The organism is Pseudonocardia sp. TRM90224 (assembly GCF_021245725.1).
In the GTDB taxonomy this organism is placed as follows: domain Bacteria; phylum Actinomycetota; class Actinomycetes; order Mycobacteriales; family Pseudonocardiaceae; genus Pseudonocardia.
Genome location: NZ_JAJGSX010000001.1, coordinates 458,664 through 571,367 on the forward strand (window position 1 = coordinate 458,664; position 112,704 = coordinate 571,367).

Sequence of the window (112,704 nt, forward strand, 5' to 3'; positions counted from 1 at the left end):
TCGAGCCGCCGACGTAGCGGAACAGCTCCAGCCCGGACGACTCCGCGGCCGCCTTCGCGACCGCGAGCGACACGCCGAGCAGCGCGTTTGCGCCGAGGTTGGACTTGTCGGGTGTGCCGTCGAGGTCGACGAGCCGCTGGTCGATCAGCCGCTGGTCGACCGCCTCCATGCCGGACAGCTCCGGCCCGATCACGTCGAGAACGGCCGTCACGGCCTTCTCGACACCCTTGCCGCCGAAACGCAACGGGTCGCCGTCGCGCAGCTCCACGGCTTCGTGCTCACCGGTCGACGCGCCCGACGGCACCGCCGCCCTGGCGAGCGTGCCGTCGTCGAGCGCAACCTCGACCTCGATCGTCGGATTGCCCCGGGAGTCGAGAATTTCCCGTGCGCCGACCTGCTCGATGACCGCCACCAGTGCTCCTGTCCAGCTGAGATCTCCGGTTCCGGTGCGTCAGCGTATCGGGCGACGCTGTGAGATCTCGGGAGGTCACCTTTCTCCACTCGCAGAACACCGCTCGTACACCTACGGTAGGAACGACCATGACGAGTCAGCCGGCGTCCGACGATCTGTTCGCATCGTTCCGCCGCGCCGAGATGCTGGTCGCGCGCAGCCGCCCGCTCGACGCGCTGCAAGCGCTCGAACCCGTGCTGGAGAGCCAGCCCAACGACGTCTCCGTGCAGCTGCTCGCCGGGCGCGCCTACCTCAACTCGGCCCAGCTGCAACGCGCGGAGCAGGCGTTCCTGCACGTGCTCGAGCTCGACCCGGCCGACCACTACGCACGGTTCGCGCTCGGCAAGGCCCTGCAGCGGCAGGCACGGCTCGCGGAGGCGCACGCCCAGCTGAAGATGGCTGCCGCGATGGATCCGCGACCCGAGTACCAGGAGGCGCTCGGGGAGGTTCGTGCCCGTATGTCCGTTGAGGGCCAGCAGCCTCCTGACGAGGGCTGACGAGACCGCCTCCCCGGTGCGTCAGTGCCGTCAGCGACACACTTCCGCCACCCCGTGGCGCAGGCTAGCCTGTCCCAGCTATCGATAGGCTGACCTAACAGAACGCGGGAGGCGCAGTGCTGGCGAACGCGCTGATCGGCCTGCGCGAAGGGCTCGAAGCGGCCCTCGTGGTCAGCATCCTCGTCGCGTTCCTGGTGCGCACCGACCGCCGATCGACGCTGCCGAAGGTGTGGCTCGGCGTCGCGATCGCGGTGATCGTCAGCGTCGGCGTCACGATCGGCCTCGGCCTCGCGCAGCAGCAGCTGACCTTCGAGGCGCAGGAGACGTTCGGCGGGCTGCTCTCGATCATCGCGGTGGGCTTCGTCACCTGGATGATCTTCTGGATGCGCAAGGTGTCACGGGCCATCTCGGCCGAGCTGCGCGGACGCCTCGAACACGCGATCCAGATGGGGCCGCTCGCGGTCGTCGTGATGGCCGCGCTCGCCGTCGGCCGCGAGGGCCTCGAGACCGCCCTGTTCTTCTACACGGCCGCGCAGGCCGCGGGAGAGACGACGGAGCCGCTGATCGGTTTCTCGATCGGCATCGCGGTCGCGATCCTGCTCGCGTACCTCATCTACCGCGGTGCCGTGCAGCTGAACCTCGGTCGGTTCTTCTCCATCACCGGCATCCTGCTGATCTTCGTGGCCGCCGGCATCCTCGCCTACGGCGTCCACGACCTGCAGGAAGCCGCGATCCTCCCCGGGCTGACCACGCTCGCGTTCGACGTCAGCGCCGCCGTACCGCCGGACTCCTGGTACGGCACCTTGCTGAAGGGGATCTTCAACTTCTCCCCGCAGACGACCGTGCTGGAGGCGATCGTCTGGGTCGCCTACGTCGCGGTCGTGCTCACCCTGTTCCTCCGTCCCCAACGAGCAACGGCTCCGGCCGCCGCGCACTGACCGCCCCCGAGGAGAACCCCATGTCGCGCCACTCCAGCGCCGGGATCGCCGCCGTCGCCTTCCTGGCAACGGCCGCGCTCGCCGGTTGTACGAGCACCGCTCCGTCCGGTGGCGCACCCGGGGCCGCCGGGGGTCCGATCGCGGTGAAGGCCAACGACAGCGCGTGCGAGGTCGGGACCGTCGAGGCGCCAGCCGGCAAGATCACGTTCTCGGTGCAGAACACCGGCACGAAGGTCACCGAGTTCTACCTGTACGCCACCGGCGACCGGATCATGGGCGAGGTCGAGAACATCGGGCCGGGGCTCACCCGCCAGCTGATCGTCGAGGTGCCCGACGGCGGTGCGTACACGACCGCCTGCAAGCCCGGCATGGTCGGCGACGGCATCCGCGCCCCGTTCACCGTCACCGGGACGGCGGCCCGCAGCGTCGACTCCAACACGAAGCTCGCCGAGGCCACCGCCGGCTACAAGCGGTTCGTGTCCTCGCAGGTCGAGGCGTTGGTGCCGAAGACGCAGGAGTTCGTCGACGCGGTCAAGAAGGGCGACGTCGCCGGCGCCAAGGCGCTCTTCCCGATCGCGCGGACGTACTGGGAGCGGATCGAGCCGGTCGCCGAATCGTTCGGCGACATCGACCCGAAGATCGACGGGCGGGAGGACGACGAGCGCGACCCGGGCGTTCAGTTCACCGGCTACCACCGCCTGGAGAAGGACCTCTGGGTGAGCGGCCTGCAGCCCGACTCGAACGCGATCGCCGACCAGCTCATGGTCGACATCAAGGACCTCGCCACCCGCACCGCTGCCGTCGAGCTGACGCCCGTGCAGCTGGCCAACGGCGCGAAGGAGCTGCTCGACGAGGTGGCCACCGGCAAGATCACCGGCGAGGAGGACCGGTACTCGCACACCGACCTCTGGGACTTCGAGGCCAACGTACAGGGGTCGCAGGCCGCCGTCGCCGCGCTGCGCCCGGTGATCGACGAGAAGGACCCGGCGCTCGGCCCGACGCTGGACACGCGGTTCAAAGCCGTCGACGACCTGCTCGCGAGCTACCGCACAGGCGACGGGTTCAAGCTGTACACCGAGCTCACCGCGGCCGACACGAAGAAGATGACCGAGGTCGTCGACGCGCTCGGCGAGCCGGTGAGCCAGGTGGCGGGTGTCGTGACCTCATGACTCCCCCGACGGGGCCGACGCGGCTGACACGGCGGGGCTTCCTCGGCACCGCCGGTGCCGGGGTGGCGCTCGCCGGCGTCGGCGCGGCCGCCGCAGCCTGCTCGACGGACGGCACCGGCGACACCCCGGTCGGGATCGTCCCGTTCCGCGGCGAGAAGCAGGCCGGCATCGTCACACCTGCGCAGGACCGGCTGCACTTCGTTGCTCTCGACCTGACGACGACCGACCGCGCGCAGGTCAAGGGGCTGCTGCAGAAGTGGACGGCGGCGGCCGACCGGATGACCGTCGGCGCGGAGACCGCGCCCGGCGGCGCCGTGAACCTCAACCCCGAGGCGCCGCCGGCCGACACGGGTGAGGCGCTCGGGCTGCCAGCCGCGTCGTTGACGCTCACCTTCGGGCTCGGCCCGTCGTTCTTCGACAAGCTCGGGCTCGGCGCGCAGCGCCCGCCGGGGCTCGCCGAGCTGCCGGCGTTCACCGGCGACCAGATCGACCCGGCGCTGTCCGGCGGGGACATCTGCATCCAGGCGTGCGCCGACGACCCGCAGGTGGCCGTGCACGCCGTGCGCAACCTCGTGCGGATGGGCTTCGGCACGACGTCCGTGCGCTGGTCGCAGCTCGGGTTCGGCCGCACGTCGTCGACGTCGACGGCGCAGGCGACCCCGCGCAACCTCTTCGGCTTCAAGGACGGCACCAACAACGTCAAGGCCGAGGACCCGGCCGGGCTCGACGAGCACGTCTGGGTGCGGCCGGGCGACGCGCCCGCGTGGCTGGTGGGCGGCAGCTACCTGGTGGCACGGCGGATCCGGATGCACATCGAGATCTGGGACCGCACGTCGCTCGCCGAGCAGGAGCTGATCGTCGGGCGGTCCAAGGGCATCGGCGCGCCGATCGGTGGGGAGGCCGAGTTCGACCTGGCCGACTTCGCCGCGAAGGGCGCCGACGGTGAGCCGCTGATCGGCCCGGTCGCGCACATCCGGCTCGCCTCGGCGCAGGCGCTGGGCGGCGTCAAGATCCTCCGCCGCGGCTACAACTTCGTCGACGGCAGCGACGGGCAGGGCCACCTCAACGCGGGCCTGTTCTTCATCGCGTTCATGCGCGACCCGCACACCCAGTTCGTGCCGATGCAACGCGCGCTCGCCAACGCCGACACGATGATGGAGTACATCGAACACACCGGCTCCGCCGTCTTCGCCTGCCCACCGGGGCTCCGCGACGGGCAGTACTGGGGCCAGGCGGCGCTGGAGTCCTGAAGTTCCCCACCGTTTTGCCAACCTGCACACCGAATTGGGCGTGCAGGTTGGCAAAACGGTGGGCAAGTTCGTGTCCGGATGCGGCCGGTACCGCGGCGGCGTGATCGGCATCGTCGTCGGTATGGATGTGGTCGGCATGGATGTGCAGACGGAAAGCAGCCGGGACGTCGTGCTGAGGGCGTGGAAGGCGTTCGGGAGCCGCGACCCCGAGCAGGTGGCTGCGGTGTTCACGACCGACGCCGAGTGGTTCGCGCCACCGCTGAACGCAACGGCCGTCGAGGTCGGCACCCATCACATGGTCGGGCGCGACCGGATCGTCCGCTTCCTCACCGAGGAGTTCCCGGCGATCTTCACCGCCGATGTCGAGGTGGAGTTCCGGTCGGTGATCGCCGAAGGTTCGACGGTGGTCGTCGAGGAGCGCATGCGCGCCACGCTCGACTCGGGTCGGCCGTACGACAACGACTACTGCTTCGTGTTCGAGGTGCGTGACGGGCTCGTGCACCGGATCCGCGAGTACATGGATACGCGGCGGGGAGTGGAGCAGTTCGGGCCTAGATGAGCTCAGGCCGCTGCGTACCGGTCGGCCGCCGCCCACACGAGCCGCGCGTACTCCGTCGACTGGTTGTAGGTCAGCACGCCGTCCCACCAGCCGTCGCCGCTGGCGGTGTTGCGGCCGCCCGCGCACAGGTAGGCGGCGGCGCCGCGGGCGGCGTCGTCGATCTGGTGGGGATCGCGCACGCCGTCGCCGTTGCCGTCGGCGGCGTAGCGCTGCCACGTCGTGGGCAGGAACTGCATCGGGCCGACGGCGCGGTCGTAGGCGGTGTCGCCGTCGATGCGGCCCTTGTCGGTGTCGGGGATCTCGCGGGTGTTGTTGGTGCCGTCGAGCGGAATCCCGATGATCTTGGGTCGGACGCCGCCGTCGGCGTCGAGGTCGGCGGGGCCGAGCCGGCCGTGGTCGGACTCGATGCGCCCGATGCCGGCGAGCGTCGCCCACGAGAGCCGGCACGACGGCCTGGCCTTGCGTTGCGCGATCTCGGCCGCGCCGTAGGCCTGCAGCGCCCGCTGCGGGATCGACGTGCGATCCGACATCTCCTCGGCCCACGCCGCGACGTTCGTCGCGGGTCCCAGCGCGGGAGGTTGCGGGACCGGCGTGCCGCGGTCCACATCGGCGGGCACGAGCACGTCGCTGGACCGCGGCCCGTCGTCGCCACCGCCGTCCGACGAGCGCAGGAACGACGCGGCCACCACCGCGACGACCGTGATCACCGCGAAGAACGCGACCACCCCGACGAGGATCGCGGCAACGGGTGACCTGCGGACGGGAGGAGGTGGGTTCCGCAGGGACACGGGATCCAGGTTAGCGACGCAACGGCCTCAGCGCCGCCGACCAAGATCAACTCGGCCAGAACCGCTTCCAGGCCTCCGCGTCGAGCTTGTGCGGATCCTCGCCCGCGGCCTGTGCCGCGCGCTCAGCCGCCCGGACGTCGTCGGCGAACCGCCGGGTCGTCGTGCGCAACTCGGCCTCGGGATCGACGCCGGCCAGCTTGGCGCTGGAGGCCAGCGCGAACAGCTGCTCCCCCACCCCCGGCCCGGCCGGCAGCAGCTCCGCAGGGAACCCGGCCCGCGCGGTGCGGCTGGTCAGCTTCGCGGCCAGCGCGACGGCCGGCTGCCCGAGCGGCACGCCGTCGACGCTCGACTCCCGCTGCTTCTCCGCGCGCTTGAGCTCCTCCCAGCGGTGCTCCTGGCGCTCGGCGGTCTCGATCCGCTCCGAGCCGGCGAAGACGTGCGGGTGCCGGCTGACCAGCTTCGTCACGAGATCGCCCGCCACGTCGTCGATCCCGAACGGATCCGCGTCCTCGGCCGCGATCCTGGCGTGGAACAGCACCTGGAGCAGCACGTCGCCGAGCTCCTCGCGCATCGCGGCGCGGTCGCCCTCCTCGACGGCCTGGTACAGCTCGTAGCACTCCTCGACCAGGTACTGCAGCAGCGAGAGGTGGGTCTGCTCGGCGTCCCACGGGCAGCCGCCCGGCGAGCGCAAGCGGTCCATCACGTCGACCGCGTCGAGCAACGCGACCCCGGCGGGCTCCGGCGCGACGATCACGGTCTCCTCGCCGTACAGGCCAGGATCGGTGGTCAGCAGCACGTCGGCGGTGTCCTGACCGGCCCGTTCCGCACCGGTTGCGGCCAGCACCTCGTCCGGGACGGTCGCGTCGGCGGCCACCCGCTTCGCCGCACGCAACGCGGGGAGCGCGGCGGCCGGGAGCACGCCCGTCCAGCGTGCAGGCAGGACGACGATCGTGCGCGCCACGGCCGGCTCAGCCCGCCGCGGGCGCAGCGGGCTGCGGCAGCAGCAGGAGGCCGACGGCGTCCTTCGGGACGACGCGCAGGGTGATCGGGTCCCACACGCCGTAGCGCGGGTTCACCTTGATCCCGACGGTGTCGGCGAGCGTCTGGACCTGCCGGTGCCCCATCTGCGCGAACTGGGCCTGACCGATCGCGGTCAGCGCGGCGGGATCGACGGGTGCGTCCGTGCGGCGATCGGCGATCCGGAAGACCGTCCAGCCGCTCTGCGCGCCGGACTGCAGCATCCCGACGCTGCCGACGGGGGCGCCGAACAGCACGTCCGTCGGATCGCCAGGGGTCAGCTGGGGCGCGATCGAGGCCGCGACCAGCGTGCGGCCGCGCTGCACCGGGATGCTCCCGTCGGGTGCCGGGGCCGGGTTGAGCGCCTGCTCCGCCGCGGGACCGCCGGCGAAGAGCGCCTTGGCGACCTTCTCGGCGTCGTCGCGGCTCGCCGCGCCGACGAGGTCGATCGTGACGGCGAGCCCGGCCACGCTGCGCCTGCCGAGCTCAGCCGCGATCAGGTCGTCGCGCACCCGGGTGCGGATGCCCTCGAGGTCGGCGAAGGGGTCCAGCTGCCGCACGGCCGCCGGCCCGCCCTGAGTGGCGAGGAAGGCGTCGACGGCCGCGTCGTCCACGACGATCTTGTCGGCCGCTGCCTTCCGCTGGAGCAGGTCGTGCAGCACCTCGTTCGTGACGATGTTCCTGGCGATGTCGGCCGGCCCGAAGCCCTGCTGCGTGACCTGCGCGACCGCCTCGGTGTTGGCCAGCGCGGTGTCGATCTTCGACTGGACCTGCCCGAGCGAGACCGAGTGGTCGCCGACGATGACCGCGGAGCCCACCTGGCTCGGCCCGCCGCACCCGCTGATGACGACGCCGACGACGGCAACAGCGCCGAGAACCCGTCCTACCTGCATGCGCACGGCCAACACCCTCTCACGCGCGCGAGGACGCCCGATCACGGGCGGTCCACGACCCCGAAGTTCCCCACCGTTTTGGGCACATGCGCGCCGAAACGGCGCGCATCCACCCAAAACGGTGGGGAAGTTGCGCCAGTTATCGGGGGCGCGCCGCCGCGACGGGGACCAGCAGGTCGTTCAGCAGCTTCGTGCACCACGCGAGCAGGTCGAGGTCGCGCAGGGCGGCGCCGCCCATCCGGTCGCCCTCCACCGGCCGCGGCACCTGAACGGTCTTCGCCGTCGGCTTGTAGAGCGCCTTCGGGTGCAGGCGCTTGAGCCGCAGCTGCGCCGAATCGGGCAGGTCGAGCGGGCCGATCCGGATCGAGCTGCCGGCGACGGCCACCTCGGCGACGCCGCGGGTGCGGCAGGTCTGCCGGAACGCCGCGACGGCGAGCAGGTTGCGCACCGGTGTCGGCGGCTCGCCGTACCGGTCGGACAGCTCCTCGACGATCGCGTCGAGCGCCGCCTCGTCCCCCGCCTCGGCGATCTTCCGGTACACCTCGAGCCGCAGCCGCTCCCCCGTCACGTAGTCGTGCGGGATGTGCGCGTCGATCGGCAGGTCGACGCGGACCTCGGCGAGCGCCTCGTCGGCCTCCCCCTCGCCCGCGCCCGCCTGCTGCCGGAACGCGGCGACGGCCTCGCCGACGAGCCGGATGTACAGGTCGAACCCGACGCCCGCGATGTGCCCGCTCTGCTCGGCGCCGAGGATGTTGCCGGCGCCGCGGATCTCGAGGTCCTTCATCGCGACGGCCGCGCCCGCGCCCAGCTCGGAGTGCTGCGCGATCGTGGCGAGCCGGTCGTGCGCGGTCTCGGTCAGCGGGTGCTCCGGTGGGAACAGGAAGTACGCGTAGCCGCGCTCGCGGCCCCGCCCGACCCGGCCGCGCAGCTGGTGCAGCTGGGAGAGCCCGAGCGTGTCGGAGCGCTCGACGATCAGCGTGTTCGCGTTGGAGATGTCCAGCCCGTTCTCCACGATCGTCGTGCAGACCAGCACGTCGAACTCGTTGTGCCAGAACCCGTTGACCGTGCGTTCCAGCAGGTCCTCGTTCATCTGGCCGTGCGCGACGGCGATGCGCGCCTCGGGGACGAGGTCGCGGATCTTCTTCGCCGCCCGATCGATCGTCGAGACCCGGTTGTGGACGTAGAACACCTGCCCGTCACGCAGCAGCTCCCTGCGGATCGCGGCGGTGACCTGCTTGTCGGAGTACGCGCCGACGTAGGTGAGCGTCGGATGCCGGTCCTCCGGCGGCGTGGTGATCGTCGACATCTCGCGGATGCCGGCGAGGCTCATCTCCAGCGTCCGCGGGATCGGCGTCGCGGAGAGCGTCAGCACGTCGACGTGCGTCCGCAGCGCCGTGATGTGCTCCTTGTGCTCGACGCCGAACCGCTGCTCCTCGTCGACGATCACGAGGCCGAGGTCCTTCCAGCGCACCCCGGTCTGCAGCAGCCGGTGGGTGCCGACCACGACGTCGACGGTGCCCTCGGCGAGCCCTTCGATCGTCTCGCGCGCCTCGGCGGCGTCGGTGAACCGCGAGAGGCCCTTGACGGTGACCGGGAAGGCCCGCATCCGGTCGATGAACGTGCCGAGGTGCTGCGTCGCCAGCAGCGTCGTCGGGACGAGCACGACAACCTGCTTCCCGTCCTGCACCGCCTTGAACGCCGCCCGTACGGCGATCTCGGTCTTGCCGAAGCCGACGTCGCCGGAGATCACGCGGTCCATCGGGACCGCACGCTCCATGTCGGCCTTGACCTCCTCGATCGCCGCGAGCTGGTCGGGCGTCTCGGTGTAGGGGAAGGCGTCTTCCATCTCGCGCTGCCACGGTGTGTCCTTGCCGAACGCGTGGCCGGGCGCCGACTGCCGTGCGGCGTAGAGCTGCACCAGCTGCGCGGCGATCTGGCGGACGGCCTTGCGGGCGCGGCCCTTCGTCTTGGCCCAGTCGCCGCCGCCGAGCTTGTTCAGCGTCGGCACCTCGCCGCCGACGTAGCGGCTGATCTCGTCGAGCGAATCGGTCGGCACGAACAGCCGGTCGGCCGGCTGGCCCCGCTTCGACGACGCGTACTCCAGCACCAGGTACTCGCGCGTCGCGCCCTGCACGGTCCGCTCGCGCATCTCGACGAACTTCCCGATGCCGTGCTGGGAGTGCACCACGTGGTCGCCCGGCTTGAGCGTGACCAGGTCGACGGCGTTGCGCCGCCGGGTCGCGAGCTTGCGGGTCTCGGTGAGACCTGCCCGGTTGCCGGTGAGGTCGGCCTCGCTGAGCACGACGAGCGCCGTCGCGGAAGCAGTGAAGCCCTCGGTGATCCGCCCGCAGGTGACCGTCACCATGCCCTTGTCGGGCGTCCCGGTCAGCTGGTCGACGAGCACTGCCGGCACGTCGGCCTCACGCAGCTGCTCGAGCGAGCGCTGCGCGGTGCCGTGCCCGCCGACGACCAGCACGGCCGTGCCGCCGGCGGCGACGTGCGCACGCATGTCGACGAGGGCGCGGTCGGTGTCGCCGCGGTAGGACTCCACCTCGTGCACGGCCGGGGCGAGCACGTCGTCGCGACCGCTGACGAGCGGGCTGAGCGAGATCACCGGACGCCCGCTCTGCGCGGAGTGCTCCAGCACCTCACCGAGCTGCCGGTAGGCGGAGGCGCCCACGTCGATCGGGGCGTCACCGCCGGTCGCGGCCGCGAACCAGCTCGCCTCGAGGAACTCCTGCCCGGTGCGGACGAGGTCGGCGCTGCGGGTGCGGATCCGCTCGGGGTCGGCGATCAGCACGAGCGCGTCGGCCGGGAGCAGGTCGCTCAGCAGCTCCAGCTCGCCGCCGGCCAGCACGGGGATCAGCGACTCCATGCCCTCGGCCGGGATGCCCTCCGCGAGGTGTTCGAGCAGCTCCCGCAGCGGCGGGTTGTTCTCGTGGTCGCGGGCCAGCTGCGCGGCGCGCTCCCGGACGGGATCGGTGAGCAGCAGCTCCCGGCATCCCGGCGCGACGACCTCGTCGACGGGCCCGACGGACCGCTGGTCGGAGACACCGAACAGGCGCAGCTCGCTGACCTCGTCGCCCCAGAACTCGATCCGGACCGGGTGCTCCGCGGTGGGCGGGAAGACGTCGACGATCCCGCCGCGCACCGCGAACTCGCCGCGCGCGGTGACCATCTCGACCCGCGTGTACGCCAGCTCGACGAGCCGCACCAGCAGGTCGTCGAAGTCGTGGGTGTCGCCGACCCGCAGCTGGACGGGGTCGAGCGAGCCCAGCCCCGGCGCGATCGGCTGGATGAGGCTGCGCGCCGCCGTGACGACGACCCGCGGCGGGTTGCCGGAGCTCAGCCGCCGGAAGATCGACAGGCGGCGCCCCACGGTGTCGGGACGCGGCGAGAGCCGCTCGTGCGGGAGCGTCTCCCAGCTGGGCAGCACGACCACCGCGTCGGCGCCGATCAGCTCGGCCGCCGCCGCGCCGAGGTCCTCGGCCTCGCGGTCGGTGGCCGTCACCGCCAGTACCGTCCGGCCGTCCGCGAGCCCGGCGGCGAGGAACGGGCGGAGCGCCGACGGGCCCTCCACGGTGAGCGCCGGCACGTCCGTGCCGAGGCGCGGAAGGGCTCGCGCCGCGTCGAGAACGGCGTCGATGTCGGGGTCGGACAGGGCAGAACTGAGCAGACCGGAGAGCTTGGCCACGACTAGGGATACCCCTCGCAGAAGCAGGAACGCGCACGCCGAATACGGCCCCCACCCGGGCTACTCCCCCGTGGGGCCGCGCTCCTCCAGGGTACGCCGCGCAGGTCGCAGGGGTTCCCGAGCCCTGTCGGGGGCCAGCTCCTCGGCTGCTGCGACGACGAGAGCTCGCCCCCGGCGCGCCGCAGGTCGGGGGAAGGGCAGGAAAGCCACTTTCCTGCCCTGTGAGGGCCGGAAAGTGGCTTTGCTGCCCTCGGGGGCGCGGCGCCAACAGAGCGCGCCGCGGAGCTGCGTGGTCCTTCCGGGGGTGGCCCGGGGGCCGCACATACCGGCACGATCACCGCCATGTCCGATCTCGCCAAGCTGCCCGAGGTCAACCCCGACGTCCCGAACGCCGCCAGGATGTACGACTACTTCCTCGGCGGCTCGCACAACTTCGCCGCCGACCGGGCCGCCGCCGACAAGACGGAGGCGGTGCTCCCGTGGGTGCGCCAGGCGGTGCACGCCAACCGCGAGTTCCTCGCCCGCGCGGTGCGGTTCTGCCTCGCGGAGGGCGTCGACCAGTTCCTCGACCTCGGCTCCGGCATCCCGACGGTCGGCAACGTGCACGAGGTGGCGCGGGCCATCGAGCCGAACGCGCGGGTCGCCTACGTCGACAACGAGCCCGTCACGGTCGCGTCGGCGGCCGCGCTGCTCGCCGACGACCCGCTCAGCACGATCACCGCCGCCGACATGCGCGACCCGCAGGCGGTGTTCAACGCGCCGGGCGTGCGCGACCTGCTCGACCTCAGCCGGCCCGTCGGGCTGCTCACCGTCGCGGTCCTGCACTTCGTCCCCGACGACGAGGACCCGTGGCAGATCGTCCGCGACTACCGGGCCGACCTCGTGCCCGGCAGCTTCCACGCGCTGAGCCACGCGACCGCCGACTTCGACCCCGAGGAGGCCGCGGCGACGGAGGCCATCTACCGGCGCACCGCCAACCCGATCCACTCCCGCACCGCGGGGAGCATCGCCCAGCTGCTCGACGGCACCGACCTGGTCGAGCCCGGGCTCGTGGACGCCCGGCTCTGGCGCGCGCCCGAGGACACGGACCCGGCGGCGCAGCGCCGCGGGTTCATCGCCGGCATCGGCCGCATCCGCGAGCCGTGACCGTCGACAACGACGTTTTGGCTGTTTCCGCGGCCGAAAAACAGCCATAACGTCGTTGTCGACGCGTTCCGCCCATGTGCGGCAGGATCGGCCGATGACCACTCGCGCAGGTCGCGCCTCGTGACCGACCTCTCCGCACTGTCACAGGTGGACCCCGACCGCCCCAACGCCGCCCGCATGTACGACTACTACCTCGGCGGCTCGCACAACTTCGCCGCCGATCGCGCCGCCGCCGAGCTGGCCATCGCGGCCGCCCCCTGGATCCGGAAGGCCACGCACGACAACCGCGCCTTCCTCTCCCGCGCCGTCCGGTACTGCATCGGCGAGGGCGTCGACCAGTTCCTCGACCTCGGCTCGGGCATCCCGACGGTCGGGAACGTCCACGAGGTCGCGCAGGCGATGGAGCCGGACGCGCGGGTCGCCTACGTCGACAACGAGCCCGTCACGGTCGCGTCGGCGCAGGCCCTGCTCGGTGGTCTCGCCAACTGCACCATCACCGCTGCGGACGTCCGCGACCCCGACGCCGTCTTCAATGCGCCGGGCGTCCGCGACCTGCTCGACCTCAGCCGCCCGGTCGCGCTGCTCACGATCGCGGTGCTGCACTTCGTCAGCGACGAAGAGGACCCGCTGGCGCTGGTCGCCGACTACCGCAGCCGCCTCGTCCCCGGCAGCATCCACGTGCTGAGCCACGGGACCTCCGAGTTCGATCCCGACATCGCGGCCGGGACGGAAGGCATCTACCGCAACACGGCCAACCCGGTCCACATGAGGTCGGTGGCCGCCATCACCGCGCTCCTCGACGGGACCGAGCTGGTGGAGCCCGGGATCGTGGACGCGAGCATGTGGCGCGCCGACGAGGGGCAGATCCCGCCCGAGCGACGCGGCCTCGTCGTCGGCGTCGGCCGCGTCAACTGACCGAACTTCCCCACCGTTTTGTGCACTTGCGCGCCTGTGGAGCGCGCAGATGCACAAAACGGTGGGGAAGTTCGTGGGCCGTTAGCCCGTCAGGCGTCGCGGCGGTTCGCCGTGACGATCGCGACGACGAGCAGACCCCCGGCGAGAGCCGCGACGTACGCGAGCGAGGCCCACGGCGTGAGCGCCATGACCCCGACCTCCTCCTCGACGTCGGCCGAGCCGCCCGCCAGGAAGTTCATGATGTTGGTGAAGGGCAGCCACTGGTAGATGAGGGGCCCGACGTCCGGGATCACCCGGATCAGGTTCTCCACCAGCAACGTCCAGACCAGCAGCAGCGCCACCGCGCCCGCGGTCTGCCGGACGAGGATCCCGACCGCGACGGCCAGCACTGCAGCCACGAGGAACGCCGGCCCGGCCCCCGCGATCGCACGCCACTGCGCGTCGGTGGTCAGTGCCAGCGCCGGGTCGGGACGCAGCAGCGCCATCATCGCCCACCCGCCGAACGCCGAGACCAGCCCGGCGATCGTCGCGACGATCCCGACCACGGCGGTCTTGGCCAGCAACGCGGCGGTCCGGTTCGGCACGGCCTGGAACGTCGTGCGGATCGTCGAGAAGCGGTACTCCGTCGTCACCGACACCGTCGCCATGACCATCACGACGACCATCCCGAACTGCAGGAACTGCGAGGTGACCCAGGTCGGGATCGGCCCGATGTCGGCCGGGGCGCTCGCTGCGAGCAGCGCCATCCCACCGACGACGAGCGCGATGGCGACCGCGGTGCACCACCACGGCGAGCGGGTCGAGAAGAGCTTGATGCGTTCGGCTGCGAGGAGGTTCATGCCGTCGCTCCCGTGACGTACTCGACGTCCTGCTTCGTGATCTCCATGAACGCTTCCTCCAGCGAGCTGCCGCGCCGCGACAGCTCGTGCAGCACCAGCCCGTTCGCGGCCGCGATCTCCCCGACGTGCTCCGTCGACGAGCCGCTGACGTGCAGCGCGGCCTCGGCGGGCACGTCGACGACGGCCAACCCCGCCTGCCGCAGCACATCGGCGAGTTCACCGAGGTGCGGCCCGCGCACCTGCACGACGGCGCCGCTCGCGCTGTCGGCGAACTCCGCCGTCGGGCCCTGCGAGATCAGCCGCCCGCGCCCGATCACCACCAGGTCGGTCGCGGTCAGCGCCATCTCGGAGAGCAGGTGGCTGGAGACGAACACCGTGCGCCCTTCGCGGGCGAGCTGCTGCATGAACCGGCGGATCCAGTGGATCCCCTCCGGGTCGAGCCCGTTCACCGGCTCGTCGAACAGCAGCACCTCGGGGTCGCCGAGCAGCGCGCCGGCGATGCCGAGCCGCTGCGACATCCCCAGCGAGTACGTCCCGGCGCGCTGGCGCGCGACGGCCGTGAGCCCGACGATGTCGAGCACCTCGTCGACCCGCGCTTCCGGCAGCCGGTTGGTGCGCGCCATCCACCGCAGCTGGGAGCGGGCCGACCGGTTCGGGTGCACCCACTTCGCGTCCAGCAGCGCGCCGACGGTGCGCAGCGGGTGCGTCAGCTCCCGGTAGAGCTTGCCGCCGATCCGGACCTCGCCGGCCGTCGGGCGGTCGAGCCCCAGGATCATCCGCATCGTCGTCGACTTGCCGGCGCCGTTCGGCCCGAGGAAGCCGGTGACGGTCCCCGACCGCACGCTGAACGACAGGTCGTCGACGGCGAGCGTCGCGCCGTACCGCTTGGTGAGCCCCACCGACTCGATCATGTTTGTCCCCCTTCGACCGGACCGGAACACAGCCAATCGCAGGGGGACGCCCGTCGGATCAGGGATCGCCCGGGGACGGACCCCGGGGTGCGCGTCACGGGCGTGGGGGCAGCTCCGGCTTCCGGCGGGTCGGCCGCGTGGCCGGGTCGGGCGGTGCGACGGCCGGGCGCTGCTCCAGCGCCTCCAGCGCCATCGCGACGGCCCGCTCCAGCTGCGGGTCGCGATCCGCGGCCCAGTCCTGCGGCAGGATCACGACCTCGACGTCCGGCTCGACGCCGCGGTTCTCGACCTCCCAGCCGGTGTCGTCGAACCAGAACGCGTAGCGCGGCTGCGTGACGCGGGTGCGGTCGACGAGCGCGTACCGGCTGTCGATCCCGATCACGCCGCCCCACGTCCGGGTGCCGACGACGGGCGCGATGCCCATCCGCTTGATCGCCGCGGTGACGATGTCGCCGTCGGAGCCGGAGAGCTCGTCGGCCAGCGCGACGATCGGGCCGCGCGGCGCGTCCTCCGGGTACGTGACGGGTCCGCGGTGCCGGATGACCTCCCAGCCGATGACCTTGCGGGCGAGCTTCTCGACCACGAGCTGCGACGTGTGGCCGCCGCCGTTGCCCCTGACGTCGAGGATCAGCCCGTCGCGCGAGATCTCCCGGCTCAGGTCGCGGTGCAGCTGCGCCCACCCGGGCGCCATCATGTCCGGGACGTGCAGGTAGCCGAGCCGCCCGCCGGAGAGCTCCGCGACGGCGGCGCGGCGGCCGCTGACCCAGTCCTGGTAGCGCAGCGCGGCGTCGGAGTCGAGCGGTCGGACGACCACGCGGCGAACCTCCCCCGCCCCTTCGCGGTCGGGTCCGGTGCGCACGGTCAGCTCCACCAGCTCACCGGCCAGCGAGACGAGCAGGGGCGCGGGCCCCCACGCGGGGTCGAGCGGGCGCCCACCGACCTCGAGGATCACGTCGCCGGCCCGCACGTCGACACCGGGGCTGGCCAGCGGGCTGCGCGCGGCGGGGGCGGACGTCTCCGGCGGCAGCACGCGGACCACCCGCCAGCCGCCGTCCGGCGCCGGTTCGAGATCGGCGCCGAGCAGCCCCGGCACCCCCGAGCGGTTCTCGCCGCCGGGCGGGGTGACGTATGCGTGTGACGTCCCGAGCTCGCCCTGCAGCTCCCAGAGCAGGTCGACGAGGTCGTCGTGGCTGCCGACGGCGTCCACCAGCGGCCGGTAGCGGTCCATCTCCGCGGTCCAGTCGACGTCGGCCATGTCGTCGACCCAGAAGTGGTCGCGCATCAATCGTCCGGCCTCGTCGAACATCTGGCGCCACTCGGCGGCGGGGTCGACGGTGACGACGATGCGGTCCGTGTCGATCTCGTACTCGTCGGCGCCGCCGTCCGATGCGCTGTCGGCCGAGGTGCTCGACCCCGACCGGTCGGTGCGCAGCACCTTGAGCGTGTTGTGGTCGCGCACGACGAGCCGTGTGCCGTCGCCGCTGACGGCGAACGACGAGATCGGATCGGCGATGACGTCGAGCTTGCGCCGGTGCAGGTCGAACCGCTCCAGGACGGGCCGCTCCGCCTTCTCCTCCGTGCCGGCCCGCCCGTCGCCGAGCACACCCGCGACCGGGAGGCGGTACCAGAGCAGGCAGTCCTTCGCCGCTCGCATGCCGTTGTAGCGGGCCTCCGGGACCGGCATCGGGACCACCCGTTCGGCCAGCCCCTCGACGTCGACCACCACCTCCGGCGGCGCGTCGTCGTCCTTGGCCGCGACCTTCTCGGCGACGGCCTTGGTGTGCTCGTCGCCCTCCGCCGACGGGTCGGCCGGGTCGGGGGCCGGGGGGTCGGTCGGGGCCTCGTCGGCGGTGGAGACGGGGCGGCCGTCGGGGCTCGCGCCGAAGGGCGACGGCGTGCGCGCCATGAGCGGCACGAGGAACGGCCGCCACGACGCCGGGAAGGTCAGGTCGAACGAGTGCTCGTCGTAGATCGGGTCGAAGCTGCGCCGCGAGAGGAACGCGAGGTACTTCCCGTCGGAGGTGAAGACCGGGTTGGCGTCGGTGAACCGCGGCTCGGTGACCTGCACCAACGTGCCGTCCGACAGCCTGGCGAGCACCACCCTCGTCAGCCCCGCCTCGACCGTCTCGCAGAACGCCAGCCACGCGCTGTCCGGCGACCACGAGACGTCCGCGACCACGCCGTCGGCGCCGCGGAGCAGCTCCCGCAGCTCGCCCGACTCGGTGTCGAGCACGAGCAGCCTGCCGTCGTGCGTAGTCAGCGCGATGGCGGAGCCGTCGGGAGCGGCCTCCAGCTCCAGCACCCTGCCGAGCTCACCGCTGCCGTACCTGGCGGGCGGCTGGGCGTCCGTCGCGAGCGGGTCGATCGGCGCGATGCAGACGGCCTCCTCGCCCTCGACGTCGTCGACCCAGAGCGCGCGGTCGGCGCCGAGCGGCCCGGCGAGCCGCGCCCGCGCGCCGGGCTGGGCGAGCAGCGTGCGCGCGGGGCCATCGCGGTGGGTGAGGCGGTGGACGGTGCCACGCACCACGGCGACGCTGGTGCGGCCGGTCCGGTCGGGCCGCACCGAGCTGAGCCACCCCGCTGTGTGCAGTCGGTACGGGTCGCGGTCGGTGCGCGGCCCGCCGAGCCGGACGTCGATGCGGCGCGGCTGCGATGCCCCGTCCAGCGAGTCGACGATCCACAGCTCGCCCGCCGACTCGAAGACCACCCGCTCGCCGTCGGTCGAGGCGTGCCGGACGTAGAACGGGGGCGCGCTGTCGCCTCCGTGGTCGGTGTGGCGGCGCAGCCCGCTGCCGTCGAGGCCGAGCGAGTAGAGGTTGCCCCAGCCCTCGTGGTCGGAGAGGAAGGCGATCCGCTGCTCGAGGCCAGAACCGATGAGCATCGGCGCCGCCAGGTTGCCGTCGAGCTCGTCGGCGACCCGCACGAACTCGCCCGATCCGGAGCGGTCGACGTAGAGCTTGCCGGCCGTGCCGCCGCGGTACCGCTTCCACCAGGCCATCTCGCGCGACATGAGCGACGTCGCCAGCAAGGTCGTGCCGTCGGCCGCGATCGTGACGTCGGAGAGCGGACCGAACGGCAGCCGCCGCGGGGTGCCGCCCTCGGCGGGGATCGCGTGCGCCCACGTCCGGCGCGGCGACGCCTGCCCGGCGGCGCTCATGGCCAGCACATCCCCGTCCGGGGTCCACCCCAGCCCGAGGCCGCGCGCGTCGCCCCAGTAGGTGAGCCTGCGTGCCGAGCCGCCGTCGACGTCGGCCACGAACACCTCGTTGGCGCCCTCACGGGTCGACGTCCACGCCACCTGCGAGCCGTCGGGAGCGATCCGGGGCCTGGCGACGGGAACGTCGTCCGCGGTCAGCCGGTACGCGCGGCCGCCGTCGAGCGGCGCGCTCCAGACGTCGTCCTCGGCGACGAAGACCAGCGTGTCGCCGTGCAGGTGCGGGAAGCGTAGGTAACTGCGGGGCATCGGAAGACCCTAATGGGGCTCGTCGACGACACGCCCTCATACGGTGTGCTCACCCGGACGGCGGCAGGATGGTGGTATGCCACCACCGCGTTCAGCACGTGATCGGCGGGTCGGGCTGGCTGCGATCGCCGCGGCCGTCGTCGGACTGGCCGGGTGCGCCGCCGAACCACCTGCGCGCAGCGAGGGCGCCCCGGCGCCCGAGCCGGCTCCCACGACGACCGCGCAGGCCGCTCCCCGCACAGGCACCCCCGAACTGCGTGTCGAGGTCGTCGCCGATGGGCTCGAACACGTGTGGGACGCCGGGTTCCTGCCCGATGGCCGGGTGCTGATCACCGAGCGGCCGGGCCGGATCTCGCTGCTCTCCAGCGCCCAGCCCGGTGCGACCGTCACGCCGGTCACCGCCGACCTCGCCGACGTGTACGTGCGCGGCGAGGGCGGCCTGATGGGTCTGGTCGTGCACCCCGACTTCGCGCAGTCGCGGCGGTTCACGACCTGCCAGACGCACGCCGAGGCCGGCACCGCCACCGACATCCGCCTGGTGACGTGGGAGCTGGCGGCCGACGGCGCGTCGGCACGACGGGTGGCCGACCCGCTGCTCGCCGGATTGCCGATCAACTCCTCCGGCCGGCACTCCGGGTGCCGTCCGACGCTCGCGGCCGACGGCGCGCTGCTTGTCGGGACGGGTGACACCGCCCGCGGCGGCATCCCGCAAGACCTGACGTCGCTCGGCGGGAAGGTGCTGCGCATCGACCTCGCGACCGGCGGACCCGCACCCGGCAACCCGTTCGCGAACGTCGAGAACCCCGCGCAACGGCTGGTCTGGACGTTCGGGCACCGCAACGTGCAGGGCGTCGCGATCGACGCGAACGGGCAGGCGTACTCGGCGGAGCACGGTCCGAGCACCGACGACGAGGTCAACCGGCTGCGCGCCGGCGGCAACTACGGCTGGGACCCGTCACAAGGCGGCACGGTCGGCGGCTACGACGAGTCGGTGCCGATGACCGACCTCGAACGCTTCCCCGATGCCGTCCCCGCGGCGTGGCGGTCGGGCAGCCCGGTCGAGGCCATCGCAGGCACGGCGTTCCTGCGCGGGCCGCAGTGGGGCGACCTCGACGGCACGCTCGCCGTCGCCGCCCTGCGCGGCCAGAAGCTGCTGCTCATGCGGATCGGGCCCGACGGGAACGTCGCGGAGGCGACCGAACCCGCGCAGCTGAACGACACGCAGGGCCGGCTGCGCGCGGTGCGACTGGCGCCCGACGGGGCCCTGATCGTCACGACCTCGAACGGGACCTCCGACAAGGTGCTGCGGGTGACGCCCGTCTAGCGCGCTCTAGGCGGGGCGCCCGTAGCGCTCGGCGGCGCGTTCGCGCGCCTTCGCCGCCTCGACCTCGCGGTCCTTCGGCGGCGCCGAAGTCACGAGCTCGTCGAGCAGCTGCCGGGTGACCTCCGCGACGGCCTCGACGGCACGCGCGAACGCCTCCTCGTTGGCCTGCGACGGCTTGGTGGAGCCGCTGACCTTGCGGACGTACTGCAGCGCTGCGCTGTGCACCTCGTCGTGCGTGGCGGGCGGCTCGAAGTTGTGGAGCGTGCGAATGTTCCGGCACATGCCGCCCACGGTAGCCGCCGCCACCGACGGGCGCCCTCAGTCGACCGGATCCACACCCGTCAGCGGAGCGACCCCGAGCACGATCTTCGTGATGTGGAACGCCTCGGCGTACCGGGCCCGGCACTGCACACCCCGGACCCGCGCGAGCGCGCTGAACGTCTCGGAGTCGAACCAGCTGCGGTCGCGCTGCGAGCCGTAGTGCTCGTGCAGCTTGGCGATCTTCTCCCGCAGCACCGGCTCGGCCAGCGGGAGGAACGCGCCGGGCTGGGCAAGCTCGCCGTCCCACTTGAGCATCTCGTAGCCCAGCGTGAGGTGCTCCCGGAACACGGTGGGCACGAGGTCGGCGAGCGTGCGCTGGTCCTGGTGCGAGTCGAGCGCCGACGGCGCGAAGATCAGGTCGGGCTCACCGGGACCCCGCACTTCCTCCAGCGCCAGCTTCGCCCGCTCCCAGCGGCTCGGCACCCTCCCGTCGGGGAGGTCGAGCACGGTCAGGTCGAGCCGCGCACCGGGGCAGAACGCCGTCAGCGCCGCGCGCTCCTCCTCCTCGCGCAGCGAGCCGCCACCGGTCAGCACGAGCGCGGAGACGCTCACCCCGGGATGCGCGCGGCACAGCTCGAGGAGTGACCCGCCCGCGCCGATGGCGATGTCGTCGCAGTGCGCGCCGAGCAGCAGGATCCGGTCGACGCGCTCCGGTAGGAGGCTCAGCACGGGCTGTTCGCTGGACGACTATGCGCAGTCCCTACCGTCACGCGTCTTGCTGCATCCGGGTTGAGCACCGCGACAGTGTTCCATGAACGTCGGCTCGTCACCCCCCCTTCGGGGTGATCAGGCTTTCGCGGAGATCCGCGCGAGCCGTGCCGTCGTCGGCCACCGCACGTCATAGGCCCAACCGAACTTCTCGAAGATCCAGATGAGCCGGGCGGAGATGTCGATCTGCCCGCGGAGCACACCGTGGCGCGCGCACGTTGGGTCGGCGTGGTGCAGGTTGTGCCACGACTCGCCCATCGAGAGGATCGCGAGCGGCCAGAAGTTGCGCGACCTGTCCCGTGAGTTGAACGGGCGTTCGCCGATCATGTGGCAGATCGAGTTGATCGACCAGGTGACGTGGTTGGACAGGGCCAGGCGCACCAGCCCGCCCCAGAAGAACCCGGTCAGGATGCCGACCCAGGACCACGTGACCAGCCCACCGATGACGGCCGGCAGGAGCAGGCTGACGGCCACCCAGATCCCGAACGTCTTCGCGACACCGACGACGGCGCGGTCGGCGAGCAGGTCGGGGATGAACCGGCGGTGGTTCGTCTCGTCGCGGTCGAAGAACCACGTCATGTGGGCGTGCAGGAACCCCTTCGCGACGGCGAGCGGCGACGTCCCGAAGAGCCACGGCGAATGCGGATCGCCCTCGCGGTCGGAGTAGGCGTGGTGGCGGCGGTGATCGGCCACCCAGTTCAGCACGTTCCCCTGCACTGCGAGCGAGCCGGTGATCGCCATCGCGACGCGCAACCACGTCTTCGCCTTGAACGACTTGTGCGTGAAGTGCCGGTGGAACCCGACCGTCACCCCGAGCACAGCGGGCACGTAGAACACGGCGAGCAGCACGAGATCGTGCCAGCCGACACCCCAACCCCAAGCCAGCGGAACCGCCGCGACCAGCGCAACCATCGGCGTCACGACGAACACGTAGATCATGAGGTGCTGAAACGTCGTGCGGCGACCGGAGATCACGGGATTCGGGCCGCTCATGAGCGGGTTCTCGCCCACGTCGGTGGCGGTGGCGGACATCGAGCTCCTCGGCTAGGGGGACGGTTCCGAGTGGATCCGACGGCAGGTTAGGTGATCCTGGCCCCCAACACAGCCCCAGGAGCCCGAACTTCAGGCGAATCACCCATCACACCCGAACGGCGATCCGGTGCACCGCCCAACTTCCCCACCGTTTTGCCTACTTGCACGGGGTTTCCCGCGCGCAGGTCGGCAAAACGGTGGGGAGGTTCGGCGGCCTCCCGCGCGAACCTGGCGCAGGCCCGCATGCCAGGATGGAGGCCTGTCCGCCGTGGTGTAATGGCAGCACCTCGGATTTTGGTTCCGATGGTCCAGGTTCGAATCCTGGCGGCGGAGCAGCAGCTCAGCGGCTCGCGGAGGTCGGCCTCGCGGCGGTGGCCGGAGGGCACGGTCCGCGTCGACGATCACGCCGAGATGAACCGCAGCGCCCTTGGATCAAGCTCGGACGGCACTGAGGTTCATCTCGACGCTGGTTCCTGCCCTCCCCGCGCGCCACGTCCCGTCGTGTGCGCAATGAGGAGCTCCCGGCACGCCTCGGCGGCCGGCCCGAGCGGCCTCCCGCCATGATGGATCACCCCGACGGGGCGCCACACCCGTTCCGGGTGGACGGGGTGGATGGCAACGGGCCGGCCGGGCGCCTCGGCCACCGAGCGCGCGACCAGCGCGACGCCGAGGCCTTGCGCCACCAGGTCGCGCAGCCGCGGCAGGTTCGTGGTCTCGAACGGCACCTTCGGCGTGAAGCCCGCGGCGTCACACAGCCGGTTCAGCAGGCCGCGCAGGCCGCTGTCGGCGGGCAGGCAGACGAACGGCTCGTCGCTGAGCGTCTCGATCGCGAGCGCGTCGGACGCTGCCGTCGGGTGGTCGGGCGAGGTCACGAGCACGAGCTCGTCGGCGAACAGCGGTTCTGCGACGAGGTGCTCGGGCAGGCCGGACGGGACCGGGCCGAGCGCGAGATCGATGCGGTCGCCGTCGAGGTCGTCGATCAGCTGCCGGAGCGCGCCCGACCGCAGCGTGAGCTCGACGTCGGGGTGGCGGGTGTGGAACGCCGCGAGCGCGCCGGGCAGGTCGAGCGGTTCGAGCGCCTGGATCGCGCCGATCCGCACCGTGCCGATCACACCGCCGGCGAGGCGGGCCATGTCGGTGCGGGCGGCGTCGAGCTCGGCGAGGATGCCGTGCACCCGGCGCAGGAACAGCTCACCCGCCTCGGTCAGCCGCACGCGCCGGGTGGTGCGGGAGAGCAGTGCCACCCCGAGCTCCGCTTCCAGCTTCTTGACCTGCACGGAGATGGCGGGCTGCGCAACGTGCAGCTGCTCCGCCGCCCGCCCGAACCCGCCGTGGCGGACGACGGCGTCGAAGTAGGCGAGCTGGCGGAGTTCCACACATTCAGGTTGGCAGCTTATGAATGCAGCGGCAATCATGTCTTGGACATGAGGTGTCGGTTCGGCGCACGATCGACCCATGACATCGAAGCCACGTCGTTGGTTGATCACCGGAGCGGCCGCCGGTCTCGGCCGGGCACTTGCCGAAGCGGTCATCGCGCAGGGCGACGAGGTGGTCGCAACCTCGCGCTCCACCGGCCCGCTCGCCGATCTCGGCGCGGCGCAGGTCCTGCAGATGGACGTCACGAACGCAGCGCAGGTGCGTGCCTGCGTCGCCGACGCGGTCGCGGGCGGCGGGATCGACGTGCTCGTCAACAACGCCGGCCACGGACTGGTCGGCGCGCTGGAGGAGCTCTCCGACGCCGAGCTGCAAGCGGTGATCGGCACGAACGTCATCGGCGCGCTCGCCGTCACACGCGCGGTGCTGCCGCACATGCGCTCGCGCCGATCAGGACACATCGTGCAGATGTCGTCGGTCGGCGGGGTCGTGGGCAACCCCGGCCACGCCGCCTACGCGTTGACGAAGTTCGCGCTCGAAGGGTTCTCCGAGGCGCTCGCGGGCGAGGTCGCGCCGTTCGGGATCCGCGTGACGATCGTCGAACCCGGCCCGTTCCGCACTGCGTTCGCCGGCCGTTCGATGCGCTTCTCGACGGCCATCCCGGACTACGCGGACGGCCCGGCGGGCACGTTGCGCGCGCGGATGCGCGACCAGGACGGCGTCCAGCCGGGCGACCCGGCGCTGGCCGCGGAGGCGATCATCACGACGGTCCGGGCGGAGTCGGCGCCGCTGCGGCTGCCGCTCGGCGAGCAGGCCGTCAACCGCATCCGGATGAAGCTGGAACGCCAGCTCGCCGATCTGGCCGAGACGGCGGCCCTGTCGCTCTCAACATCGTTCGCCTCAACCTGAGGTCGCGGCGGACCTTCCCGCAGCCTCGCATCACCGCCGCGCGCCGCGCGAAATCCTGCGGAGCGAGGCCGGCTGGTCTTCGAGCCAGCCCTCGTACCAGGTGCGGAAATCCGTCTGCGGCGAAAGGCCGCCGTCGCTGGCGCGGTCGTCGAACCAGACCTGACCGCGAGCGGGCCCGGTCACGACGAGGCGGTGGAAGGCGCCGCAGCCGAACTCGGCGATGATCAGCGATCCGGCCGTCCGACGGACGTCGAAGTACTCGTCCTCGCTGATCGAATCGACCGGACGGTGCGGTTCGTCGGCATCGACGTAGTTGGCGGGATTCCACATCTCGGTATGGGGGAACGGCGTGGCGAGGTGACCCGCCAGAGAGCGGTCTCCGGAGTGTCAGCCAGGGCCCTCTGGGGCCGCCACGAGGGATGAGAATCCGTGCTGGGGTGCGCGACCGCGGACGGGGTGGGTGCACGAGCGGACCCGTGGCCAGGGCCGGGGCCGTGGTGGCCGGCCGGGGTGTGTGCGTTGCGCACGCGAGGGCAGGAAAGCCACTTTCCGGCCCTCACAGGGCAGGAAAGTGGCTTTCCTGCCCTCTCCGCCCCCTGGGTGAGCTGGCCGAGGTGGGTGTGGTCGTCGAGTGAGTGTGCTCAGGGCTGCCGCGGTGGCTGCGGCGACTCACCCGACAGCCACTTTCATGCAACGTGGTTGCATGAAAGTGGCTTTCCTGACCCTCACGGAGGTGAGCACACGTGCAGATCTTCGACTCGTGGCCCGACTGGCCCGCGGCGCAGCGGTCGCTGGCCGCCGAGCTGCCCGCACCGACCGTCGCCGCGCTGGCCGACGCGTACGCGTTCGCCGAGGAGCGTCACGGCTCCCAGACCCGGCCGGCGGGCGAGCCGTACGTCCACCACCTGCTCGAGGCGCTGGAGATCGCGCTGGCGTCCGGCGCGACCGACCCCGACGTCCTCGTCGCGACCCTGCTCCACGACGTCGTCGAGGACACGCCGTGCACGCTCGACGAGGTCCGCACCGCGTTCGGCGACCGTGTCGCCGAGCTCGTCGACCATGTCACGAAGCCCGAGTACGGCCCGAACGCCGACCGCGCGCAGATCCGCGAGGCCTACCTCGCCGGCTTCGCGGACGCCCCGATGGACGTGCTCGTCGTGAAGCTCTCGGACCGCTACAGCAACGTGCAGCGGCTCGACACGCATCCGCGGCCGGCGAAGCGCGCGAGCTACTACGCGGAGACCGTCCGTCACTTCCTGCCGCTCTCCCGCCGGGCGCCGTACTTCGAGCAGCGGTTCGCCGAGTGGGACGCGCACTTCGCCCCGACCCTGCGCTGAGGAATCTGCGCTGAAACGTCCGTGGAATCCCGGTCGGCCACGCTGGGTGCCATGAGCGATCCCGAACCGATCCGGATGCACGTCCACGAGTGGGGCAGCGGGCCGCGGATGGTGCTCGTCCACGGCGGCGTGCTCGGTGGACGCGAGGCGTGGCGCGCGCAGCGTCCGCTCACCGAACGGTGGACGCTGCTCGCGCCGGACCGCCCAGGGCACGGCCGGACGCCCCGGTCCCGGCGTCAGGACTTCGAGGCCGACGCGCAGCTCGTCGCCGACCAGCTGCTGGACGAGCCGAGCCACCTCGTCGGGTTGTCCTACGGCGCGATCGTCGCCATGTACGCCGCCGCGCTGCGACCGGCCGGGGTGCGCTCGCTGACCATCGCCGAGCCGCCGTCCTCCGGTGTCGTGAAGGACGTCCCCGCGGTGGCCGAGTGGGGTGCGCAGGTGCGCTCGATCTTCGAGAACACCGACGTGCCGCCCGCCGACGCGCTGCGCCGCTTCTTCCCGATCGCCGGCACGCCGGTCGAGGTGCCCGACCCGCTGCCGGAGCCCCTGGAGCGGGGGATGCGGCAGCTGTTCGGCGCCCGCCCGCCGGACGAGGCCGACCCGCCGCTGCACGTGCTGCGCGACGCGCCGTTCCCGGTGCTCGTGGTCTCGGGCGGCCACAGCGACGTCCAGGAGATGATCTGCGACGTGATCGCGAAGGAGACGGGGGCCGAGCGGGCGGTCTGCGCGGGCATGGGGCACCTGATCCCGGACACGGGCGAGCCGTTCAACACGCTGATCGAGCAGTTCGCGCTGCGCGCGGACCGGACGGCCTGACGCATGGGATACGTGCTGGAAGGTGTGCTCGCACGGGCCGACGCGCTCCCGCCGGAGATGCGTCGGCACCCGGCGGTCGCGCTCGGCCAGCAGATCGTGCTGCTGCCGATGACCGATGAGCTGCGTGCCGCGCTCACTGTCGCGAGCGAGACCGATCGGCTGGGGTTCGGCCTGCTCCCGGCAGGCTCCGCGACCACTCTCGCCACCTGGTCGAAGGCGGGGCCGCTCGCCTACGTCGAAGCGGACTTCTTCGGCGGCGTCGGCTTCCAGCGTGCGGCGGTGTGGTTCGACGGCGATCTCGTGCTGGGCCCGATCTCCGTCGAACCCGGCAAGCCGGCGGCCGGCTGCACGCCGATCTCCCAGGCGCTCCGCGCGCTGGGCGTCGTGTCAGGAGGGCACGAGGACGAGTTCGACGCCGTCGGCCTCGGTCGCCACCGCGAGACCGACGACTGGCTCACGTCGCGCTGAACCCGACCTCCACGTCGACGGCCAGCACCTGCCCGGTCGGGCCGCTCTCGGCGTCGCCGCCGAGGCCGTTCCACTCCATCGCGACGATGAACAGCGTGCGGCCCTGCGGCCCGCCGAGCGCGCACGCGAAGCATCCGCGGTCGACGGTGACGACCTGCAGGATCTCCCCGCCCTCGCGCACCCGGACGCAGCGCTTGTTGCCGACGTCGGCGTACCAGAGCGCGCCTTCGTCGTCGAGGCAGATCCCGTCGGGGTGGTCGCCGGGGGTCTCGGCGAAGATCCGCCGGTTGTCGAGGTCACCGCTTTCGTCGATGTCGAACGCCGTGACTCGGTTGCGGTAGCTCTCGGCGACGAGCAGCCTCGAGCCGTCGGGCGTGACGGCCATGCCGTTCGGGAAGAGCACGTCGTCGGCGACCTGCCGTGCGGTGCCGTCGGGCGTCGCGAGCACGATCGTCCCCGGCTGCGGCTCCGCGCCGCTCATCAGGTCGAAGCCGATCTCGTCGAGGTAGGCGTTGCCACGCGGGTCGACGACCACCTCGTTCCACGGGCCGCCGCGGGTCGGCAGCTCGGCGTGCGGCACCCACGTCCCGTCGGGTTCCCTGCGCTGCAGGCCCTCCGGCGAGAGCAGGAGCTGTCGCCCGTCCGGGAGCCAGCCGGTGCAGAACGGCGCTCCGGCCGGCCGGTGCGCAACCTCTCGCGAACCGCCGGCTCCGACCGCGAGCAGCTCCTGCGCTCCCCAGTCGGAGAACCAGAGCCGCCCGTCGTGCCATCGCGGGCACTCACCGAATTGGACGTCCTCGACCAGCACGCGCGGTTGCTCCACGCGCCCATCCTGGCCCGACCTCACCCGCCGAGGGGAGCGGGTTCGACCCGCAGGGGGAGCTGCGGGAACCGCGATCGGCCGACGCTGGCGTCATGGTTGCCGATACGACGTTCCGCCCCGAGCTCGTGCCGACATGGGCGAAGGTGGCTGCATGGGCAGTGCCGGTGCTGGCTCTGCCGTCCGCGGGTTGGCGGCTGGTCACCGCCGCTGAGGGGTTCCTCGGCCGCAACCCCTGCATGCCGGTCTCGACGCCGCTGTGGGAGATGCTCTACGTGCCGACGCTCTCGGTCGTGCAGATGGCTGCGGCGCTGGCGACGATCGGGCTGGTCAGGCCGTGGGGCGAGGTGTTCCCGCGGTGGCTGCCGATCGTCGGGGGACGCAGGGTCCCGGTTGCGTTGGCAGTCGGGATCGCCGCTGCCGGCGCGCTGCTGATGGCCGCCGTGATGGTGAAGGCGCTCATCGGTGGCGGCCCGCCGCCGGGGGTGATCATCCCGCCGGGGTGCGAGATCCCGAGGTGGGACGGGGTGCTGCGGTTCTACGTCCCGCTCTTCTTCTGGCCGCCGACGCTGGTCGCCGTGACGGCGCACTACCTGTGGCGCAGGCGGGATGCCTGATCAGCCGGCGCGCTGCGCCGGGGCGTCCAGGAGCTGCTGGAGCCTGCGCAGCTCGATGTCGCGCTGCGCCATCCCGGCCTCCGCGGCAGCGAGCAGGGTGCGTGACTGCTCCCGCTGGCTGCCGACGGCCCGCACGGAGCAGATGACGAACGGGACGGCCGCGAGCAACAGCATCGCGACGGCGCCCAGCTCCATCGCCGCGACCAGCGGAGACCGCAGCCCGGGCGTTGTCGCGGCGTCGACGATCCGCACGGCGTTGGCGGCGCTCAGCGTCGCGAACGCGAGGCCGGCGTGGCGCAGCAGCGGACGGTCGGCGATCGCACCCACGTACAGCAGCACGACCCCGGCCGCGCCCGCACCCGACCACGCGACGAGATCCGCGGCGGCGACCACGAGCAGCGACGGCACGAGCTGTGGGGCGACCAGCGCGGTGAGCGTCGCGGCTCCGGTGCCACCGGCGACGACCGCCAGCACGCCCAGCGCCGCGGCACGGTCGCGGCGGCGGTCGGCCGAGCCGCGCACGGCGAGCGCCAGCAGCCCGACGACACCGAGCACGGCGATGCTGCCGCCGAGCGCCTGGAACCCTTCCGCCTCGGCGCCGAGCGCCTGCAGGAGCAGCGCGATGCCGGTGTAGACGCCGACGGCGGCGGCGACCCGCCGCGCCATGCGGTCGCCGGTGACCCACGCGGCGACGCCGAGCAGGGTCGTCGCCGCGACACCGGCCGCGAACGCGAGCACGCCGAGCTGCGTCACGTCGACACCGCCGAAGCCGGCGGTGATCCGGTTGACGACCACCCAGGTGGCGCCGACCAGAGCGAGCTGGACGAACAACTCGATGACCGGACGACTGCGTCCGGCGGTATTGCTGGCCACTGCTACCCCTTGTACGGACGGGGACGGCGAGCCGCGACGGCAGGCCGGGTGCTTGGGGAGCTTCCACCGACGTGTCGAGTCAAACACTGCGCGTGTTACTGACCAGATGTTCAGGGCCGATTATCTGACGTAGCAGGTCCGACCCATCACACAGCGTCAGATCGTGGCGTCGACGGCGGCGCTGATCGCTGACCGCAGCTCCTCGTGCGCAGCGCGCAACGTCGCCCGCTCCGCGCGCACCTCCACGAGCCGGACGCCCGCCGCTGGGCCGAGCGCGCTCGGCAGCCCGTCGACGTCCACCACGGTGTGCGCGACGCCCATCGCCGCGCCGAGCGCCGCCATGTCGACGCGGTGCGGCGTGCCGAACACCCGCTCGAACGCGTGCTCGTGCTCTGCGGCGCCCTGCTCGAGCAGCCCGAAGATCCCGCCGCCCCCGTCGTTCAGCACCACGATGGTCAGGTCGGGCCGCGGCTCGTCGGGCCCGATCACGAGCCCGGTGGTGTCGTGCAGCAGCGTCAGGTCGCCGAGCAGCGCGAACGACGGGCCGTCGTGCACGAGCGCGGCCCCGACCGCCGTCGAGACGGTGCCGTCGATGCCGGCGACCCCGCGGTTGGAGAGCACCTTCAGGTCGGGCCGCGGCACGGCGGCGAGCGAGACGTCCCGCACCGGGTTCGACGACCCGAGCACGAGCTGCGCCCCCGCCGGCAGCGCCGCGACCAGCGCGCGGGCCAGCCGCAGACCGGTCTGCGCCGCCGGGTCGTCGAGCGCGTGGTCGAGCGTCTTGGCCGCCGCGGTGTCGGCGTCGCGCCAGCGCTGCACCCACGACGGGTCGGGGGCGAGGCGCGGCATCGAGCCGACCGCCCGCACCACGCCCGGCACGTCGTTCCACGGCCCACCCGCGGGGTCGGCGAGCGCGTAGACGGCGACGTCGGGGTCGGCGAGCAGGCTCTGCACCGGCCGGTGCAGCGTCGGACGACCGGCCACGATCACCTGTGCCGGCTTCGGCGCGTTGCCCAGCAGCCAGGGGCCGCAGCGCAGCGCGGCCGGCCACAGCGTCGAGGCGGGCTCGGCGATCACCGGTACCGGGGCGTCCAGTTCGGGCGCGCCGTGCCCCGCGATCACGATCGTCGGCGCCTCGGGGTCGAGCGGAAGCGGCGGCGACGTGCGCGTGGACCGCGCGACCTCGACCCACGGCCCACCGTCGGCGCGGCCCTCGGGCGCGGAGCCCACGCCGTCGGGCACCAGCGGCTGGGCGAAGGGCATGTTGAGGTGCACGGGACCGGGTGGGCCACCGGTCGATCCCAGCGCGGCGGCCACGACGCGGTCGACGGCGGAGCGCAACCGCGCGTTCTCCTCCGCCGCGGTGCCGGGTGCGCCGTTGACGGCCAGCCGCACAGCGCCGCCGAAGATGCCCTGCTGGACGATCGTCTGGCTGGCGCCGGTGCCGACCATCTGCGGCGGCCGGTCGGCCGTCAGCGCGATCAGCGGCACCCCCGCGTACGACGCCTCCAGCACGGCCGGGTGCAGGTTCGCGACCGCCGTGCCCGAGGTCGTGCAGACCGGGACGGGCCGGCCCGACCGCAGCGCGAGACCCAGCGCGAGGAACGCCGCGGTGCGCTCGTCGATCCGGACGTGCAGCCGCAGGCGCCCGCTCGCATCGGCCGCTTGCAGCGCGAACGAGAGCGGCGCGTTGCGGGATCCGGGGCACAGAACGGCGTCGGTGACGCCACAGCGCACGAGCTCGTCGACGACCACCTCTGCATGCATCGACGACGGGTTCACGCAACGAGCGTAATCAGAGCCCTCGGGACACCGTCGGGTCAGACCTCTATGAGCTCGAACGCCGTCGCGAGCGTGGCGCCGGGAAGGCGCGCCCCGTTGGCCTCGGCCATGGTGCGCAGGAACGTCGCGGGGTCGGCCATCGGCCCGCCGAGCGCGGCGAGGTAGGCCCGGTGCGCCTGGAGCGAGGCCACCCCGCGGTCGAAGACCGCCTCGACGTCCACCGCGTGCGAGTTGCGCGGCGAGGACGCGACAGCGACCCAGCGGACCCCGCTCCACGGCTCCCCCACCTCGGGGAAGATCCACCGGTTGGCGGCGTCGCGCACGGCGTCGATCGCGGCCCGACCGGTGGCGATGTGGTCGGCCATGTTGAGCGCCGTTCCACTGGGCCACGTCTCGCGGTGGTTGCTGGTGATCACCAGCTCGGGGCGGTGGCGGCGGATCGCGGTCGCGATGTCGCGGCGCAGCGGCACGCCGTACTCGATCAGCCCATCGGGGTGATCGAGGAACTCGACGACGTCGACGCCCACCTCGGCCGCCGCCGCGATCTGCTCGGCCTCGCGCAGCGGCCCGCACTCGGCCGGCGGGATCGTGTCGATGCCGGCCTCGCCGCGGGTCGCGAGCAGGTACGTGACGCTGCGGCCCTCGCTCGTCCAGCGCGCGACCGCGGCGGCGCCGCCGTACTCCAGGTCGTCGGGGTGCGCGACGACCACCAGCGCACGCTGCCAGTCGTCGGGCATGGGCTCGTACGGGGCTCCTGGTTCCACGGATGCATCTAACGGCATGCACCTGCCGTTCCGACCCGCCAACTTCCCCACCGTTTTGGGTGGATGCGCGCCGATTCGGCGCGCAAGTGCACAAAACGGTGGGGAAGTCGGGTAAACCCCACCTCCGCTCGGGGGCGCATCGGCCTGTTGTGGGGGCCCGTCCCGGCTGAGATATGTACCCATGACCACCTTTTCGGCTCCCCGCACGGCGCTCGCCGCTGTCGCGCTGCACGGGGTGCGTCGCACCTACGGTGCCGGCGCTTCCGCCGTCCGCGCCGTCGACGATGTGAGCGTCGAGTTCCCGCGCGGTACGTGGACGGCCGTCATGGGCCCATCCGGATCCGGCAAGTCCACCCTCCTGCACTGCGCCGCCGGCCTCGAACGGGTCGACGCGGGCCGCGTGCTGCTCGGCGACACCGACCTGACGACCGCGAGCGACGACCAGCTCACGCAGCTGCGCCGCTCGCGCATCGGGTTCGTGTTCCAGAGCTTCAACCTCGTCGGCTCGCTCACCGCGCAGCAGAACGTCGCGCTGCCGCTGCGGCTGGCCGGCTCGTCGCCGTCGCGCTCGGAGGTGCGGGCGGTGCTCGCGGCCGTCGGGATGGCCGACCGCGCCCGGCACCGGCCGCGCGAACTGTCCGGCGGGCAGCAGCAGCGGGTGGCGATCGCCCGCGCGATGGTGACCCGCCCCGAGGTGCTCTTCGCGGACGAGCCGACCGGCGCGCTCGACTCCGGATCGGCCCGCACCGTGCTGGCGCTGATGCGCTCGATGGTCGAAGCGGGCCAGACGATCGTGATGGTCACACACGACCCCGCGGCGGCCGCGAGCGCCGACGCCACCGTGTTCCTGCGCGACGGGCGGGTCGTCGACCGGCTCATCGGCGCAACGACCCGCGACGTGGCCGACCGCCTCGTCGCGCTGGAGGGCTGACCGGTGTTGCGCCTCTCGTGGTCGTCGTTCGTGGAGCGCTGGGCGCTCTTCGTCGGCGCTCTGGTGACGGTCTGCTTCGGCGTCGCGCTCGTCCAGTCGTCGCTGCTGGTGCTGATCTCGGCGGCGACGTACCAGCTGCCGGCGGATCTCTCCGTGCTCGAAAGGGCCCGCTACGGCGAGGGCACCGCCATCGCGATCACGCTCTCCGCGCTGACGCTCGCGTTCTCGGCGTTCCTCGCGGTGTTCATCGTCAGCTCGACGTTCGCCTTCACCGTCGCGCAGCGCAGGCGCGATCTCGCGCTGTTGCGGCTGGTCGGCGGTTCCCGCCGGCAGCTGCACCGGCTGCTGGTCGGTGAGGCGGTGCTGCTCGGCGGGCTCGGCGCGGCCCTCGGCATCCCGGTGGGTCTGGTCGTGATGCGGTTCCAGTCGGGGCTGCTGACGATGCTCGGGTTCGCGCCGCCCGGGTTCGCTGCCGAGTGGCGCAACTGGATCCTCGGGGTCTCGGCGGGGGTCGGGATCGGTGTCGCGCTGGCCGGTGTGCTGGTCGCGGCCAGTCGGGCGGCCCGGGTGCAGCCGTTGGAGGCGCTGCGCGACACCGGCGAGTCGGCCCGCGTCATGACGGTCGGCCGCTGGGTGATCGCCGGGGTGTTCGCGGCCGGTGCGATCGCGCTGGTCGTGCTCGCGCCGATCGGTGGCGCGGGCGGTGCCCCGCCGATGGCGATCAACGCGGCGCTGTGCGCCTCGGTCGCGATGAGCGCGATCAGCCCCGTGCTCGTGCCGGTCGTCTCGCGGCTGCTGCCGAGCGGCGCCGGCGTCATCACCGGGCTGGCCGGCGCGAACCTGCGCGACGGCGTGCGGCGCAGCGCGGCGACGGCAGCGCCGTTGATCGTGCTGGTCGGGCTGGTGCTGGGGCAGTCGGTGGCGCTGGCGTCCTTCGCCTCGGCCGGCGAGCTGGACCAGCGCGCCAGCACCGTCGCCGACCTCGTCGTCGAGGCCGACGGTCCGGTCGGGCCCCGGGTGGCCGCGGTGGCGGGCGTCGCGGCGCACTCGACGGAGGTCGAGGTGCCGGTGACGGTGACCTTCACCTACGACGACGACGTGGACGTCGAAGGCGGCAGCGGGCTCGTCGTCGACCCGGTCGCCTACGCCCGGTTCCACCCCGGCACCGACGCCGTCGCAGGGCTGGGCGGGAACGCCGTGGTCGCGGGCCCCGGCCGGGGCGCCGGGACGCCGGGGAGCTCCGGCGAGCTGCGGATCGGCGACACGGCGGCGGGTCCGCTGCACGTGGTGGCCGAGGTGCCCTCGCGCACCGGTGGCGGCGCGGACCTGCTCCTGCCCGGCGCGCTCGTGCCTGCGGACCTGCTCGCCCAGGCGCCGTCCCGGACGTTCGTCGAGCTGTTGCCGGGGGCCGACCCGGCCACGGTGGCCGGCGCGCTGGCCGGGATCGGCGAGGTGAGCACGCTCGACGCGTGGGCGTCCCGCGACGCCGCGGCGCGCAACGCGACCAGCATCAGCATCTTCCTGGTCGTGATGGGTCTCGGTGCCGCGTACGCGGTGATCGGCGTGATCAACGCGGGGGTGATAGGCGCGGCGGCGCGGCGCACGGAGTTCGCGGTGCTGCGCTCGACCGGGCTGACCAGGATGCAGGTCGTGCGGGCCGCGCTGGTCGAGTCGCTCGCCGTCACGGGCATCGGGCTGCTGCTCGGCGTCGGCGCGGCCGCGGGCACGTTCGTCGCGGTGGCGATGAGCACCGCGGCGATGATCGGGATCCCGACGATCACCGTGCCGTGGGCGTTCGTGATCGCCGTCGGGGTGGGCGCCGTCGCGATCTGCGGGGTGACGAGCGTCATCACGACGGTCGCCGGCACCCGCGGGAACCCGGTTTCGCTGCTGGCCGCCCGCGAGTGAACCGCGGCCCGCTACCGTTCGTCCCGATATGAGTACGAGTGCCACGATCCAGGCCACCGGCCTCGCCGCCGGCCACGGCGCCCGCGTGCTGTTCTCCGAGCTCGATCTCGTCGTCGCTCCCGGCGACGTGATCGGGCTCGTAGGCGCGAACGGCGCCGGCAAATCGACGCTGCTGCAGATGCTCGCCGGGGAGCGCCGGCCCGAGGAGGGCCGGATATCGGTCAGCCCGCCGACGGCCACGATCGGGCACCTCCCGCAGGAGCCGGATCGTCGCCAGGGCGAGACGGTCGCCGCGTTCCTCGCGCGGCGCACCGGCGTCACCGACGCGCAGGCCGCGATGGACGCCGCCGCGGAGGCGTTGAGCGGCGGGGTGCCCGGGGCCGACGAGAAGTACGCGACCGCCCTCGATCGCTGGCTGGCGCTCGGCGGCGCCGACCTCGACGACCGGGCCGGCGAGGTCGCGGCGGAGGTCGGGCTGGCCGTCGCGCTGGACGCTCCGATGACGGCGCTCTCCGGCGGGCAGGCCGCCCGCGCCGGCCTCGCCGCGCTGCTGCTATCCCGCTACGACGTCCTCCTGCTCGACGAGCCGACCAACGACCTCGACCTCGACGGCCTCGAGCGGCTGGAACGGTTCGTCGGCGGCCTGCGCAGCCCCGCGGTGATCGTGAGCCACGACCGCGAGTTCCTCGCCCGCACCGTCAACCGGGTCGTCGAGCTGGACATCGCGCAGCACCGGGTGGGTGTCTACGAGGGCGGCTACGACAGCTACCTCGCCGAACGCGCGATCGCGCGCCAGCACGCGCGCGACGACTACGAGGAGTACTCCGACCGGCTCGACGCGCTGAAGGGCCGCGCGCAAATGCAGCGCAACTGGATGGCGCAAGGCGTGCGCAACGCTCGCCGCAAGTCGTCCGACAACGACAAGATCGGCCGCAAGCTGCGCGCCGAGAGCAGCGAGAAGCAGGCCGCGAAGGCGCGCCAGACGCAGCGGATGATCGAGCGGCTGGACGTCGTCGACGAGCCGCGCAAGGAGTGGGAGCTGCGGATGTCGATCGCGGCGGCGCCGCGCTCCGGCACCGTCGTAGCGACGATGAACGGCGCGGTCGTCCGGCGCGGCGAATTCACGCTCGGGCCGATCGACGCGCAGGTCGACTGGGCCGACCGCGTGGTGATCACGGGCGCCAACGGCTCCGGCAAGACGACGCTCATCGGGGCGCTGCTCGGGCGGATCCCCGTCGACGAGGGCTCGGCGGGTCTCGGATCGGGCGTGCGGCTCGGCGAGATCGACCAGGCCCGCGGCCTGTTCATGGGCCCGGAACCGCTGGCCCGCGCGTTCGGCGACGCGGTGCCGGACTGGGCGGAGTCGGACGTCCGGACGTTGCTCGCGAAGTTCGGGCTGACCGGCGAGCACGTCCCCCGCCCGGCCGGTTCGCTCTCACCGGGCGAGCGGACGCGGGCCGCCCTGGCGTTGCTGCAGGCCCGTCAGGTGAACCTGCTGGTGCTCGACGAGCCGACCAACCACCTCGACCTGCCGGCGATCGAGCAACTGGAACAGGCGCTGGAGTCCTTCCCCGGCACCGTGTTGCTCGTCACGCACGACCGCCGGATGCTGGAGACGGTCCGCAGCACCCGGCGGTGGCAGGTCACGGCCGGCCGGCTCGTCGAGCAGTAGTCGTTGCTGGAGTAGTTACTGGGGGACCTGGTCCTGCTGCCCGATCGCGAACCTGAGCTCCTCGGCGCCGTCAGGACCCTCCATGGGCTGGACGTCGAGCACCTTGTCTTCCAGCACTTCGGCCGCGGCGGGCTCCAGGAACACGGAGACGCCTTCACCTGCGAGAACGACGTCGTCCTCGGCCGGCTGGCCGGCTAGCGAGAGTTCGAGGCCCTGCTCGGGCTGGGGGGCGGCGATGCGCAGTCCGCCGCCTTCGGGCAGCTCCGCATCGGTGGTCAGCGACTTGATGGCTTCGGCCGCGAGATCGGTGATTGCCAACATGCCGCGCCACGTTAGGGGCACTGGACCGATCCCGCAGGATGGAGCGGCGGGCCGGCCCCGAAGTTCCCCACCGTTTTGGGTGGATGCGCGCCGATCTGGCGCGCATGTGCCCAAAACGGTGGGGAAGTTGGCGCCTCAGCCGAAGGTTTCGGGGTCCGGGCCGAGCCGCGTGCCGTTCTCCAAGGTCGAGATCGTCGCGACGTCGTCGGCGCTCAGCTCGAAGTCGAAGATCTCGGTGTTCTCCTTGATCCGCGACGGCGTGACCGACTTCGGGAACACGATGTTGTCGAGCTGGAGGTGCCAGCGCAGCACGACCTGGGCGGGCGTCTTGCCGTACTTCTCCGCGAGCTCGACGACGATCTTCTCGCCGAGCAGGTCGCGGCCCTTGCCGATGGGGCTCCACGCCTCCGTCGCGATGCCGTGCTGGCGGTGGTAGGCGCGCAGCACGGTCTGCGGCAGGTACGGGTGCAGCTCGATCTGGTTGACCGCAGGCACGGTGCCGGTCTCGGCGGCGAGCCGCTCCAGGTGCGGCACCTGGAAGTTCGAGACGCCGATCGCGCGCGCCCGGCCGTCGGAGGCGATCTTCTCGAACGCCTTCCACGTCTCGACGAACTGGCCGGCGAAAGCGCGCGGCCAGTGGATCAGGAACAGGTCGACGGCGTCGAGACCCAGCTTCTGCAGGCTCTCGTCGAACGCGCGGAGCGCCTCGTCGTAGCCCTGCCGGGGATTGGCCAGCTTGGTCGTGACGAAGATCTCGTCGCGCGCGAGGCCCGACTCCTTGATGGCCTGCCCGACGCCTTCCTCGTTCGCGTAGCCCTGGGCGGTGTCGATGTGGCGGTAGCCCGCGTCGAACGCGGTCCGCACGATCTGCGCGGTCTCGGCCGGCGGGACCTGGAAGACCCCGAAGCCGAGCTGTGGGATCTCGACGCCGTTGTTCAGACGGATGACAGAGACATCAGACATGCTGTGTTTGTACCCGCTATCGAGGGGTTCGATAGCGTCAGCCCGCCCACACCCGGGTGATCTCGTCGAGCGCGGAGGCCGCCTGCGCACGCCCCGCGCGCGCCGACGCGGCCCGCTGGGCGGGGTCCAGGACGTTGCGACCGATGGCGCGCAGCGCGTCGGCGTCGGGGCTCAGCAGCGCCACATGCGCCGTCCGGCGCAGCTCGGCCACCTGCACGTCGGCGCCGATCATCGGCCCGATCCCGCGGGTCAGCGGGGCCAGCACGACCACCCGCTCGTACCCGGCGGCAAGATCGGCGTTCACCGGCGAGCGGACCCCGCCGTCGATGTAGCGGCGACCGCCGGCCGTCACCGGCGGCCACACGCCCGGCACGGCGCAGCTCGCCGCTACGGCGTCGACGAGCCCCACCCCGGAGTTGCGGTCGAACACCGTGGCCGCGCCGGTCTGCGCGTCCACAGCGGTGATCTTCAGCGCGCGCTGCGGCCACTCGCGCACGGGCAGCCGCCCCGCGACGACGGCCTTGCGCTCCTCCTCGGGCACGGTCGACGTCCGCAGCGCGACCCGTCCGATCCGCGCCCGGACCCGCTCAGGGGCCCGTGGGCCGATCATGCTGAGCGCGAGCTTCAGCATGATCGCCTTGCCGAGCGCCGCGGCGATCTCACCGTCGGCAGGGCGCAGCTGGGCGCTGTAGCGCTCCTCGACGTCCACCCCGATCGTGATCTGCGCCCCGACCACCGAGCCCGCCGAGGTGCCGACGACGAGATCGGCCCCGGTCAGGTCGAGCCCGAGGGACTTGAGCCCGGACAGCATGCCCAACTCCCACGCGACGCCGGTGATCCCGCCACCACCGAGCACGAGCGCACGATCACCCATGCCCCGATACTCGCACCGACGCCGTCCCGCCCGCCGAATCTCCCCACCGTTTTGGGTGGATGCGCGCTCCACGGCCGCGCATCCACCCAAAACGATGGGGAAGTTGGACGACGAGTAGAACGTCCCCACCGTTTTGCCTACCCACACACCCAAAACGGTGTGCAGGTTGGCAAAACGGTGGGGAAGTTTCAGAGGCCGAGGGCCTTCGCGGCCAGCTGGGCGAGGTGGACGGGCTCGCGGGTGCCGGCCTGGCGCAGCTGGGTGCGGCAGCTGAAGCCGTCGGCCAGCACCGCGACGTCGGCGTCGGCGGCCCGGACGGCGGGCAGCAGCACCCGCTCCGCGCACGCCATCGACACGTCGTAGTGCCCCTTCTCGAAGCCGAAGTTGCCGGCGAGCCCGCAGCAGCCGGAGTCGAGCACTTCGGCGTCGATCCCCAGGGCCGCCATCACCGCGCGGTCGGCGTCCGTGCCGAGCTCCGCGTGCTGGTGGCAGTGCACCTGCACCAGTGCGCGCTGGTGCTGCCCTTCGGCGAGCCCGCGCAGCTCGTCGGCGTGCTCGGCGAGCACCTCGGCGAACGTCCGCACCCCACCGGCCAGCGCGGCGGCCAGCGGCTCCTCGGCGAGCAGCTCGGTGCCGTCGGCCCGCAGCGCCGCCGTGCACGACGGTTCCAACCCGACGACGGGCACCCCGGCCGCCAGCCACGGCTCGACGGCCCGCAGGCTGCGGCGCAGCACGTTGCGGGCGGCGTCGACCTGCCCCGTCGAGGTCCAGGTCAGCCCGCAGCAGACATCCCGCGGCGGCAGCTCGACGCTGTACCCGAGCGCGGAGAGCACGGCGACGGCGTCAGCCGCGATGGCGGGGTCGAAGTGGTTGGTGAACGTGTCCACCCACAGCAGCACCCGCCGGCCCTCCCGGCCGCCGTCAACCGCCCGGCCCGCCCGGCCCGACCGCGTGTACGCCCGCGGCGCGATCGCCGGGATCGCCCGTTCCGGCGCGATGCCACCCAGCTTCTTCGCCACCCCGCCGAGCGGGCCGCTGCCGGCCGCGTTGATCCACGAGACGACCCGCGCCGGCAGCCGCCCGACCAGCCGCAGCCACCGCGGCAACGCGCCCATCGAGTAGTGCGAGGCCGGCCGGACGCGCCCGCGGTAGCGCTGCGCGAGGAACTCCGTCTTGTACGACGCCATGTCGACGCCGACCGGGCAGTCGCGCTTGCAGCCCTTGCAGGACAGGCACAGGTCGAGCGCCTCCGCGACCTCGGGCGACTGCCAACCCTCGGTGATCACCTGCCCGTTGGCCATCTCGAACAGCAGCCGCGCCCGTCCGCGCGTCGAGTGCATCTCCTCGCCGGTCGCGCGGAAGCTCGGGCACATCACGCCGCCGTGCTCGGTGACGCACTTCCCTACCCCGAGGCAGCGCCGGGTGGCCCGCGTGAACGAGCCGCGGTCGTGCGCGAACGCGAGCGCCGGCTCGTCGCGGAGCGTCGGCATCCCGACGAAGATCCGCAGGTCCTCGTCCATCTTCGCGGGGCGCACCACGCGGTCGGGGTTCATCCGGTCGTCCGGGTCCCAGATGCCCTTGAACTCCTCGAACGCCTTGATGATCTGCGGCGGGTACATCCGCGGCAGCAGCTCGGCCCGCGCCACCCCGTCGCCGTGCTCCCCGGAGAGCGAGCCGCCGTGCGCGACGGCGAGGTCGGCGGCGTCCTCCATGAAGCTGCGGAAGTTCGCGATCCCGGCCTTGGTGAGCAGGTCGAAGTCGATCCGGACGTGCAGGCATCCGTCGCCGAAGTGCCCGTAGTAGGCGCCGCGGCGGGAGTGCCGGGTGAGCAGCGCGTCGAACTCGCGCAGGTACGCGCCGAACCGCTCGGGCGGGACGGCGGCGTCCTCCCAGCCCGGCCACGCCTCGCCGCCGTCGGGCGAGCGGGTCAGGATGCCGGCGCCGTCCTCCCGGATGCGCCAGAGCGCCTTCATGGCCGCGGGATCGCTCACCACGATGCTGGAGGGCCCGTAGGGCTTCATCGCCGTGACGACCGCGTGCGCGGCGGCCTCGGCCTCGGCGCGCGTCGCCCCACCGGTCTCGACATAGAGCCAGCCACCGCCCTCGGGAAGCGCCCGCGACGCCGTCTCCACCGGGTTCGACGCCCGCAGCGCCGCGATGAGTCCGGCGTCCATGCCCTCGATCGTCAACGGCCCCAGCTCGCGGACCACCGTCACGTGGTCGGCCGCGAGGTACGCGTCGGGGAACCCGAGCACCGCGAGCGCCCGCACCGGCGGCGACTCGACCAGCCGGACGGTCGCGCCGAGCACCGTCGCACAGGTGCCCTCCGTGCCGACCAGCGCCTTCGCCAGGTCGAACCCGTTCTCCGGCAGCAGCTGGTCGAGGTTGTACCCCGAGACCCGCCTGGTCAGATCGGGGAACGAGGCGCGGACGTCGGCGGCGAGCCGCTCGCCGAGCGCCTGCAGCGCGGCGGGCACCCGCCCGGTCGCCGGCGTCCCCAGCCCCAGCTCCAGCCGTTCCCCGCGGTAGGTGAGCACGTCGAGCGCGTGCACGTTGTCGACGGTCTTGCCCCAGGCCACCGAGTGCGAGCCGCACGCGTTGTTGCCGATCATCCCGCCGAGCGTGCAGCGGTTGTGCGTCGAAGGGTCGGGGCCGAACGTCAGCCCGTGCGGACGTGCGGCATCGCGCAGCTTGTCGAGCACGAGCCCCGGCTGCACGCGTGCCGTGCGCGCGTCGGGATCGATGTCGACGACCCCGTTGAGGTGCTTGGTGAAGTCGAGCACGACGGCGGTGTTGACGGCCTGCCCCGCGATGCTCGTCCCGGCGCCGCGGGGCAGCACCGGGACGTCGTGCGTGGAGCACACGGAGACCACGGCCTCGACGTCATCGGTGTCCACCGGCGCCACGACACCGATCGGCACCCGCCGGTAGTTCGAAGCGTCAGCCGAGTACATCGCGCGCGTCGCGGTGTCGAACCGGACCCGGCCGCGAACGGCCTTGTGCAGATCGGCGTGCAGGTCGGTGACGTCGCTGGGAAGTACGGACACGCCCGTCAGTCTGAGCCACCCGCCGGCTTCGGAGGCGGAGCGGGGGTGTGTGAATGACCATGTCCGTGGCCGTGACCATGTCCGTGGCCATGTCCGGGCGCACTTCCGGGCACCGGATCACCCGCCCGCAACGGCGCCCCGTGGAAGCGCCCTTCGTGCGCGATGATCGGCCGTTGGTCGCCGGCCAGCTCCGGGTGCTTCGCCTCCAGCCGCTGCCGGGCGTCCCACTGCTTGCGCAGGCCGGTGACGTACTCCTTGCTGCCGTTGTACGTCCCGCGCCACGTCTGGGGCATCTCCTCCTTCGACAGCCCCGCCGACGCCTGCCCGCCGATGCGGAACCCGCTGGGCACCTTGCGCGTCGCGCCGCCGCACACCGGGCACTCGGGCGCAGCAGCGTCGCTCGCGGTCAGCTGCTCGAACCGGATCCCGCACTCGCACTTGAAGTCGTAGATCGGCACGGGCCACCTACCAGTTCTCGACCGAGCGGGTGAGGATCCCGGCGATGTCGTCCTCGGTCGGTGTCTTCGGGCAGGTCGCCAGCAGCCGCTGCTGCTTCATCGTCCCCGGCACGAGGTCGGGCACGTCCTGCTCGGTGTAGCCGACGCCGCCGATCCCGTTCGGTATCCCGATGTCGCGCATGAGCGAGATCAGCACCGACGGCAGCTGCTCGCGCGGGTCGTTGTGCTTGTCGGCGCGCGGGTCCATCAGCTCGGCCGCCCGCAGGTGCCGCTCGGGTGCGCTCTCGAAGGAGAACCGGAACGCCTCCGGCGCGGTCAGCGAGACCGACTGCCCGTGCGGGACCATCGGCTCGTCCTGCGGGTAGCCCGCCGGCCGGTAGTCCTTCACCATCCCCGCGATCGGATAGGCGTTGGCGTGCGGGATATGGACGCCGGAGTTGCCGAAGCCCATCCCGGCGAACGTCGCGGCCATCATCATGTCCGAGCGGGCCTCGACGTTGTCGGCGCCTTCGTGCACCGCCGTGCGGAACGAGTGCGCGAGCAGCGTCATCGCCTTCTCGCACCACAGGTCCGACACCGGGTTCGAGCCGCAGTACGTCACCCGTTCCTCGGGCTTCTTGCGGTCGAACGTGGCGTACCAGCGCGCGGTGTAGCTCTCCACCGCGTGGCAGACGATGTCCATTCCCGACGCTGCCGTGACCTCGGCCGGCAGCGACATCGTCAGCAGCGGGTCGATCACCGCGAGCGTCGGGCGCAGCCGCCAGTGGCTGATCCCGGTCTTGACCTTCATCGAGAGGATGTCGAGCACGCACATGGCGGTCGACTCGGAGCCGGTGCCGGCCGTCGTCGGGATCGCGATGAGCGGTTTGAGCTGGCCGGGTGGCACCTTCGCGTTGCCGATCGGCTTGTTGATGTAGTCCATCAGCTCGCCGGGGTGGCTGGTCAGCAGGTTGATCGCCTTGGCGGTGTCGATCGCGGAACCGCCGCCGACGGCGACGAACCCGTCCCACGGACCCTGCGCACGCGCGTACTCGGTGGCCTTGTTCATCGAGTCGTCGGTCGGTTCGACGTGCACGCCGTCGAAGATCTCCGAATCGATGTCGTAGCGCTTGAGGTTGTCGGCGATCCGCTGCGGCGCACCGATCGCGTTGATCCCCGGATCGGTGACGATCAGGACGCGCCGGACGCCGTACCCCGACATCTCGAAGCCGACCTCGTCGGCCGCGCCCGCCCCGAACTTCAGCGGCGGCGCACCCCAGGTGAAGATCGTTTCCTCGGTGAGATCGGTCATGTGTACGAGCCCTCCGGGGCCACCCGCAGCTGGTGGATCTGCTCCGCGTCGTGCCCGAAGATCATCTGTGCGCCGGTGCGCTCCTGGATCCCGCGCAGCTTCTCGACCGACGAGTAGAACTGTTCGAGGTTGTTGACGATCGCGGCCGGCGTCGCCGGCGGCCCGTAGCTCTCGCCCATGTAGACGGCGTCCGACGTGAAGATCATCGTGCCGGTGTCGGGCAGCTCCACCTGCATCGACATCGTGCCGACGGTGTGGCCGGGCGTCTCGATCAGCGTGATGCCGGGCAGGATCTCGGTGTCGCCGGAGACGGTCTGGAACTCCAGCCCTTCGTAGTCGCTCTTCAGGTGCGCGCCGTTGAACGGCCCGTCGAACCCGAACGCGAACTCCTTCTCGCGCTCGTGCACCACCAGCTTGGCGTTGGTGTTCTTGAACATCTGCGCGTTGCCGGCGTGGTCGAAGTGCAGGTGGGAGAGGATCACGTAGTCGATCTGGTCGAGCCCGACCCCCATCTGGTTCAGGCGGGCGTCGAGGTACTCGTCGTCGCTCACCTTGTCGTAGGGGAAGAAGTCGTGCAGGCCCGTCGGGCCCCAGCGCTCCTCCCAGTCCCGCGGGCAGCTGGTGTCCCAGAGGACCCTGCCCTCGTCGGTCTCGACGAGCACGCAGTGCGTCGGGACGTCGACCCACGGCTGCGGGGCGTCCTTGTGGTGCCTGTCGGTGATCGACTTGCCTGGCTTGATCAACAACCAGGTGAGGTCCGCGGTCATCGCGCCGCAGGGGATGACACTCACCTTGTTCGCAGTCGCCATCGTGGGTCCCTTCACCGTTGAGGGGCTGCCACGCGCTCGGACGCGCAGACGATCCGACCGTGGCATGTGGCATGCCACCCGTCAATCGGAGGAGCTCGCCGTTGGGTGAGGCCCGTTCAGGGAAGGGCGGCCCAGCTCATGTCGACGTCGACCGTGCCCGGCTCGGTGCCACCCTCCTGCGCGATGAGCAGCTCGGCGGTGTGCAGCAGGTGCGCGCGCATGGCCGCGGCGGCGCCGTCGGCGTCGCCGGCCTCCACACGCTCCAGCACGACCGCGTGCTCGGCGACGATGTCGGCCAGCGAGCGCGACGAGTGCGCGGTGGAGACACCCCTGCGCTGCACGACGTCGCGCAGGCCCTCGACGAAGTCGGCGAGCCGGGTGTTGCCCGACGCCGAGAGCAGCATCCGGTGGAAGCGGCGATCGTGCTCCCACATCCGGAACTCGTCGTCGGCGGCGGCCGCCTTCTCCATCGCCTGGAACTGCTTGCGCAGGTCGCGGCGGCCGGCCGCGTCGAGCAGCACGGTGGCGCGGCGGGTCGCCGGCACCTCCAGCAGCAACCGCAGCGTGAAGACCTCTTCGAGGTCGTGCAACGAGGTCTGCAGCACGCGCACGCCACGGTTGCGCTCGAACCGCACCATGCCCTGCTGGGCCAGCTTGATCAGCGCCTCCCGGACGGGCGTCCTGGAGACGCCCAGCTGGGTCGCGAGGGTCTGCACCGAGTGCAGCGTCCCCGGTGCGAGCTCACCGGTGATCACGGCGGTGCGCAGCGCACCGAGCACCTGCGCGTTGACCGTCTCCGCCTGCCTGACCTGCTTCACACCGGTGCCGCCCTGTCAGCCGAGCCCGCGCACGACACCTTCTGCCGTGCCGTACATCGAACGGACCGTCCGGCCGTCGTGGAACTCGCCGATCGCCGTCATCTCCCACGACGCCCCGAACCGGCGCAAGACGCTCATGACGACGCCAGTGCGCGGCTGCGACTCGGTGAGGTCGAACCGGGCGATCTCCGCACCGGTGTCGAGGTCGACGAGCCGGCAGGACGCCCTGGCGACGGCCGTGAACTTCTGCCCGCCGAACGAGTTCACCACGAAAACGACCGCGGCGACATCCGGCGCGAGCGCGGTCAGGTCGACGGTGATCTGCTCGTCGTCGCCCTCACCGTGCCCGGTCAGGTTGTCACCGGAGTGCTTGATCGCGCCGCCGCACGCGGCCTGGCTCAGGAACCACGCGGAGTCGACCTTCTTGCCGTTGGCGCCGATCACGATCGCGGAGGCGTCGAGGTCGATGCTGCGGCCGGTGTCGGCGGGATCCCAACCGAGACCCATCGCGACCCTGCGCAACGCGGGCGCGCCGCCCTTCGTCAGCGAGACGGTCTGCCGCTTCGCGAGCGACACCTTGCCCGGCTTGTCGAGCGTGACCTTCTCCAGGCTGACCGGCTGGGGTCCTGCCGCCTGAGGAGCTGCAGCTGGCGGCGCTGCTGCTGGAGACGCCGATTCAGGGGCCGGGGGCGGCGGCCACGGGGCGGCAGGCATCGGCGACTGGGGCATCGGCGGCTGGGGCATCGGCGGCTGGGGCATCGGCGGCTGGGGCATCGGCGGCGAGGTCGGCGCGAGGTTCTGCGGGACGGGCGGCGGTGGTTGCTGCGGCGGCCCCCACGCACCCGGCTGCTGCGGCGCGGCGGGCCACGCCGGCGGCGCGAGCGGCTGCTGGGTCGGCTGCTGGTGCGGGGGCAGCTGGTTCCACCACTCCGGCGGAGGCGGCGGTTGCTGCGGCGGCTGGGACGGCTGAGGTGTCCAGCCCTGCGGGGCGGGCCACTGGCCGGGCGGCGCGGGCGGGACGGGTGGCGGGGCCGGCTGCTGACCGCCCTGCCACGGCTGCTGCGGCTGTTGGGGGCCGGGCGCGGGCCACTGCTGGGGAGGCGCCTGTGGATGGGGCTGTGGATGGTTCTGTGGATACGCCTGGTGAGGAGGTTGTGGATGGGGCTGCGGGTACGGCTGGGGCCACTGTGGTTGCTGGCCGGGAGGCGCCGGGTTCCACTGCTGCGGACCCTGCGGCTGGGGCTGCGGGAACGGCTGCTGCGGGTTCGGCGGCTGCTGGGGCCAGGGCGGGGCAGCGGCCGCAGGCTGTTGGGGGACGGGCCACTGACCGGGCGACGGCGCCGGCGCGGGCCAGCCCGAATGCGCCGGCGGCGGGGGCGGCGTGCCCTGCCACGCCGGTTGCCCGACCGTCGGCTGGTCGTGCGGCAGATCAGCGGGCGGCGCCGGCGGCGCAGGCACGGCGTTCGCGACCGTGGGCTGGTCGCCGCCCGCCTCCTCGTCGGCGAGACCGTCGACCGTCACGCCGAAATCGGTCGCGATCCCACCGAGCCCGTCGGCGTACCCCTGCCCGACCGCCCGCACCTTCCACTGGCCGTTGCGGCGGTACACGTCCACGCACAGCAACGCCGTCTCCGCACCGAGCCCGTCGGGAACGAACTCGGCGACCCGCTCCCCCGCAACTGTCACGTCGAGGCGCAACCCACCGAGCGCGCCGAACGTCGCAGGCCCGCGCCCGTCGAGGCTCGCGGCGACGGTCACCTGCTCGATCGCGGCGTCCACCGCCGACGGATCGATGTCCACGCCGTCGGGCAGGTAGCGCACGCCAGGAGCCGCCGGCTGGTTGTAGAAGACGAAGTCGGCGTCGCCACGGACCTTCCCGTTGCCGGCGAGCAGCAGGGCCGATACGTCGACCGGGGCGCTCGCGGCGACCCGCACCGCGACCGGACCGGGCGGGAGAGGCGCATTGGCGCCCTTGGGGAGGGTCTGCACGGTCGCGATCCTGCCAGCGGGTGAATCGGCTACAGCGCGAAGCCCCCGAAGTCCCGACGAGGGCAGCAAAGCCACTTTCCGGCCCCACAGGGCACGCACGACACCGAAGCTCCCCACCGTTTTGGGCACATGCGCGCGTTTTCGGCGCGCATCCACCCAAAACGGTGGGGAGCTTCGGCACGGTCCGCTACGTCCCGCGAACGGCGTCCGCCCGCCACGCGAGCAGCATGCGCACCAGCGGGTCCTCGGAGTCCTTGACGCGGCCGCCCCGCACGGCCTCGATCAGCATGTCGTCAGAGTGGACGCGCTCCTGCTCCGCGGCATCCCGCTGCAGCGGGATGGCCTGCCGGAGCGCGCTGGGGTTCAGCGCGTGCATCCGGTCCGAAAAGGCCATACCTGATCATCCCCAAAGGACGGACCTCGCACACCGATCGTTCAGGTGACAACCAACGTGCAGTTCCGTCACGTCGTGTCATCGGAGTACCCGTTCGGGGTGACCGATGAAACACTGCCGCGCTGGTCGGGGAGGCATAGTGTCGTTCCGTGCGTCCAGTTGCCTGCACTGTGGACGGCTCGCCCGAGCGGGTCGCCGATCTCGTGCTGGCCGTCGAACGCGCACTCGCGGGCGGCCCACCCGTCCGTCCCGCAGCCCGTTCCGTATCACAAGGCGACGCCGAACCGGTGCCGTCGGCACCGCCCGGCACGGCGGTTGTGCTCGCCACGTCCGGCTCGACGGGCACCCCGAAGCTCGTCGCCATCAGCACCGCCGCGCTGCGCGCCTCCGCCGCGGCGACGGCCGCCCGGATCGGCGGCCCGGCGCGCTGGCTGCTCGCGCTCCCCGCGGAGTACGTCGCCGGCGTGCAGGTGATCGTCAGGTCGCTGCTGGCCGGCACCGAGCCGCTGGCGCTCGATCTCCGCGGCGGTTTCCGCGCCGAGGCGTTCGCCGAGCGCACCGCCCGGCTGGGCGCCGGCCGCCGCTGCACCAGCCTCGTGCCCACCCAGCTGAGCCGGCTCATCGACCACGGCGGCGCCGGGCTCGACGCGCTGCGCAGCTACGACGCCGTGCTCATCGGGGGCGCCGCGCTGCCGTCCGCCTTGCGTGAGCGGGCGCTGGCCGCCGGCGCGCGGATCGTGACGACCTACGGGATGAGCGAGACGTCCGGCGGGTGCGTCTACGACGGCATCCCACTGGACGGCGTCACGGTCGACATCGAGCCCGACGGCCGGATCCTGCTCGGCGGCCCCACGCTGGCCAGCGGGTACGTCGGTCGGCCCGCCGAGACCGCGGCCGCGTTCGTCGACGGCCGGTTCCGCACCGGCGACATCGGCCTGTGGGACGAGGACAGGCTGCAGGTGCTCGGCCGCGCCGACGACGTCATCGTGACGGGCGGGGAGAAGGTCGCGCCCTCCGTGGTCGAGCGGGTGCTCGCCGAGCAGCCCGGCGTCGAGGCGGTCTGCGTGACCGGACTGCCCGACGAGGAGTGGGGGCAGGTCGTCGCCGCTGCCGTGGTCTGCAATGACATGGACGCTGCGTGGTCCGAGCGGCTGCGCGCCGCGGTCCGCGCCGAGCTGGGCCGGGCCGCCGTGCCGCGCCGCATCGCGCCGGTCGACGAGATCCCGCTTCGTGGCACCGGGAAGCCCGACCGCGAGGCCGTTACCCGGATGCTCTGCGGTCTACCCACGCCTATCAGGTGACTTCTCGCTACACCCCTTCGTGGCCGTCACTCTGCGTTGATTGACCACTACAGATTCATTCGATGTGCTGCGCCCCACACGAAACTCCTGTCACATCCGTAACACGGGGAGCAATACATGCGGATCAGGCTGCGCACAGCGGGGCTGCTCGCGATCGCGGGCACGCTCGCGACGGGCAGCTTCTCGCCGGCGGCCGCCGAGACTGCCGCGACGACGAGCTGGTCGCCCGATCTCGGTGCGGGAGAGGCGGCCGGCATCTCCGTCGTGGCCGGCGCGGCGACGCTCGACCCGGACGACACCTACCTCGCTCCTGTCGACGACGGGACGCACGCGGAAGGCGATCCTGCCGCCGCGTCGACCGGGCTGCTCACCCTGCCGGCGCAGCAGCTCGCGCGCGCGACCGACCGCGTGCGGGCGAGCATCGGCGGCGACGTCCCCCCGGGCACGTCGGCCGTCGTGGACATCAGGGGAAAGCGCCAACTCGGCGGCTGGACGGAGTGGGTGCCGGTCGCGAACGATGCCGTCGCGCAGCTCCCGGAGCCGTCGTCGCGGGTGCAGGGCAGGCTCGTGCTCACGGGCGACGGCGCCGCGATGCCAACCGTCCGCGACGTGACGCTGACGGCGATCGAGTCGGAACGGGCACGATCGGAGGCGCCCACCCCCGCGAAGGAGATGCTGAACTACCGCGTCTTCGCCACCCGCGAAGGTCTCGCGGGCGGCCGGACGGCGAACGGGCACACGATCGCCGAGCGGGACCACTTCGTCGCGCTGCCGTCGCGCCGCGCGCTGGCGCCGCGCAACACCAGCGACTATTCCGTGAAGGTCTGCGCACCCACCGGTCGGTGCGCGTTCGCGCCGGTGTGGGACGTCGGGCCGTGGAACACCCGCGACGACTACTGGAACCCGCCGGGCCAGCGCCAGGAGTGGGGCGACCTTCCACAGGGCCTTCCACAGGCGCAGGCGGCGTTCGACGACGGGCACAACGGGGGGCGCGACCAGTACGACCGCGAGGTCAAGAACCCCGCAGGAATCGACCTCGGCGACGGCCTGTTCTGGGACGCGCTCGGGCTGAAGAACAACGCGTGGGTGACTGTGGACTACCTGTGGACAGGCCCCTTGCGCTTGTCGAAGGTGGCCGGCGAGGAGCCGGTCGACGTGCTTGCCGCCCCAGACGCCGCGGCAAAGGTCGTCGGTGTCGCAGCGGCGAAGGCCGCCGTGCCCGTGGAATGCCTGCTGACCTCCGCGGCCGGGAAGTGGCTGCGGATCGGCACCGACCAGTACGTGGCCGCCGAGGCCGTGCCCGACGCGGGCGACGTCGAAGTCTGCAACGCCGCCGCCTGACGCCGAAAGTTCCCCACCGTTTTGCCAACCTGCAGACCTTCGAGGGTGTGCGAGTTGGCAAAACGGTGGGGAAGTCCATGGCATAGCGTTGGGTTGTGGCGACTGTGGCGCAGTGGGTCGAGGGGGCGCGTCCGCGCACCATGCCGACCGCGATCTCCCCTGTTCTCGTAGGTACCGGCGCGGCGATCGGCGCCGGGGTGATCGCGCCGGGACGGGCGCTGCTCGCGCTGGTCGTCTCCGTCGCGCTGGTGGTCGGCGTCAACTTCGCGAACGACTACTCCGACGGCATCCGCGGCACCGACGACGACAGGGTCGGCCCGCTGCGCCTCGTCGGGTCGCGGCTCGCGACGCCGACGGCCGTGCGCAACGCCGCCTTCATCAGCTTCTCGGTCGCGGGGTTGGCCGGGCTGACGCTGGTCTCGCTGAGCCGGCAGTGGTGGCTGATCGCCGTCGGGCTGCTGTGCGTCGCGGGCGCGTGGTTCTACACCGGCGGCAAGCGCCCCTACGGTTACGCGGGGTTCGGCGAGGTCGCGGTGTTCGCCTTCTTCGGGCCGATCGGCGTGCTCGGCACGGTGCTCACGCAGAGCGGGACGCCGGGTGCGCTCGCGATCCTCGCCGCGGTCGGGGTCGGCGTGCTGACCTGCGCCGTGCTGGTGGCGAACAACCTGCGTGACATCCCGACCGACACCGTCGTCGGAAAGCGCACCCTCGGTGTGATCCTCGGCGAGGCCGACACCCGCAAGCTCTACGCGGCCATCGTCGCGCTGCCGTTCGTGCTCGGCGTGCTCGGTGCGCTGCGCAGCTGGCCGCTGCTGCTGGGCCTGCTGGCGCTGCCCCTCGCGATCGTGCTGATCCGGATCGTGCTCAAGGGCGCGCAGGGCCGCGACCTGATCCCGGTGCTGGTCAGGACGAGCCTGCTGCTGCTGATCTGGTCGGTGCTGACGGCCGTCGGGCTGGCGCTGGGCGCCTACCTCTGACCGTCAGGCCTGCGGCTCGTCCTCGCCGCGCAGCCGGGCGCGGAGCGCCGCCCGTTCGGCCGACCGCCGCTCGCCCGCTGCCGCGATGGCGGAATCGAGCCTGCCGCGCAGGCCGCGGAACAGCACCATCGAGAGCGGCAGTGCGACGACGAGCCCGATGAGCAGGGCGAGCAGGAAGGGCACGCCCGCGACGACCAGCACGCCGGTCACGACGGCGACGAGCCCGAGCCGCGCCAGTGCGTAGAGCGCGACAGCGGCGGGCAGGCCCATCTGCGTCGACGTGGACGAGGTCATGCCCCGAGGGTACGACGACCGCACCCGGACCGTGCACCAGCTCGACGAACGCACGCATGTCCGGTTCGTCCTTGAAGAGCCCTTTACCGAGACACAACCGTTCGAGTACCTGGGGTCCGAGGTGTCACGATGGCCCGAATGGCCCGTTCACATGCGGACCGCGAACGACGGAGGTCACCATGTCAGTGTCGACCCACCAGAACGGCAGCGAACGGCTCCTGACACCCGGCGAGGTCGCGGCACTCTTCCGCGTCGACCCCAAGACTGTCACACGTTGGGCCTCTGCCGGTCGGATCGGTTCCATCCGCACCCCAGGTGGCCACCGCCGGTTCCGCGAGTCGGAGGTTCGCGGCATGCTCGCCGAGCTGACCAGCGAGGCGACGGCTCCCGTCAGCCGTGGGTGACGTCCGATAGATCGACTTCACCCCGGTTTGTCCTCGCTCCGCTAACCTCGTTGACGGAGGTGGTTCGGAGATGGTGCTGTTCGTCATTGCGTTCCTCGGCGCCGCAATCATCGCGATCGTGCTGTGGAAGGCGATGAACACGGCCCGAGGCGAGATGCCGCTCCCGCCGCGCAGGCCGTCGAGCCCGCCCAGCAGGCCGCGGGTCAGCGGCCCCGACGACGATCCCGACTTCCTCCGCCAGCTCGACGAGCGGGTGAAGCGCAGGGACGACCCGCCTGCCGGCTGACGTCCGATCGGGGCCCGATGAGGGCTCCGATCAGGTGGTGTGCGCGCCCTCGAAGGCGTCCGCCACCGAGGCGGCCAGCTCGAGCAGGGCCATCCGGGTGCCCGGTTCCAGGCGGTCGAGGTCGACCTCGGCGCCTTCTTCGAGGTGCGCGTCGAACGGGATCTTCACCACCGCGCGGCAACGAGCCGCGAAGTGCTCCGCCACCCGGTGCAGGTCGACCCCGCCGGACGAGCGGTGCACGCAGTTGATCACCGCGACCGAGTTCGCCACCAGGTCGCCGTGGCCGTGCGCGTCGAGCCAGTCCATCGTCGCCGAGGCGCTGCGCGCGCCGTCGATCGAACCGGACGAGACGATGATCAGCTGATCGGCCACCCCGAGCACCCCGTACATCGCGGAGTGCATGAGCCCGGTCCCGCAGTCGGTCAGCACGATGTTGTAGAAGTGCTCCAGCAGGTTGACCGTGCGCCGGTAGTCCTCCTCGCTGAACGCCTCGGACACCGCCGGGTCCTGCTCGCTGGCCAGCACCTCCAGCCGCGAAGGGCCCTGTGACGTGTACGCGCGCACGTCCGTGTAGCGGCGCACCCGTTGCGCGTCGCGCAGCAGGTGGCGCACGGTCGCGCTGGTCTCCAGCGGGATCTTCTGGCTCAGCGTGCCCCGGTCGGGGTTCGCGTCGACGGCCACCACGCGGTCGCCGCGCAGCGACGCGAACGTCGCCCCGAGCGTTGCGGTCATCGTCGTCTTGCCGACGCCGCCCTTCAGGCTCAGCATCGCGATCTTGTAGCAGCCCAGCAGCGGCTGGTTGACCCGCGCGGTCAGCTCCCTGCGGCGGATCTCGGTGGGGCTCTCCCCCGGGTTGTAAAGGCGCCCGGAGAGCACGTAGACGAGCCTGCGCCAACCGGACTGGGGCGGCCGCTTCGCCGGCCGGAGCAGGCGGGCCGACGACAGGTCGGGATCGGCCGGGAGCTCGCCGTCGCTGCGCGCGCGTTGCGCCTCCTGCGCGGCGACGGCCACCGGGTCGATCCAGCGTGCGGTGCCGCGCGGCGGTGTCCGCACGGGCGGCTCAGGCGCCGGCGCGACGTCCTCGATCGGCGGCGGGACCGCGTGCATCGGCGGCGCCGTGTCGTTTCCCGACGGCATCCGCTGCTCGGGGGCGACCGGCGAGATCGCCGCGGTCGGACCTTCGAGCGGTTCCGGATCCTCGCGCGGCTGCGGCGGACCGGCCGGTCGAGGGCGTGGACGCGACGAGCGCGTGGGGACAGCACCCCAGCGCTCACGGACGTACCGACCGACCGAGCCGTCCGGGTAGTCCCGGTCGTTCTTCGGCTCACTCTGAGTCATCGATGCTTCCCGCCGAACCCGTCCCACTGACCGCTCAACCATCTCACGTGAGCCGACGGTAGTCGCGCGAGTGCTCCTGGTCGAGGCGCGGACGGGTGTCGGCTGGTCGGGCGGGGTGTCAGCCCAGTCCTGCATACGAGTGGAGGCCCGCGATGACCATGTTCACGAAGAAGAGATTGAAGATCATCGAAGCGAAGCCGGCGACGTTGACCCACGCCGCGCCGCTCGCCCGCCAGCCGGCCGTCGCCCTCGCGTGCAGGTACGCGGCGTAGATGACCCACGAAATGAACGCGACGGTCTCCTTGGGGTCCCAGCCCCAGAACCGCCCCCACGCGGCCTCGGCCCACAGCGCACCCGCGATCAGCCCGAACGTGAAGATCGGGAACGCCACGATCGTGACGCGGTAGGCCAGCCGGTCGAGCACTTCGGCCGAGGGCAGCCGGTCCAGCAGCGATGGGCCCCGGTCGGGGCGCGCATCGACGCGGCGGCGCACCAGGAACAGCAGGCTCGCAACGCCCGGCACCAGCAGCAGGCCCGACGACGCGCTGATCGTCGTGACGTGGATCACCATCCAGTACGACTGCAGCGGCGGCACCACCGGCCCGGTGGACACGTACAGCACCGTGCCGCCGAGGAAGAGCAGGATCACGACGGGCGTCAGCACGAACAGGCCGAGGTTGCGGGCCGCCGGCACGCGGCGCAGCGCGACCAGCCACCCGACGACCGCCATGAGGCAGATGAACGAGATGAACTCGTACATGTTGCCGAGCGGCCAGCGCCACGCCGCGATGCCGCGCGCGACGATCGAACCCAGGTGCAGCAGCGCGCCGAGGATCACCAGCGCGACGCCCATGCGCCCGAACCGGGCGGACCGCCCGCCGGTCGGCGCCTGCTCCTGCGGGCTCTCCTGCTCCGCGCCGGCGGCGCCGACCAGCACGGCCTTCGCCGAGCGGTCGGCGGAGTACGCGATCCCGTAGAGGATCATGGCGAGCACGTACACGCCGACGGTCGCCATGTAGAGGCGGTCGCTGAAGATCGCGAGATCGGTGGGCATCAGCCGTCCTTCGCTTCGGTGGATGCACTTTCCGGTACCAGCTCCGCACCCATGCGGTCGAACTCCTCGCCGTACCCGGCGCGGTCGGTACGCGCCAGCCCACCGATCTCCACGACGGTACGTTCGGTGCCGTCGTCGCCGGTCAGCGGGGTGAGCCTGGCCCAGAACCGGCGCCTGCGGATCGAGAGCGAGAGCCCGAGGCCCAGCAGCAGCGCGATCGCGAACACGAGCACGTAGTTCTGCCCGGGGTCGTAGCTGACCTGCAGCGACACCCACTGCTGCACGCTGTCGAACCGGACGGTGGTGCCGTCGTCGAGCGCGACGGACTGGCCGGGCACGAGGTTCGCGCGCGCAACCCTCACCAGCTCGCCCGAATCGACCTTGCTCCGGTCGATCTCGAAGATGGACTGGCCGCGGCCGTCGTCGAGACCGAGGTCGCCGCGCATCACGTCGATCGCGACCTCGGGGTCGCGCAGCTCGGGGAAGATCGAGGTGACGACCGGGCCGCCGGACGTCGTCGGCGCGAACAGGCCCGTCACGGCGAGCTGCGACGTGCGGCGCTGCTGCTCGTCGGTGACCCCTGGCCGTTCGAACTTCGTGGCACCTTCGGAGAGGAACGTCGTGAGGTCGACCGGCTTCCACTGGATCTCGCCCGTGCGCTGCTGCCCGTCGGGGTAGGTCACGGTGAAGCGCGGCGCGTAGCCGTGTCCCTGCAGGTAGATGCGGATTCCGTCGATGCGCAGCGGGTTGTTGACCGACAGCGTGTACGGCGTCCACTGATCGGCCCGACCGGCGTCGAGGTCCTCCGTCGACTGGTAGCCGATGTCGGTGGTGAACGAGGCCGCCTGCCCGTTGGGCAGGTAGTCGCCCGTGAAGTCGTCCACCTGGATGCAGAACGGCTGCAGGTCGGTGCCGTCGACGCGCAGCCCGGCGCGGAACGTGTCGTAGCCGAGGATCCCGGTGTTGCAGAACTGCCCACCGCCGCTCAGCACGATGACCTGGCCCTCGTAGCCGAAGAGCTTGCCCGCGGCGAACCCGATGAGCAGGCCGATCAGGCTCAGGTGGAACACCAGGTTGCCGGCCTCACGCAGGTAGCCCTTCTCCGCAGAGAACGTCCGCGTGCCGCCCGGCTCGTCGGCCTCGGCGCTGCGCCACCCGGAGAGGCGCTCGCGAACGGCCGCGGCGGCCTCGTCGATCCCGACGTCCAGCGTGGCGGAGGCGTGGTGTGGCAGCCGGGCCAGGTTGCGCGGGGTGACCACGGGCGCGGCACGCAACGCGCGCGCGTGCTCGACCGTCCGCGGCAGCACGCAGCCGACCAGCGAGATCATCAGCAGCAGGTAGATCGCGGCGAACCACGGCGCGGCGAAGACGTCGAAGAACCCGATGCTGTCGAGCACCGGCGCGATGGCCGGGTAGTCGGCGAAGTACTTGTCGACCAGCGAGGCGTTCAGCGAGCGCTGCGGCAGCAGCGCCCCCGGCAGCGCCGCGACCGCGAGGAGGAACAGGAGGATCAGCGCCGTGCGCATCGACGTGAGACCGCGCCACCCGTTGCGCAGGACCGCAAGGCGCTGCTTCGGCGCAGCGCCCGCCGGCCGGATGGGAGTCTCGGTCGCCGCCATGGCTACAGCACCGGCACGAATCCGGCTACGGAGGTCTGCAGCACGGCGAGCAGCCCGCCCCACAGGCCGCTGACCAGCAGCACGCCGACGCCGACCATGAGCACGCCGCCGCCGATCTGGATGGCGCGGGTGTGGCGGCGCAGCCAGCCGAGCGCCCGCACCGCCCGCGACGCGCCGAGCGCGATCACCACGAACGGCAGCCCGAGCCCCGCGCAGTAGGCCAGCGTGAGCACGACCCCGCGGAAGGAGCCACCGCCCGTCCCGGCCGCGACGGCGACAACACCGGCGAGCGTCGGGCCGATGCAGGGCACCCAACCCAGCCCGAACACCGCACCCAGCAGCGGCGCACCCCACACGCCTGCACGCGGCACCCAGTGCACGCGGCGCTCGTTCTGCAGCACCGGGATGAGCCCGACGAACGCCAGCCCCATGACGATCATCACGATGCCGCCGACGCGCTGCAGCACCGCCTCGTTCGCGACCAGCGCGTCGGAGAGCCAGACGACGCCGACCAGGATCGTCCCGAAGACCACCGTGAACCCGGCGACGAAGAGCCCCGCGGCACCCGCGACCCGCCAACGCCCGCTCCGCGGCTGCGCCGCCTGCGCCGTCGTGGCCGGCGGAGCGTCGGCGCCCACGATCCCGGCGAGGTACGCGAGGTAGCCGGGAACCAGCGGCACGACACACGGCGACGCGAAGCTGACGGCGCCCGCGAGCACGGCCACGACCGCCGCGAGCAGCAGTGGCCCCGAGATCGCGAGCGTCGTCGACGGGTCCATCACCGGAAAGGGTAGGCCCGCCGGCGGCGTGCCCGACACGCGGGTTCTACAACGCGTAGATCTACGGGCGGGGCCGAACGGGATGCGTGCGTTCCGCACGCGTGGGCAGGAAAGCCACTTTCCGGCCCTCACAGGGCAGGAAAGTGGCTTTCCTGCCCTCCCGCGCCTACGCCTCCGCCGCCAGCCGTTGGACCAGCGGGATGACCTCCGAGACCCGGATGGGCAGCAGGTACACGGCGGCGACGCGGTGCTGCTTGTCCAGCACGATCGTCGACGGGACGGCGTTGCGCGGGTAGCCGCGCAGCCTGCTGAGCACCCGGCCGGGGTTGTCGAAGATCGAGTCGAAGGTGAGGCCGCGGTCGCGGACGAAGTCGGCCGCGGCGTTGCGGTCGTCGCGCAGGTCGAGCCCGAGCACCGCGACGCCCGCCTGGGCGGTCTGATCCTGGATGAACTGCAGGTCGGGGGCCTCCGTGCGGCACGGCCCGCACCACGAGCCCCACAGGTTCAGCACGACGACCTTGCCCGGGTAGCTCTCCAGCCCGACGGTCTCGCCGGGTCGCAGCAGGCTCTCGCCGGAGAAGTTCGTGACCGGCCCGCGTGCGGAGGGCGGGTCGTACAGGATCGTCGTCTTGCCGCCGGGCGCGACGAACGTGAACTCGCCACCGGAGGGCACGGCGTCCTTGCTGGTGGAGCACCCGGCGAGGAGCAAAACCGCGCCGAGCAGGGCGGCGAGCAGCCTCATGCGCCGGTCTGGGTCGGCGCGCTGCTGCCGGCCGGTTCGCTGTAGCGCACGCCGGTCAGCTCGGTGCCGGTGAACACGAGCGTCGTCAGCGACGCGAGCGCGCACTGCCGCCTGCGCGGGTCGTGCCACAAGCGCTTGCCGGTGACGAACCGGCGCAACGTCCAGATCGGCAGCTGGTGCGAGACGCACACGACCTCGCGCCCGACCGCCAGCTCCCTCGCCATGTGCACGGCGCCGAACATGCGATGCGCGATCCGCAGGTACGGCTCGCCCCACGACGGTGTGAACGGGTCGCGCAGCAGCGGCCAGTGCCGCGGGCTGCGCAGCGCGCCATCGCCGACGGACACCTTCTGGCCCTCGAAGCGGTTGTCCGCCTCGATCAGCCCGTCGTAGGTGACGATCTCCAGCCCGTGCGTCGCTGCGATCGGGGTCGCCGTCTCCTGCGCGCGTTGCAGCGGCGACGCCACGACCGCCGCGATGTCCGCCTCCGCCAGCGACTTCGCCACGATCTCGGCCTGGTGAATCCCGTTCTCGGAGAGCCGGAACCCGGAGAGGCGGCCGTAGAGGATGCCTTCGGGGTTGTGCACCTCGCCGTGCCGCAGCAGGTGCACGGTCGTGGTCGGCGCCGGGCTCACTGCGCGGCCTTCGCGGCGGCGGCCGCCTTCGCCGCTACGGGTAGGGCGGCGTCGATCGCCTCCCACGTCGTGTCGTCGAGCGCGGCGGAGACGAACCACGCCTCGTACGCGCTCGGCGGCAGGTAGACGCCGCGGTCGAGCATCGCGTGGAAGAACGGGGTGAACCGCCAGGTGTCCGACGCCTTCGCGGCGTCGTAGTCGCGCACCTCGTCTTCCGCGAAGAACACCGACAGCAGGTTGCCGGCGAACTGGACGTGGTGCTGCACGCCCTCCGCCGTCAACGCGGCCGTGATCATCGAGCCGAGCCGTTCGGCGTTGGCGTCGAGCGCCGTGTAGACGTCGGCGTCGGCAGCACGCAGGGTCGCGAGGCCGGCGGCGACCGCAACCGGGTTCCCGGAGAGCGTTCCCGCCTGGTAGACGGGCCCGGCCGGGGCGAGGTGCGCCATGAGCTCGGCGCGGCCGCCGAAGGCCGCGGCCGGCAGGCCACCGGACATCACCTTGCCGAACGTGTAGAGGTCGCCCGCGACGCCTTCGAGGCCGAACCAGCCGGCGGCCGAGACGCGGAAGCCGGTCATCACCTCGTCGATCACCAGCAACGCGCCGTTCGCGTGGCACAGGTCGCGCAGGCCCGCGTTGAACCCGGCCACCGGCGCGACCGCGCCCATGTTCCCAGCGGCCGCCTCGGTGATGACGCACGCGATCTCGCTGCCGCGCTCGGCGAACACCGCGCGGACGGCGTCGAGGTCGTTGTAGGGCAGCACGACGGTGTCGGCGGCCTGCGCCCCCGTCACTCCGGGGCTGGTCGGGAGCCCGAGCGTCGCAACACCCGAGCCGGCCTGGGCGAGCAGCGCGTCGACGTGCCCGTGGTAGCAGCCGGCGAACTTCACCACGACCTTCCGGCCGGTGATCCCCCTGGCCAGCCGGATCGCGCTCATCGTCGCCTCGGTGCCGGAGTTCACCAGCCGCACCTGCTCGACCGGCCCGACCCTGCCGATGATCTCCTCGGCCAGCTCGATCTCCGCTGCGGTCGGCGCGCCGAACGACAGGCCGTGCACCGCGGCGGAGCGCACGGCGTCGACGACGGCGGGATGCGCGTGGCCGAGGATCATCGGCCCCCACGAGCTCACGAGGTCGACATAGCGGTTCCCGTCGGCGTCGGTCAGCCACGGCCCGGCCGCCGACGCGATGAACCTCGGCGTCCCGCCGACGGCCAGGAACGCGCGGACCGGGGAGTTCACCCCGCCCGGGATCGCCGCCGACGCGCGCGCGAACAGCTCGGCGGACGTCTCGGTGCGGAGCGATGACAGCTGCTGGCTACCCACAGCCTCCAGTCTTACAGCCACCCGGTGCCGTCCGGCGCGAGGGCCTCAGCTGGTTGATGCCCGCAACGTCGCCCGCCGACCGCGGTCCGTTCCTGCGAGTTGCGTGTGGTGGTGGCTGCCGCGTGACCCGGGCCCGGCCGTGGTGACCGGCCGGGATGTGTGCGTTGCGCACGCGAGGGCAGCAAAGCCACTTTCCGGCCCTCACAGGGCAGGAAAGTGGCTTTCCTGCCCTCCCCACCCCAGGGTGAGCTGCGGTCCTGGCACCGCCGTGGCCACTCCCGGACGCGCGAGGGAGCTAACCCCGGCGGCTCGCGATGAAGCGGCTCGACGCAGGCCGGAAGAGCAGGACGACCCCGACGATCGCCAGCACCAACGGGATCACGCCGATCAGGACCGGGCCCACGTTGAGCGATCCCACGACCCCACCGACGCTCAACACCGACGCAACGATCGTGAAGCCGAGCAGCAGCACGAAGATCACGGTGAGCACCGTGACGAGCACCCTGCCGACCGCGCTCCCGCGGAAGGCCATGATCGCGAAGATCAGGTAGAGCAGGGCCGGTACGGCGATGATCGCGCCGGCCACTAGGAACAACGTGACCGGGCCGAGCCCGGTACTCGCGATCTGATCGGACATGCTCGGCGAGATCTGGCTGGCGAAAGCGCCGGCGCCGAGCATCATCAGCACGCCGATCCCGAGGTACGGCACCACCGAAATAATCATGAGTATCAGCGCGACGATCATCGCCGCGGGGCGGGACGCCGTAGCGGGCTCGCCGTAGCCGGAACCGCCGAAACCCTGCCCGTAGGACGGCGGCTGCTGCTGCCCGCCGTACGGGTTGTACTGGTACTGGCCCTGACCTTGGCCCTGGTTGCCGCCGTAGGGCGGCGGTGGGCCCTGCTGGTAACCACCGGGCGGCCCCTGCGGGGGCGGACCGCCGTACTGACCGGGCTGCTGTTGCTGCCCGCCGTACTGCGGCTGCCCGCCGTAGGGGCCACGGTTCTCCGGCTGACCCTGCTGGTGCGGGTCGTACGGTGACGTCACGAACCAAACGGTAGGTCCGGCCGGTCCCCGTGTCCACGCACGATAGGGGCTGTTTCTACTGGGCCTTGATCACGATCGTGTTGGACAGCTTGTCGTGCCATGCGCGGCCGAGCGGCTTGTCCGTGAGCACGGAAATACCGTCGACCAGCACCCAGGCCGCCAGGAGCAGCGAGCCGAGGAGGAACCCGAGGATCGGGATGAACGAAAGGAGACCCAGGGCGAGATAGCAGCCGGGGTAGAGCAGCGCCCTCTTGATGATCGCGCCCTGGTCCGGCTTGCTGCCATCGGCCGCAACCAGACGGGTCTTCATCACCATCTTGCCGACCGTCTGACCGTTGCGTGAATGCAACAGGAAATCGTATCCCGCGGTGATCAGGCCGAACACCAGCCATGTCAGTGCCCCGACGAGCACCACTGTGAAGGCACCCGGGCCGCCGACGATCTCGCCGGTCGAAGGATCGAACCGCGGAGTGCTAGCACCCGCCAGGATGATCGCGCTCAGGATGGCACCGAGAATGAAGTAGACGATGCCGTAGATGACGCCATCGACGATCCGCCCGACCAGCCGCTCCCACCACTCCGGGATGAGACCCGGCGCTCCCGGCGGCACAACACCCTGCGGCTGGCCGTAACCACCCGGCTGCGGGTACCCGGGCTGCTGCCCGTACCCGGGCGGAGGCTGCTGCCCGTAGGCGGGCGGCTGGCCGTAACCGGGCTGCTGCGGCTGCCCGTAACCGGGCGGGGGCTGCTGCTGGCCGTATCCAGGAGGAGGCTGCTGCCCGTATCCGGGCGGGGGCTGCTGGCCGTACCCGGGCGGAGGCTGCTGCTGCGGGTAGCCGCCCTGCTGGGGCGGTGGCCCGTAACCGGGCGGCGGGCCGTAGCCCGGCGGAGGCTGTTGCTGCCCCGGCTGACCCGGCCACTGCGGGTCGGAAGGCGACGTCATGCCGCGAAAGGTATGGCGGCCGGCAGGATCATGTCCAGGTCGTTCGCGCAACCGTGACGTTCACCGGTTGACTATCTGCGGCCGATCGCTTAGGGGAAGCGACGCAGGTCACTCCCGGTCGAGCCACGTCGAGACCTCGGTCGCCCAGTACGTGAGCACGATGTCCGCGCCAGCCCGCCGAATCGACATGAGCGTCTCCATGATCGCGCGGTCGCGATCGATCCACCCGTTCGCGGCAGCCGCCTCGACCATCGCGTACTCGCCGGAGATCTGGTACGCCGCGACCGGGACGTCGGAGACCTCGGCGACCGCCCGCAGCACGTCGAGGTACGACATCGCCGGCTTCACCATCACGAGGTCGGCGCCCTCCTCGAGGTCGAGCGCCAGCTCCCGCAACGCCTCCCGGATGTTCGCCGGGTCCTGCTGGTAGGTCTTGCGGTCGCCCTTGAGCTGCGACTCGATGGCCTGCCGGAACGGGCCGAAGAAGGCGGAGGAGTACTTCGCGGTGTACGCGAGGATGCCGGTGTCGTGGTAGCCCGCCGCGTCGAGCGCGTCGCGGATCACGCCGACCTGGCCGTCCATCATCCCGCTCGGGCCGAGCAGGTGCGCCCCCGCTTCGGCCTGCGCGACCGCCATGTCCGCGTAAACGGCCAGCGTGGCGTCGTTGTCGACGGCGCCGCGCTCGTCGAGCACGCCGCAGTGGCCGTGGTCGGTGAACTCGTCGAGGCACGTGTCGGCCATCAGGACGGTGGAGTCGCCGACCTCGGATCGCACGTCCCGCAGCGCGACGTTGAGCACGCCGTCGGGGTCGACGCCGCCGGAGCCCGTCGCGTCGCGCTGCTGCGGGACGCCGAAGAGCATCAGCCCGCCGACTCCCGCCGCGACGGCCTCGGCCGCCGCCTTGCGCAGCGATTCGCGCGAGTGCTGGACGACACCGGGCATCGACGAGATCGGCGTCGGCTCGCTCGCGCCTTCCTTGACGAACATCGGCAGGACGAGGTGCCGCGGACGCAGATCGGTCTCCGCGACGAGCCGCCGGAGCGCGGGGGTGGTGCGCAGCCGTCGCGGTCGGTGATGGGGGAACGCCACACAGCCAGCGTACGACTCCGCCCAGAACGCCGAACTTCCCCACCGTTTTGCCTACTTACACGGGCTGCAGGGTGTGCAGGTTGGCAAAACGGTGGGGAAGTTTGCTCAGCGGCGGCGGGCCTTCGCCTTGCGCGGAGGCGGCAGCGCGCCCTCGGCACGCAACCTGGCGGCGTGCGCCGCCAGCGCGTCGACCAGCGCCGGGACCCTCGCCTCCTCAGGCTGGACGTCGACCCGCAGGCCGAACTCACGGGCCGTCTCGGCCGTCTGCGGGCCGATGCACGCGACGATCGTGCGCGCGTGCGGCTTGCCTGCGATCCCGACGAGGTTGCGCACCGTCGACGACGAGGTGAAGCAGACCGCGTCGAACCCGCCGGTCTTGATCGCCTCGCGGATCGGGGCGGGCGGCGGAGCGGCGCGGACCGTGCGGTAAGCGGTCACGTCGTCGATCTCCCAGCCGCGGTCGCGCAGGCCGGCCGCGAGGGTCTCGGTCGCGATGTCGGCCCGCGGGAGCAGCACGCGGTCGACCGGGTCGAGCACGTCGTCGTAGGGCGGGAAGATCGAGAGCAGCCCCTCGGACGACGTCTCGGCGGGCTCGGTCTCGCTCGGCACCAGCTCGGGGTTGATCCCGAAGGCGCGCACGCGGTCGGCCGTCGCGGACCCCACACAAGCGATCTTCACGCCGGAGAAGGCGCGCGCGTCGAGACCGAACTCGGCGAACTTCTCCCACACCGCGCGCACGGCGTTGGTGGAGGTGAAGACGACCCACTGGTAGCGCCCGTCGACGAGCCCCTTGACCGCACGCTCCATCTGCGTGGGCGAGCGCGGCGGCTCGACGGCGATCGTCGGCACCTCCTCGGCGGTCGCGCCGTGGACGGCCAGCCGGTCGCTCATCACGCCGGCCTGGTCCTTCGTGCGCGGGACGAGCACGCGCCACCCGTAGAGCGCCCGCGACTCCCACCACGACAGCTCGTTGCGCAGCCCGACCTCGGCGCCGATCGAGACGACGAGCGGGCCGTCGAGCTCGGCGGCGTCGCCCGCGACGGTGGCCAGGGTGGCCTGCACCGTCTTCTGCGTGGTCGCGGTGCCGCTCGAGGTGACGGCGACGGGCGTCTGCGCCGCCAGACCGTGCTCGGTGAGCCCCGACGCGATCTCGGAGAGGTGCGAAGCGGTCGCGTGCAGCACGAGCGTGCCGGGCACCGCGGCGAGCCGCGCCCAGTCGACGCCGGCGCGCACATCGGCCTCGACGTGCGCCGAGCCGAGCGGGACGCCCGCGTAGGCGGGCACCGCCGTGCCGGCCGGCACGCCGGGGATCACGTCGAACGCCACCTCGGCGCCCGCCACCGCGATCGCCTCGGCGACCACCGAGTCGACGGTCAGCGGATCCCCGCTGACCAGCCGCGTGACCGCACGGCCGCCACGGGCCTCCGTGACGAGGTCGCGCGCGACGTCGGCGGGTTGGCCGACCGCCGGCCGGACCTCGGCGCCCTCTGCGACCAGCGCGAGTATGGCCTCGGGGACGTCCGAGTCGGTGACGACCAGCGGCGCGCCCGCGAGCGCTTCCCGCGCACGGACGGTCAGCAGGCCGGGGTCGCCGGGGCCACTGCCCACGAATGCGACCCGTCCCTGAGTGGCGGTAGGTGTTCGGTTCATCTGTCGGAACTCCCGATCCAGCGGTTCTCGTGGGATGCCCGCTCGCCCGAAAGCGTCGCGCCCCCCATGTCGAGCAGCTCGGTGGCCAGTGCCGCTCCGAGCTTCTCGGCGTCGTCCATGTCTCCCGTTGCCGACGCGCGCAACAGCGCACCGTCGGTCGTGCCGACCACCGCACGCAGCGAGATGCGGTCGATCACGTGCCCGTCGTCGTCGATGTCCGACACGACGTCGGCGAGCGCCCCGATGGGCGCGCTGCAGCCGGCTTCCAGCCCTGCCAGCACCGCACGTTCCGCGGCGGCCGCGGCCCTGGTGCTCTCGTCCTCCAGCGTGGTGCCGAGGATCTTGACGAGGTCGATGTCGCCGATCCTGCATTCGACGGCCAGCGCACCCTGCGCGGGCGCCGGCAGCATCTGCAGCGGATCGAGCAGCTCGGTCGCCTCCCCGATCCGGCCGAGCCTGCGCAGCCCGGCCGCGGCGACGACCACGGCGTCGAGCTCGCCGGATGCGACCTTGCCGACGCGGGTGTCGACGTTGCCCCGGATCGGCACCACCACGAGCCCGAGGCCCAGGGCCTGCAGCTGGGCGGTGCGCCGCAGCGATCCCGTGCCGACCCGGGAGCCGCTCGGCAGCTCGCCGAGCACGAGCCCGTCGCGGGCGACGAGCGCGTCGCGCGGGTCCTCGCGCGGCGGGACGGCCGCGAGCACCAGCCGCGGGTCGGGTGCGGTGGGGAGGTCCTTGTAGGAGTGCACCGCGACGTCGACGGTGCCCTCGGCGAGCGCCTCGCGCAGCGCCGAGACGAACACCCCGACGCCGAGCTCCGCGATCGGTGCGCTGGAGCGGTCGCCGACGGTGCTGATCTCGACGAGCTCGGCGGGATGGCCCGCGGCGCGCAGCCGCTCGACGACGAGCCCGGACTGCGCGGTGGCGAGCCGGCTCGGTCGGGTGCCGACGCGCAGCGGCGCGCCGGGCGTCCGGCCGGTGGTGGGTGCTGAGGTCATGTGGTCTCCTCCGCGCGCTCGGGGCGGGCCTCGAGCGCGGCGAGAACGTCGCCGCTGCGCTGGATGGCGACTGCGGCGGGAGCCTGCGGGTCGAGCTCGAACAGGGTGCGCAGCGCGGCGGCGTAGCTGTCGCCGTCCGGGCCCTCTGCCAGCTTCTTGACCTGCACGGTCGGGGTGTGGAGCAGCTTGTCGACGACCCGGCGGACGCTGCGCGCGAACTCCTCGCGCACCCTGCCGTCGAGCTCGGGGAGGCGTGAGTCGAGCCGCAGCAGCTCGGCGTCGATCACGTCGGAGGCCCTGCGGCGCAAGGCGGTGACCGTCGGGGTGACGTCGGCGGAGCGCTGGGCGGCGAGGTAGGCCTGGGCCTCCTCGGCCACCAGCTCCTGCGCCGCCGCAACCGCCGCGCCGCGCGAGCCGGACGCGAGCCTGCGCTGCAGCGCGACCAGGTCGATCATCGTGATGCCCGGCAGCGCCGCGACACCCGGGTCGACGTCGCGCGGCAGGCCGAGGTCGACGACCACGAGCGGCCGCCCACCACGGGCCTCGACGGCGGAGCCGACGACGTCGCCGCCGACCACCGTGCCGACGGCACCGGTGCAGGCGAGCATGAGGTCGGCCGCCACCAGCTCGGGGCCCAGGTCGTCGAGCGTGCCCGGCCGCGACGGGGTGCCGTGGCCGGCGGTCAGCTCGGAGAGCCGGGCCGCGCGCTCCGGCGTGCGGTTGAGCACGACGATCTCGGCGACGCCCGCCCGGCGCAGGTGCGCGGCGGCCAGGCTGCCCATGGCCCCGGCCCCGACGAGCACCGCCCGCTTGCCTTCCAGAGCACCACCGAGCGCACCTGCGGCGTCGTCCAGGGCCTCGGAGACCACCGAGGCGCCGGCCGCGTCGATGCCGGTCTCGGCGTGCACCCGCTTGCCGACGCGCAGCGCCTGCTGCGCCAGCTCGTGCAGCACGCGCCCGACGGTGCCGGCCTCGTCGGCCGTCGCGTAGGCGGTGCGCAGCTGGCCGAGGATCTGCGCCTCGCCGACGACCATCGAGTCGAGCCCGGACGCGACGGCGAACAGGTGCTGCACCGCCGAGCCCGCGTAGTGGACGTAGACGTGCTCGGTGAGCTCCGCGAGGGGCATGCCGGTGTGCCGGCCCAGCACCTCCGAGACGTCGGAGAGACCGCCGTGGAAGGCGTCGACGACCGCGTAGACCTCGATGCGGTTGCAGGTGGAGAGCAGCACCACCTCGGTGACGTGGGCGCCGCGCACCAGCTCGTCGAGCAGCTTGGGCACGTCGTCGGCGCCGACGACGGCCCGTTCGAGCACGTCGACGGGCGCACTGCGGTGCGAGAGACCCACGACGAGGACGCTCATGAGTGGGCTCCTCCCGAACCGTTCACGGCGTGACCGTTGACCATCTGCTCAGTGACAACGTCGGCAGTGGCCGTCAGGTGCCTTCTCGCGACGTGGAAAGCGAGGATCTGCAGTTCCACCGCGAGGTCGACCTTGCGGACCTCGACCTCGCCCGGCACCTGCAGCACGACGGGCGCGAAGTTGAGGATGCACCGGACGCCGCTCTCGACCAGCAGGTCGCAGGCGCCCTGCGCCGCCTGCGCGGGGGTGGCGATGACGCCGATGGTGATCGCGCGCTCCGCGCAGACCTCGGGGATCGCGCGGATGTGGTCGACGAGGATCCCGTTGATGTGGATCCCGACCAGGTCCGGATCGACGTCGAAGAGCGCCGTGACGGGGAACCCGCGGCCGCCGAAACCGCCGTACCCCGCGAGCGCGTGCCCGAGGTTGCCCACCCCGACCAGCGCGACGGCCTGCCGGTGGTTCAGCCCGAGCGCCCGCTCCAGCTGGTGCAGCAGCGAGGAGATCTCGTACCCGACACCGCGGATCCCGTAGGAGCCGATGTAGGACAGGTCCTTGCGCAGCTTCGCCGGGTTGACCCCGGTGGCAGCGGCGAGCTCGTCGCTGGAGACGGTCTCGGCGCCCTGCTCCGCGAGCTCACCGAGCATGCGCAAGTAGACGGCGAGCCGCGCGACACTGGCCTCGGGGATGGACCGCTGCTTGACGGTCGTACCCTCGGAGCCTGCCTCTGCCGGCACGGGCACGAAACATCTCCTTGTTGCCGCTGCTGAACATGGGTTGCCGAGGCGTAGGCACGTCCCGAGGGCGCCGGGGAAACCCCGGTGGAAGACCGGGACGCGATGCCGGCGACAGCACTACACGGTAGTCGCTTGTGAAGACACGCACAAAGTTGCGATCTTGGTCGGGATCGTGCTCACACCCGGGCCTCCGACCAGGCGACCGGTGGTCGCCGAAGGGCGCCCGCTCGGCGCAGCCGAGCCGACTTCCCCACCGTTTTGCCTACCTGCACACGCTCACGGGTCTGCAGGTTGGCAAAACGGTGGGCAACGTTCGTCAGGTCTTCGGCAGCAGCACCTTGTCGATCACGAACACGGTCGCGTTGAGCGTGGGGACGTCGCCGCAGAGCACGCGGGCCTCGACGCCGTCGCCGCTGGTCAGCGTGGGCGACTCGGCGGTGCCGCCGACGGTGAGCTCCTCGCCGCCGAGCGTGGTCACCGTGCCGGCCGCGACGAGGGCCCGCGCGTCCAGCCGCCGGCCCAGCACGTGGTCGGACAGCAGGTCGGCCACCTCGGACGGGTCGGACAGCATCGTCGTGAACGCCGGTTCGCCGACCGTGCGCCGAGCGTCGTCGAACGCACCGTTGTACGGCGCGAAGACGGTCACGCCCCGCTGCTGGTTCATCGTGTCGGCCAGCGCGGGCACCGCACTCACCGCGGTCATGAAGGTCGTCAGCAGCGGGTTGCCGGCAGCCGCCTGCGCGACGGGTTGCCGCTCGATCGCGGTCAGCGAACCCGCGGCATCGCCCTGCGGGAACGCGCCGCACGACGGTCCGAACGCCGCGGCCGGCGTGGTGACCCCGTTGCTCGCGGGCGGCGCGGCGCTGGTGGGAGCGGCCGGCGCCGAGCTGGCCGGCGCGTCCGGTGGCGGCGCGGAGGACGTGCTGCAGCCGCCGAGCACGGCCACCAGCGCCAGCACCACCACCGCTGGAGCTCTGCGCACCACGTCCCCTTCCCTCGTGCTAACCGACCGAGAAGATCGTGGCAGGCCACCCCGTGGCGCCGTCAGGGGCGGGTGGTGCGGCGGCCTCCGGCTGCGTCGCGCCCGTGCGGTCGACCGCCCTGGCCTGCACGGTGTGGCTGCCGGGGCCGAGCTGAACGTCGGTGCGCCACATCCGCCACGTGTCGAGGCTCACCTCCGGCGCGAGCTGCGCGCGGCTCCACGGGCCGCCGTCGACCCGCACCTCGACCGCGTCGATCCCGACGTGCTGCGCCCACGCGACCCCCGCCACCGTGACGGCGCCGGCCGGCACCCGCTCCTGCGGGCCGGGGACGTCGATGCGCGACTGCGTCTTGATCGGCCCCCGCTCGGCCCACCCGCGTTCGAGCCAGTAGGCCGCCTTCGATTTGAAGGTCGTCAGCTCCATGTCCACGATCCACTTGGTGGCGGAGACGTACCCGTAGAGGCCCGGCACCACCATCCGCACCGGGAACCCGTGCTCGTACGGCAGCGCCTCGCCGTTCATGCCGATCGCCAGCATCGCGCCGCGGCCCGCCTCCATGACGACGTCGGTCGGCGTGCCCGTGTACCAGCCGTCGGAGCTGGTGGTGAAGACCTGGTCGGCGCCGGCCCGCACGCCGGCCTCGGCGAGGATGTCGCGCAGGTCGACCCCCACGAAGGTGGCCGTCGAGATCAGGTCGCCGCCGACCTCGTTCGAGACGCAGGTCAACGTGACGGTCCGCTCGACGAGCGGCCGGGCGAGCAGGTCGGCGAACCGCAGTGTGAGCTCGCGGTCGACCATCCCGTGCACGCGCAGCGACCACGTGGCCGGGTCGATGCGCGGGATCCGCAGGGCGGTGTCGATGCGGTAGAAGGTGTCGTTCGGCGTGATGAACGACGTCGCGCCCAGCTCCGGGTAGGCGGCGCCGGGCGGGATCGGTGGCGCGGAGACCGTCCGCGTCGCCTTCGCCAGCTGGTCGGTGACGAGCTGCCGCACGTCCGGTGCGCCGCTGCCACCGAGCAGCTGCCCGCCTGCGCCCGTGCCGAGCGCGACCAGCCCGGCCGCCGCCGACCCGCCGATCAGCACGGTGCGCCGCGAGACCCGCTCCGCGTCGTCGTCGGGCGCGACCTCCGCGTAGCGCAGCGCACGCTCGTGCAGCGCGCGGAACGTGACCACGCCGACGACGAGCGCCGCCGCCGGCGCGACGAGGTCGAGCGGCGAGAACACCGGCCCGAACATCACAGCGGCGATCCCGAGGCCACCGAGCACCGCGATCGTCGTGACGCCCGGCCTGCGCTCCTGCCGCGAGGCGAACCCGCCGATCGCGGCCGCCACCGCCAGCACGACGGCCACGCCGACCTGCAGCACGGCCTTGTCGACCTCGGGCCCGAACGACTTGCCGAACTCCGTGAGCCACGACGGCGAGAGCCGGATCACCGTGTCGGCCACCGCGACGAACGGCGAGGACGTCGGCGCGATCACCGCGCCCAGCAGGTGCCCCACCCCGACCGCGGCCGCCACAGCCAGCAACCCGATGCCGGCGGCCACACCGCCCGGGATGCCGGAACGGGTGTCGGGCTGAACGATCGTCGTCACAGGTCAAGCCTGGCGCAGATCACGCGGCGAAGGTGTGACGGATCGGTGACGCCGGTCGGCCGACCCTTGACCCGTGACGCTCGCCGGCTCCGCCGGAGGGGCAGGAAAGCCACTTTCCGGCCCTCACAGGGCAGGAAAGTGGCTTTCCTGCCCCTTCCCCGACCCTCACTCGGCCGCGGAGTCACATCAGCCCAGCGCCGCGCGGAAGCGGGCCTCCTCCACCTTCCAGAACCCGTGCTCCCGCCCGTCGATCATGATCACCGGGACGCGGTCGCCGTACTCGGCGCGCAGCTCGGGGTCCGAATCGACGTCGACGGCCTCCCACGCGTGGCCGAGCTCCCCGCAGATCCGGGCGACGTCGGCCTCCGCCGTCGCGCACGCCGAGCAGCCCTCGCGGGTGTAGACGGTGACGTTCACGCGCTCTCCTGGCCGGCGAGCTGGCGGCGGGCCACCTTGCCCGTCGGGGTGCGCGGGAGCGCGTCGACGATCTCCACGACCGAGGGCACCTTGAACCGGGCGAGCCGGGTCGAGCAGTGCGCGATGATCTCCTCGCGGCCCAGCTCCGCACCCTCCTCCAGCACGAGCACGGCCTTGACCGCTTCGCCGGCGCGCTCGTCGGGGATGCCGACGACGGCGGCGTCGGCGACACCGTCGAGCTCGCAGAGCACCTGCTCGACCTCACGCGGGTAGACGTTGAACCCGTTGACGATCACCAGGTCGGACGAGCGGTCGACGAGGAACAGGTCGCCGTCGGCGTCGAGGAAGCCGACGTCGGCGGTGCGGAACCAGCCGTCCTCATCGGGGCCGCCGGCGCCGTCCGGCCAGTACCCGGAGAACAGGTTGGGCCCGCGGACGGCGACGAGCCCGGTGTCGTGCGTCGGGTCGAAGACGTCCTCGTCGATGTCGTCGGGGTCTGGCTCGGGTGCCTCCAGCGGGTGCCCGGCGGAGTCGACGAGCCGCAGCTCGATGCCCGGCAGCGCGCGCCCGACGGACCCCGGCTTCGGGTCCCGGCCGAACGGGTTCGTGGTGAGCACCGGGCCGCCCTCGGTGAGCCCGTAGCCCTCGAAGATCGACAAGCCGGTGGCGGCACGGAAGTCGGCGAGCCACCGCGCCGGCAGCGGCGCACCGCCCGACGTGCAGAGCCGCAGCCCCGCGGTCGCGGCGTGCAGCTCGTCGGACGGGAGGTCGAGCAGCGCCCGGAACATGGAGGGCACCCCGGCGATGCCGCTGACCCGCTGAGCGAGGAGCACCTCGGCGAGGTGCCGCGGCCCGAAGTGCTCCGTGAGCACCACGGTCGCGCCGGCCCAGCACACCTGCAGCAGCCCGGCGGCGAGCCCGAAGGAGTGGAAGAGCGGCAGCGCGAGCAGCACCCTGTCGACGGACGTCACCGGTGCCGGCCGCAAAGCCGCCGCCTGCTCGCGGTTCGCGAGCAGCGCGCGGTGCGAGAGCTGGACGCCGCGCGGGCGGCCCGTCGTGCCGGACGTGTAGATCAGCAGCGCGATGTCCTCACCGCCGCCGACGTGCTCCTGATGATCTCCGGAACGCGCAGCAAGATCGGGTGGAGCGATCATCGAGGCCCCGACGGCCGCCGCGGGCGCCACCGCCGGTTCGTCACCCTCCGCAGCCACCACGATTTTCGGCCGGCAGTCGTCGAAGACGATGCCCAGCTCCCGGGCGACCGCGATCGGCCCGTACGGAACCGCGATGGCGCCGGCCCGCAGCGCACCGAGCAGCGTGACGCAGAACCCGGCCCCGTTGGCGAGTCTGATCACCACCCGATCGCCCGGTTGCACACCCGCTGCGCGCAACCGCGCGGCCTCGGCCGAGACGGCGGCGTCGAGATCCGCCCAAGTGAGCGTGATTCCGCTGGTCACGTCCACGATCGCAGCCTGGTCGGGCAGGCGGGTCGCGGCTCGTGAAACCAGTTCGGCCACGTGGCCCTCCGGTGAAGGCCCTGCAGTGGTCGGCACGCTCTCCACGGCTCTCCTGCTCAGTTCGACGGCGGGTGGGCCTCTGCGGTCCGAGTCTCGCACGACCGGACGGCGCGCGCGGCCCGACGCTCGGAGCTTCCAGACACGCCGCGACGGACCGGACACGCGCGCGGCAATGACGTTGACCGCGCGTAGTCGTCCGCTCACCGGAACATGAGCGCGCCAAGCGGCAGTGCGTGCTGCGCCACATCTCGTCGGTCGTATGCTGCGCCGCTACAGCCATCTCAACGCGTCACCGCACCGGTTCGTCGCGAAGCTCACCCAAGGGAGTGGCATGCAGCCTGTTGCTAGTGCGCCGCCGCGCCATCCCCGCCGACCTGCCACGCGACGATCCGTCAGACATGGCGGCAGGGCCGATCGGGAGGCATGACCCCCTCGATGCGACCGCCCCGGCTGCTCCGCACCGACACCGCCCGTCCCCCGGCGGGTGGGGAGGTACCGATGTCCCCGACGACCGCTCCCCACGTCGAGGCATTGCCAGGTTCGCCTAGGCACGCCCCCGACGACGGCCCACCGCTCCCGAGACCACGGCGAAGCCCGACAGAGCCGGTACCGACGACCGATGCACACCCCCCTCAGGACAGCCGCGCTCCCCACGCCGGCACGGACGATGCAGTGACCGCCACCGCCCAAGAGCTCCCCGAGGACGAGACCGGCGCATGGGCGCTGGTCAAGGCAGCGCAGACCGGCAACATGTCCGCGTTCGGCGACCTGTTCGATCGCTACTACGACGTCGTGTTCCGCTACGTCCTGTTCCGGATGGGCGACCGCACGCTCGCCGAGGACATCACGCAGGAGACGTTCGTCCGGGCGCTGCGCCGCATCACGTCGGTCAGCTACCAGGGCCGGGACATCGGTGCGTGGTTCGTCACAATCGCCCGCAACCTGATCTTCGACCACGTGAAGTCGAGCCGCTACCGGCTCGAGCAGACCACCAGCGAGATCGTCGAGCTCTCCCCGAGCACGAACGGCCCCGAGCAGCAGGTGCTCGACGGCGCGACGAACGACGAGCTGCTGCGATGTGTCCGGAAGCTGAACCCTGACCAGCAGGAATGCATCCAGCTGCGCTTCCTGCAGGGGCTGTCGGTCGCCGAAACGGCGCAGATCATGGACCGCAACGAGGGCGCTGTGAAGGCGCTCCAGCACCGCGCTGTACGCCGTCTCGCCCAGCTCCTGCCGGAGGGGCTCCGGTGAATCCAGATAGCTTCGTAACAGAAGCCCTTTGCGTTACAGCTGCGGCGAACGAACGACTCAATGCGGTGAACGGTCAAGCGGGCGTATCCCCCGGGATGCGGGCTCGTTGTACGGGTGAGAGTCGCCGGCGTGTCGTGCGCGTGCACGCCACTCGGGCTTCGTACAGCGCAGGTATGCAGTGAGGACGGCCAACATGCCCGCCGAACAGGGCAACGACGCAGAGCGGTTCGCCGCGGCGCTGGACCTGGGACGTGTTCCCGGTTCAGCGGACGCCGAGCTGCTCGAGAACCTGGAGATCGTGGCGATGCTGCGGTCCCGGGCAGCGGAGTACGCGCCGCACCCGGATGCCAAGGCGCGCGCGAAGGCGCGCCTCATGGCCGTGCTCGCAGCCGAGCAGGGCGATGGTGGCCCGCAGATCCCACCGCCATCCGCACACGAGCAGACCGCACCTCTCGGCCGTCTCGTCACGTCGGGCTTCCCGACGTCCGAGCAGCCCACGACCCCGCCGCGCCACGACATCGAGGCCTCGGCCGTCACGGCGCAGATGTCGGCGCTGACCGACGAGCCCCCGGCCTCCGACACCGCGGACGACGACGGCACCGACCCGATCGGCCACTCCGCCGGCTCGTACGCGCCCGCGTCGACCCGCGCCGGTCGTCGCTCGGGCCGTCACACCATGCCGTCGCGCCCGTCGCGCAGCGCCGGATCGCGCCGCCCGTCGCGAGGCGGCCTGCGCAGGCGGACGTTCGTCGTCGCGGCCGCGGCGCTCGTCGTCATGCTCGGGCTCGGCGGCACCGGCGTCTTCGCCAGCCGCGACGCGCTTCCCGGCGACAACCTCTACGCGGTCAAGCGGGCCGCGGAGACGGCCGGGCTCGCGCTGACGTTCGACGAGCAGTCGAAGGCGCGCCGGCACCTCGAGCTCGCGGCCACCCGCCTCGACGAGGCGCAGAAGCTCGCCGCGGCGAAGGAGCCGGCGCAGGCCGAGCTGATCACGAACGCGATCCACGACTTCGACACGGCGACCGGAGAGGGATCCCGCATCCTGCTCGCCGACGACGAGGCCACGGCGCAGCCGGCACAGCTCGACGACCTGCGATCGTGGGCGACCGAGCAGTCGAACCGGCTCACTGAGCTGAACACCTCGGCCCCGGTGCCTGCGGCGAGCGACTCGCTCGAGTTCCTGCAGCGCCTGCTGGGCAGGACCAAGGCGCTCGAGGCGCGCTCCGACTGCACCGAGATCACCTCGGGTGTCGTCGACGACCTCGGGCCGCTGCCGGCCGAAGGCGTCTGCAGCCCGCGTCCCGACAGCGCCGACCAGGGAGACGGGACGACGTCCGGCAACGGCGACGAGAAGAGCAGCAGCAAGCGCTCCCCGAAGTCGAGCACGACGCCGGAGGACACGGACTCCACGACTCCGTCCGACGAAGAGGAGCCGGGCCTGCTGCCCGACCTCGGTGACCTCGGCGGGCAAGGCGGTGAGGACGGCGGGAGCGAGGAGCCGACCACCGGCCCTCCTTCGTCGGGCGGGAGCCAGGTGCACATCCCCCTGCCGCTGCCGCTTCCGCCGATCGTCCTCCCGCCGCTCCTCCCCAACCAGCCGGGGATCACCATCGGCGGGGCGAACTGACCCTCTGAGCTGCACAAGACCGGCACGACGGCCGCCGCGGGAGATCCTTCCCGCGGCGGCCTCGCTGTCGGTGGGCGCCAGTAGGCTTGAGAGCATCGACCCCGTGCGGAGGCCTACCTGTGGTTGACCAAGCTGACCCCCGTGCCGTCGGTGGCGGTGATCCCGCCGAGGGCGCCACAGAGGTCACCGGCGTGCTCGAGTCGGCCACATCGCTCGACCCCGCGCTCCGCGCCGGCGAGGCGTCGGCCGCCGCCGCGATCGCCGCCGGCGACAGCGGCCCCACCGACGTCCCGCAAACCGACCTGACGGCCGCGGCCTTCTTCGACGTCGACAACACGATGATGGTCGGCGCTTCGATCTTCCACTTCGCCCGCGGGCTGGCCGCCCGCAAGTTCTTCACGACGTCCGACCTCATCGGCTTCGCGTGGCAGCAGTTCAAGTTCCGGATGGGCGGCCGGGAGACCGACTACGCCCCGACGACCGGCCGCGACACCGCCTTGTCGTTCGTCGCGGGCCGGCCGGTCGCCGAGATCACCGCGCTCGGCGAGGAGATCTACGACGAGCTGATGGCCGACCGGATCTGGGCGGGCACCCGCGCGCTGGCCCAGATGCACCTCGACGCCGGCCAGCGGGTCTGGCTCGTCACGGCCACCCCTGTCGAGCTGGCGCTGATCATCGCCCGGCGGCTCGGGCTCACCGGCGCGCTCGGCACGGTGGCCGAGAGCGTCGACGGCAAGTTCACCGGCCGGCTCGTCGGGGAGATCCTGCACGGCCCGGCGAAGGCCCACGCCGTCCGTGCGCTCGCCGTGCAGGAGGGCCTCGACCTGCGCCGTTGCACTGCCTACTCCGATTCCGTCAACGACGTACCGATGCTCTCGGCCGTCGGCACCGCGGTGGCCGTGAACCCCGATTCCGAGCTGCGCGACATCGCGAAGGACCGCGGCTGGCAGATCCGCGATTTCCGCACCGGCCGCAAGGCCGCACGTATCGGCGTGCCGTCCCTGCTCGGCGCGGGCGCGATCGCCGGCGCCGTGGCCGCCGGCGTGGCCTACCGGCGCCGCTGACCCCCAACTTCCCCACCGTTTTGGGTGGATGCGCGCCGAATCGGCGCGCAAGTGCACAAAACGGTGGGGAAGTTCGGGGCTCGTCAGCCCATGAAGGCGTTGCGACGCTGGCTGAGCAGCCGGTAGAGCGTGTGCTGGATCGTCTCCCGCACCTGGTCGGTGAGGTTGAAGACGGTCATCGGGTCGTCCGCGTCGATCGGGCTGATCGTGTCGGTGCGGATCGGCTCGCCGAACTCGATGTACCACTTCGACGGCAGCGGCACGAGCCCCAGCGGGCCGAGCAGCGGGAACGTCGGCGTCACCGGGAAGTACGGCGCACCGAACAGCCTGGCCAGCGGCTTGATGTCGCCGATCTTCGGGTAGATCTCCTCGGCCCCGACGATCGAGCACGGGATGATCGGCACCCGCGTCCGCAGCGCCGCCGAGACGAAGCCGCCCCGGCCGAACCGCTGCAGCTTGTACCGGTCGCGGAACGGCTTGCCGATGCCCTTGAAGCCTTCCGGCCAGACGCCCACGAGCTCGCCGTGCGACATCAGCCGCTCGGCGTCGGGGGTGCAGGCCAGCGTGCTGCCCTGCTTGCGGGCCAGCGTGCCGAGCGCCGGCATGCGGAACATCAGGTCGGCGCCGAGCATCCGCAGGTGCCGCTGGCCCGGGTGGTCGTCGTGCAGGGCGACAGCGGTCATCAGCGAGTCGAGCGGGAACGTGCCGGAGTGGTTCGCCACGACCAGGGCGCCGCCCTCGGTCGGGACGTGGTGCATGCCGATCGTCTCGACCCGGAACCACGAGCGGTAGAGCGGGCGCAACGCGGGCAGGATGACGTTGTCGGTGAGCTCGACGTCGAACCCGAACTCGTCGACCGGGTAGTCGCCCTCGAGGCGGCGCCGCAGGAACGCGAGGATCTCCTCGAGCGCCTCCTCCCACGCGGCGGGCTGCTCCGGCTCGGACGGCAGCTGGGACTCCGGCTGGGGCTCGGGCACCTCGACGGGCGGGGCCGCGGGGCGAGGGGTGCTCTGCGCACCGAGCCGCCAGCGGGTGCGCGCACCCGAGTCGTCGGCGTGCAGGGGGATGACTCGGGCTTCCGACACTCCCTCTCCCTTCGTCGCGCCTGTCCGACCGGTCGTTGACGCTCGTCTGCGCGCGGTCATCGCAGTGACCGCGCAGCGGAGAGGATGCCGCGCTCCAGCGACTCGACCTGCTCCGGAGGGATCACCGGGCGCAGCGCGCTGCCGCGCACGTAGTCGTCGAACGCCTGCATGGTCGTCCATCGTGGGGTGAACCCGAAGACGGTGCGCAGGCGCCTGTTGTCGACCACCCGCCCGAAGTTGAGCAGTCGCATCTGCTCCGGCGAGAAGTCGACGATCCGAGCGCCACGGAAGAAGCGGCTCACCGGTCCCACGGCGGTGCTGGGCACCGGCAGCGGCAGGCGTCCGGCACGGCGGATGGCCTGCGAGAGCATCAGCACACCGTCGGCGGCGACATTGAAGATGCCGGGGATCTCCTGGCTGGTCGCGCGCTCCAGCACGGCGAGCGCGTCCTCCTCGTGCAGCAGCTGCACACGAGCGTCGTAGCCCAGGACCGTGGGGACGAGCGGCAGCGCGAAGTAGCGCGTGAAGACGGTGTCGATGCGGGGGCCGATGAAGTTCGCGAACCGCAGCACGGTGACCGATACGTCGGGCCGGCGGCGCGCGAATCCGCGCAGGTAGCCCTCGATCTCGACGGCGTCCTTGGCGTAGCCGCCGGACGGCAGGTCCTTCGGGGTCATCGCCTCGTCGAAGAGCGCGGGGTCGCGCGGGCTCGACCCGTACACGGCGGACGTCGACTTCAGCACCATCCGCCGCACGGTCGGCGCCTTCTGGCATGCGGCGAGCAGCTGCATGGTGCCGATGACGTTCATTTCCTTCATCGCCGTGCGGCCGCCGGACGAACCGGGGTTGGCCGAGAGCGAGGCGTGCACGACGGTGTCGACCGAGGCCTGCGAGATGACCTTGCCGATGAGCGGGTTGCGGATGTCCGCGCGGACGAACTCGGCACGGCCCATGCGGCGCAGCAGATCGCGCGGCGGGGGCACGGTGTCGACGCCCAGCACCCTGTCGATCTCGGGGTTGGCGGCGAGCCGAGCGGCGAGGTGCCCACCGAGGAAGCGGCTGACACCGGTGACGAGCACAACGGACGGTGTCACGGTCCAACCCCTGAGGAAGCGTTCGGCTGCGGTGAGTGACCGATGCTAGCCCTGCCTGCGCCCGAGCGGGACCTCAGCGGGGGCGAACGTGAGCGGGCGCACCTGTGATGTCGTGCAGCAACGACGCCGGAAGACGCAGAAAGCGCCCGGTGGATCGGTCCACCGGGCGCTACTGGTCACTTGCCGAGCTTGCGACGCTGCACGCGGGTCTTGCGAAGCAGCTTGCGGTGCTTCTTCTTCGACATCCGCTTGCGGCGCTTCTTGATGACTGAACCCATGCGTCGGACCTTCCTGATCGTGGCGCGACCCAGGGGTCGCGATAACGCGGTGAAGAGACCCGGCCCGACGCAGCCCGACGAGCGCGCGCGTGGCCGAACACTGACCGGTGGCCCATCCTACCGGCGGCTCCCGCAGCCGACGTGGGCCTATCCCGTTGGGATGCGGCCCGGCGGTCAGCCGGCGTCGAAGTAGGCGCTGCGGAGGTAGTCCTCGACGGCCCGCTTCGGCACCCGGAACGACCTGCCGACACGAGCGGCCGGCAGCTCGCCGCTGTGCACCAGGCGGTACACGGTCATCTTGGACACCCGCATCATCGCCGCGACCTCGGCAACGGTCAGGAACTGCACCTGTGCCAGGTGGATCTCGGGGTGCTCCGTCGCCATCCGATCACCGCTTTCGTGGGTCGCACCGGACGCCTGCTACGCGGCATCGTCCCGGTGTTCCGCGTGAGCTTAGCGGGGCCCGTGTGACGAGTTCGACCGGCCACCTCACTCATGTGTGGAATACAGGTCCGCGTCAGGGTGATCCGTGATCGTCCGATCGGGTCAACCACGTTCCGCCGAGCGACCCAATTCCACGGATCGATCACGCGCGGCCTCGATGGCCGCGATCAACGCGGCCCGCACCCCGTGCTTCTCGAGCTCCCTGATCGCGGAGATGGTCGTGCCCGCCGGCGACGTGACGGCCTCCCGCAGCAGCACCGGGTGGTCGTCCGACTCGCGCAGCATCCGGGCGGCGCCGAACGCCGACTGCACGATGAGGTCGGCCGCGACAGTGCGCGGCAGGCCGAGCAGGATCCCGGCGTCGATCATGGCTTCGACCAGGAAGAAGAAGTACGCAGGACCGGAACCGGAGAGCGCGGTGACGGCGTCCTGCTGCGACTCCGGCACCCGCACGACCCGCCCGACGGACGCCAGCATCTTCTCGACGACGGCCAGCTGGTCGTCGGTCGCGTGGCTGCCCGGCGAGATCGCGCTCATCGCCTCGCCGACGAGCATGGGGGTGTTCGGCATGACCCTGATGACCGGTGTGCCAGCCGGGAGCGCCGCCTCGAACAGCGACGTCGGCAGCCCCGCGCACAGCGTCACGACGAGCGTCCCGGGGCGGACCGCCGGCGCGAGCTCGTCCAGCACGGGCGTGATGTCCTGCGGCTTGACGGCGAGCACGACGATGTCGGCGCGCTCGGCCGCCTCCGCGACCCCGACCGACGGCACGCGCAATCGCTCGGTCAGCTCAGCGGCCCGTTCGGGGTGCCGCTCGGTGAACATCAGCTCGTCGGTCGACCGGCCCGCGCCGAGCAGGCCCGCCAGCAGGGCCTCCCCGATCTTGCCGGCGCCGAGCACCGCAATCCGTGTCATGCGTCAGACGGTAGCGCGCACCGTCGACAACGACGTTGTGGCTGTTTGTTAGCGCTCACAACAGCCATAACGTCGTTGTCGACGGCTCAGCGGGCCGGGGTGAGGGCGAGCTGGCGGGCCTGGCAGACGATCCGGCCGGCTTCGTCGACCACGGTGACGTCCTCGTCGAACCACTGCCCGGTCACGGCGGCCGTGCGGGACTCGATCCGCAGCCACCCCGACGCCGGCCGGGCCCGCAGGAAGGCGGTGAGCTGCACGGTCGGCGCCCAGCCGAACGCGCCCGTCACGTTGAACACCGTCGGGGGCAGGATGTCGCCCGCGACCAGCGCGAATAGGACGTCGGCCGGCTCACCGCGCGGGCGGGCCCAGCCGCGCAGCACCGGCGGCGCCTTCTCGCCGCGGACGAACGCCGCGGTGGGTTCATCCAGCCGCAGGTCGCAGACCCTCGCGATCCGGAACGCCGACGACTCCTCCGCACTGCGGTCGATCGCGTCGGCCGGCGGCTCGGCAGGCACGTCCGGCAGGTCAGCCCACAACGGCTCGGTGTCGGGCAGCGCGCCGCCGGTGACGGTCGCCGTGAGCATCGTGCGGCCGTTCTGGAGCATCCGCACCGCGACCACCGAGACGGTGCGCCCCAGCTTGACGACGTCGGTGGCGAGCTCGACGGACCCCAGGTCGGGCGCGCGCAGGAAGTCGGTCGAGACGGCGACGGGATCGACCGCCGGACCCTCCGTCGCCAGCCGGGCCAGCCCGGCCTTCACCAGCAGCGCGATCAGGAAGCCGCCGTGCGCCTTGGGGCCGACCGCCCAGTCCGGGCCGAGCTCCGCGGTGTAACGGCCGTCGCCGACCGGCTCGACCGCGAGCGCGCTGCTGAACGGCGGCGCGGTTGGCGCGGTTAGAGCGGTCAGGTCGGTCGTCATGTGGTGCCACATCGGCGCAAGGACATGTCTTTACGTCTATCACGCGGGCCTCGTGGCCGGCTGTGACCTGCGTCGTAGGCACGCCCGCCCCATCGGCACGGCCCGGGTCCCGCGGGTGTGGGCAGGGACCGCCGCGCCGGGCGGGCTCAGGAAAGTGGGTGCGGGACGCACACATTGCCGGGAAAGCCACTTTCCCGGCCCCACACGCCGGGAAAGTGGCTTTCCAGGCACCCTCGACCACCGCCCGACCCCACCGCGGCCGCACACCCGAGCGGCGCCCAGCACGGATTCACATCCCTCCTGGCAGCCCCCGGAGGGCAATGACGGACTTTCCTGCCCTCCCGGGGCAAGCTGGGACCGCCGGCTAGGCGCGGGCGGGTGTGCGGGCCGTCGGCTGCAGGTGCAGGCGCGCGAAAAGGAGCGACTCGGCGAGCAGGGCCATGCGCTCGTCGCGGGTGCGGCAGCGCCGCGTGCTGATCTCCAGCACCACGACCCCGGTGTACCCGGACGTCGAGAGCCGCTCGCAGATCTCGGCGCACGGCTGCGTGCCGCGGCCCGGGACGAGGTGCTCGTCGCGGGGCGCGCCGCTGCCGTCGGCGAGGTGGACGTGCGCGAGACCGTCGCCCATCCGGTCGAGCATGTCGAGCGCGTCCGAGCCCGCGGCGGCGGTGTGCGAGAGGTCGAGCGTGTAGTGCTGGTGCCCGACGTCCGTCGGGTCGAACCCGGGGCTGTAGGGCACCGTGCGCAGGTTGCCGCGCACGACCGGGAACATGTTCTCCACCGCGAGCGCGACGCCGGCGTGCTCACCGGCCCGCGCGACCTCGTCGGCGAACTCGGCGGCGTAGCGGCGCTGCCAGCGGAACGGCGGGTGCACGACGACGGTGCGTGCGTCGAGCCGCTCAGCGGCCTCCACGGACCGCCGCAGGCGCACGAGCGGGTCGGAACCCCACACCCTCTGCGTGACGACGAGGCAGGGCGCGTGGATGGCGAGCACCGGCACCCCGAACCGTTCCGCAAGCCGGGCCACGGTGGCGATGTCCTGGCTGGCCGGCTCCGACCAGACCATCAGCTCGATCCCGTCGTAGCCCAGCTCCGCGGCGATCTCGAACGCTGCGCGCAACGACTCCGGGTAGACCGAAGCCGAGGAGAGCGCGACCGGCGGCGCCGGGTGCCCCGAGATCATCTGCCGAGCAGCACGAGGATCGCGGGCGAGACCGTCAGCAGCAACCCGACGCCGACGGCCGACAGCGTGGTGCGCAGGTCGTTGTTGCGCAGCAGCGCACGCACGATCACGACGAGGCCGATCGTGACCAACGCGGCAGCCGCCAGCGCAACCACCGGCAGCTCGCGCCAGAGGAACCGGAAGCCGACCCACAGCGCGGCGCCACCGATCGCGCCGACGATCCACTGCCCGACGACCGCGGCCCAGGCCTGGCCGGCCGAGGCCGGGGACGACGGCTCATCGGTCATGATCCGCCGCTTCGGCGGGCCGTCCTCGTCGTCGTCCTCGTCGTCGTTCGGGAAGTCGGTCGGCGGGTACTCGCCCTGCTCGTAGCCGTCGTAGTCAGCGTCGTAGTCGGCCGGGTAGTCGCCGTCGAGGCCGGCCGGGTGGTCCTCGAAGACCGGCGCGGACGCCGCGGTCGGCGGGCCGCCGTCATCGGCGCCGGCCCGTCGGGCAGCCCTGCCCTTGCGCGGCTCGCCCCCGGGCATGGCCGGCGGCGGTGCCATGGGAGCGCTGTCCGGCTCGTCGTACCGGGGCTCGTCCTCGGGGGCAGCAGGGGCAGGGGCAGGGGCGTTCAGGTCGCGATGCTTGATCGGCCCGGTCAGCCCGGGGTCGCGCACCCCGTTGCGCTTGGGCCGTACGGCAGGCATCTGGTCGGTCGGCCGGTCGATGTGCGGGTCGTCGGCCTGCGGACGGACGGGCGGAACGACGGGATGCCGTTCGGTGCGCGGTGCGGCGGCCGGTTCCGCGTTCTGCCACGGCGGCGCCTCGCTCTCGCGCGATCGGCGGGAGGGTCCGGGGCCGGGCGGTGGCGGCGGGGCGGGCGGCGCACCCCGGTCCCATGCCGGAGGCTCGGGGTCGAAGCCGCGGTCGGCGGGCTCGAACTCCTGCTCCCACTGCGACGGCTCGGGGGCGCGACCGCGGGGCGGCGGGTCGTAGGTCTCCGCTGCGGCGTCGCGGTCCCACGGATCGATCTGGTCGGCCTCGTACCCGCCGCGGGCGGGCTCGTCGTAGCCGTAGTCCCATTCCTGCTCACGCGCTGGCGGCGGTGGCGGGGGTGGTGGAGGCGGCGGAGCGGCACGCCGGCCGCCTTCACGCTGAGCCGTGACCGGCGGGGCCGCGACGGGCGGAGGCGCCGGAGCGCCTTCGTCATCGTCGTCGGCTGCCCTGCGCCGACGCCGACGACCGGTCGCAGCGCCGGCCTCGCCGTGCTCGGCGAGGAGCTCGGCGACTGTGCGCTGCCGTGGGTGGTCGGTCTCGGAAGTCATCCTGTACACCGTGCCTCGTACGTCGTCAAGCGTCCAAGACCACCCGGCGAGTCCTGCGCCGAACGGTCGATCTGGGCCGTCCCATCGAGCGTGTCGAGCCTCCGAAGGATGACACCCTCGCGCAAGGCCCACGGGCAGATCTCGAGCTGTGTGAGGTTCAGAGCGCGCATCGCCGCCTCCGCGACGAGCGCCCCGGCGACCAGCTGGTGGGCCCGGCTCGTGCTGACGCCCTCCAGCTCCGCGAGGTCCTCACTGGACATCCGGGTGATGAAGGCGGCGAGCTGGCGCAGCCCCACGTCGGTCAACACCCGCCGGGTGCGCGGGCCGGCGCTGGACGGGGCGGCGCCGGTCAGGCGGGCGAGCGACCGGAACGTCTTCGACGTCCCGACGGCCAGCTCCGGCTCGCCCACCCTGCGCAGCTTGCGGGCGACCGGTTCGAGTTGGGCGTCGAGGTGCTGGCGCAGGACGTCGATCTCGCGGCGCGAAGGCGGGTCGGAACGGAACCACTCCCGCGTCAGCCGGCCGGCGCCGAGCGGCAACGACGCCGCGGCAGCCGGGTGCTCGTCGCGGCCGGCCGCGAGCTCGAGCGAGCCGCCACCGATGTCGAGCACGAGCAGGCGGCCCGCCGACCAGCCGTACCAGCGGCGGACGGCGAGGAACGTGTAGCGGGCCTCGTCCTCGCCGGGCAGCACCTGCAGCGCGACCCCCGTCTCCGAGCTCACCCTGGCGAGCACGGCCGCCGAGTTGGTGGCGTCGCGCAACGCGGATGTCGCGAACGCGAGCAGGTCGTTGCAGCCGGCGGCCTCCGCCGACCGGCTCGCCTTGGCGACCGTCCTGACCAGGGCGTCGGCGCCGGCCCGGGTGAGCGCTCCGGCGTCGTCGAGGTGCTCGGCGAGGCGCAGCTGGTCCTTCTCCGATGTCATCGGAGTCGGGTGGCCGCCGCGGTGGGCGTCGACGACAAGGAGATGGACCGTGTTGGACCCGACGTCGAGAACACCCAAGCGCACGGGCCACAGGCTACGCCCATGCCGTGACGTCCCCGTTACCGAAGGGGCTACTCAGCGCGCAGGCCCGTTTACCCACAGCCACAAGAGATCAAGACTTCCCCACCGTTTTGTCCATTTGCACGCCCTCTGGGGTGCGCAAGTAGACAAAACGGTGGGGAACCTGGACGGGTGGTCAGGACTCGAACTTGTAACCGAGCCCACGCACGGTCACCAGGTGCTTGGGCGCGCTCGGGTCGGACTCGACCTTCGAGCGCAGCCGCTTCACGTGGACGTCGAGGGTCTTCGTGTCGCCCACGTAGTCGGCGCCCCAGACGCGGTCGATGAGCTGCCCGCGGGTCAGGACCCGCCCGACGTTGCGGAGCAGGTACTCCAGCAGGTCGAACTCCTTGAGCGGCAGCGCGACGTCCGCACCGTTGACGCTGACGACGTGCCGCTCGACGTCCATCCGGACCGGACCGGCCTCCAGCACCCCGGGCAGCCCGTCCGCCTCGGGCCCGGCCTCGCCACCGCGCCGCAGCACCGCGCGGACGCGGGCGATCAGCTCGCGCGCCGAGTACGGCTTCGTGACGTAGTCGTCGGCGCCCAGCTCCAGCCCGACCACCTTGTCGATCTCGCTGTCGCGGGCCGTCACCATGATCACCGGGACGGTCGAGCGGGTGCGCAGCGCCTTGCAGACGTCGGTGCCGCTCATCCCGGGCAGCATGAGGTCGAGCAGCACGATGTCGGCGCCGTTGCGGTCGAACTCCTCGAGCGCGTCCTGACCGGTCGCGGCGACCGCGGTGGTGAAGCCCTCCTTGCGGAGCAGGAACGCGAGCGGGTCTGCGAAGGACTCCTCGTCCTCGACGATCAGCACCCTGGTCATGTCTGTGCCCTCCTGAAAGGACTGCTCACCCGACGCGGTCGGGCAGGTCGGCCGGTCGCCGGGCGGCGACGGGCAGTGCGTCGTCCTTGACAGCACTCAACTCGACGGCGGCCGGAAGCCGCATCGTGAACGTGGATCCGGTGCCGGGGCTGCTCCACAGCCGCACCTCACCACCGTGGTTGGCCAGCACGTGCTTGACGATCGCCAGGCCGAGGCCGGTGCCGCCGGTCGCCCTCGACCGGGCCGGGTCGACCCGGAAGAACCGTTCGAAGACCCGCTTCTGGTGCTCCGGGGCGATCCCGATGCCGCGGTCGGTGACCGCGATCTCCACCCAGCTGCCGAGCTTGCGCCGCGAGACCGACACCGACGCCTCGCGCGGCGAGTACGCGATCGCGTTCTCGACGAGGTTGGACAGGGCCGTGACCAGCAGCGTGAGATCGCCTTCGACGGTGAGCCCGGTCGGGACGTCGACGTTGATCTCGATCCCGGCCCCCTCCGCGGAGAGCCGCGCCCGCGCGAGCGCCTCGCGGACGACCTCGTCGACGTCCACCTCGCAGAGCTCCGGCAGCCGCTCGGCGCCGGTGAGCCGGGAGAGCGCGATCAGCTCGGTGACCAGGTTGCCCAGCCGGGTGGCCTCGTTGAGGATCTTGGTGCTGAACCGGCGGACCTCGGTCGGGTCGTCGGCCGCGTCGAGCACGGCCTCGGCGAGCAGCCCGACCGCGCCGACCGGCGTCTTCAGCTCGTGGCTGACGTTCGCGACGAAGTCGCGTCGGGTGGCTTCCAACCGCACGGCATCCGACGTATCGCCGGCCTCGACCATCGTGTAGCCGTCGCCGAGCGGTCGGACGTGCGCGAGCACCGCGGCCGGCTGGCGGCCGCGCTGGTCGAGCGGCGAGAGGTCGACGGCGGCCGGGGTGTCGGTCTGCAGCACCCGGTGGCACGCGGCGGCCGCCCGCGAGTCGGGCCGCCCGTCGCGGACCACACCGAGCAGCTCCGCCCGCGGGTTGTGCAGGACGACGTCGCCGGTGCGGTCGAGCACCACCAGACCCTCGTCGGCCGAGTCGAAGACCCGTTGCAACAGGTCGGCCATAGGTGGCGCGGGAGGCGGCGCCTCCGGCTCGGGAACGACGTCCTCGCGCCGACGGCCCAGCTGCATCCCGATCACGAGACCGAGCGCGAGGGCCGCGGCAGCGATCAGCACGCCGACCAATGCGGTCATGACGGCATGGTAGGCAGGCCTACCCTGCTGGAATCCAGTTCAGACGCCGTGGCGTGATGCTGGTGACGCCTTCGAGCGGCAGATTTCCACCGCCGTTCACGCCACGTTCATGCGGACGGGTTCATGCGGACGGGTCGGGTCAGCGCCCCTGCGCCGCCACCGCCGCCGCGGCCTCGACCGCCGCCTCCGGGTCGAGGTACTCGCCGCCGGGGACGGTCGGGCGCAGCTCGTCGTCGAGCTCGTAGCGCAGCGGGATGCCGGTGGGGATGTTGAGACCGGCGATGTCGGTGTCGGAGATCCCGTCGAGGTGCTTGACGAGCGCGCGCAGCGAGTTGCCGTGCGCGGCGAGCAGCACGACCTTGCCGGCGCGCAGGTCGGGCACGACCGCCGACTCCCAGTACGGCATGAAACGCTCGACGACGTCGGCGAGGCACTCCGTGAGCGGCAGGTCGGCACCGAGGTCGGCGTAGCGCGGGTCGGCGTCCTGGGAGAACTCGGAGCCGAGCTCGATCGGCGGCGGCGGGACGTCGTACGAGCGGCGCCAGAGCATGAACTGCTCCTCGCCGAACTCGTCGAGCGTCTGCTTCTTGTTCTTGCCCTGCAGCGCACCGTAGTGGCGCTCGTTGAGCCGCCAGTCGCGGCGGACGGGGATCCAGTGCCGGTCGCACGCGTCGAGCGCGAGGTTGGCCGTGCTGATCGCGCGCCGCATCAGCGACGTGTGCACGACGTCGGGCAGCAGCCCGGCCGCGGCCAGCAGCTCGCCGCCGCGGCGCGCCTCCTGCTCCCCCGTCTCGGAGAGCGGCACGTCGACCCAACCGGTGAACAGGTTCTCGGCGTTCCAGACGCTCTGGCCGTGTCGGAGCAACACCAGGGTTCCCATGGCCGCAACTCTGCCAGCCGCCAACTTCCCCACCGTTTTGGGTGGATGCGCGCCGGAACGGCGCGCAAGTGCACAAAACGGTGGGGAAGTCGGGGGTCAGCCGGCGACGGAGAGGGAGTGCACGATCGTTGTGAACGTGGCCTCGTAGCTGCTCCAGCTCTCCGAAGGGGCGGTGCCGGTCGCAACGATCGTCGTGCCGTCACGCACCGCGTAGACCTGGACGTTGCGCAGCTCGACGCCCGACTGCCGATCGGTGAAGGTGCCGCCGAAGACGTGAGCGGGCGTTCCGTCGTGCAGCGTCGCGGGTTCGTCGACGAGCCTCTTGTAGCCAGGTACGCCGCCGAGCTCGCGCCGGGTGCCCAGCACGGTCTTGGTCAGGTCGATGCCCGCCGCGACGACGAAGACATTGACGTTCGCAGCCTTCGGGCCGGCGGGGGTCAACGTCGGCTCGGGGTCGACGAACCGTACGGCGGTCTCCTGCTGCCCCGACGTGTCGACGACCCAGCCGGGCGGCGGGACCAGCCGGAACCGGCCGTCGGGGTCGGCGTACTCGTCCCCGGTCGGCGTCGGGAAGGGCGCCGGCGTGGTCAGCGCGACGGGGTCGGGCGCGGCCGAGCCGGTCACCGCCGCCGAGCAGCCGCTCGCCAGCGCCGTGACGAAGGTCGCTGCGACGAGGAGTGCTGCCGCGATGGATCGACGGGCGGTCAACGCCGCGGGCCGGGACGCTTCGCCTGCTCCGGATCAGCGGCAAGGCCCTGCAGCATCGTGTTGCAGATCTCGCGCAGCTGCCGGACCTGGTCGCAGCTGAGCCGGTCGAACAGGTGGTGCCGCACGGTGCTGACGTGGCCGGGAGCGGCCGCGGCGAGCGCCTCGAACCCGGCGTCGGTCAGACGCGCCAGCGTGCTGCGTCGGTCGCCCGGGCACGGCTCGCGCAGCACCCAGCCGTTGCACTCGAGCCGGCTCACGGCGTGCGAGAGCCGGCTCTGCGAGCTCTGGGTGATCGCCGCGAGGTCGCTCATCCGCAACGAGCGGCCAGGAACCTCGGAGAGCATGGCGAGGATCTGGTAGTACGCGTGCGGCATTCCCGCGTCGCGCTGGAGCTGGCGGTCGAGCGCGGCTTCGAGCAGGGTTGACGAGGCGACGTAGGACAGCCACGCGTCCAGCTCGTCGTCGCTCAGCCAGCGCGGCTCCTGACCGTCCACGGCGTCCATACTACGGGAAGACATTTGAACCTTCATTGGTTTGGCCTACAGTAGAAGTTGAACTCTCAACAGCCTGGAGCTCACGATGCCCGTCCAACGCCTGAACCACGCCGTCCTCCGTGTCAGTGACGTCAACCGCAGCGTCGCCTTCTACACGGAGGCACTCGGCTTCCGGGTGAAGACCGAAATGCCAGGGCGGGCCGCGTTCCTGCAGGCAGAAGACTCGACGAACGACCATGATCTCGGCTTGTTCGCCGCCGGCGTTACCGGGGGCGCTGCGGCCGGCGGCATCGGGCTCTACCACCTGGCCTGGGAGGTCGACACGCTCGCCGAGCTCCAGCGCATCGCCGGCGTCCTCACCGAGCACGGCTCGCTCGTCGGTGCGTCCGACCACGGCACGACGAAGGCCCTCTACGCGAAGGACCCCGACGGGATCGAGTTCGAGGTCTGCTGGCTCGTCCCGGCCCAGCACCTGCCCGTCGGCGACGGCCCCATGACCGCCCCGCTCGACATCGCCGCCGAGATCGAGCGGTACGGCGCCGACACGAAGGGCGGGATCGGCGTCTCGGTGCCCACCGCCTGAGGCAAAGGGGAAAGCTCAGCCGCTGCCGTCGAGCTGGTAGCCGTCGCGGGCGGACATGCGCGCCGTCACGCTGAAGCGATCGGCGCGCACCAGCGTCTGGCGCCACTCGACGGGCCGCTCGCCGGCGCAGCCGAGCCGGTCGATGGCGAACGCCGCGATGTCGCTGCCGATGCCGAGCAGCCGGCGTTCCGCGGCGTCCGGCACGACGGCCCTGATCCGTTCGGTGCCGCCGGTCACCCGCACACCGCAGCGCGCGGCGTACTCGGCGTAGAGGCCGGTGCGGCCGAAGTCGACGTCGAGCAGCGGCGCGGCGAGCGCCTCGGGCATCCAGACGCGGTCGACGGCAAGCGGGTCGGAGTCGGCGAGCCGCAGCCGCTCGAGGTGCACCAGCGGCGTCGACTCCTCCAGGCCGAGCCTGGCCGCGACCACCCCGTCGGCGCGGACGTCGAGGGTGCGCACGACGCTGCGCTGCACCTGCCCGGTCGCCTCAACGGCCGTGAAGAGGCTGTAGACCTCGCCCAGCGACTGCTCGATCTCGGCGGGTTCCGCGCGGCGCGGCGTGCGGCCACGGCCGGCGATCACCAGCCCTTCCTCGCGCAGCCGCCGGACCGCCTCCCGGACGGTGTGGCGGCTGACGCCGTACTCCGCGACGAGCGCGAGTTCGCCGGGAAAGGCATCGGAGAACTCGTCGACGTCCAGCCTGCGGCGCAGGTCGGCGAGCAGCTGCTCCCACAGCGGGCGCTCACCGAGCCGGTCGAGCTGCTGGGCGGTCACGGACATCCCCCGGGTTCGTCATGGGCAGAGTCCGAACAGCCTAGTGCGGCGGCCACAAACGTCTACCGGGTCGCTCGCGCGCCCAGACGACGCCTCGCGGCGTTGCCGCCCTTGCAAAGACGCCCGGTCTGAGCTGCGGGCGGCGCCTTGCGACGCGCCGCCTGGATCACGCGATCAACCCGGCAACGTCCGTGGCCACCGCACTAGTTGCCGACTCCCCGCAGACGTTTCGTCAGCTCCTGGAGTGTGCCGCGCAGCTCCTTGAGCTCCTCCAGCGTCAGCCCGGACGCTTCCTTGATCTCCGCCTGCACGGCGGCCGTGCGGCTCTTCAGCGCCCGGCCGGCAGGGGTGAGCGAGACCACCACCGAACGCTCGTCGTCGACCTTGCGGGTGCGGGTGACCAGCCCCATCGCCTCGAGCCGCTTCAGCAGCGGCGAGAGCGTGCCCGTCTCCAGCTGGACGGCGTGCCCGATCGCGGTGACGGGGGTGTCGCCGCGCTCCCAGAGCAGCAGCATCACGAGATACTGCGGGTACGTGAGCCCCATCGAGTCGAGGATCGGGCGGTAGCGGCTCGTCATCGCCCGCGACGCCGTGTAGAGGGCGAAGCACAGCTGCTCGTCGAGTGTCGCCGACCCTGTCCGTGCCATCCCTCCACGGTAAGCCGCGACGGCGGGAGTTCGCGAACGACGGCGTCCAGGCCCTACCCGACCGTGGAGGGGTCACCCCCCGAATGCCAGCTGCCCGACCGTGTAGATCACCAGGCCGGCCAGCGCGCCGACGACCGTGCCGTTGATCCGGATGAACTGCAGGTCGCGCCCTACCTGCAGCTCGATCTTGCGGGAGGTCTCTTCCGCGTCCCATCGCGCGACGGTGTCGGTGATCAGCGTGGTGATCTCGTCGCGGTAGTGGCGCACGACGTAACCCGCGGCGTCGCCGAGCCACCCGTCGACCTTGCCGCGCAGCTCGGCGTCGGAGGAGAGCCGCTCGCCGAGCGCGACGATGCCGTCGCGGACCCGGGTGCGCAGCGCGCTCGACGGGTCGGCGGCCGCGTCGAGGATCAGGCCCTTCACCGTGCCCCAGGCCTGCCCGATGAACTTCTGCACATCGGGGTGGTTGACGACCTGCTGCTTGATCCGCTCGGCGCGCTCGATGGTGTCGGGGTCGCGCTGCAGGTCGGTGGCGAACTCGACGAGGAACGTGTCGATCGCCTTGCGCAGCGGGTGCTCGGGGTCGGTCTTCACCGCCCACGCGAACGCCTGGACCTCGAGGAACACCTTGTCGGCGATCAGGTCGTCGACGAACCGCGGCGACCACGACGGCGCCCTGTCGTGCACGATCCGCAGCACCATGTCGTGGTTGCCCGTGACCCAGTCGTAGGCGCGGTCGCAGACGAGGTCGACGAGCCGGTGGTGGGCACCGTCGGCGAGCACACCCTCGAGCACGGTGCCCAACGGCGGCCCGATCGGGCGCTCCATCAGCTTCCGGACGAGCACCTGCTCGATGACCTCCTGCACGGCGTCGTCGCGCAAGACGGTGACCACCCCGCGCGCGGCCGTCGCGAGCTCGGCGGTGATGCGGTCGGCGTTCTCGGGCTTGCCGATCCACGCGCCGACGCGCGCCGAGACCTCGACCCGCGCCAGCTTGTCGCGCACGACCGTCTCGCCGAGGAAGTTCTCGCCGACGAACGACCCGAGGCTGTTGCCGATCATGTCCTTCTTCGTCGGGATGATCGCCGTGTGCGGGATCGGCAGCCCGAGCGGCCGACGGAAGAGCGCGGTGACGGCGAACCAGTCGGCGAGCGCGCCGACCATGCCGGCCTCGGCCGTCGCCCGCACGTACCCGATCCAGACCGGGCCGTCGTTCACCTCCCACCAGCGGGCCAGCAGGAACACGACGGTCGCGGCGAGCAGCAGGCCGGTCGCGAACTGCTTCATGCGGCGGAGATCGGCCGCCCGGGTGGTCTCGTCGACGCGGCCGAACCCGAGCCCGACCTCGACAACCGGTCGAGGCAACGGCGAAGTCTGCACCAGTCCATAGTGCCGTGGAATGGCTTGGCCGGGGTCGATGGTGTTCCACCGACCCCGGCCACGTTCGTGGTGCGGCAGCTCGGCGAGGGAGGAACGCACCCTCGGGCGCCGCACCACCGGCGTCCCCGGACTCCCGGCGCGGCAGATGTGCCGCTGCAGCGGAAGCAGAACCGGGGTTGCCGGTTTGCGGTTCTAGGACCGCATTCCGACCGCCATCGCGCCGGCGGGCCGCTGGGCACCCGGACGCAACGCATGATCGGCTCGCCATCGAGCGACGTCGACGGCGGAATGGAGGAGCAGGTCGGCTGACGGCACGTGATAGCTGCTGAGCGCGGGGGCCACTCGCCAGTGCACCCAGCCGTCGGGCACCGCCGACGGCGGGGCGAGCACCATCTCGCCCGCGGTGTGCAAACGGACGTCGGCGGTGTCGCGCAGCTCGGCCGGAAGCGTGCTCCCCATGCTCATCGGGAACCACCACTCGCCGGTGGGCGCCGCCCCCACGGGGACGACCTCGCCGGCGTCTCGCAGATGCGCGCAGACCTGACGACCGAACGACGCAGGTACCTCGAGGATGTCGAGCACCGTGCCGGTGACCAGCAGCAGTGTGGTGGCGTCCCGCTCGACCACGGGCCAGCCGTGGTCCTCGAACTCGTGCGCCGCCGCGCGCAGCTCCGCGCCGTACACGACGCGGTAGCTGTCCCAGCCCGACATCTCAAGCCTCCGTTTCGACCGGCCAACCCCGGAAGATCTCTGCACGTCTCTGTGACTCTCAACACTGAGCATGACGGTGAGGGAACGCGGGCGGCAGTGGCGGGCGGCGGCCGGACCGGACCCCGAGACGAGCGGAAGTTGCGCATCCCGCAGCTTTCCGCGATGCGAGACGAACGGCAGGCGAAGGCGCTGCGAACGGACATCGACGGTTGGTCCGCCCGACGTGTCAGTGCCGGTCGTCGCGTGCCGGCGTCGACCAACGGCGTGTGGTTAGCCATGCCTTGTATCGATCGTGGGCCGTGCCACAGCCCCCGGACGGCGGCCGTCCACAGCAGCCGGCATGATCGATCGATGCTGATGGTGACCGGTGCGGCGGGCTTCCTCGGCAGCACGCTCGTGGAGCTGCTGCTGCGCGAAGGACGGGAGGTCCGTGCCGTCGTGCGCAACCCCGAAGCGGCTCGGCGGGTACTCCCCGCCGGCGTCGACATCGTGGTGGCCCACCTCTCCGACGTCCACGCGCTCGAGCGGGCGGCCCGCGGGTGCACCGGCGTGCTGCACCTCGCCGCCGCCATCGGGCACAGCGCGGAGGAGAACCGGCAGAGCAACGTGGAGGGCACGCGGTCGCTGCTGGCCGCCGTGCGCGCCGCCGGGGTGCCGCGCCTGGTCTACACGAGCAGCGGGGCCGCGCTCATCGACAAGACCGGTCTCGTGTCCGAACGGCCCGTCGGGCCGCCCGCGCTCACCGACTCCTACTCGGCGAGCAAGGCCGAGGCCGAGGACCTCGTCATGGAAGCCGTGTCGGACGGACTCCGCGCGACCGTCGTCTGCCCCGGCAGCGTCTACGGGAAGAGCCCGCGCGGTCCGCAGTCGTACAACGAGCTGTTCCTCGCCGCCGCACGGGGCGAGGTCACGGAGGTCGTCGACGCCGCGATGGCGTGGGTGCTCGCCGAGGACGTCGCGAAGGGCCACCTGCTGGCGCTGGACCACGGCGAGCCGGGCCGTCGCTACCTGCTCTGCGGCGAGGTCGCGCCCGCGGGACGGGTGGTGCGGAGGTTCGCGGAGCTCGTCGGCGGGCAGCCGGTGCGGGCGCTGCCGCTCGGCTCGTCGCTCGGGCCGGACGCGACGACGTTCGCGCGTCGCACAGAGGTGTACGGCCACATCCCGCCGATGCGGGTCGACGACGCCGGCGCGAAGGCGCTGGGCTTCCGGCCGGCGGGGATCGAGGAAGGGCTGGCCCGGACCGCCGAGTGGCTGCTGCCCATCTTCAAGGGTTGATCGGGCTGATCGAGCCGGAAAAACGCCGGTGCCGGCGACCCCGAAAGGTCACCGGCACCGAAGTTCAGCTCCGAGGGGCTGTCAGATGGGGCGGACCGTGTCGGCCTGCGGACCCTTCTGGCCCTGGCTCGACTCGAACTCCACACGCTGGTTCTCTTCGAGCGTGCGGAAGCCGTCCGACTGGATGGCCGAGTAGTGGACGAAGACGTCCGGACCGTTGTCGTCGGTGGCGATGAAGCCGAAGCCCTTCTCGGCGTTGAACCACTTGACGGTGCCCTGCGGCATACCTGTTCTCCATACGTGAAGCGGATCCGGCCGACACTGTGCCGACCGGCGGCTGCACGGGGAACACCGACGCCCGCAGAAGATCTCTTCGTACGCCTGTGAAGCCCACCGTCACTCTCCACGGACGCTTCACAACGATCGAGGAAGACACGACTGCAACCGCGGCAGAACCTATCACGCGGGCATGGTGAGCTGCATGGACGAAGCGCCGAGCGGATGTTGGTTCCGCAGGTCGATGGTCGACGCGCCGTGCCCGAGCGGCGGCATCCTGGCTGTTCCGAGGCCTGTGCACGGGTCCGGTCGAGCGCCCGCTCGTGACTCCCAGTGAGATTCTTCGGACATTCTCCGCACGGTCGGTAGCGACACGCCCCGTTCAGGTAGGAGTGCACAACTCCTACGCCGTCGGGTGACGACAGCGTCGAACGACACACCCCGGCGCGGTTACGTGAGGTGCTGAAGGGTGACGAGGGACGTTCGCAATCAGGTCGGGGGACCCCCGAACCGGGGGCCGAACCGTACTTGATCACCGACGGTCGCCCGCCGAAAGCGCATTTCCATTCGGCTTCCCGCATTCGACCTTGGCGCGGCAAAGAGGGCAGTCGCATGATCTCCCCCGACATCGTCCGTCTAATGCGGGGAGGCTCCGATGCGGGGTCGGAAAATGACTCTCTCGATTGCCGCGGTGGCGGCGGGAGCGTTGATCACAGTCGTCGGTGCGGGATCCGCGCAGGCCGCCGAGGCACCGGTCGCCGGCGACGGCGCGAACGACACGGTCGAGCAGCTGCCACCGTTGCCCGTCGACGGCCTGGCCGGGCTGGTCGGCGGCCTGCTCGGCGGGTTGCTGGGCGGCGGGTTGCCGGTCGACGTGCCTGCGCTGCCCGTCGACGTACCGGCGCTACCCGTCGACGTGCCTGCCTTGCCAGCTGTGCCCGGCGTGCCCGCATTGCCACCACTACCTGCGTTGCCGGCGCCCGCGCTGCCCGTACCGGTCGACCTGCCGCTGCCGGCCGCAGCGCCCGACACCGACGCGGACGTCCAGCCGGAGCAGCTGCTACCGCTGCCGTTGCCGCCGCTCCCGGTGCCGTTGCCGAACCTCCCGGTGCCGAAGCTGCCCGTCGACCTGCCCGTTCCGGTGCCGCCGCTGCCTGTTCCGCTGCCGGTCCCCGGCGCTCCGTCCACGCCGCCGGCCGCCTGCGCGCCAGCAGCTCCGGGGCTGCCCGCACCGGCGCTGCCTGCGCTGCCCGGCGCCGACATGCCTGTCGACCCGGCCGCGGCCGTGCCGGAGCAGGTCCCCTGCCCGCCCTCGCTGCCCGCCACCCCGGCGTTGCCGGGGCTGCCGGCACCGGCATTGCCGCCCCTCCCGGTTGGCTGACATTTCGATCCCTCATACCCGGAAATGGCCGGTGGCAGCACGCCACCGGCCATTTCCGGCTTCTTTTCCGGATCTGCTCCGGCGGCAGCCGGGATTGCGCCATCGGGGTCCCGCGGTCAGGGGAGGGTGGTCACCAGACCGTGCTCGAGCGACCGGAACGCGGTGTCCAGCAGGTCGCGCAGCTCACTGCCTTCAGCGCTGAGCCAGTGCTCGTACGCCGCGAGCGCAACACCGAGGCAGGCGTGGCCGACCGTCTGCGGCAGCAGGCCGTCGGGAGCGACGCCGAGCCGGCCGGCCGCGTACCGCGCGACCACCTGCCGCCACGCCGTGTAGCGCAGGGTCGAGTGCGCCTGCAGCGCCGGCGTCCCGAGGATCAGCCGTAGCCGCCTGCGGTGCCACGGCTGCTCGTCGAGGTCGACGTCGTTGAAGTCCAGCACGGCCAGCCGGATGCCGGTCATCACGGCGATGTCGGGCGGGAGCGCGTCGAACATGGCACGCATGCGGTCGAGCTGCTCGTCGAACGCGCCCCACGGGATGTCGTTCTTCGACGCGTAGTAGCGGAAAACCGTTCGGCGGCCGATGCCGGCGGCCGTCGCGATGTCGTCGACGGTGGTGGTGTCGAAGCCGCGCTCGGTGAACATGTCGAGCGCGATGTGCTCGATCTCGGAGCGGGACGTGACCGGCCGCCGTCCGGCGCGGCGCGGCCGCTCCGTGAAGTGGGACGAAGTGGTCGACATCGGCGTTCCCGTTGGTGATCGTGCGGACGCACGATGGTGCCACGTGCAGGCTGCGCACGCGGTGCCAGGAAAGCCACTTTCCTGTCCTGTGGCGCCAGGAAAGCCACTTTCCTGGCAAACCCGGCCCGGGTGGCGCGGGCTAGGAGCGCCCTAGGCGGTGTCGCGGGTCGGCTGCAGGCCCATCCGGACGCGGTTGCGACCGCGGTGCTTCGCCTCGTACATCGCGGTGTCGGCGCAGGCGATCAGGCGGGCGAGGTCGAGGTCGTCCGGCGGGTTCACGGCACCGCCGATCGAGACCGTGAACTGGTCGAGCACCGCCGGACCGTGCGGACCGGGCACCTCGACCTCCAGCGCCGCGATCCGGCGCCGGATGCGCTCGGCGACGGCTTCGGCGCCGGTGCGGTTGTTGTCGACGTCGACGCCGCGCAGCAGCACGACGAACTCCTCGCCGCCGAAGCGGCCGACCAGGTCGTCGTCGCGCACCTCGGCCCGCACGGCGGCCGCGACGGCGGCCAGCACGGTGTCGCCGACGAGGTGGCCGTGGCGGTCGTTGACGAGCTTGAAGTGGTCGAGGTCGAGCACGAGCACGGCGGCCCGTTCCTGGGCCCGCTCGGCCCTGCGCAGCTCGCGCCCGGCCTTCGCGTGCCACGCCGCGGCGTTGAGCAGACCCGTCTTGCCGTCGATGCTGGCTGCCTCCTCCAGCTGCCGCACGAGCACGGTGCGGTGCAGGACGATCAGCGGCGGCAGCACGAGCACCGCGTAGTACGCGCCGAACGCGCTCATCGCCCCGGCGACGAGCGCACCCATCGACAGCGTCGCGAACTCGAGCACGGCGTCGTCACCATGACGGAGGAGCTGGACGAACCGCGGGACGTGCCGGTCCTGCCCGTTCAAGGCGATCGCCGCGACGACCAGGAACATGTTGACCGCGGCGTATGTCAGCACCGCGAGCACAACCGGTACGAGACCGATGGCGGTGCTGAAAAGCGTGCTCTCGTCGACGAGGTGCAGCACGGACGCCGCCGCATGGACGGCGAGCAGCACCGTCGCGACGCTGAAGACCACGCGGTACGGCGGGACGCCGACCTTCCGCCAGCTGCGGGCATAGAGGTGGGCGGAGATGACGATCACGACGGCGCACGCCAGCAAACCGGGCAGCAGCGCGGCGGCCGCGAATGCCCACACCGAGCTGAGGTCGATGTGCGGGCCGTCCTCCCTGCGGTGCCGGGCCCGCTCGACCCCGAGCGACGCCTCCGTGCTGATGATCCCGGCGCCGGCCAGTACGGCGAACACGAGCAGGTCGCCCTCGGCGAACAGCGCCGGGCCGACGGTGGCAGCGGTGGTGGCGGATGCCGCGACAGCAGCGACGGCGACGAGCTCGACGGTCAAGATCAGGAAGAGGACGCGGCGCGGCAGCGACCAGATGGCCCAATGGGTTACCCCGATCGGCCGCTGCCGAGACAGTCCCATCCCCCTGAAACCTTTCAACCGGGCCACCGTCACGATCGCATGCCCCCCATCTGGGGTAATGCTAGCCGCGCGCTGTCCCGACGTCAGTAGACGAAGGTCCACCGGCCGCTGGCGAGCGGCGACATGCACGTACTGGGCGAGCAACGGCGAAGGGGTGCCACGCCGTCCCGTTGACAGTAGAACAGCGCGGGAGGCCCCCCGGCGGACTGTGACGCCGGTCATGGCCGGACGCGTCAAGTGATCGCGCGGTGACGGAGGATCACTGCCGTGGGGCATCAGTTCCGTGATCGTTGAAACGTCGAGTGGGGCGCGCCGGCCGTGGGGAGCGTGCGGCTGCCCGCTCCCCACCGTGAACTGGAAACGATGCTGCGCCGTAGATCCGCGACCTCGGCCGTCGCAGCGCTGTTGGTCGTCGGGCTCGCCGCTTGCTCGACGACCGTCGTGGGCTCGGCCGGCCCGAACGCTTCCGCCCCGCCGGCCGCCGCACCAGCGGTCGAGCTGACCTACCAGAACGGTTTCCGCCAGTTCGCCGGAACTCTCGCGACGATGCGCACGTGGGATCTGTGCGCCGCGCACGACGTCGAGGCGGCGGAGGCGATCACCGGCGGCCGGCGGATGTCGCTCGTGCCGCCGGCAGTCCTCAACAAGTGCACGTTGTCGGTGCGGCACGCCGGCGGCGAGCACGCGTGGTGGATCGATGTCGAGACGTTGCTCCGGCCGGCGGTGGCACGGACGCACGAGCGCGTCGAGCTCGGCGGGACGACGGTGCACCGCGAGAAGCCGCCGAAGGAGGGCGCGCCGACGCTCGGTGCGCAGTGCAGCTTCTTCCTACCCGTCCAGGAGCAGTTCGGCATCGAGGTCGGCCTCCTCACGACGGCCGACGAGACCCGCAGCGCGGTGTGCGAGGTCGCGGAGCGGTACACGGAGGCGTTGCTGCCGAAGCTGAAGGAGCCTCCGCTCGTCGCAGCCGGCCTGACGTCGCCGACGATCAGCCTGTACGGCAAGGACCCGTGCCTCGCGCTGGCGCCGGCGTTGGCGGCCTGGCCGGAGGACGACCAGCGCAACCGCACCTACGTGAGCGGCCAGAACCCGTACAGCTGCACGTTCCGGTCGGACCCCGAGCTGAGCCCGAAGATCACGGTGCAGATGGAGTCGTTCTTCGAGGAGCGCGACGCGGTCGTGGAGCTGGCCGGGCACAAGGCGTTCGTGACGGAGGTGGGCGGCAGCTGCGAGTACCGGGTGCCCATCGACCCCGGCATCGTCTTCAAGGCCGACGCCCCGGAGCGCGGCGGCTACGAACCGGGGGTGGGCATCGAGTTCGACAACCACCCCTGCGATCCCGGAATGGCCGCCGAGATCCTCGAAGCCGCCTTGTCCCAGCCCGACCTCCCCGTCACCCGGTCCACACCTGAGCTCACCCTGGGCGTCCTGAGCTGACGGGACCGGGCGGCCGTCACCCTTGACCTCGACCTAGGTCGAGGTTCTACGGTCATGATCGACTGTCCGCCGCGCCGAGGAGCTGGAAGTGATCGTCACCATCGCCAGGGTCACCGACCCCGATCGGTTCATGGAGATCTTCGAGACGATCGGAGAGGCGAAGCGCCGGGAGCACGGCTGCCGCGGCGCCCGGGCGTACTTCGATCCCGACGACCCGCACCGGGTGTGGTCGGTCTTCGACTGGGACGCGGAGGACTACGAGGGCTTCCTCGCGGACCCCGACATCCCGGCCATCGCGCGCGAGCTGAAGCTGCAATCGCCGCCCGTGCTCGCCGTCGCCGCGATCGAGCTCGAGGCCTGACGATGCCCGCCCCGCCCGCACGTGCCCGCACGTTCAGCTCGACGATCGGCGACGACGCCCTGCGCTTCAGCGACAAGATCCGGATCAGCCCTGCCCTGGGCAAGGAGGCGGGCGGCCCGATGAGCGCCTACACGGCGTTCTTCGAAGCAGGCGCGAGCGCTCCCCTCCCCGCCCCCTACACGGAGGTCTGGGTGGTGCTCAGCGGTGCGGTGCGCGTGGGAGTTGAAGGCGACACCAGAACGGCCCGTGCCGGCGACTTCATCCACGTCCCGGAGCAGGCCGCCGGGATGGTGGAGGCACTGGAAGACACCACCATGGTCTGCGTCTCGACCCCGGCCCACTGAGGCAGCCCGCCGGCGCCAGGAAGGCGAACCGGTGCACGAGCGACCCGCGGCCCGGGGTCGGGCCGTGGGACTGGCCAGGGTGTGTGCGTTGCGCACGTGAGGGCCGGAAAGCCACTTTCCTGCCCTGTGAGGGCCGGAAAGTGGCTTTCCTGCCCTCCCCCAACCTCCGGGGTGAGCTATCGGCGACCTCGCAGAGCCCGGTGTGTCTTCGCAGAGCGTGGGCGGTCTGCGAGGACACGCCTAGGTCTGCGCGGCGGTGTGCACGGCGGTCTGCACGGCGGTCTGCGCGGTCATGCCCGGTCACACTCGACCCAGGATTGGGGCCGGCCGGGGTGTGTGTTGCGCACGCATCCTGCTCGCAGGTAGGTCGGCGGGCCCCGGGGCCAGGCTCATGATCACCGTCTCGGCGCGTAGACCACCCATTTTGGTCGGTTCGTGCACCGAGCTGGTGATCATGGACGGCACCGGATGGTGCGGCCCCCCCCCCCCCGGGACTCGATCAACTCACTGTTGTTCATGCCTGCGGGTTGATCAGCTCGCAGCCGTTCACGTCGACATGTGAGCCAGTGCGCGTTGACCATGCCCCCGGTCCGCCGGTAGGTGAGCGGTCTCGTGAAGCCCACCTGACCCTGGCCGACCACGACCGTTGAGACGATTCACCTGAAAGCCACTCTCCTGGCATCACATGTGTGCGCCATGCGGGCGATGGCGCCGCTCGCGATTCGGGTAGTGCGCTACGCATCCGGTATCGCCACGGCGCCACGATCCTCGCTCGCACGGGTGGATGGCTTGCGGTGGGGCGGACGGTCGTGGTGGTCGCGCTCGTGGTGGCGAGCACGGCGATCGCGACGGGGACGGCGCAGGCGCTTCCGGGCGCTCCCACCGTCGAGGAGTCGTCGTTCGTCGTCGAGTCCGGGAAGCGGGCCAGCGGGATCGCCACGTGCCCCGCCGGGAAGCGCGTGGTCGGCGGCGGTGTCGGCGCCGTCGCAGAGGAACGGCACCTCACCGTCGCGCAGAGCGGACCGGTCGACGAGACCGGCCAGTTCGCCAACACCGTCAACGGCGACGTCGCGCGGTCGTGGTTCGCCATGGTCCGCAACCACAACGTCAACCCCGATCCGCAGACGATCAGGGTCTTCGCGCTGTGTTCCATGATCTCCGATGCCGTGGTCGAGGTGACCCATTTGACCGGGGGGCAGGACAACCAGATCGGCACCGCCATGTGCCCCGCCGGCAGGCGCGCCGTCGGGGGCGGGGCCGGCGAGCTCACCCACCAGGAAGCCTGGAGCATCCGGTTGAGCGGGCCCGTCGACGAGACCGGGCTCGCCGCCAACACCGTCGACAACGACGTCGCCCGCGGCTGGCACGCCGACGTTCAAGTGTCCAACGGCTTCGGGGAGAACATGAGGTACGCCGCCTACGCGTTGTGCTCGACCTCCTCCACCGCCACCGTGCAGGAGACGACCGTCCAGCAGCCCGAACAGACCGTGAGCGAGATCCAGGTCAGCTGCCCGTTGGCGAGGCGGGTGACCGGTGGCGGGCTCGGGCTGGCCTCGGGCCAGCTCGACTACGGGGCGTTGGCGCACCACCTGAGCCAGACCGGCCCACTCGGAGCCTCCGGCACGTTCGGCGGAACCAACGACGGCAACGAAGCACGGCAGTGGGGGACGACGTTCTTCCACCTCACTACGGGCGCCTACCGGGTCTTCGTCATCTGCACCGTCAACGTGTAGCGCGCCGCGACCGAACGCAACCACGAGCGAGGCAAGGGGCGGAGCCTTCTACCGGCCTCGCGGATCTTCATCGACCTCGCCCTCAACGACACACAGCACAGCCAGGTTCGACAGCGCACTACACGCTGAGCGCAACCACACCTGCCGCACCTTCGTGTGGCGGACGACGGCAGCGTCGGAGCCCGGTTCATCGTCGTCGACGCGGTCGACGATGTCGCCGCCACCTTCTACCCGAGGCAGAGATTCACGCAGGTCCCCGGCGACATCCACCGCCTCGTCCAGAAGATGAGCAGCGTCGCAGCCAGCCTGCCTGTTCCAACCGACGAGCCCTAACCCTGCCCCCGATCCGCCCGCAACGGAACGGAACGACGGAAGCAACCAGGATGGGGACAAGGGGCAAAGCAAAGCCCTCAAACACCCACCGAGGCCGCAACCCAACGACGGCAAGCGACCCAAGCGGGGGCAAGGGGCGAAGCCCCAAACCACCAGTAAACCCGCAACCCAACAACGCGAAGCAACCACAAGCGGGGGCAAGGGGCAAAGCCCCAAAGATGGGGGTCCGAGGGCCGCAGCCCCCGGGGCGGGGGTCTGGGGGGCTCCGCCCCCCAGAGAAACAGAACGATGGCCTCAACCAGGCCAACGCGAAGCGTGGCATGCGTAGCCGAGGCCGAGTGGCCAGGGGCGGGGTCGAACCGCCGACCTACCGCTTTTCAGGCGGTCGCTCGTACCAACTGAGCTACCTGGCCGTGTTGTGGAGCGACCCAGACGGGACTCGAACCCGCGACCTTCGCCGTGACAGGGCGACGCGCTAACCAACTGCGCCACTGGGCCTTGCTGTGTTGCGTCGTGCTGGACTCTACCTCTCGGTGGAGCTGTACCCCCAACGGGATTCGAACCCGTGTTGCCGCCTTGAAAGGGCGGAGTCCTAGGCCACTAGACGATGGGGACTTGGACCGCCTGCGCTGTCCTCGCCTTCAACGACTGTTCGTTGGGTGCTCGCCAAGCATAGGACAGGCGGTGGACGGCCCTCGCAACCGGGGGGCCGTCCACCGTCTTGTTGCTGGTCAGCGGGTGACGGGCGGTGGGAGGTCCGGGTTGGCGGAGATCAGGCCGAGCATGTCGAGGAGTTGGCGGAGGTCGTCGGAGTCGGATGAGTTCTTGGCCACCACCATGCGCGCGCGGTGGAGTTGGTCTTCGGATACCCGGTAGGCGTCGGCGGCGGAGCGCTGGTTCGGGATTGATCCCGATCCCATCACTCTGTCTTCCCCGATCTCCCGCCGCACGCTGCTGATACCACTGCTCATCGACGCCTCCCCGTCACGGTCGTCTCGCATGCCGCGACCTGCGGGGGCGTCCTGCGGGCAGCGTCGCCCGCGACGGCCGGCCGTCTCGTTTCTCGATCGGGAACCCCACTCCCGGATACGGCACGCCCCGCAGCCACCCCCGTGGCCGTGACCACGACGTTACATACCGGGCTCCCTGGCCGCACCCCTCTTAAGGGGGTCGGCCGTGACAGGTTCGTGACGCTGCGGATACGGACCTCGCGCGCAAGAGGCTCAGGCCGCTCTGTCACGATGCGAGTACCCACGCTAGGAGGACAGATGTCCGTCGATGCCCCTTTTCGCACTCAGGTCACCGTCACCGGGATGACGTGTCAGCATTGTGTGTTGTCCGTCACTGAGGAGGTTTCGGAGATCGACGGGGTCACCGCTGTCGACGTCGATCTGGCGTCGGGCGCTGTCACGGTGCTCGCCGACCGGGTGCTCGGTACCGACGAGGTGGCGGCCGCGGTGGCTGTTGCCGGGTTTGCGCTCGAGGGCTGATCGTGGCGTCGATGCTCCCGCCGCGGGAGCGGCAGAAGTCGCGGCACCGGGCTGTCGAGCAGCCGAGGAGCGCGTCGAAGGGTGGTCCCGACCAGCTCGGTGATCACGATGTCGAGCTCGACTCGTACCTCGCAGCGCTGTCCCCGGAGGCGCACGCGACGGAGACGACGGGCAAGTTCGGTTCGGCGCAGGTGTTCCAGCTGCGGCTGCCGGCGATGCGGATCGAGCAGTTGCGCAGGCTCGCCGAGGAGCGTGGTGTGTCGCCGGGTGCCCTTGCCGTCGATTGGGTGATCGAGCGGCTCGACCACGAGGACACCCCGACGGGACCGTTGCCGGTTGTCGAGGCGCCGCGCAAGAAGGGTCTGCGCCGGCTGGGCCGGCACTGACGGTTCGGGTCAGGTCCCGAGGTCGCGTCGCCGCAGGCCGGCCAGCCCGGCAGCGGTGAGGGCCGCGGCCAGCGCCACGAGCAGCACGAGCGACACCACCAGCCCGCTGCCGATCGTGAGCGGCTGCAGGGTCTGCACGAACGGCGACAGCTGCATCACCGCCCGGTCGACGAGCCGGAACTCGCCGAGCAGGTCGATCACCAGCGTGGCTGCGAGCAGCGTCCAGGCCAGGACGCCCGCCGCGCGGGGGGTCCAGCCGGTCGCGGCCACCGCGATCGCCGCGAAGACGAGGCACGCCGGCACGTACGCCGTCGTCGTGCCGAGCACGTCGAGCGGGGTGCCGTAGGCGATCCCGGCGCCGAGTCCGAGCCCGGCGAGCATGAGCACCGCCCCGATGGCGGTGCAGGCGAGATGACCGGCCGCCCAGCGGGCCCGGCTGACGGGGGTGGTCAGCACGGCGTCGGCGAGGCCGTCGACCTCCTGGTTGCGCATCCGCATCGCCGACGCGATCGTCGCCGCGGCAACCACCTGCGCGAGGACGTAGAGGACGAACCGGAAGAAGACGTCGGCGACCGAGCCGCCGCCGAACGCGTCCGCGAACGATCTGAACGCAGGCGTGTCGAGCTGGTTGCCGAGGCTGCTCATCGCAGCGCCGAACAGCAGCCCGAGCATCGTGAGCCCGGCCGTCCACGCCGCGATCGACGCCCGGTGCAGCCGCCAGGCCAGCGCGAAGGGGCTGCGCAGCAACGGTGGGGCGGTCGACGGGCCGCGCCGGGCCGGCAGCAGCCCGCCGCCGACGTCCCTGCGCGCGGAGAGCGCGAACGCCACCGCCGCGACGAAGGCTGCTCCCGCGACGAACAGGCCGAGGACCCACCACTGCTCGTCGGCGAATGCCTGGACGTGCCGCGCCCATCCGATCGGGGACACCCAGATCGCGGCCGATCCGCCGACGTCGCCGACGGCGGCGAGCGCGAACGCGACGCCGAGCACGATGATGCCGATGCCCCGCGCCGCCCCAGCGCCCTCCACGAGCTGCGCGGCAACCGCGCCGACGGTGGCGAACGCGATCCCACCGCTGGCCACCGCGAGCCCGAGCGCGACGCTCCCCGCGACGGCCATCCCGGAGGTCAGCAGCCCGGCGGCGACCACCGCGGCCACCGCGAGGTTCGCCCCGACGACGACGGCCAGCGCCGCGGCGAGCGGTGCGGGTCGCTCGACGACGCCGGCGCCGATGAGCTCGCGGCGCCCGGCCTGCTCGTCGGCCCGGGTGTGTCTGACGACCAGCACGATGCTGATCAGGCCGCCGAGCAGCGTCCCGGACGAGGTGAAGGTCCACGCCGTGAGCCCGCCGACCGTCGGGGCGAACACCGGGCCGCGCGCGGCCAGCTCGGCAGGATTGACCAATGCGGTCGCGGCGAAGGCGAGCCGGTCGGCCTCCGCCGGGTAGCCGGCGACGGTCGCGGCGACGACGGCGCTGGGGAGCAGGCCGGCCACGAGCACCCAGACGATGAGCGCGAGCCGGTCCCGCCGGACGATCAACCGGACGAGTGCCGCGAACCCGGTCATCGCGACACCCCGACCGTGTCGTCCCGGTAGTGGGCCATGAAGAGCTCCTCCAGTGACGGCGGCCGGCTGACGAGGCTGCGGACGCCTGCGGCGGTGAGCGCGAGCAGCAGGTCGTTCAGGTGTTCCGCCTCTACGCGGCAGCGCAGGGTCGTGCCGTCGTACTCGATGTCGTGCACCCCGGGGACGCGGTCGAGCGTGTTCGGCGGGCCCGTCAGCTCGGCGGTGACCAGCGTCGTCCGGGTGCGGCGCAGCTCGTCGAGCGTTGCCGACCGCACGGTGCGTCCCGCTCTGATGATGCTCACGCGCTGGCAGAGCGCCTCGACCTCGGAGAGGATGTGGCTGGAGAGCAGCACCGTGCGGCCGCGGTCGCGTTCCTCCGCGACGGCCGCGGCGAACTCGGCCTCCATCAGCGGGTCGAGCCCGGAGGTCGGCTCGTCGAGCACCAGCAGCTCGGCGTCCGACGCGAACGCGGCGACCAGCGCGACCTTCTGCCGGTTGCCCTTCGAGTAGGTGCGGCAGCGCCGGCTCGGGTCGAGCTCGAAGCGGTCGAGCAGCTCGACTCGCCGCGCGGGATCGGTGCCTCCGCGAAGCCTGCCGAGCAGGTCGATCACCTCGCCGCCGGTCAGCGACGGCCAGAGCGTGACGTCGCCGGGTACGTACGCGAGGCGCCGGTGCAGCTCGGTGGCGTCGGTCCAGGGGTCGCCGCCGAGCAGCCGCACCGCGCCGGCCGTCGCGCGGATCAGGCCGAGCAGCACCCGGATGGTCGTGGTCTTGCCAGCGCCGTTGGGGCCGAGGAAGCCGTGCACCTCCCCTGCCTCGACGTGCAGGTCGAGGCCGTCCAGCGCCTTCGTCGAGCCGAACGTCTTCACCAGGCCTTCTGCGGAGATGACGGTGGTCATCGGGCCTCTCCCTCGTCCATGACCTCCAGTACCGCGTCCACCTTCTCGGTCATGCCGTCGGGCACGATCCCCGGCGCGACGAGGTCGAGCGTGGCGTGGGCGACCCGGGTCGCGCCGGCCGCGCCGAACAGGTCGGTGCCCAGCCCGCGCGAGACGTGCTCGTGCATCACGGTGATGCCGAGCCGCATGGCGGTGAACACCACCGCGCGGGTGTGCGCGTCGGCGCGACCTGGCTGGTCGACGAGGTAGCGCTCGGTGATCTCGACCAGGTCGTCGAAGATCCCGGCAGCGGCCGCGGAGCCGTCGACGAGCGCCCTCGCGAGGTAGCGCAGCATCGGCGGTGCCGTGCGCCTGATCGCCGCGACGTAGCCGGGGTCGCCGACCTCCCCGCCGTCGATGCCGGCCGCGGCCTCCCGCCGCAGGTACTCGGTGACGTGCTCGTCGCAGGCGGAGCGCAGGCGTTCCTTCGTGCCGAAGTGGTGCTGCACGAGCGCCGGCGAGACACCCGCCCGCTCGGCGACCCCCCGGATCGTCGTGCCGGACATGCCGCGCTCGGCGAACTCGGCCATTGCCGCGTCCCGGATCCGCGCGCGAGCCGTGAGATCCGACTGCTGTACATCCATACAGGAGACCGTACGCTTGTACAGCGACTTGTCCAGACTCAGTTCCCCGAGACGAGCAGACGCACCGGGGAGGCGTCGGCCAGGCATGGGCTGCCGCTCAGCGCGGCGACGTCGACGGCGTTGGCGAGCGCCTGGTAGCCGGCCGTCGAGAGGTGCAGCCCGTCGCCGGCGTCGAACGGTGCAGCCAGGCGCGACGGCGCCGCCGGATCGGCGACCGCACCGGCGAAGTCGAACACGCCGTCGGCGTGCTCCCGCCCGTGCTGCAGCACCCACGCGTTCACGGCGTCCCTCGTCGCGGCCGCGGCCGGGGTGCCGTGGGCGCCGGTCGTCGACGGGGTGATCGTGGTCAGGAAGACCCGCTTCCCGTCGGCGCGCACCCGCTCGGCGAACGCCACCATCCCCGCGACGATCTGGTCGGCGGTGCGGCTGTCGGCGATGTCGTTGGTGCCGATGTGGAGCACGACGTCGACGGCGCCGGTCCCCGCGACGTCACGGACGTAGCGGGTGAGCGGCGAGTCGCCGTCGACGGCCGCGGCGTCCGTGAGCAGCCGGTTGCGCGAGAGGCCCGCGTTGAGCACGGCCATCGCGGCCGTGCCGCCGGTCTGATTCAGCCGTGCGGCGAGCGCGTCCGACCAACGGCCGTTCGTGTCGGCGGGGCTGCCGATGCCGTCGGTGATCGAGTCGCCGAGCGCGACCAGCGCGCGGACGGGACGCGGCACGCGCACGTCGAGGCCGGCGAGCACGGTCCACGACCCGACGGCCGTGGCGAAGCCGGCGCCCGCGGTGGCGAGCGCCGCATCGCCACCGCGGGCCAGGTAGGAGGTCTGCAGCGCGTTCGGGTGCTGCGCGACGGTCGCGGGCACCAGCGGGAGGAACAGGCTGATCGCGATCGGCGTGCCGGCCTCGGCGACCAACCCGACGGGGTCGCTCACCGCTTGGCCGCCCGCCGGGATGACGACGTCCTTCCGGCCACCGAACGCCACCGGCCGCAGCGTGCCCGGCACCACTGCCGCGCCGCCCGCCGAGCGGGCTGCCGACACCGTCCCGATGACGAGCGGGGTGGCGCCGAAGGCGTTGGAGAGGTGGACACGCACCTCGGAGCCGGTGACCTGCGGGTGCACGATCATCCGCAGGGTCGCGCCGCGCAGGTCGCCCGCCGGCGCCGGCTGCACGGCCGCGTGCCACCCGGTCGTCCAGGCGGGCCCGCAGTCGTCCGCGACCGACCGGACGACCGGCGGCGTCGGAGGCTCCGCGACCGCCATGCCCAGCGCCGAACCGAGCGTCGTGACCAGCACGAGCCCCACGGCCTGGCACGCGACCACCCGGCACATCCGATCCCGCCGACGCAGGACGACCGCCACTGCGGCCGCCAGCCTCCTCCCGCTCACCAGACCCCCTCGTGCCCGTCCATCACGCCTTCGAGACGGCGTGTCGATTTGAAACGGGCTGTAGGCAACTCGTTACCGTCTGTGGAACGAGCGGGGCACTTCTTTCGTGAGTCGGCTATTCAGGTGGTCACCGACCGTTGCGTGTGCGGACGGTGACGACAGGCGGCGGAGCCGGTGCGTCGACCCGCGACGGAATAGCCTCACCGCGGCGGACCGGATCGTGAGACGGAGGAGGCCAGGTGGCCACGTACGAGGAGATCTTCCGGGCGAGCACGGCGGATCCAGAGGGGTTCTGGCTGCGTGCCGCGGAGTCGATCGACTGGGCCGTGCCGCCGAGCCGCGCGCTCGACGACTCGCGGCCGCCGTTCTACCGCTGGTTCCCCGACGGCGAGCTGAACATCTGCCACAACGCGCTCGACCGGCACGTCGACGCCGGCCGCGGCGAGCAGTCGGCACTGGTCTACGACTCCCCGGTGACCGGATCGCAGCGGACGTACACCTACTCCGCGCTGCGCGACGAGGTCGCGAAGTTCGCTGGCGTGCTCGCCGGGCTCGGCGTCGCGGCGGGCGACCGCGTGGTGATCTACATGCCGATGGTGCCGGAGGCGGCGATCGCGATGCTCGCCTGCGCACGGATCGGCGCGGTGCACTCCGTCGTCTTCGGCGGGTTCGCGCCGAAGGAGCTGGCGGTCCGGATCGACGACGCCACGCCGTCGGTGATCGTCTCGGCGTCGTGCGGCATCGAGGGCAAGCGGGTGATCGAGTACAAGCCGCTGCTGGAAGCGGCGATCGAGCTGGCGGCGCACAAGCCGGGCAAGCGGGTGGTCCTGCAGCGGCCGCAGGCCGAGGCGGCCATGGGGCCGGACGACGTGGACTGGGCGGCGGCGATGGCCGACTCGGAGCCCGCCGGCTGCGTCACGGTGAAGGCGACCGACCCGCTGTACATCCTCTACACGTCGGGGACCACCGGTAAGCCGAAGGGCGTCGTGCGCGACACCGGCGGGTACGCGGTCGCGCTCAACTGGTCGATGCCCAACGTGTACGACGTCGGCGCCGGCGAGACGATCTTCACCGGATCCGACGTCGGGTGGGTCGTCGGGCACTCCTACATCGTCTACGCGCCGCTGCTCGTGGGCGCGACGAGCGTGCTCTACGAGGGCAAACCCGTCGGGACGCCGGACGCCGGGCAGTACTGGCGGGTCGTCGCGGAGCACGGCGTGAAAAGCCTCTTCACCGCGCCGACGGCGTTCCGGGCGATCAAGAAGGAGGACCCGAAGGGCGAGCTGCTCGCCGGGTACGACCTCTCGTCGATGAAGTACCTGTTCCTGGCGGGCGAGCGGCTCGATCCCGAGACCCACCGCTGGGCGTCCGACCTGCTCGGCATCCCGGTGATCGACCACTGGTGGCAGACCGAGACCGGCTGGCCCATCGTCGCCAACCCGGCGGGGATCGAGCTGCTGGAGATCAAGCCGGGCTCGCCGACCCGACCGCTGCCCGGGTGGGACGTGCAGGTGCTCGACCCGTCGGGAGCGCCGGTCGCGACCGGGACCGACGGCGCGATCGTCGTCAAGCTGCCGATGCCGCCCGGGGCCCTGCCGACGCTCTGGAACGACGACGAGCGGTTCGTCTCGTCGTACATGGCGGCGTTCGACGGCTTCTACCTCACTGGCGACGGCGGCCACCTCGACGACGACGGCTACGTGTTCGTCATGGGCCGCACCGACGACGTGATCAACGTGGCCGGGCACCGGCTCTCCACCGGCGGGATGGAGGAGGTGCTCGCCGGGCACCCGGACGTCGCGGAGTGCGCCGTGATCGGGGTGGCCGACCCGATGAAGGGCCAGGTCCCGCGCGGGTTCGTCGTGCTCAAGGCGGGTGTGCAGCGCGAGGAGGACGAGCTGCGCGCCGAGCTGGTGCAGCTGGTGCGCGAGCAGATCGGGGCCGTCGCGAGCCTCAAGGACGTCGCGGTCGTCGCGGGCCTGCCGAAGACCCGCTCGGGGAAGATCCTGCGCAAGACCATGCGCGGGATCGCCGACGGCGCCGACGAGCCGGTGCCCTCGACCATCGACGACCCCGCCGTCCTCGACGCGCTGCGCCCCGTCCTCCGCCGGCCCTGACCCGAACTTCCCCACCGTTTTGCCAACCTGCACGACGTTGCGGGTGTGCAAGTTGGCAAAACGGTGGGGAGCTTCTACGGCCGGGCCTGCTCTGCGGTACCCGCCGGAGTCCACCTGGTGAGGGTTGCCTGACTGGAAGCGCACGGGGGCGAGGGGGAGGATGGCCGTATGAAGGTTGTTGTCGACTTCGACCTCTGCGAGTCCAACGCCATTTGCATGGGCATCGCCCCGGAGGTGTTCGAGGTGCGTGAGGATGACTTCCTCTACATCCTCGACGAGAACCCGCCGGAGTCGCTGCGCCCGCGGCTGGAAGAGGCAGTGATGTCCTGCCCGCGAGCTGCGATCAAGCTCGTCGACTGACCCACTGCCCGACTCACTGACTGACTCTCCACCTGGGCGGTTGCCGCACCGCTGGACAGGCCGCAGGATCGGGTGCCGGTACGCCAGCCCCGAGGAGAGCCGCAGATGTCGACGACCGTCTGGAACACCCCGCTCACACCGCTGGCGTTCCTCCGCCGATCGGCCGAGGTCTACCCGGAGAAGACGGCGATCGTCTACGGCGAGCGGCGCCACACCTACGCGCAGTTCGCCGCTGAGGCGACCCGCGTGGCGCACGCCCTGCGCGGCTCGGGGATCACCCGCGGCGACCGGGTCGCCTACCTGCTCCCCAACGTCCCGGAGATGCTCGTCGCGCACTTCGCCGTGCCGCTCGCCGGCGCCGTGCTCGTCGCGATCAACACCCGGCTCTCGACGGACGAGGTGCGCTACATCCTCGACCACTCCGGCGCGAAGGTGCTGGTGGTCGACGCCGCCCTGCACCCGGTGGTCGCGCCGGTCGCCGGCGAGCTCAAGACCGTCGAGGAGATCATCACGGTGATCGACCCGGCCAACCCCGGCGACGGCACCGGCAGCGGCGTCACCTACGACGACCTGCTCGCCCGCGGCAACGACGAGCCGCTGCCGTGGGCCGTCGACGACGAGAGCGACACGATCTCGATCAACTACACCTCGGGGACGACCGGCCGTCCGAAGGGCGTGCAGTACCACCACCGCGGCGCGTACCTGAACTCGTTCGGCGAGGTCGTGCACTCGTCGCACACGCCCGACAGCGTCTACCTCTGGACGTTGCCGATGTTCCATTGCAACGGCTGGTGCACGCCGTGGGCCGTCACCGCGATCGGCGGGACGCACGTCTGCCTGCGTGAGGTACGCGGCGACGCGATCTGGAAGCTGATCACCGGGCACCGGGTGACGCACTTGAACGGCGCCCCCACCGTCGTCACGACGATCATGCGGGCGCCGGAGGCCGTCGAGCTCGACTACCAGCTCGTGGTCACGACGGCGGGCGCGCCGCCGTCACCGACGACGATCCTGCAGATGGAGCGGATGGGCTTCCGGATCGTGCACGTCTACGGGCTGACCGAGACGTACGGGCCGTATTCGGTGAACCAGTACCAGCGCGCCTGGGACGACCTGGACCCGGAGCGGCGCGCGGCGCTGCAGGCCCGCCAGGGCGTCGGGATGATCTGCGCCGACTGGATGCGGGTCGTCGACGACGAGATGAACGACGTGCCCGCCGACGGCTCGACGATGGGCGAGATCGTCATGCGCGGCAACAACGTCATGAACGGCTACTACGAGGACCCGGACGGCACCGAGAAGGCCTTCGCCGGTGGCTGGTTCCACTCCGGCGACCTGGGCGTCATGCATCCCGACGGCTACGTGGAGCTGCGCGACCGCGCGAAGGATGTGGTGGTCTCCGGCGGCGAGAACATCTCGACGGTCGAGGTGGAGCAGGCGGTCGTCTCCCACCCCGCGGTGCTGGAGGTCGCCGTCGTCGGGGTGCCCGACGAGAAGTGGGGCGAGCGGCCGAAGGCGTTCGTCGTGCTGGTCGAGGGCGAGAGGGTGACGGAGGAGGACGTGATCGAGCACGTCCGTTCGAAGATCGCGCGGTACAAGGCGCCGCGCGCGGTGGAGTTCGTCGACGAGCTGCCCAAGACGTCCACCGGCAAGGTGCAGAAGTTCGAGCTGCGCGAGCGGGAGTGGGCGGGCACGGAAAGCCGCATCCAAGGCTGAGGAGACCGTCGACAACGACGTTCTGGCGGTTTGTGAGCGCTAACAACAGCCATTACGTCGTTGTCGACGCATGCTCCACCAGTCGCTTAGCATTGCTCAGATGCAGCAGGGAGCCTGGCGGGCGGCGGTCGGCGCGGTGGCCATGACGACGGTGTCGGTGCTGCCGGTCTTCCTCATCGGCGGGCTCGCCGTGCAGATCTCCGCGGAGCTGGGGTTCGACCCGGCCGGCCTCGGGCTGCTCGTCGCGCTGTACTTCGGGGTCAGCGCGCTGGCGTCGCTCCCGTGCGGATGGATCGTCGAGCGCTACGGCGCCGGCCGGACCAGCCGGGTGGCGGTGGTCGGCGCCGCGGTGATCATGACGGCGGTCGCGATCTTCGCGAGCTCGTACGCCGCGCTCGTCGCGATCATGCTCTCCGGCGCATGGTGCAACGTGCTCGCGCAGCTCTCCGCCAACCTGACGCTTGCCACGTCCGTCCCGGCGTCCCGGCTCGGGCTCTCGTTCGGCGCGAAGCAGGCCGCGATCCCCATCTCGACGCTGCTGGCCGGGGCCGCGGTGCCGCTCGTCGCACTGAGCGTCGGGTGGCGCTGGGCGTTCGTCGCCGGTGCCGCGCTGGCGCTCGCGGCGCTGACCGTCGCGCCGAGCGGCGCCCGCCCCACCGAGCGCATCGCCGTCCCACCGGGCGAGCGGGCCACCGCCGCGCTCTCCGTGATCGGGCTCGCCGCCGGGCTCGCGGCGGCTGCCGCGGGAGCGCTCGGCGTGTTCCTGGTCGCGTCGGCCGTCGACCGCGGAGTCGACCCCGC

The 112,704-nt window shown here is 72.0% G+C and carries 110 protein-coding genes and 4 tRNA genes (2 of these 114 running past the window's edge); 39 read left to right on the forward strand and 75 right to left on the reverse strand.

Going from position 1 to position 112,704, the window contains the following annotated elements; all coding sequences use genetic code 11:
* Positions 1-412: the start of a phosphopyruvate hydratase gene (gene eno / locus LL648_RS01880; protein ID WP_232660596.1), read on the reverse strand. It extends 884 nt beyond the left edge of the window; 412 of the gene's 1,296 nt are visible here — the first part of the coding sequence; it begins with the start codon at positions 410-412; the stop codon falls past the left edge of the window.
* Between the two features lie 128 nt (positions 413-540).
* On the opposite strand from eno, the gene LL648_RS01885 reads away from it, so the two are divergent.
* The 5 genes from LL648_RS01885 to LL648_RS01905 all read left to right on the forward strand — a co-directional run bounded on the left by LL648_RS01885 (position 541) and on the right by LL648_RS01905 (position 4,864).
* Positions 541-948, forward strand: coding sequence for a tetratricopeptide repeat protein (locus LL648_RS01885; protein WP_232660597.1), 408 nt, complete (start codon positions 541-543; stop codon positions 946-948).
* A 116-nt stretch (positions 949-1,064) separates the two neighbouring features.
* The gene (gene efeU / locus LL648_RS01890) at positions 1,065-1,886 is read left to right on the forward strand and encodes an iron uptake transporter permease EfeU (RefSeq protein WP_232660598.1); all 822 of its coding nucleotides are present in this window, start codon (positions 1,065-1,067) and stop codon (positions 1,884-1,886) included.
* Positions 1,887-1,906: 20 nt separating this feature from the next.
* Entirely contained in the window at positions 1,907-3,055 is a 1,149-nt protein-coding gene (gene efeO, locus LL648_RS01895; RefSeq protein ID WP_232660599.1) for an iron uptake system protein EfeO, read from the forward strand.
* Positions 3,052-4,305: an iron uptake transporter deferrochelatase/peroxidase subunit gene (gene efeB, locus LL648_RS01900; protein WP_232660600.1), complete on the forward strand. Its 1,254-nt coding sequence runs from the start codon at positions 3,052-3,054 to the stop codon at positions 4,303-4,305. The genes efeO and efeB overlap by 4 nt, the downstream gene beginning before the upstream one ends.
* A gap of 58 nt (positions 4,306-4,363) precedes the next feature.
* Positions 4,364-4,864 (forward strand): nuclear transport factor 2 family protein, encoded by a 501-nt coding sequence (locus LL648_RS01905; RefSeq protein WP_232660601.1) that lies wholly within the window; start codon positions 4,364-4,366, stop codon positions 4,862-4,864.
* Between the two features lie 2 nt (positions 4,865-4,866).
* Here LL648_RS01905 and LL648_RS01910 read toward each other — a convergent pair whose 3' ends face one another.
* The 4 genes from LL648_RS01910 to mfd all read right to left on the reverse strand — a co-directional run bounded on the left by LL648_RS01910 (position 4,867) and on the right by mfd (position 11,256).
* Positions 4,867-5,652 carry a lytic transglycosylase domain-containing protein gene (locus tag LL648_RS01910; RefSeq protein WP_232660602.1) on the reverse strand — a complete coding sequence of 262 codons (786 nt, stop codon included), beginning with the start codon at positions 5,650-5,652 and terminating at the stop codon, positions 4,867-4,869.
* 46 nt (positions 5,653-5,698) lie between these two features.
* The gene (locus LL648_RS01915) at positions 5,699-6,613 is read right to left on the reverse strand and encodes a MazG family protein (protein ID WP_232660603.1); all 915 of its coding nucleotides are present in this window, start codon (positions 6,611-6,613) and stop codon (positions 5,699-5,701) included.
* Between the two features lie 7 nt (positions 6,614-6,620).
* Positions 6,621-7,562 (reverse strand): SurA N-terminal domain-containing protein, encoded by a 942-nt coding sequence (locus LL648_RS01920; RefSeq protein WP_232660943.1) that lies wholly within the window; start codon positions 7,560-7,562, stop codon positions 6,621-6,623.
* 139 nt (positions 7,563-7,701) lie between these two features.
* Positions 7,702-11,256 carry a transcription-repair coupling factor gene (gene mfd, locus LL648_RS01925; RefSeq protein WP_232660604.1) on the reverse strand — a complete coding sequence of 1,185 codons (3,555 nt, stop codon included), beginning with the start codon at positions 11,254-11,256 and terminating at the stop codon, positions 7,702-7,704.
* A gap of 342 nt (positions 11,257-11,598) precedes the next feature.
* Here mfd and LL648_RS01930 point away from each other — a divergent pair, with 342 nt between their 5' ends.
* Together LL648_RS01930 and LL648_RS01935 are read left to right on the forward strand one after the other, a co-directional pair.
* Positions 11,599-12,402, forward strand: coding sequence for an SAM-dependent methyltransferase (locus LL648_RS01930; RefSeq protein WP_232660605.1), 804 nt, complete (start codon positions 11,599-11,601; stop codon positions 12,400-12,402).
* 120 nt (positions 12,403-12,522) lie between these two features.
* Positions 12,523-13,317 carry an SAM-dependent methyltransferase gene (locus tag LL648_RS01935; protein ID WP_232660606.1) on the forward strand — a complete coding sequence of 265 codons (795 nt, stop codon included), beginning with the start codon at positions 12,523-12,525 and terminating at the stop codon, positions 13,315-13,317.
* A gap of 89 nt (positions 13,318-13,406) precedes the next feature.
* On the opposite strand, the gene LL648_RS01940 is transcribed toward LL648_RS01935, so the two are convergent.
* The 3 genes from LL648_RS01940 to LL648_RS01950 form a co-directional block, all read right to left on the reverse strand.
* The gene (locus LL648_RS01940) at positions 13,407-14,156 is read right to left on the reverse strand and encodes a hypothetical protein (RefSeq protein ID WP_232660607.1); all 750 of its coding nucleotides are present in this window, start codon (positions 14,154-14,156) and stop codon (positions 13,407-13,409) included.
* Positions 14,153-15,067, reverse strand: coding sequence for an ABC transporter ATP-binding protein (locus tag LL648_RS01945; protein WP_232660608.1), 915 nt, complete (start codon positions 15,065-15,067; stop codon positions 14,153-14,155). Before LL648_RS01945 ends, LL648_RS01940 begins: the two co-directional genes overlap by 4 nt.
* 94 nt (positions 15,068-15,161) lie before the next feature.
* Positions 15,162-18,530 (reverse strand): S41 family peptidase, encoded by a 3,369-nt coding sequence (locus LL648_RS01950; RefSeq protein ID WP_232660609.1) that lies wholly within the window; start codon positions 18,528-18,530, stop codon positions 15,162-15,164.
* 76 nt (positions 18,531-18,606) lie between these two features.
* On the opposite strand from LL648_RS01950, the gene LL648_RS01955 reads away from it, so the two are divergent.
* Positions 18,607-19,854, forward strand: coding sequence for a PQQ-dependent sugar dehydrogenase (locus LL648_RS01955; RefSeq protein WP_232660610.1), 1,248 nt, complete (start codon positions 18,607-18,609; stop codon positions 19,852-19,854).
* A gap of 6 nt (positions 19,855-19,860) precedes the next feature.
* Here LL648_RS01955 and LL648_RS01960 read toward each other — a convergent pair whose 3' ends face one another.
* From LL648_RS01960 to LL648_RS01970, 3 genes are all read right to left on the reverse strand, one after another.
* Entirely contained in the window at positions 19,861-20,136 is a 276-nt protein-coding gene (locus tag LL648_RS01960) for a DUF2277 domain-containing protein (RefSeq protein WP_232660611.1), read from the reverse strand.
* 36 nt (positions 20,137-20,172) lie between these two features.
* Positions 20,173-20,844, reverse strand: coding sequence for a PIG-L deacetylase family protein (locus LL648_RS01965; protein WP_232660612.1), 672 nt, complete (start codon positions 20,842-20,844; stop codon positions 20,173-20,175).
* Positions 20,845-20,961: 117 nt separating this feature from the next.
* Positions 20,962-21,915, reverse strand: a complete 954-nt coding sequence (locus LL648_RS01970; protein WP_232660613.1) for an acyl-CoA desaturase — start codon at positions 21,913-21,915, stop codon at positions 20,962-20,964.
* A 262-nt stretch (positions 21,916-22,177) separates the two neighbouring features.
* Here LL648_RS01970 and LL648_RS01975 point away from each other — a divergent pair.
* Positions 22,178-22,248, forward strand: a tRNA-Gln gene (locus LL648_RS01975).
* A 122-nt stretch (positions 22,249-22,370) separates the two neighbouring features.
* Here LL648_RS01975 and LL648_RS01980 read toward each other — a convergent pair.
* Positions 22,371-23,291: a LysR family transcriptional regulator gene (locus tag LL648_RS01980; RefSeq protein ID WP_232660614.1), complete on the reverse strand. Its 921-nt coding sequence runs from the start codon at positions 23,289-23,291 to the stop codon at positions 22,371-22,373.
* 79 nt (positions 23,292-23,370) lie between these two features.
* Between LL648_RS01980 and LL648_RS01985 the strand changes: the two genes are divergently transcribed.
* The gene (locus LL648_RS01985; protein WP_232660615.1) at positions 23,371-24,198 is read left to right on the forward strand and encodes an SDR family NAD(P)-dependent oxidoreductase; all 828 of its coding nucleotides are present in this window, start codon (positions 23,371-23,373) and stop codon (positions 24,196-24,198) included.
* 30 nt (positions 24,199-24,228) lie between these two features.
* Here the strand turns inward: LL648_RS01985 and LL648_RS01990 are convergent, their stop codons facing one another.
* On the reverse strand, positions 24,229-24,528 hold the full coding sequence (locus LL648_RS01990) for a hypothetical protein (protein WP_232660616.1): 300 nt from the start codon (positions 24,526-24,528) through the stop codon (positions 24,229-24,231).
* A 413-nt stretch (positions 24,529-24,941) separates the two neighbouring features.
* Here LL648_RS01990 and LL648_RS01995 point away from each other — a divergent pair, with 413 nt between their 5' ends.
* The 3 genes from LL648_RS01995 to LL648_RS02005 are packed head-to-tail and all read left to right on the forward strand — an operon-like array spanning position 24,942 to position 26,822.
* Complete coding sequence (locus LL648_RS01995; RefSeq protein WP_232660617.1) at positions 24,942-25,535, forward strand: HD domain-containing protein; 594 nt, start codon at positions 24,942-24,944, stop codon at positions 25,533-25,535.
* Positions 25,536-25,586: 51 nt separating this feature from the next.
* Positions 25,587-26,354, forward strand: a complete 768-nt coding sequence (locus tag LL648_RS02000) for an alpha/beta fold hydrolase (protein ID WP_232660618.1) — start codon at positions 25,587-25,589, stop codon at positions 26,352-26,354.
* Between the two features lie 3 nt (positions 26,355-26,357).
* Entirely contained in the window at positions 26,358-26,822 is a 465-nt protein-coding gene (locus LL648_RS02005; RefSeq protein ID WP_232660619.1) for a hypothetical protein, read from the forward strand.
* Here the strand turns inward: LL648_RS02005 and LL648_RS02010 are convergent.
* Positions 26,809-27,645 carry an SMP-30/gluconolactonase/LRE family protein gene (locus LL648_RS02010; RefSeq protein ID WP_232660620.1) on the reverse strand — a complete coding sequence of 279 codons (837 nt, stop codon included), beginning with the start codon at positions 27,643-27,645 and terminating at the stop codon, positions 26,809-26,811. The two genes, LL648_RS02005 and LL648_RS02010, sit on opposite strands and share 14 nt — an antisense overlap.
* Positions 27,646-27,737: 92 nt before the next feature.
* Here LL648_RS02010 and LL648_RS02015 point away from each other — a divergent pair, with 92 nt between their 5' ends.
* The gene (locus tag LL648_RS02015; protein WP_232660621.1) at positions 27,738-28,259 is read left to right on the forward strand and encodes a hypothetical protein; all 522 of its coding nucleotides are present in this window, start codon (positions 27,738-27,740) and stop codon (positions 28,257-28,259) included.
* Here LL648_RS02015 and LL648_RS02020 read toward each other — a convergent pair whose 3' ends face one another.
* The 3 genes from LL648_RS02020 to LL648_RS02030 form a co-directional block, all read right to left on the reverse strand.
* Positions 28,260-29,132: a hypothetical protein gene (locus tag LL648_RS02020; RefSeq protein ID WP_232660622.1), complete on the reverse strand. Its 873-nt coding sequence runs from the start codon at positions 29,130-29,132 to the stop codon at positions 28,260-28,262. It abuts the gene before it with no gap.
* 156 nt (positions 29,133-29,288) lie between these two features.
* On the reverse strand, positions 29,289-30,914 hold the full coding sequence (menD, locus tag LL648_RS02025) for a 2-succinyl-5-enolpyruvyl-6-hydroxy-3-cyclohexene-1-carboxylic-acid synthase (RefSeq protein ID WP_232660623.1): 1,626 nt from the start codon (positions 30,912-30,914) through the stop codon (positions 29,289-29,291).
* Between the two features lie 38 nt (positions 30,915-30,952).
* Positions 30,953-31,651, reverse strand: a complete 699-nt coding sequence (locus LL648_RS02030) for a PIG-L deacetylase family protein (protein WP_232660944.1) — start codon at positions 31,649-31,651, stop codon at positions 30,953-30,955.
* Between the two features lie 208 nt (positions 31,652-31,859).
* Between LL648_RS02030 and LL648_RS02035 the strand changes: the two genes are divergently transcribed.
* Genes LL648_RS02035 through LL648_RS02045 form a run of 3 tightly spaced genes read left to right on the forward strand, consistent with a single transcriptional unit; the run spans position 31,860 to position 36,189 of the window.
* A complete protein-coding gene (locus LL648_RS02035; RefSeq protein ID WP_232660624.1) occupies positions 31,860-32,609 on the forward strand; it encodes an ABC transporter ATP-binding protein in 750 nt (249 codons plus the stop codon).
* A gap of 3 nt (positions 32,610-32,612) precedes the next feature.
* The gene (locus LL648_RS02040) at positions 32,613-34,517 is read left to right on the forward strand and encodes an ABC transporter permease (RefSeq protein ID WP_232660625.1); all 1,905 of its coding nucleotides are present in this window, start codon (positions 32,613-32,615) and stop codon (positions 34,515-34,517) included.
* A gap of 28 nt (positions 34,518-34,545) precedes the next feature.
* Positions 34,546-36,189, forward strand: coding sequence for an ABC-F family ATP-binding cassette domain-containing protein (locus tag LL648_RS02045; RefSeq protein WP_232660626.1), 1,644 nt, complete (start codon positions 34,546-34,548; stop codon positions 36,187-36,189).
* Positions 36,190-36,204: 15 nt separating this feature from the next.
* Here LL648_RS02045 and LL648_RS02050 read toward each other — a convergent pair whose 3' ends face one another.
* From LL648_RS02050 to LL648_RS02095, 10 genes are all read right to left on the reverse strand, one after another.
* Positions 36,205-36,510 (reverse strand): adhesin, encoded by a 306-nt coding sequence (locus tag LL648_RS02050; protein WP_232660627.1) that lies wholly within the window; start codon positions 36,508-36,510, stop codon positions 36,205-36,207.
* Between the two features lie 135 nt (positions 36,511-36,645).
* A complete protein-coding gene (locus LL648_RS02055) occupies positions 36,646-37,473 on the reverse strand; it encodes an aldo/keto reductase (RefSeq protein ID WP_232660628.1) in 828 nt (275 codons plus the stop codon).
* A gap of 37 nt (positions 37,474-37,510) precedes the next feature.
* Positions 37,511-38,347 (reverse strand): patatin-like phospholipase family protein, encoded by an 837-nt coding sequence (locus LL648_RS02060; protein WP_232660629.1) that lies wholly within the window; start codon positions 38,345-38,347, stop codon positions 37,511-37,513.
* A 188-nt stretch (positions 38,348-38,535) separates the two neighbouring features.
* Positions 38,536-41,394, reverse strand: coding sequence for an FAD-binding and (Fe-S)-binding domain-containing protein (locus LL648_RS02065; RefSeq protein WP_232660630.1), 2,859 nt, complete (start codon positions 41,392-41,394; stop codon positions 38,536-38,538).
* Between the two features lie 5 nt (positions 41,395-41,399).
* Entirely contained in the window at positions 41,400-41,852 is a 453-nt protein-coding gene (locus LL648_RS02070; protein ID WP_232660631.1) for an FmdB family zinc ribbon protein, read from the reverse strand.
* A gap of 7 nt (positions 41,853-41,859) precedes the next feature.
* On the reverse strand, positions 41,860-43,143 hold the full coding sequence (locus tag LL648_RS02075; protein WP_232660632.1) for a hydroxyacid-oxoacid transhydrogenase: 1,284 nt from the start codon (positions 43,141-43,143) through the stop codon (positions 41,860-41,862).
* On the reverse strand, positions 43,140-43,952 hold the full coding sequence (locus tag LL648_RS02080) for an N-acyl homoserine lactonase family protein (protein ID WP_232660633.1): 813 nt from the start codon (positions 43,950-43,952) through the stop codon (positions 43,140-43,142). The genes LL648_RS02075 and LL648_RS02080 overlap by 4 nt, the downstream gene beginning before the upstream one ends.
* 116 nt (positions 43,953-44,068) lie before the next feature.
* Entirely contained in the window at positions 44,069-44,770 is a 702-nt protein-coding gene (locus LL648_RS02085; protein WP_232660634.1) for a GntR family transcriptional regulator, read from the reverse strand.
* 15 nt (positions 44,771-44,785) lie between these two features.
* Entirely contained in the window at positions 44,786-46,759 is a 1,974-nt protein-coding gene (locus tag LL648_RS02090; protein ID WP_232660635.1) for a TerD family protein, read from the reverse strand.
* 187 nt (positions 46,760-46,946) lie between these two features.
* Positions 46,947-47,153, reverse strand: a complete 207-nt coding sequence (locus LL648_RS02095) for a hypothetical protein (protein WP_232660636.1) — start codon at positions 47,151-47,153, stop codon at positions 46,947-46,949.
* 149 nt (positions 47,154-47,302) lie between these two features.
* Between LL648_RS02095 and menE the strand changes: the two genes are divergently transcribed.
* The 3 genes from menE to LL648_RS02110 all read left to right on the forward strand — a co-directional run bounded on the left by menE (position 47,303) and on the right by LL648_RS02110 (position 50,772).
* Positions 47,303-48,454: an o-succinylbenzoate--CoA ligase gene (gene menE, locus LL648_RS02100; protein ID WP_232660637.1), complete on the forward strand. Its 1,152-nt coding sequence runs from the start codon at positions 47,303-47,305 to the stop codon at positions 48,452-48,454.
* A gap of 117 nt (positions 48,455-48,571) precedes the next feature.
* Positions 48,572-49,795, forward strand: coding sequence for a hypothetical protein (locus LL648_RS02105; RefSeq protein WP_232660638.1), 1,224 nt, complete (start codon positions 48,572-48,574; stop codon positions 49,793-49,795).
* Positions 49,796-49,890: 95 nt separating this feature from the next.
* On the forward strand, positions 49,891-50,772 hold the full coding sequence (locus LL648_RS02110) for a 1,4-dihydroxy-2-naphthoate polyprenyltransferase (RefSeq protein ID WP_232660639.1): 882 nt from the start codon (positions 49,891-49,893) through the stop codon (positions 50,770-50,772).
* 3 nt (positions 50,773-50,775) lie between these two features.
* Here LL648_RS02110 and LL648_RS02115 read toward each other — a convergent pair whose 3' ends face one another.
* Positions 50,776-51,066: a DUF4229 domain-containing protein gene (locus LL648_RS02115; RefSeq protein ID WP_232660640.1), complete on the reverse strand. Its 291-nt coding sequence runs from the start codon at positions 51,064-51,066 to the stop codon at positions 50,776-50,778.
* Between the two features lie 179 nt (positions 51,067-51,245).
* Between LL648_RS02115 and LL648_RS02120 the strand changes: the two genes are divergently transcribed.
* Entirely contained in the window at positions 51,246-51,470 is a 225-nt protein-coding gene (locus tag LL648_RS02120) for a BldC family transcriptional regulator (RefSeq protein WP_232660641.1), read from the forward strand.
* Positions 51,471-51,540: 70 nt separating this feature from the next.
* Positions 51,541-51,756, forward strand: a complete 216-nt coding sequence (locus LL648_RS02125; RefSeq protein WP_232660642.1) for a hypothetical protein — start codon at positions 51,541-51,543, stop codon at positions 51,754-51,756.
* A gap of 30 nt (positions 51,757-51,786) precedes the next feature.
* Here the strand turns inward: LL648_RS02125 and LL648_RS02130 are convergent, their stop codons facing one another.
* The 18 genes from LL648_RS02130 to LL648_RS02215 all read right to left on the reverse strand — a co-directional run bounded on the left by LL648_RS02130 (position 51,787) and on the right by LL648_RS02215 (position 71,578).
* A complete protein-coding gene (locus tag LL648_RS02130; RefSeq protein WP_232660643.1) occupies positions 51,787-53,094 on the reverse strand; it encodes a MinD/ParA family ATP-binding protein in 1,308 nt (435 codons plus the stop codon).
* A gap of 118 nt (positions 53,095-53,212) precedes the next feature.
* Positions 53,213-54,148 (reverse strand): c-type cytochrome biogenesis protein CcsB, encoded by a 936-nt coding sequence (gene ccsB / locus LL648_RS02135; RefSeq protein ID WP_232660644.1) that lies wholly within the window; start codon positions 54,146-54,148, stop codon positions 53,213-53,215.
* A complete protein-coding gene (gene resB, locus LL648_RS02140) occupies positions 54,148-55,767 on the reverse strand; it encodes a cytochrome c biogenesis protein ResB (RefSeq protein ID WP_232660645.1) in 1,620 nt (539 codons plus the stop codon). The genes ccsB and resB overlap by 1 nt, the downstream gene beginning before the upstream one ends.
* 2 nt (positions 55,768-55,769) lie before the next feature.
* Complete coding sequence (locus LL648_RS02145; RefSeq protein WP_232660646.1) at positions 55,770-56,546, reverse strand: cytochrome c biogenesis CcdA family protein; 777 nt, start codon at positions 56,544-56,546, stop codon at positions 55,770-55,772.
* A gap of 166 nt (positions 56,547-56,712) precedes the next feature.
* On the reverse strand, positions 56,713-57,288 hold the full coding sequence (locus LL648_RS02150) for a TlpA family protein disulfide reductase (protein WP_232660647.1): 576 nt from the start codon (positions 57,286-57,288) through the stop codon (positions 56,713-56,715).
* Complete coding sequence (locus tag LL648_RS02155) at positions 57,285-57,923, reverse strand: histidine phosphatase family protein (protein WP_232660648.1); 639 nt, start codon at positions 57,921-57,923, stop codon at positions 57,285-57,287. The genes LL648_RS02150 and LL648_RS02155 overlap by 4 nt, the downstream gene beginning before the upstream one ends.
* Complete coding sequence (gene hemL / locus LL648_RS02160; RefSeq protein ID WP_232660649.1) at positions 57,920-59,245, reverse strand: glutamate-1-semialdehyde 2,1-aminomutase; 1,326 nt, start codon at positions 59,243-59,245, stop codon at positions 57,920-57,922. Before hemL ends, LL648_RS02155 begins: the two co-directional genes overlap by 4 nt.
* Before the next feature lie 295 nt (positions 59,246-59,540).
* On the reverse strand, positions 59,541-60,290 hold the full coding sequence (locus LL648_RS02165) for a hypothetical protein (protein ID WP_232660650.1): 750 nt from the start codon (positions 60,288-60,290) through the stop codon (positions 59,541-59,543).
* Between the two features lie 55 nt (positions 60,291-60,345).
* Complete coding sequence (locus LL648_RS02170; protein ID WP_232660651.1) at positions 60,346-61,233, reverse strand: RDD family protein; 888 nt, start codon at positions 61,231-61,233, stop codon at positions 60,346-60,348.
* A gap of 108 nt (positions 61,234-61,341) precedes the next feature.
* The gene (hemB, locus tag LL648_RS02175) at positions 61,342-62,322 is read right to left on the reverse strand and encodes a porphobilinogen synthase (RefSeq protein ID WP_232660652.1); all 981 of its coding nucleotides are present in this window, start codon (positions 62,320-62,322) and stop codon (positions 61,342-61,344) included.
* Positions 62,323-62,427: 105 nt separating this feature from the next.
* On the reverse strand, positions 62,428-63,972 hold the full coding sequence (locus tag LL648_RS02180) for a uroporphyrinogen-III synthase (RefSeq protein WP_232660653.1): 1,545 nt from the start codon (positions 63,970-63,972) through the stop codon (positions 62,428-62,430).
* A complete protein-coding gene (gene hemC / locus LL648_RS02185) occupies positions 63,969-64,970 on the reverse strand; it encodes a hydroxymethylbilane synthase (RefSeq protein ID WP_232660654.1) in 1,002 nt (333 codons plus the stop codon). Before hemC ends, LL648_RS02180 begins: the two co-directional genes overlap by 4 nt.
* A complete protein-coding gene (locus LL648_RS02190) occupies positions 64,967-66,331 on the reverse strand; it encodes a glutamyl-tRNA reductase (protein ID WP_232660655.1) in 1,365 nt (454 codons plus the stop codon). Before LL648_RS02190 ends, hemC begins: the two co-directional genes overlap by 4 nt.
* Positions 66,328-67,074, reverse strand: coding sequence for a redox-sensing transcriptional repressor Rex (locus LL648_RS02195; RefSeq protein ID WP_374111961.1), 747 nt, complete (start codon positions 67,072-67,074; stop codon positions 66,328-66,330). Before LL648_RS02195 ends, LL648_RS02190 begins: the two co-directional genes overlap by 4 nt.
* Positions 67,075-67,384: 310 nt before the next feature.
* Positions 67,385-68,050 carry a fasciclin domain-containing protein gene (locus LL648_RS02200; protein ID WP_232660656.1) on the reverse strand — a complete coding sequence of 222 codons (666 nt, stop codon included), beginning with the start codon at positions 68,048-68,050 and terminating at the stop codon, positions 67,385-67,387.
* A gap of 19 nt (positions 68,051-68,069) precedes the next feature.
* On the reverse strand, positions 68,070-69,644 hold the full coding sequence (locus LL648_RS02205; protein ID WP_232660657.1) for a molybdopterin-dependent oxidoreductase: 1,575 nt from the start codon (positions 69,642-69,644) through the stop codon (positions 68,070-68,072).
* A gap of 186 nt (positions 69,645-69,830) precedes the next feature.
* Positions 69,831-70,061: a glutaredoxin family protein gene (locus tag LL648_RS02210; protein ID WP_232660658.1), complete on the reverse strand. Its 231-nt coding sequence runs from the start codon at positions 70,059-70,061 to the stop codon at positions 69,831-69,833.
* Positions 70,058-71,578, reverse strand: coding sequence for an AMP-binding protein (locus LL648_RS02215; RefSeq protein ID WP_232660659.1), 1,521 nt, complete (start codon positions 71,576-71,578; stop codon positions 70,058-70,060). The genes LL648_RS02210 and LL648_RS02215 overlap by 4 nt, the downstream gene beginning before the upstream one ends.
* Positions 71,579-72,076: 498 nt before the next feature.
* On the opposite strand from LL648_RS02215, the gene LL648_RS02220 reads away from it, so the two are divergent.
* The 3 genes from LL648_RS02220 to LL648_RS02230 all read left to right on the forward strand — a co-directional run bounded on the left by LL648_RS02220 (position 72,077) and on the right by LL648_RS02230 (position 75,520).
* A complete protein-coding gene (locus LL648_RS02220; protein ID WP_374111962.1) occupies positions 72,077-72,829 on the forward strand; it encodes a sigma-70 family RNA polymerase sigma factor in 753 nt (250 codons plus the stop codon).
* A gap of 193 nt (positions 72,830-73,022) precedes the next feature.
* Entirely contained in the window at positions 73,023-74,456 is a 1,434-nt protein-coding gene (locus tag LL648_RS02225; RefSeq protein ID WP_232660661.1) for a DUF5667 domain-containing protein, read from the forward strand.
* A 191-nt stretch (positions 74,457-74,647) separates the two neighbouring features.
* Entirely contained in the window at positions 74,648-75,520 is an 873-nt protein-coding gene (locus LL648_RS02230; RefSeq protein WP_374111975.1) for an HAD family hydrolase, read from the forward strand.
* Positions 75,521-75,603: 83 nt separating this feature from the next.
* Here the strand turns inward: LL648_RS02230 and LL648_RS02235 are convergent, their stop codons facing one another.
* The 14 genes from LL648_RS02235 to LL648_RS02300 form a co-directional block, all read right to left on the reverse strand.
* Entirely contained in the window at positions 75,604-76,605 is a 1,002-nt protein-coding gene (locus LL648_RS02235; protein ID WP_374111963.1) for a lysophospholipid acyltransferase family protein, read from the reverse strand.
* 56 nt (positions 76,606-76,661) lie between these two features.
* Complete coding sequence (locus tag LL648_RS02240) at positions 76,662-77,699, reverse strand: NAD-dependent epimerase/dehydratase family protein (RefSeq protein ID WP_232660662.1); 1,038 nt, start codon at positions 77,697-77,699, stop codon at positions 76,662-76,664.
* A 176-nt stretch (positions 77,700-77,875) separates the two neighbouring features.
* Positions 77,876-77,977 carry a 30S ribosomal protein bS22 gene (locus LL648_RS02245; protein ID WP_010241351.1) on the reverse strand — a complete coding sequence of 34 codons (102 nt, stop codon included), beginning with the start codon at positions 77,975-77,977 and terminating at the stop codon, positions 77,876-77,878.
* A gap of 174 nt (positions 77,978-78,151) precedes the next feature.
* Positions 78,152-78,361 (reverse strand): helix-turn-helix domain-containing protein, encoded by a 210-nt coding sequence (locus LL648_RS02250; RefSeq protein WP_232660663.1) that lies wholly within the window; start codon positions 78,359-78,361, stop codon positions 78,152-78,154.
* A gap of 162 nt (positions 78,362-78,523) precedes the next feature.
* Positions 78,524-79,336, reverse strand: a complete 813-nt coding sequence (gene proC / locus LL648_RS02255) for a pyrroline-5-carboxylate reductase (protein WP_232660664.1) — start codon at positions 79,334-79,336, stop codon at positions 78,524-78,526.
* A gap of 86 nt (positions 79,337-79,422) precedes the next feature.
* A complete protein-coding gene (locus LL648_RS02260) occupies positions 79,423-80,256 on the reverse strand; it encodes a thioesterase family protein (RefSeq protein ID WP_232660665.1) in 834 nt (277 codons plus the stop codon).
* 364 nt (positions 80,257-80,620) lie between these two features.
* Complete coding sequence (locus tag LL648_RS02265; protein WP_232660666.1) at positions 80,621-81,439, reverse strand: sugar phosphate isomerase/epimerase family protein; 819 nt, start codon at positions 81,437-81,439, stop codon at positions 80,621-80,623.
* Complete coding sequence (locus LL648_RS02270) at positions 81,436-82,746, reverse strand: hypothetical protein (protein WP_232660667.1); 1,311 nt, start codon at positions 82,744-82,746, stop codon at positions 81,436-81,438. Before LL648_RS02270 ends, LL648_RS02265 begins: the two co-directional genes overlap by 4 nt.
* On the reverse strand, positions 82,743-83,753 hold the full coding sequence (locus LL648_RS02275; protein ID WP_232660668.1) for a Ppx/GppA phosphatase family protein: 1,011 nt from the start codon (positions 83,751-83,753) through the stop codon (positions 82,743-82,745). The genes LL648_RS02270 and LL648_RS02275 overlap by 4 nt, the downstream gene beginning before the upstream one ends.
* A 172-nt stretch (positions 83,754-83,925) precedes the next feature.
* Complete coding sequence (locus LL648_RS02280) at positions 83,926-84,615, reverse strand: response regulator transcription factor (protein WP_232660669.1); 690 nt, start codon at positions 84,613-84,615, stop codon at positions 83,926-83,928.
* A gap of 25 nt (positions 84,616-84,640) precedes the next feature.
* On the reverse strand, positions 84,641-85,834 hold the full coding sequence (locus LL648_RS02285) for a sensor histidine kinase (protein ID WP_232660670.1): 1,194 nt from the start codon (positions 85,832-85,834) through the stop codon (positions 84,641-84,643).
* Between the two features lie 139 nt (positions 85,835-85,973).
* Positions 85,974-86,714 (reverse strand): phosphoglyceromutase, encoded by a 741-nt coding sequence (locus tag LL648_RS02290; RefSeq protein WP_232660671.1) that lies wholly within the window; start codon positions 86,712-86,714, stop codon positions 85,974-85,976.
* Between the two features lie 96 nt (positions 86,715-86,810).
* The gene (locus LL648_RS02295) at positions 86,811-87,422 is read right to left on the reverse strand and encodes a DUF1795 domain-containing protein (protein WP_232660672.1); all 612 of its coding nucleotides are present in this window, start codon (positions 87,420-87,422) and stop codon (positions 86,811-86,813) included.
* Positions 87,419-87,925: a MarR family winged helix-turn-helix transcriptional regulator gene (locus LL648_RS02300; protein ID WP_441344299.1), complete on the reverse strand. Its 507-nt coding sequence runs from the start codon at positions 87,923-87,925 to the stop codon at positions 87,419-87,421. Before LL648_RS02300 ends, LL648_RS02295 begins: the two co-directional genes overlap by 4 nt.
* A 76-nt stretch (positions 87,926-88,001) precedes the next feature.
* On the opposite strand from LL648_RS02300, the gene LL648_RS02305 reads away from it, so the two are divergent.
* A complete protein-coding gene (locus tag LL648_RS02305) occupies positions 88,002-88,499 on the forward strand; it encodes a VOC family protein (protein ID WP_232660674.1) in 498 nt (165 codons plus the stop codon).
* Positions 88,500-88,514: 15 nt separating this feature from the next.
* Here LL648_RS02305 and LL648_RS02310 read toward each other — a convergent pair whose 3' ends face one another.
* The 4 genes from LL648_RS02310 to LL648_RS02325 all read right to left on the reverse strand — a co-directional run bounded on the left by LL648_RS02310 (position 88,515) and on the right by LL648_RS02325 (position 92,011).
* The gene (locus tag LL648_RS02310; protein WP_232660675.1) at positions 88,515-89,279 is read right to left on the reverse strand and encodes a GntR family transcriptional regulator; all 765 of its coding nucleotides are present in this window, start codon (positions 89,277-89,279) and stop codon (positions 88,515-88,517) included.
* 197 nt (positions 89,280-89,476) lie between these two features.
* Positions 89,477-89,920 (reverse strand): MarR family winged helix-turn-helix transcriptional regulator, encoded by a 444-nt coding sequence (locus LL648_RS02315; protein WP_232660676.1) that lies wholly within the window; start codon positions 89,918-89,920, stop codon positions 89,477-89,479.
* 72 nt (positions 89,921-89,992) lie between these two features.
* Positions 89,993-91,207 (reverse strand): DUF445 domain-containing protein, encoded by a 1,215-nt coding sequence (locus LL648_RS02320; protein WP_232660948.1) that lies wholly within the window; start codon positions 91,205-91,207, stop codon positions 89,993-89,995.
* A 285-nt stretch (positions 91,208-91,492) separates the two neighbouring features.
* The gene (locus tag LL648_RS02325) at positions 91,493-92,011 is read right to left on the reverse strand and encodes a bifunctional DNA primase/polymerase (RefSeq protein WP_232660677.1); all 519 of its coding nucleotides are present in this window, start codon (positions 92,009-92,011) and stop codon (positions 91,493-91,495) included.
* Between the two features lie 351 nt (positions 92,012-92,362).
* On the opposite strand from LL648_RS02325, the gene LL648_RS02330 reads away from it, so the two are divergent.
* A complete protein-coding gene (locus LL648_RS02330) occupies positions 92,363-93,286 on the forward strand; it encodes an NAD-dependent epimerase/dehydratase family protein (RefSeq protein ID WP_232660678.1) in 924 nt (307 codons plus the stop codon).
* Between the two features lie 81 nt (positions 93,287-93,367).
* Here the strand turns inward: LL648_RS02330 and LL648_RS02335 are convergent, their stop codons facing one another.
* Positions 93,368-93,571 (reverse strand): cold-shock protein, encoded by a 204-nt coding sequence (locus LL648_RS02335; protein ID WP_220258687.1) that lies wholly within the window; start codon positions 93,569-93,571, stop codon positions 93,368-93,370.
* A gap of 661 nt (positions 93,572-94,232) precedes the next feature.
* Here LL648_RS02335 and LL648_RS02340 point away from each other — a divergent pair.
* Complete coding sequence (locus LL648_RS02340) at positions 94,233-94,943, forward strand: hypothetical protein (RefSeq protein WP_232660679.1); 711 nt, start codon at positions 94,233-94,235, stop codon at positions 94,941-94,943.
* A 116-nt stretch (positions 94,944-95,059) separates the two neighbouring features.
* Here LL648_RS02340 and mftR read toward each other — a convergent pair whose 3' ends face one another.
* Complete coding sequence (gene mftR, locus LL648_RS02345; RefSeq protein WP_232660680.1) at positions 95,060-95,680, reverse strand: mycofactocin system transcriptional regulator; 621 nt, start codon at positions 95,678-95,680, stop codon at positions 95,060-95,062.
* Between the two features lie 150 nt (positions 95,681-95,830).
* Positions 95,831-97,150, reverse strand: coding sequence for a GGDEF domain-containing protein (locus tag LL648_RS02350; protein WP_232660681.1), 1,320 nt, complete (start codon positions 97,148-97,150; stop codon positions 95,831-95,833).
* A 363-nt stretch (positions 97,151-97,513) separates the two neighbouring features.
* On the opposite strand from LL648_RS02350, the gene LL648_RS02355 reads away from it, so the two are divergent.
* The 5 genes from LL648_RS02355 (at position 97,514) to LL648_RS02375 (ending at position 101,358) form a co-directional block, all read left to right on the forward strand.
* Entirely contained in the window at positions 97,514-98,587 is a 1,074-nt protein-coding gene (locus tag LL648_RS02355; protein ID WP_232660682.1) for a hypothetical protein, read from the forward strand.
* 88 nt (positions 98,588-98,675) lie between these two features.
* Positions 98,676-98,948: an antibiotic biosynthesis monooxygenase gene (locus LL648_RS02360; RefSeq protein WP_232660683.1), complete on the forward strand. Its 273-nt coding sequence runs from the start codon at positions 98,676-98,678 to the stop codon at positions 98,946-98,948.
* Between the two features lie 2 nt (positions 98,949-98,950).
* Positions 98,951-99,292, forward strand: coding sequence for a cupin domain-containing protein (locus LL648_RS02365; RefSeq protein ID WP_232660684.1), 342 nt, complete (start codon positions 98,951-98,953; stop codon positions 99,290-99,292).
* Positions 99,293-100,086: 794 nt separating this feature from the next.
* Positions 100,087-101,025, forward strand: coding sequence for a hypothetical protein (locus LL648_RS02370; RefSeq protein WP_232660685.1), 939 nt, complete (start codon positions 100,087-100,089; stop codon positions 101,023-101,025).
* A 156-nt stretch (positions 101,026-101,181) separates the two neighbouring features.
* Positions 101,182-101,358, forward strand: a complete 177-nt coding sequence (locus tag LL648_RS02375; RefSeq protein WP_232660686.1) for a hypothetical protein — start codon at positions 101,182-101,184, stop codon at positions 101,356-101,358.
* A gap of 339 nt (positions 101,359-101,697) precedes the next feature.
* Here the strand turns inward: LL648_RS02375 and LL648_RS02380 are convergent.
* From LL648_RS02380 to LL648_RS02395, 4 genes are all read right to left on the reverse strand, one after another.
* Positions 101,698-101,771, reverse strand: a tRNA-Phe gene (locus tag LL648_RS02380).
* An 11-nt stretch (positions 101,772-101,782) separates the two neighbouring features.
* Positions 101,783-101,856: transfer RNA gene (locus tag LL648_RS02385), tRNA-Asp, on the reverse strand.
* Positions 101,857-101,900: 44 nt separating this feature from the next.
* Positions 101,901-101,973, reverse strand: a tRNA-Glu gene (locus tag LL648_RS02390).
* Between the two features lie 116 nt (positions 101,974-102,089).
* Entirely contained in the window at positions 102,090-102,329 is a 240-nt protein-coding gene (locus LL648_RS02395; protein ID WP_232660687.1) for a hypothetical protein, read from the reverse strand.
* Between the two features lie 297 nt (positions 102,330-102,626).
* On the opposite strand from LL648_RS02395, the gene LL648_RS02400 reads away from it, so the two are divergent.
* Complete coding sequence (locus LL648_RS02400; protein ID WP_232660688.1) at positions 102,627-102,848, forward strand: heavy-metal-associated domain-containing protein; 222 nt, start codon at positions 102,627-102,629, stop codon at positions 102,846-102,848.
* 11 nt (positions 102,849-102,859) lie between these two features.
* Positions 102,860-103,234: a hypothetical protein gene (locus LL648_RS02405; RefSeq protein WP_232660689.1), complete on the forward strand. Its 375-nt coding sequence runs from the start codon at positions 102,860-102,862 to the stop codon at positions 103,232-103,234.
* Positions 103,235-103,243: 9 nt separating this feature from the next.
* On the opposite strand, the gene LL648_RS02410 is transcribed toward LL648_RS02405, so the two are convergent.
* From LL648_RS02410 to LL648_RS02425, 4 genes are read right to left on the reverse strand one after another with little or no spacing between them, the layout of a single operon-like run.
* Positions 103,244-104,800, reverse strand: coding sequence for an ABC transporter permease (locus tag LL648_RS02410; protein WP_232660690.1), 1,557 nt, complete (start codon positions 104,798-104,800; stop codon positions 103,244-103,246).
* Positions 104,797-105,699 (reverse strand): ABC transporter ATP-binding protein, encoded by a 903-nt coding sequence (locus LL648_RS02415; protein WP_232660691.1) that lies wholly within the window; start codon positions 105,697-105,699, stop codon positions 104,797-104,799. Before LL648_RS02415 ends, LL648_RS02410 begins: the two co-directional genes overlap by 4 nt.
* Positions 105,696-106,322 carry a TetR/AcrR family transcriptional regulator gene (locus tag LL648_RS02420; RefSeq protein WP_232660692.1) on the reverse strand — a complete coding sequence of 209 codons (627 nt, stop codon included), beginning with the start codon at positions 106,320-106,322 and terminating at the stop codon, positions 105,696-105,698. The genes LL648_RS02415 and LL648_RS02420 overlap by 4 nt, the downstream gene beginning before the upstream one ends.
* 38 nt (positions 106,323-106,360) lie before the next feature.
* On the reverse strand, positions 106,361-107,710 hold the full coding sequence (locus LL648_RS02425; RefSeq protein WP_232660693.1) for a GDSL-type esterase/lipase family protein: 1,350 nt from the start codon (positions 107,708-107,710) through the stop codon (positions 106,361-106,363).
* A gap of 239 nt (positions 107,711-107,949) precedes the next feature.
* Here LL648_RS02425 and LL648_RS02430 point away from each other — a divergent pair, with 239 nt between their 5' ends.
* The 4 genes from LL648_RS02430 to LL648_RS02445 all read left to right on the forward strand — a co-directional run.
* A complete protein-coding gene (locus tag LL648_RS02430) occupies positions 107,950-109,827 on the forward strand; it encodes a propionyl-CoA synthetase (RefSeq protein ID WP_232660694.1) in 1,878 nt (625 codons plus the stop codon).
* A gap of 168 nt (positions 109,828-109,995) precedes the next feature.
* Positions 109,996-110,187 carry a ferredoxin gene (locus LL648_RS02435; RefSeq protein WP_232660695.1) on the forward strand — a complete coding sequence of 64 codons (192 nt, stop codon included), beginning with the start codon at positions 109,996-109,998 and terminating at the stop codon, positions 110,185-110,187.
* A gap of 105 nt (positions 110,188-110,292) precedes the next feature.
* Positions 110,293-111,903 carry an acyl--CoA ligase family protein gene (locus LL648_RS02440; protein WP_232660696.1) on the forward strand — a complete coding sequence of 537 codons (1,611 nt, stop codon included), beginning with the start codon at positions 110,293-110,295 and terminating at the stop codon, positions 111,901-111,903.
* A 100-nt stretch (positions 111,904-112,003) separates the two neighbouring features.
* Positions 112,004-112,704: the 5' portion of an MFS transporter gene (locus tag LL648_RS02445; protein WP_232660697.1), read on the forward strand. The gene runs 475 nt beyond the window's last position; the window shows 701 of its 1,176 coding nt (coding positions 1-701); the start codon lies at positions 112,004-112,006; its stop codon lies beyond the right edge, outside the window.

What these genes read in the sequence shown, in the direction of transcription:
- LL648_RS01885 (WP_232660597.1), top strand. Translation starts at nt 541, where the DNA reads ATGACGAGTCAGCCGGCGTCCGACGATCTGTTCGCATCGTTCCGCCGC.
- efeO (WP_232660599.1), top strand. Translation starts at nt 1,907, where the DNA reads ATGTCGCGCCACTCCAGCGCCGGGATCGCCGCCGTCGCCTTCCTGGCA.
- efeB (WP_232660600.1), top strand. Translation starts at nt 3,052, where the DNA reads ATGACTCCCCCGACGGGGCCGACGCGGCTGACACGGCGGGGCTTCCTC.
- LL648_RS01920 (WP_232660943.1), bottom strand. Translation starts at nt 7,562, where the DNA reads ATGCAGGTAGGACGGGTTCTCGGCGCTGTTGCCGTCGTCGGCGTCGTC.
- LL648_RS01930 (WP_232660605.1), top strand. Translation starts at nt 11,599, where the DNA reads ATGTCCGATCTCGCCAAGCTGCCCGAGGTCAACCCCGACGTCCCGAAC.
- LL648_RS01940 (WP_232660607.1), bottom strand. Translation starts at nt 14,156, where the DNA reads ATGAACCTCCTCGCAGCCGAACGCATCAAGCTCTTCTCGACCCGCTCG.
- LL648_RS01945 (WP_232660608.1), bottom strand. Translation starts at nt 15,067, where the DNA reads ATGATCGAGTCGGTGGGGCTCACCAAGCGGTACGGCGCGACGCTCGCC.
- LL648_RS01950 (WP_232660609.1), bottom strand. Translation starts at nt 18,530, where the DNA reads ATGCCCCGCAGTTACCTACGCTTCCCGCACCTGCACGGCGACACGCTG.
- LL648_RS01955 (WP_232660610.1), top strand. Translation starts at nt 18,607, where the DNA reads ATGCCACCACCGCGTTCAGCACGTGATCGGCGGGTCGGGCTGGCTGCG.
- LL648_RS01960 (WP_232660611.1), bottom strand. Translation starts at nt 20,136, where the DNA reads ATGTGCCGGAACATTCGCACGCTCCACAACTTCGAGCCGCCCGCCACG.
- LL648_RS01970 (WP_232660613.1), bottom strand. Translation starts at nt 21,915, where the DNA reads ATGTCCGCCACCGCCACCGACGTGGGCGAGAACCCGCTCATGAGCGGC.
- LL648_RS01985 (WP_232660615.1), top strand. Translation starts at nt 23,371, where the DNA reads ATGACATCGAAGCCACGTCGTTGGTTGATCACCGGAGCGGCCGCCGGT.
- LL648_RS01990 (WP_232660616.1), bottom strand. Translation starts at nt 24,528, where the DNA reads ATGTGGAATCCCGCCAACTACGTCGATGCCGACGAACCGCACCGTCCG.
- LL648_RS02000 (WP_232660618.1), top strand. Translation starts at nt 25,587, where the DNA reads ATGAGCGATCCCGAACCGATCCGGATGCACGTCCACGAGTGGGGCAGC.
- LL648_RS02005 (WP_232660619.1), top strand. Translation starts at nt 26,358, where the DNA reads ATGGGATACGTGCTGGAAGGTGTGCTCGCACGGGCCGACGCGCTCCCG.
- LL648_RS02015 (WP_232660621.1), top strand. Translation starts at nt 27,738, where the DNA reads ATGGTTGCCGATACGACGTTCCGCCCCGAGCTCGTGCCGACATGGGCG.
- LL648_RS02030 (WP_232660944.1), bottom strand. Translation starts at nt 31,651, where the DNA reads ATGCCCGACGACTGGCAGCGTGCGCTGGTGGTCGTCGCGCACCCCGAC.
- LL648_RS02035 (WP_232660624.1), top strand. Translation starts at nt 31,860, where the DNA reads ATGACCACCTTTTCGGCTCCCCGCACGGCGCTCGCCGCTGTCGCGCTG.
- LL648_RS02045 (WP_232660626.1), top strand. Translation starts at nt 34,546, where the DNA reads ATGAGTACGAGTGCCACGATCCAGGCCACCGGCCTCGCCGCCGGCCAC.
- LL648_RS02050 (WP_232660627.1), bottom strand. Translation starts at nt 36,510, where the DNA reads ATGTTGGCAATCACCGATCTCGCGGCCGAAGCCATCAAGTCGCTGACC.
- LL648_RS02055 (WP_232660628.1), bottom strand. Translation starts at nt 37,473, where the DNA reads ATGTCTGATGTCTCTGTCATCCGTCTGAACAACGGCGTCGAGATCCCA.
- LL648_RS02060 (WP_232660629.1), bottom strand. Translation starts at nt 38,347, where the DNA reads ATGGGTGATCGTGCGCTCGTGCTCGGTGGTGGCGGGATCACCGGCGTC.
- LL648_RS02075 (WP_232660632.1), bottom strand. Translation starts at nt 43,143, where the DNA reads ATGACCGATCTCACCGAGGAAACGATCTTCACCTGGGGTGCGCCGCCG.
- LL648_RS02080 (WP_232660633.1), bottom strand. Translation starts at nt 43,952, where the DNA reads ATGGCGACTGCGAACAAGGTGAGTGTCATCCCCTGCGGCGCGATGACC.
- LL648_RS02095 (WP_232660636.1), bottom strand. Translation starts at nt 47,153, where the DNA reads ATGGCCTTTTCGGACCGGATGCACGCGCTGAACCCCAGCGCGCTCCGG.
- LL648_RS02105 (WP_232660638.1), top strand. Translation starts at nt 48,572, where the DNA reads ATGCGGATCAGGCTGCGCACAGCGGGGCTGCTCGCGATCGCGGGCACG.
- LL648_RS02115 (WP_232660640.1), bottom strand. Translation starts at nt 51,066, where the DNA reads ATGACCTCGTCCACGTCGACGCAGATGGGCCTGCCCGCCGCTGTCGCG.
- LL648_RS02120 (WP_232660641.1), top strand. Translation starts at nt 51,246, where the DNA reads ATGTCAGTGTCGACCCACCAGAACGGCAGCGAACGGCTCCTGACACCC.
- LL648_RS02125 (WP_232660642.1), top strand. Translation starts at nt 51,541, where the DNA reads ATGGTGCTGTTCGTCATTGCGTTCCTCGGCGCCGCAATCATCGCGATC.
- LL648_RS02130 (WP_232660643.1), bottom strand. Translation starts at nt 53,094, where the DNA reads ATGACTCAGAGTGAGCCGAAGAACGACCGGGACTACCCGGACGGCTCG.
- ccsB (WP_232660644.1), bottom strand. Translation starts at nt 54,148, where the DNA reads ATGCCCACCGATCTCGCGATCTTCAGCGACCGCCTCTACATGGCGACC.
- resB (WP_232660645.1), bottom strand. Translation starts at nt 55,767, where the DNA reads ATGGCGGCGACCGAGACTCCCATCCGGCCGGCGGGCGCTGCGCCGAAG.
- LL648_RS02145 (WP_232660646.1), bottom strand. Translation starts at nt 56,546, where the DNA reads ATGGACCCGTCGACGACGCTCGCGATCTCGGGGCCACTGCTGCTCGCG.
- LL648_RS02150 (WP_232660647.1), bottom strand. Translation starts at nt 57,288, where the DNA reads ATGAGGCTGCTCGCCGCCCTGCTCGGCGCGGTTTTGCTCCTCGCCGGG.
- LL648_RS02170 (WP_232660651.1), bottom strand. Translation starts at nt 61,233, where the DNA reads ATGACGTCGCCTTCCGACCCGCAGTGGCCGGGTCAGCCGGGGCAGCAA.
- LL648_RS02180 (WP_232660653.1), bottom strand. Translation starts at nt 63,972, where the DNA reads ATGAACCGAACACCTACCGCCACTCAGGGACGGGTCGCATTCGTGGGC.
- hemC (WP_232660654.1), bottom strand. Translation starts at nt 64,970, where the DNA reads ATGACCTCAGCACCCACCACCGGCCGGACGCCCGGCGCGCCGCTGCGC.
- LL648_RS02190 (WP_232660655.1), bottom strand. Translation starts at nt 66,331, where the DNA reads ATGAGCGTCCTCGTCGTGGGTCTCTCGCACCGCAGTGCGCCCGTCGAC.
- LL648_RS02220 (WP_374111962.1), top strand. Translation starts at nt 72,077, where the DNA reads ATGTCCCCGACGACCGCTCCCCACGTCGAGGCATTGCCAGGTTCGCCT.
- LL648_RS02225 (WP_232660661.1), top strand. Translation starts at nt 73,023, where the DNA reads ATGCCCGCCGAACAGGGCAACGACGCAGAGCGGTTCGCCGCGGCGCTG.
- LL648_RS02245 (WP_010241351.1), bottom strand. Translation starts at nt 77,977, where the DNA reads ATGGGTTCAGTCATCAAGAAGCGCCGCAAGCGGATGTCGAAGAAGAAG.
- LL648_RS02250 (WP_232660663.1), bottom strand. Translation starts at nt 78,361, where the DNA reads ATGGCGACGGAGCACCCCGAGATCCACCTGGCACAGGTGCAGTTCCTG.
- proC (WP_232660664.1), bottom strand. Translation starts at nt 79,336, where the DNA reads ATGACACGGATTGCGGTGCTCGGCGCCGGCAAGATCGGGGAGGCCCTG.
- LL648_RS02260 (WP_232660665.1), bottom strand. Translation starts at nt 80,256, where the DNA reads ATGACGACCGACCTGACCGCTCTAACCGCGCCAACCGCGCCGCCGTTC.
- LL648_RS02265 (WP_232660666.1), bottom strand. Translation starts at nt 81,439, where the DNA reads ATGATCTCGGGGCACCCGGCGCCGCCGGTCGCGCTCTCCTCGGCTTCG.
- LL648_RS02270 (WP_232660667.1), bottom strand. Translation starts at nt 82,746, where the DNA reads ATGACTTCCGAGACCGACCACCCACGGCAGCGCACAGTCGCCGAGCTC.
- LL648_RS02280 (WP_232660669.1), bottom strand. Translation starts at nt 84,615, where the DNA reads ATGACCAGGGTGCTGATCGTCGAGGACGAGGAGTCCTTCGCAGACCCG.
- LL648_RS02285 (WP_232660670.1), bottom strand. Translation starts at nt 85,834, where the DNA reads ATGACCGCATTGGTCGGCGTGCTGATCGCTGCCGCGGCCCTCGCGCTC.
- LL648_RS02290 (WP_232660671.1), bottom strand. Translation starts at nt 86,714, where the DNA reads ATGGGAACCCTGGTGTTGCTCCGACACGGCCAGAGCGTCTGGAACGCC.
- LL648_RS02300 (WP_441344299.1), bottom strand. Translation starts at nt 87,925, where the DNA reads ATGGACGCCGTGGACGGTCAGGAGCCGCGCTGGCTGAGCGACGACGAG.
- LL648_RS02305 (WP_232660674.1), top strand. Translation starts at nt 88,002, where the DNA reads ATGCCCGTCCAACGCCTGAACCACGCCGTCCTCCGTGTCAGTGACGTC.
- LL648_RS02310 (WP_232660675.1), bottom strand. Translation starts at nt 89,279, where the DNA reads ATGTCCGTGACCGCCCAGCAGCTCGACCGGCTCGGTGAGCGCCCGCTG.
- LL648_RS02315 (WP_232660676.1), bottom strand. Translation starts at nt 89,920, where the DNA reads ATGGCACGGACAGGGTCGGCGACACTCGACGAGCAGCTGTGCTTCGCC.
- LL648_RS02320 (WP_232660948.1), bottom strand. Translation starts at nt 91,207, where the DNA reads ATGAAGCAGTTCGCGACCGGCCTGCTGCTCGCCGCGACCGTCGTGTTC.
- LL648_RS02325 (WP_232660677.1), bottom strand. Translation starts at nt 92,011, where the DNA reads ATGTCGGGCTGGGACAGCTACCGCGTCGTGTACGGCGCGGAGCTGCGC.
- LL648_RS02330 (WP_232660678.1), top strand. Translation starts at nt 92,363, where the DNA reads ATGCTGATGGTGACCGGTGCGGCGGGCTTCCTCGGCAGCACGCTCGTG.
- LL648_RS02335 (WP_220258687.1), bottom strand. Translation starts at nt 93,571, where the DNA reads ATGCCGCAGGGCACCGTCAAGTGGTTCAACGCCGAGAAGGGCTTCGGC.
- LL648_RS02340 (WP_232660679.1), top strand. Translation starts at nt 94,233, where the DNA reads ATGACTCTCTCGATTGCCGCGGTGGCGGCGGGAGCGTTGATCACAGTC.
- mftR (WP_232660680.1), bottom strand. Translation starts at nt 95,680, where the DNA reads ATGTCGACCACTTCGTCCCACTTCACGGAGCGGCCGCGCCGCGCCGGA.
- LL648_RS02350 (WP_232660681.1), bottom strand. Translation starts at nt 97,150, where the DNA reads ATGGGACTGTCTCGGCAGCGGCCGATCGGGGTAACCCATTGGGCCATC.
- LL648_RS02355 (WP_232660682.1), top strand. Translation starts at nt 97,514, where the DNA reads ATGCTGCGCCGTAGATCCGCGACCTCGGCCGTCGCAGCGCTGTTGGTC.
- LL648_RS02365 (WP_232660684.1), top strand. Translation starts at nt 98,951, where the DNA reads ATGCCCGCCCCGCCCGCACGTGCCCGCACGTTCAGCTCGACGATCGGC.
- LL648_RS02395 (WP_232660687.1), bottom strand. Translation starts at nt 102,329, where the DNA reads ATGAGCAGTGGTATCAGCAGCGTGCGGCGGGAGATCGGGGAAGACAGA.
- LL648_RS02400 (WP_232660688.1), top strand. Translation starts at nt 102,627, where the DNA reads ATGTCCGTCGATGCCCCTTTTCGCACTCAGGTCACCGTCACCGGGATG.
- LL648_RS02405 (WP_232660689.1), top strand. Translation starts at nt 102,860, where the DNA reads ATGCTCCCGCCGCGGGAGCGGCAGAAGTCGCGGCACCGGGCTGTCGAG.
- LL648_RS02410 (WP_232660690.1), bottom strand. Translation starts at nt 104,800, where the DNA reads ATGACCGGGTTCGCGGCACTCGTCCGGTTGATCGTCCGGCGGGACCGG.
- LL648_RS02415 (WP_232660691.1), bottom strand. Translation starts at nt 105,699, where the DNA reads ATGACCACCGTCATCTCCGCAGAAGGCCTGGTGAAGACGTTCGGCTCG.
- LL648_RS02420 (WP_232660692.1), bottom strand. Translation starts at nt 106,322, where the DNA reads ATGGATGTACAGCAGTCGGATCTCACGGCTCGCGCGCGGATCCGGGAC.
- LL648_RS02435 (WP_232660695.1), top strand. Translation starts at nt 109,996, where the DNA reads ATGAAGGTTGTTGTCGACTTCGACCTCTGCGAGTCCAACGCCATTTGC.
- LL648_RS02440 (WP_232660696.1), top strand. Translation starts at nt 110,293, where the DNA reads ATGTCGACGACCGTCTGGAACACCCCGCTCACACCGCTGGCGTTCCTC.